Here is a 110,958-nt window from a genome sequence, read left to right as displayed (position 1 = left end):
GGCCGCGGGTTCCGCCGCCGCCCGCATGATCCAGCGGCGGAACGCGGCAAAGTCGCGCTGCTCGGTCTGGAAGCTGCGATAGAGCAGATACCAGCGCATGCCCTTGGGCACCGAGAGGTCGAACGGCGCCACCAGCCGGCCGGCGGCGAGGTCGTCGTCGATATAGGGGCGGATGCCCATGGCGATGCCGAGCCCGTCGGCGGCGGCCTGCAGCGCCTGGCCGTAGAACTGGAACTCCGGCCCACGTGCGCTGATCCGGGTCGCGCCGGCGGCCTTCAGCCAGATCGGCCAGTCCTCGGGCGAATGTGCGACGCGGATCAGGCTCGGTCCCTTCAAATCGGCCGGGCGCTTCAGCCCGCTCGCGAGGCGGGGCACGCAGACCGGCGTGAGGTCGCCTGCGAACAGCGGCTCGGCGACGAGGCCGGGCCAGTCGCCGGTGCCGAGCTTGATGCCGCAGCTCCAATCCTCGCCGAACGGCACCGACGCGCCGCCGGTGGTGAAGCGTACCTCGATATCCGGCTCCTCGCTGCGAAACTCCGACAGGCGCGGGATCAGCCAGCGCATCGCAAAGGTGTGGCCGACGCCGATGGTGAGCACGCGGACGCTCGCCGGCGCCGTCACCTGCGCGGTGAGGCTGGCCAGCGCATCGAAGATCGGCGTCAGTCCGCTCTGATAGGCGCGGCCGGCCTGCGTCAGCACCAGGCGGTTGGCCTTGCGCTCGAACAGCGCGAGGCCGAGCCGTTCTTCCAGCAGATGCACCATGCGGCTGACCGCGGCTGCGGACACGCTCAGCTCGAGTCCGGCCGCGGCAAAGCTGCCGGTCCGCGCCGCCGCCTCGAATGCCTTGATGCCGTTGAGAAACAGCAGCCGCCGCAAATGCAGGACCCTTGTGCCAAGACCCTCAGGAAAGCTGAGGCCAGGGCAAGATAACTCAGTTTGCGAAGCAGGGGCAAGCGAGGCACTAGAATGAGCGCAATTCCTGCTGATTTGTTGGAGCGCGGGCGCGGCCTCTTCGCCTCTCCCCCGCTTGCAGGGCGAGGGGAATGAGCAGCTCCTCCCTTACATGCACCACGGAGATTTTGCTCAGTGACGCCCCTCATGATCGCTGCCCTCGGATTGCTGATGGTCGCCACCGCGTTCCTGTCGGGGCTGTTCGGCATGGCGGGCGGGCTGATCCTGATCGGCGTGCTCCTGGCCTTGATGCCGCTGCCGACCGCGATGGTGCTGCACGCGATCACCCAGATGGCCTCGAACGGCTGGCGCGCGTTGCTGTGGCGGGCACATATCCGCTGGCGGCCGGTCGCGAACTACATGGTCGGCGCCGCCGTCGCGCTCGCGGCGTGGTCGCTCACGCGCTACGTGCCGGACAAGCCGATGGCGCTGCTGTTGCTCGGGGTCACCCCGTTCATGGCGCGGCTCCTCCCTGCGAACATCAAGCCGGACCCTGATCGTCTCTGGCAGGGCACGGTCTACGGCACGATCTGCATGGGCCTGATGCTGATGACCGGCGTCTCCGGCCCGCTGCTCGACACCTTCTTCCTCGGCGGCAATTTCGGCCGGCGCGAGAAGGTGGCGACCAAAGCGATGTGCCAGGTGGTCAGCCATTTCACCAAGCTTATCTATTTCGGCGGCATCATCGATCAGGCCGCAAGCCTCGACCCCGTGCTCGCCGGCGTCGCGATCGCCGCCTCGATGCTCGGCACCACGCTGGCGCGGCGCATCCTGGAGGCCATGACCGATCAGCAGTTCATCGCCTGGTCGAACAAGCTGATCACCACCATTGCCTGCTATTACATCGCCTATGGCGGCTGGCTGTTGCTTCGCGCGCCGGTGCTGGCCGCTTTCGACAAGGGAGGTTTGCAATGAGCGAGACCGCCGATCCGCTGGTGCTGGACTTCGTCGAATGGGTCGCGCGCGAGCCGCGCGCCTATGCCGAGGTGATTTCGACCTGGAAGACCTCGTGCCCGCGTCTCACCATCTGGGAAGACGCCGCTGAGCGCGGCTATGTCGCGCGCGAGACGCTGCCCGGAATGGGGCTGATCATCGCGGTGACGGAGGATGGCGAGAGGCTGCTGCGCGCGAACGGGCGGTGATACGCAGATCTGTCTCCACATCGTCATTGCGAGCGCCGGCGAAGCAATCCAGAATGCTTCCGCGGCGGCAGCCTGGATTGCGTCGCCGCAAGAGCTCCTCGCAATGACGGAGCCAGTGGAGGCGCCTTTGTCACTCAAGCTCTACGAACTCGTCGGCACCGACCCCTCGCGCCCGTTCAGCCCGTATTGCTGGCGCACGCGGATGGTGCTGGCGCATAAGGGATTGGCGGCGGAATCGCTGCCATGGCGTTTCACCGAGAAGAGCACACTTGTGCCGCACGGCTCGGAGAAGGTGCCGGTGCTGCTGCACGATGACAGGCCGATCGTCGATTCCTGGAATATCGCGACCTATCTCGAAGACAAGTTTCCGGATCGTCCGTCGCTGTTCGGCGGCGAGGGCGGCCGCGCCATGGCGCGCATGATCAATGCATGGGGCGATATCGCCATCGTCGGCGGCATCTTCCCGCTGATCGTCGCCGACATTCCGAACAATCTCGGCGAGACCGACGCCGCCTATTTCCGGCAGTCGCGCGAGGCGCGCTTCGGCGGCAAGAGCCTGGAAGATGTCATGTCGAGCCGCGACACCGGCGTGGTCGCCTTCCGCAAATCGCTCGAGGTGATGCGCCAGACGCTGAAGAAGCAGCCCTTCATCGGCGGCGGCGCGCCGAACTATGCCGACTACATCGTGTTCGGCGGCTTCCAATGGGCGCGCGTGGTCAGCCCGTTCAAGCTGCTGGAGGCGGACGATCCGATCCATGCATGGCGCGAAAAACTGCTCGACGCGTTCGACGGCATGGCGCGGACATCGCCGGGGTTTGCGGTGTAGGGCGAGGTCTCCTCACTGTCGTTTCCGCGCGCGCAGTTTCGTAGGGTGGGCAAAGGCGCCCTCGCGCCGTGCCCACCACCTCTCTCGATCGCAAAACTGCGTGGGCACGCTTGTGCTTTGCTCACCCTACGATGCTGCCTCCGCCGCCGCCTTGCGCAAGCATTCGCGGCACAGGCAATCCTCGCCCGTGACCGGCATCGGTAGTTTCGCAACCTCTTCCGCGCACCAGCAATTGCCCGAGAGATCGCAACCAAACTCGGTGCCGCAGCGCGCGCAGGCGAGGCGGCGCGGTTTCGGCGGTGAGGATTCTTTCGGATTTGTCATGATTTGCGCCGAAGCTTCGCCGTGATTTTCATGTCGGGTTCATGCGTCGTTACGGTATATTAGGCGTCGCGCGCGGACTCGGAAAGCGGCTCCCGGCACGCGAAGGACAAATCGATGGCCCGCGATTCGCAAGCCGCGCTCGTTGCGCTCAACCGGTTCGGCTTCGGTGCCCGCGGCGGCGCCTCGGGCGATCTGATCAACGCAAGCTCGGATCCGCGCGGCTTCGTGAAGGCGGAGCTCGCGCGGCCGAGCGGCGTGCTGCTGGAGGCGCCCGGTCTGCAATCGACGCAGCAGCTGGGGCAGGCCGTCTTCGCCTATCAGGATCAGGTCAGGCAGGCGCGCGAGGCGGCAAAGACCGCCGCGCCCGCCGACATGCCGGCGCCGACCGAACAGAAGCCTGCGCCGCAGCCGCTCAACGTCATTCAAAAGACCTTCCGCGCTGAAGCGCTGGCACGGTTGCAGCGCGCGACGCTGGCAGAGTGCGGCTTCACCGAACGGCTCGTCGTGTTCTGGTCCAACCATTTCTGCATCTCCGCGAGCAAGGGCGAGCTGGCGCGGATCTGGGCGGGCGCGTTCGAGCGCGAGGCGATCAGGCCGCACGTGCTCGGGCGCTTCGCCGACATGCTGAGGGCGGTGGAACAGCATCCGGCCATGCTGTTCTTCCTCGACAACCAGCAATCGCTCGGCCCGGACTCGCGCGCCGGGCAGAATCGCAAGCGCGGCCTGAACGAAAATCTCGCGCGCGAGATCATGGAGCTGCATACGCTCGGCGTCGGCGGCGGCTATACGCAGGACGACGTCACCTCGCTCGCGCGCATCATCACCGGCTGGACCTTCGCCGGACGAAAGGGCCAGCTTGGGCCCCCCGGCTCCTTCGTGTTCAACGCCAATGCGCACCAGCCGGGACCGCAGGTGCTGCTCGGCAAGACCTACGAGGCGGCGGGGCTCGCGCAGGGCGAGGCCGCGCTCGCCGACATCGCACGGCATCCCTCGACCGCGAACTTCATCGCCAGCAAATTCGCTCGTCACTTCGTTGCCGACGATCCGCCGCCGGCGCTGGTCGCGCGGCTGCGCGACGTCTTCGTCAAGACCGACGGCGATCTCAAGGCGCTTGCGACCGCGCTGGTCGAGTCCGACGAGGCCTGGAAGGCGCCGCTGACCAAGATGCGCAGTCCCTACGATTTCCTCGTGGCGAGCGGACGGCTGCTCGCGCGCGTGCCGGAGGATCCCGGCGCCTATCTCAACAATCTCAATCTGCTGGGCCAGCCGCTGTGGTCGCCGGCAGGGCCGAACGGTTTCCCGGATACCAGCGCCGCCTGGGCCGCGCCCGAAGGGATCAAGCTCAGGCTCGATATCGCCGCGCAGATCGGCGCGCGGCTCGGCAACAATATCGACCCGCTCGACCTTCTCGAGTTCGCGGCGGCCGATGCGGCCTCGATCGAAACGCGCAGAACCGTCGAACGGGCGGAGTCGCGGCAGCAGGCGCTGGCGTTGCTCTTGATGTCGCCGGAAATGCAGAGGAGATGATCATGATCGACTGCGTCGAGAACCGGCTCCTCACCTCGCGCCGCGGTCTTTTGCTCGGCGGCGCCGCGTTCGCGGCCTGGGCTTACCTGCCGAAATTCGCACGAGCGGCCGACGGGCGCGATCCCCGGCTGATCGTGGTGATCCTGCGCGGGGCGCTCGACGGGCTTTCGACCGTCGCGCCGATCGGCGATCCCGATTATGCCGGCCTGCACGGCTCGATCGCGCTCGCCGCGGAGGGCGCGCATCCCGCGATTCCGCTCGATTCCTTCTTCGCGCTGCATCCGGCCATGCCGGAATTTTCGCGCATGTATCGCGACAAGCACGCGGCGGTGATTCATGCGGTGGCGACGCCCTATCGCGATCGCTCGCATTTCGACGGACAGGACGTGCTCGAAAGCGGCTATGCCGGGCCGGGTCGCGTGCAGTCCGGCTGGCTCAACCGCGCGCTGGAGGCGCTGCCGCGCGGCGAGCGCGTATCGAGCGGTCTTGCGGTCGGACCCACCACGCCGCTGGTGCTGCGTGGCAACGCGCCGACCGTCGGATGGGCGCCGGTGGCGCTTCCGCAGGCGGATGACGACACCGCGATGCGGCTCGTCGATCTCTACCGTCACCGCGATCCCGCGCTGGCGACGGCGCTGTCGCAGGGCCTCCAGCTCGACAAGGCCGCGAGCGGCGACGACATGAAACGCAGGCCCGGCAATGCGGTGGCGCAGATGCGCCAGGTCGCGCGCGGCGCGGCCAAGCTGATGGCGGCGGATGACGGTCCGCGCATCGCCGCGCTCGCCTTCGACGGCTGGGACACCCATGCCAATGAAGGCGGCCCGGTCGGCCGCCTCGCCTTCCTGCTCGGCGGGCTCGACGGCGCGCTCGCCGAATTCGAAAGCGGCCTGGGAGAGCGCTGGCGCGACAGCGTCGTCGTCATCGCCACCGAGTTCGGCCGCACCGCGCGCATCAACGGCACCGACGGCACCGATCACGGCACCGGCACGATCGCGCTGCTCGCCGGCGGCGCCGTGAAGGGCGGCCGCATCATATCGGATTGGCCGGGCCTCAAGCTTGCGAACCTCCACGACGGCCGCGACCTCAAGCCGACCACGGACCTGCGCTCGGTGATCAAGGGCGTGCTGCAAGGGCAGTTCGGCCTGTCCGATCGCGTGCTGGCGGAAACGGTGTTTCCGGACAGCGCCAGCGCGAAGCCGATGAGGGGATTGGTGGCGTCATAGCAGCCGCCGTCATTCCGGGTCCGCGCCTTGCGGCGCGTCCCGGAATGACGACATGATGGGCCGAGCATCAGGAGAACCACACCCATGTACATCGCCATGAACCGCTTCCGCGTCGCCAAGGGCTCCGAGGCCGCCTTCGAGCAGGTCTGGCTTTCGCGCGACACGCATCTGGACAAGGTGCCGGGCTTCGTCGAATTCCATCTGCTGCGCGGGCCGGAAGCCGAGGACCATACGCTCTACGCTTCGCACACGGTCTGGGCGAACCACGCGGCGTTCGAGGCCTGGACCAAGTCGGAGGCGTTTCGCGCCGCGCATCACAAGGCAGGCGACAACAAGCCGCTCTATCTCGGCCATCCCCAGTTCGAAGGTTTCGAGGTGATGCAGACGGTGGGACGCGGCGCCAAATAGCGCCGCCTGCCGCCATGCTGACGAGGCCGACAAAAAATGCGGCCCCTGTCAGACGCGGCGACTGACGGGGACCGCTTTGAGGCGCTTGACCGGTGACGGGGGCCTGATCAGACGCAGCTGCACCGTAGCCCCGCTATGTTACGCGCGGGTGACAGCGGCACTTATCCACAGGGCGCGCGCGGGAATCAGAAGACCTTGCGATAGACGATGAAGCCGGAACGCTCCGCGACCTTGTCGTACAGGCGCTGTGCCGTGAGGTTGGTCTCGTGCGTCTGCCAGTAGACGCGTGGCGATCCCGCCAGCTTTGCCCGTTCGTAGACGCCATGGATCAGGGCCGAGGCGACGCCCTTGCCGCGCGCGGCTTCGAGCGTGAACAGATCCTGCAGATAGCAGGACGGCTCGATCGCCGTGGTGCTGCGATGGAACAGGTAGTTTGTCATGCCGAGCAGCTTGCCGTCGCTCTCGGCGACGAGCCCATGCACGGGCTCATAGGCATCGAAGAAGCGCTGCCACGTCATGCGCGTGATCTCGGGAGCGAGCGCGGCCGGGCCGGAGCGGCCGTAGAAGGCGTTGTAGCCGTCCCATAGCGGCAGCCATTGATCATAGTCCTGCCTGGTGACGGAGCGAACGGTGAGCGACATGTGGATTTCCGCGATCGACGAAGCGTCTTTCATACGGGATGATGGGTGCGGTGATCAATCGCGCAGTTGAATCACTCCGCGACGCGCAGATACCGGATCAGGCCGCGGGCGGTGGGATCGCGCAGCGAGCGGTAATAGTCGGCGCGTGACGGCGCATCGGTGTGACGCACGAGGTCGGTCACCGGGGTGTAGCTGAGCATCCGTCCGCCGTCCGGCAGCGCCGTGCAGACGAAGCGCAGCACGTCGCCGCTGCGCAGGGCGATGTTGATCGGCGTGGCATCGCCGGTCCGCACCATCTCCATGCGCTGCGCGATGAAGGTGCCGAGCTCGTCTTCGGGCAGCTCGAACGCACCGGTGTCGCGGCCGTGATACATCAGCGCGACGAAGGGCGGCTTGCCGTCGGCGATCTGGTCCGGCAAGGCGAAATAATAGCGGAACGCGCGGTTTATGAACTCGGCGCGTGTCTCGGCATCGAGCAGCACGATGCCGATATCGACCTGGTCGAGCGCGGCCGACAGCCGCACGGCGGTGGCGTGGCTGCGGCGCTCGGCCGCGAACGTGCCGAGCAGCCGCTGGCGCATCAGGCCGGTGATGCCGGCGGTGCCGGCAGCGGTGACGGCCAGGAGGCCGAGCTGGACCAGATCGGCGATGGAGGCGGAAACGCCGTGGCGACCGAGCACGAGCAGCGTTGCACCGGACACCGCGATGGCCGCGCTGGTGACGGCGGAGCCGAGACCCGACAATGCGCCGGCGAGCGCCACGATGCCGACGAGCAGCGGAGCCGGCGTGGGCGTGGGGATCAAGCGATCGAACGGCATCGCCAGCAGCAGGGTTGCTGCCGTCAGCACCGGACCGGAGATCGCACGCCATCCGAACCGCATGGACAGTCTCGCCCTCACGACGGAGGTAAGACCGCAAGTCTGACGGATCGTTGCGCCGCTGCGATGCGGATTCGTGCGGTGTGCTTAGGGCGCGCTTGCTCGCAAGCCTAAGGCTTTCGGATGATTTTAAGCCAAGTGCGTGTGCTTGAGCGGCTGTTGCAGCGCAGGCGCATTCAGCGTCGACGTCCCCGGCGCCTTGCGCGTACCGACGACGATCAACAATGACGCCGCGACCAGGATGGCCGCAGTCAACGTGATTGCAACGACTACCACAGGTGATTTCATCGAGGTCCTGTCGCGATGCCGGCCGGCGCGGGGCATGCGGCGCCTTGAAGACAGGACCGGGATGAAACGGGAATCAGACCGGCAGGCCCATCGCCATGGTCGCCTTGGTCGACAGCACCGTCAGCGTGACGATCAGGCACAGCGAGAGTGCGGCGACGGCGAGCGAGGCCGCAACCGCGTTGGTCAGCCGGGAAGACGCGACGGTAGCGGGATGGCCCTGAAAGCCGGCCGTGCCGGACGCCCGTGTCATGGTCTAAATCCTTCAACGCGCGAGCGAATCACCCGCAACGTTCCACAATTTCCCAGCTTGAGCCGGCAACATTGCGGCGGCTATCCTGCTGAAAATGGCCGGAATGCGGCAAATAATACCTTTATGCCCGCTATTCCCCAGGGCAGCGGGTGGGGCCGATCATGCACTGGCGGCAATGCTGGCGGGGTCGTCGACGTCGGCCGGCCGCCAGTCCATCGACACGAAGCCGGGCGCGGCTTCCACCCGCTTCAGCCAGTCCCGGATTGCCGGGAAGGTCGAAAGATCGAAGTCGCAGCGGTCGGCCAGGTGGGTGTAGCCGTACAGCGCGATGTCGGCGACGGTGAGCTGGCGCGCGGCGAAATAGGCGTTGGTCTTCAGGTGATTCTCCATCACCTGGAGCGCGCCATAGCCGCGCTCCATCCAGTCTTCCAGCGAATGGGTCTGCAGGTCGCGGCCGCCCTTGACCAGCGACAGCCAGAAATAGGCGGCACCGATGTTCGGCTCGAGCGCGTGCTGCTCGAAGAACATCCATTGCAGCGCCTCGGCGCGGTCGATGCGATTCTCGGGTGCAAGCGGAGTGCCGACGGCGACGTACCAGAGGATGGCGTTGGACTCGGCGAGATAACGGTCATCGCCGACCTCGAGCAGCGGCACCTGTCCTGACGGGTTCTTGCTCAGAAAGTCCGGCGTGCGGCTCTCGCCGCGCAGAATGTCCACCTCGATCGCTTCGTAGGGCAGATTGAGCAGCGCCAGCGCAAGGCGGACCTTGTAGCTGTTGCCGGAGCGTTGCATCGAATAGAGCTTGTACATTCTGGAGTTCGATTCCGAAGACGGGAGACGCGGCGCTCGTTGCCCCTGAGCGCGGCTAAACAATGATGCCGATGCGAATCCGCCGCAAGGGTCAGCCAATAGAAAAACTCGAAAACCCTACCGCATTGCAATGCAGCGGAAGATCATTTCCGCGTGGCCATGCAAATCAGTTCACGCTTGCGTCAACGCGGGGACATATCCTCGCGCGCACTTGTGTGAATGGCTGAGCGGCAGTTACGAGGCGCTGAAACTTCACATCGTATTGGCCGGCCCTGACCCGTTACGTCGAGGTCGCGCTCGGCACCTTGGTGTCGAGCCAGCCAAGCTCCAGCGAAGATGGCGAGCCCAGGCATGGGCCGTCTGCTCGATCGCGAACGGCCTGAAATTGCTCCGAGGACAAGCCTTGCCGGATATGAGGGGTTTGCGCGGCAGGTTTGCGGAAAATTGCGGGAATCCTGCCTCGACCCGCTCCAGATCCGTAAACTTTCTCGAGATCGGGCCGAAGTTTCTTGCGGTGCAGCGGCTCACGTTTTAGGGTGGCCTCATTCCCACAATCGGAGTCGTGAGGCGAAAGGTTTCACGACGCTTGTCAGGAGATGACGATGTCCTTCCTTGCCGCTGCGCTCGACCGTGTGAAGCCGTCCGCGACCATCGCGGTCACGGATAAAGCACGCGCGCTGAAAGCGGCGGGCCGCAACGTCATCGGCCTAGGGGCCGGCGAGCCCGACTTCGACACGCCCGCCAACATCAAGCTGGCGGCGATCCGCGCCATCGAAGCCGGCAAGACCAAGTACACCGCGGTCGACGGCATTCCCGAGCTGAAGGAGGCGATCATCGCCAAGTTTCAGCGCGAGAACGGCGTCACCTACAAGCCGAACCAGATCATCGTCGGCACCGGCGGCAAGCAGGTGCTCTACAACGCACTGATGGCCACCATCAATCCGGGCGACGAGGTGATCATTCCCGCGCCGTATTGGGTCAGCTATCCCGAGATGGTGGCGCTCGCCGGCGGCGAGCCGGTGCCGGTGGTCTGCACCGCCGCGACCGGTTTCAAGCTGCAGGCCGAAGCGCTCGAGCGCGCCATCACGCCGAAGACCAAATGGGTGATCCTGTGCTCGCCGTCGAACCCGACGGGGGCCGCCTACACGCGTTCGGAGCTGAAGGCGCTCACCGACGTGCTGGTGAAGCATCCCCATGTCTGGGTGATGACCGACGACATGTACGAGCACCTCGTCTATGACGACTTCCAGTTCACCACGGTCGCGCAGGTGGAGCCGAAACTCTACGACCGCACCCTCACCGTGAACGGCGTTTCGAAGGCCTATTGCATGACCGGCTGGCGCATCGGCTATGCCGGTGGTCCCGCGCAGCTGATCAAGGCGATGTCGACGATCCAGTCGCAGTCGACCTCGAACCCGTGCTCGATCGCGCAATGGGCCTCGGTCGAGGCGCTGAACGGTCCGCAGGACTTCATCCCCGCCAACAACAAGGTTTTCAAGGAGCGGCGCGACCTCGTCGTCTCCATGCTCAACCAGGCCAAGGGGATCGAGTGCCCGCGTCCCGAGGGCGCCTTCTACGTCTATCCGTCCTGCGCCGGCACGATCGGCAAGACCGCGCCGTCGGGCAAGGTGATCGGCAATGACGAGGACTTCGTCACCGAGCTGCTCGAGACCGAAGGCGTCGCGGTGGTGCAGGGCTCGGCCTTCGGCCTCGGACCTGCATTCCGCATCTCCTATGCGACCAAGACCTCGGACCTCGAAGACGCCTGCAAGCGTATCCAGCGCTTCTGCGGCAATCTGCGGTAAGCCTGGCGCGGCAAGCGGAGTCCTCTTCTCGCTCTTGTGGGATCGGAGTTCTCTCCGCGAGTCTGGAATCGTAGGGTGGGCAAAGGCGCACGAGCGCCGTGCCCACCATCTCTCTCGATCGCAAAGAATGCGTGGGCACGCTTCCGCCGTCGCTCTTCGAGCTATGGCGGACAAGTCGCTTTGCCCACCCCACGATATCTGCGAAAGGGCCCGCCACTGGCGGGCCTTTCATTGTTTGCACGCTGATTGCCGTGCTCGATCTGGCACCACAAGCACACTTGTGGCATAGACGCGCAACGCGGGTGGCGCTCTCTCTGCTCGCATCACGTCATTGCCGGAGATATTGTTCATGCGCCGTTCGCTCCTTCTCGCCGGACTCACCGCCGCCAGCCTCGTCGCCTCGGTCGCGAATAGTGATGCGCAGCAGCAGCGGATGGCGCGGGTCGGCGTGCTCGAATGCCGCGGCGGCGCCAGCGTCGGCTTCATCGTGGGATCGGTGACTCATCTCGGCTGCGTGCTGCGCGCCGACGGCTTGCCCGATGACCGCTATGTCGCGACGATCCGCAAGGTCGGCCTCGACATCGGTATCACCCAGGAGACTGCGCTCGCGTGGGGCGTGTTCGCACCGGTCGACCGCCTCGGCCCCGGCGACCTCTCCGGCAATTACGTGGGCGCGCAGGGCAGCGCCTCGGTCGGCGTCGGTCTCGGCGGCAACGTGCTGGTCGGCGGCTCCAACAATTCGATCGCGCTCCAGCCGCTCAGCGTGCAGGGCCAGGTCGGGTTCAACATCGCCGCCGGCCTTGAGAGCCTGGAACTCCGCCCGGGCCGTTGAGCGCCTGGGGCGCCGCTGCTTTACCTCTCCACGTCGGGGAGAGTTGGAACACCGAGCCTAGCCCGTAGAATTATAAGACTTGATCGAACTGACGACGCACCGCAGCGACGTTTGATGCTTGCCAAATCTCGGGGAGGGGCAGAGCATCTGCGTTTGCCGACCCAATCACGGGCCGAGCTCCACACCAAGGAGGCGGCGAAATGGGACAAGACGTCAGAAGTCCCCGAGGTCCACGGTGCATCGCGCTGGTGGGCCCTTTCCAAAGCGGTAAAACCACACTTCTCGAGGCGATCCTGGCGCGAACGGGTGCAATCCCGCGCGCCGGCAGCGTCGATGCCGGCACCTCCGTCGGCGACGCCACGCCGGAGGCCCGTCATCACAAGATGACCGTCGGGCTGACTGCCGCCACCACGAATTTCATGGGCGACAGCTACACCTTCCTCGATTGTCCCGGTTCCGTCGAGTTCGCCCACGACATGCGCGCCGCGCTGCCCGCAGTCGATGCGGCGATCGTGGTCTGCGAGGCCGACGAGAAGAAGCTGCCGCAGCTTCAGATCATCCTGCGCGAGCTGGAGGAGCTGAAGATCCCGCGTTTCCTGTTCCTCAACAAGATCGACCGCGCCAGCCAGCGCATCCGCGAGACGCTGGCGATGCTGCAGCCCGCCTCCCGCGTGCCGCTGGTGCTGCGCCAGATCCCGATCTGGAAGGACGAGCTGATCGAGGGTTTCGTCGATCTCGCGCTGGAGCGCGCCTTCATCTATCGCGAGCACAAGGCTTCCGAGGTGGTCGCGCTCGAAGGCGGCGATCTCGATCGCGAGAAGGAAGCCCGCTTCTCGATGCTGGAGAAGCTCGCCGATCACGACGATGCGCTGATGGAGCAATTGCTCGAAGACATCCAGCCGCCGCGCGATGCGGTGTTCGACGATCTCGCCCGCGAATTGCGCGACGGGCTGATCTGTCCGGTGCTGCTGGGTGCCGCCGCGCGCGAGAACGGCGTGCTGCGCCTGATGAAGGCGCTGCGTCACGAGGCGCCCGGCATCACACAGACCGCAAAACGCCTCGGCGTGCCCGAGAGCAAGGACGCGCTCGGCTATGTCTTCAAGACGCTGCATTCGCAGCATGGCGGAAAGCTGTCGTTGACGCGGCTGCTCGCCGGCCACCTCGACGACGGCGCGACGCTGCAATCGTCCTCCGGCGGTGCGGGGCGGATCTCAGGCATCCTCGCCGTCAACGGTGCCTACGACACCAAGCGCGCCGCGGCAGAGGCCGGCGACACGGTGGCGCTTGCCAAGCTTGATCCGATCAAGACCGGCGACACGGTCTCGAACGGCAAGACACCGCCGGCGGCATTGATCACGATCGCGCCGACGCCGCCAGTGCTCGCGATTTCGATCGCGGCGGCCGATCGCAAGGACGACGTCAAGCTCGGCCAGGCGATGGCGCGGCTGCACGAGGAGGATCCCTCCCTGGTCGTCGTGCAGAATGCCCAGACCCACGACACCGTCTTGTGGGGGCAGGGCGAGATGCATTTACGCGTTGCCGGCGAGCGGCTGCGCGACCGCTTCGGTGTCAAGGTCACCTCGCATCCGCCCGCGATCGGCTACCAGGAGACCATCCGCAAGCCGATCACCCAGCGCGGGCGGCACAAGAAGCAGTCCGGCGGCCACGGCCAGTTCGGCGATGTCGTGCTCGACATCAAGCCGCTGCCGCGCGGCGATGGCTTCAAGTTCGCCGAGAAGGTGGTGGGCGGCGCGGTGCCGCGCAACTACATTCCGGCGGTCGAAGAAGGCGTCGTCGACGGATTGGCGCGGGGGCCGCTCGGCTTTCCCGTCACCGACGTGGAGGTGACGCTGACCGACGGCTCCTATCACAGCGTCGATTCCTCCGATCTCGCCTTCCGCACCGCGGCGCGGATCGGGCTGAACGAAGGCCTGCCGCAATGCCAGCCGGTGCTACTGGAGCCGATCCACGTGGTCGAGATCGTCTGCCCGACCGAGGCCACCGCCAGGATCAACGCGATCCTGTCGGCGCGGCGCGGCCAGATCCTCGGCTTCGACACCCGCGAGGGCTGGAGCGGCTGGGACTGCGTCCGCGCCATGATGCCGGAAGCCGAGATCGGCGAGCTGATCGTGGAGCTGCGCTCGGCCACCGCTGGCGCCGGCAGCTTCACGCGCCAGTTCGACCACATGGCCGAAGTCACCGGCCGCGCCGCCGACCAGATCATCGCCGCGCATCAGCACGCGGCGTGAAGCTGTCTCTCGCGTCGTAAGGGATCGCAGTAGGGGAGGCACCGGTCTCTCTCACGCCCTCTCCCCGTTCTTACGGGGAGGGCGCGTGGTGAGGGGCTGCCTCCACGAGCGTGCCCGTCCTTCAGGCCGCGCCGGCGCCCAAACCACCGTCATTGCTTCGTCGCAAGAGCTCCTCGCAATACCGGAGGAGACAGACGGGCAGCCACTTGCGCTCACCGCCAGATGATGTATTTTATATCATTGTATACGTTCTAGATATCATTTATGGGTCCTGGTAAGTGAGGCCGAGGTGATCACGTCATTCCAGATGCGGGCAGCCCGCGCGCTGCTCGGCATTGACCAGAAAACCCTGGCCGAGCTTGCCGGTGTGTCGTTGCCGACCATCCAGCGGATGGAGGCTTCGACCGGGAATGTGCGTGGCGTGGTCGAGACCCTGATCAAGGTGGTCGAGGCGTTCGAGCGGGCCGGTGTCGAACTGATCGGCGAGCAGGTCCGCAGCGACGGCGGCGGGCGTGGCGTTCGCCTGAGGGAGCCCGGACCGCCGCGCCGTGTCGGAGCATGATCGGGGCGCGTTGATCGCGCTCGGGATCAGGATGGGCTGGCGCATCGGTCGCAACACGGGACGCACGATGCTTGGGAGCATCGAGGGGCAGCGGAGCAATTTGCCGAGATGAGCATCACGAGCGATCACGCGGGCCGGCTGCACCAGCCGCGTCAGCCGACCTTTACCGAACTGTATCTGCCGAAGCTCGTCACCGTCTGGCGTGAAGGCTACGGCCTCGAGGATTTCCGTGCCGACGTCTTCGCCGGCCTGACCGTTGCGATCGTGGCGCTGCCGCTGTCGATGGCGATCGCGATCGCCTCGGGGGTGACGCCGGACCGCGGTCTCTACACCGCCGTGGTCGGCGGCTTCATCGCCTCGCTGCTGGGCGGCAGCCGGTTCCAGATCGGCGGCCCCGCCGGCGCGTTCATCGTCTTGGTCGCCGCGACCGCGGAGCGCCATGGCGTCGACGGCGTCATCCTCGCCACCATGATGGCGGGCCTGTTTCTGATCGCCGCGGGGCTGTTGCGGATCGGCACCTACATTAAGTTCATTCCCTATCCGGTGACGGTGGGCTTCACCGCCGGCATCGCCGTGATCATCTTCGCCAGCCAGCTCCGCGATCTCTCGGGCATCACGCTCGCGGGCAAAGAGCCCAGCGAATTCGTGCCCAAGCTGCTCGCGCTCGCCGGCGGCCTCGATACCCTCAATCCATCCGCGGTCGCGGTCGCCGTCGTCAGCATCGCCATTATCGCGGCCTTGCGGATCTGGCGGCCGTCCTGGCCCGGTATCCTGATCGCGGTCGTGTTCGCGGCCGTCGCGTGTGCGGTGTTCTCGCTGCCGGTCGAGACCATCGGCTCGCGGTTCGGCGGCATTCCGCGCGAATTGCCCTCGCCGGCCTTGCCCGCGTTCTCGGTTGCGAAGGCGACCGCCGTGCTGCCGGACGCGATCGCGTTCGCGCTGCTGGCCGCGATCGAATCGCTGCTGTCTGCGGTGGTCGCCGACGGCATGACCGGGCGCCGTCACCGCTCCAATTGCGAGCTGGTGGCGCAAGGCGCGGCCAATATCGGCTCGGCGCTGTTCGGCGGCATCTGCGTCACCGGCCTGATCGCGCGCACCGCCACCAACATCCGCGCCGGTGCCCGCGGGCCGCTCGCGGGCATGCTGCATGCGGTCTTCCTGCTGCTGTTCATGCTGATTGCGGCGCCGCTTGCGAGCTACATCCCGCTCGCAGCGCTCGCCTCGGTGCTGGTCGTGGTGGCCTGGACCATGGCGGAGAAGCACGAGTTCGGCACATTGCTGCGCTCGTCATGGGGCGATGCCGTCGTGCTGCTCGCGACTTTCCTGCTGACGATCTTCCGCGACCTGACCGAAGGCATCCTGGTCGGCTTCGCGCTCGGCGCGGTGCTGTTCATCCATCGCATGGCGGAAATGGCGGGCATCGAGGAACGCTCGCCGCTGGCCGTCGCCGACCGTCCCGACGACGGTAATGGCGACCGCGTTCCCTACGATCCCGCGCTTGCGGTCGATCGCGACGTGCTGGTCTATCGCATCACCGGTGCGTTTTTCTTCGGCGCGGCCTCGGCCATCGGAAGCGTGCTCGACGCCGTCGCCGACAAGCGCAAGGCCTTCGTGGTCGACTTCGCCGCAGTGCCGTTCCTGGATTCGACGGCGGCCAATGTGCTTGGCCGCGTCGCCGCCAAGGCGCACCGCGAGGGCATAAGGCTGTTCATCACGGGGGCTTCGCCGGCCGTCCGCCGCGCGCTGCTCACCCATGGCGTGACGCCGCCGCGCGCGCGCTATCGCCAGAGCCTCGAGCGCGCGATTGCCGACATCAAGGGTGGCGCAAGCGAGGAGACTGCCGCGAGCTGACGGCACGTCTTTCCCGCGCCCGGCCGGCCTGACCGGCGCTGTGGCGCCCGCTTGACAGAGCGGGCGCGACGCGAAATGGATCGCCTCGGAAGCACGACCCCGAGGGAAAGATGACCGCGCCCAGAACGCCTGCAGCCTGTCTGATCGGATGGCCGGCCGCGCATTCGCGCTCGCCGCTGATCCATCGCTACTGGCTGCGCACGCTGGGCATCGAAGGCGGCTACGTCATCGAGGCGGTTCCGCCCGAGGACTTGCGCGATTTCGTGCTGCGGCTGTCGCTGCGCGGCTTCGTCGGCGCCAACGTCACCATCCCGCACAAGGAGAGCGTGCTGGCGCTGTCGACGCCCGACGCCCGCGCCAAGGCCGTGGGCGCAGCCAACACGCTGTGGTTTGCCGATGGCGAGCTGCACGCGACCAATACCGACGTCGAAGGCTTCATCGGCAATCTCGACGCCAGCGCGCCCGGTTGGGACGCGGCCGAGGAGGCGCTGGTGCTGGGCGCCGGCGGCTCCTCGCGTGCGGTCGTGTTCGGGTTGCTCGAACGCGGCATCAAGCGCGTACATCTTGCCAATCGCACCGTCGCGCGGGCCGAGGCGCTGGCAAGGCAGTTCGGGGCCAACGTGCATGCTGTGAAATGGGATGGCCTCGACGACGTCCTGCCGCGCGCAAAACTTCTCGTGAACACGACCTCGCTCGGCATGCACGGCCAGCCGTCACTCGATGTCGATGTCGCGCGCCTGCCGCAGGCGGCCGTCGTCGCCGACCTCGTCTATGTCCCGCTGGTGACGCCGCTGCTCGCTGCCGCAGCAGCGCGCGGCCTGAGGACCGCCGACGGACTCGGCATGCTGCTGCATCAGGCGGTGCGCGGCTTCGAATTGTGGTTCGGCCGCCGGCCCGAGGTCACGGCCGAGCTGCGCGCGTTGGTCGAGGCCGATCTCACAAAGACTTGAGAGAATAGCGCAGGTGCTTCGGAGTTCTCCTTCCGTGGGGGCAATCGGAGACCGTCATGTCTGTGCAACGTGCAACTTTCACCCGTCCGCTGATCGCCGTCGCGATGCTGGCCATATCGACTTACTGCGCCTTCGCCCAGAGGGCGCCGGTGCCGACGCGCGTGCGCGGCACCATCGAAAGCGTCAGCAACGACACCCTGCAGGTCAAGTCACGCAGCGGCGAGGAGGTGAAGCTCCGCCTTGCTTCCGACGTGAACGTATCGGGGATTACCAGGATTTCACTCGCCGACATCAAGCCGGGTTCGTTCATCGGCGCGACCACGGTGCCGGGACCGGACGGCAGCCAGAACGCGGTCGAGGTCCACGTGTTTCCGGAGAGCATGCGCGGCACCGGCGAAGGCTCGCGGCCCTGGGACCTCAAGCCGAATTCCAGCATGACCAATGCGACGGTGGCCGAAAGCGTCGTCGGCAATGACGGCCATACGCTGCTGGTCAAGTACAAGGACGGCGAGAAGAAGGTGTTCGTCGCCGACAACACGCCGGTCGTGACCTTCGTGCCGAGCGACAAATCCGAGTTGAAGCCGGGTGCCAAGGTCATCGCCTTCATCAAGCAATTGCCGGATGGCTCGTTCGAGACCAACCGCGTCAGCGTCGGTCGCGACGGCCTGACGCCGCCGATGTGAGGGGGAAATCGTAGGGTGGGCAAAGGCGCGCCAGCACCGTGCCCACGTCTTTTCTCATTCGGCGAAAGGTGGTGGGCACGCTACGCTTTGCCCACCCTACGGCGCCTGCGTGCTCACATCGCGATGATATGATCGTCGATCTCGTCGATCCGGTTGACGCCGCACAGGCCCATGGTGGTGAGCAGCTCCTTCTGGATGATGTCGATCGCCTTGGCGACGCCGGCCTGGCCGCCGGCGCCGAGGCCATAGGCATAGGCACGGCCGATCATGCAGGATTTGGCGCCGAGCGCGAGCGCGCGCATCACGTCCTGGCCTGAGCGGATGCCGCCGTCGAACATGATCTCCATCTTGTCGCCGACCGCATCCGCGATCTCGGGCAGCACCTCGATCGAGGACGGCGCGCCGTCGAGCTGACGGCCGCCATGGTTGGACACAACGAGGGCCTGCGCGCCGGTCTTGGCGGCCTCCTCGGCGTCCTCGACGTCGAGGATGCCCTTGATGATCAGCTTGCCCGGCCAGATGCTGCGGACCCACTCGACGTCCTTCCAGCTCAGCGACGTGTCGAACTGCGAGGCGGTCCATTCGGCAAGGCGGTTGAGATCCTCGGTGTTCTTCACATGGCCTGCGATGTTGCCGAAGGTGCGGCGCTTGCCCTGCAGCACGCCGGAGACCCAGCTGGGCTTGCTGGCGAAATCCAGCAGCTTCGACAGCGACCATTCGGGAGGCACCGTCATGCCGTTCTTGATGTCGGCGTGGCGCTGGCCGATCACCTGCAGGTCCACGGTCAGCACCAGCGCGCTGCACTTGGCCGCGATCGCGCGCTGGATCAATTCCTTGATGAAGCCGCGGTCCTTCATGACGTAGAGCTGGAACCAGAACGGCTTCTCGACGCTGGCGGCGATGTCCTCGATCGAGCAGATCGACATGGTCGATTGCGTGAAGGGGATACCGGCGGCCTGCGCGGCGCGGCAGGCGTGGATCTCGCCGTCGCCGTGCTGCATGCCGAGCAGGCCCACGGGCGCGAGGATCAGCGGCATGGTCGAGGGCTCGCCCAGGATCGTGGTCGAGGTGTCGCGCTTGGAGACGTCGACCAGGATGCGCTGGCGGAACTTGATCGCCTGCATGTCCTCGCGGTTGGCGCGCAGCGTCTCCTCGGCATAGGAGCCGCGGTCGCAATAGTCGAAGAACGCCTTCGGCACGCGGCGCTTATGCAGGGCGCGAAGATCGTCGATACAGGTGATATGCTTCATGCTCGTTTCCCCGGCCCCCAAGCGTCTTGCATCGGAAGATTTCGAGGTCATCTAGCATGGTTGGATGCACAGCCAAATCGTTTGCGCGAGGTTTTGCAGGAGGCCGCCATGACCAAGCCGCACGCCGGACCTTCACCGGAGGAGATCAAGGAAAAGCATGATCTCGAGGAAGCGCTGGAAGAGGGGCTGGAAGAGACCTTTCCGGGCTCCGACCCCGTCAACGTCACCCAGCCGGCGCCGAGCCGGGAGGACGGCCACGTCAAGCGCAGCAGCTAGCGCCGGTTCCGCCCGATTCCGGCAGGATCACGGGAAATGGAGCGTTAACAAGACGTTATCGGAATCGCGGCGGGCTTGGTTCCGTAATGATTCATCATATTTTTTGAAGCCAAGTTAGCCGCACAGGCATTATAAGACCCCAGCAAATCAGGGATGCGGGGCCTGTTCGGGCAGCCCGTGGTTGTCGAGGGGACCCTGATCGTTGCGTTGGGGGACGATATGAGCCGCAAATATTTCGGGACGGACGGGATTCGGGGCCGCGCCAACGGACTGATCACGCCGGAGCTCGCCCTCAAGGTCGGCCAGGCCGCAGGCCTTGCGTTTCAGCGCGGTGACCACCGCCACCGCGTCGTGATCGGCAAGGACACCCGCCTTTCAGGCTACATGATCGAATACGCGATGGTCGCCGGCTTCACCTCGGTCGGCATGGACGTGCTGCTGGTCGGCCCGATGCCGACCCCGGCGGTCGCGATGCTGACCAAGTCGATGCGCGCCGATCTCGGCGTCATGATCTCGGCGTCGCACAATCTGTTCGAGGACAACGGCATCAAGCTGTTCGGCCCGCAGGGCTTCAAGCTCTCCGACGACGTCGAGCGGCAGATCGAGCAGTTGCTCGACGAATCGCTCGACAAGCGGCTCGCACAGAGTGCGAGCCTCGGCCGCGCTCGCCGTATCGACGGCGTGCACGACCGCTACATCGAATTCGCCAAGCGGACGCTGCCGCGCGACCTCTCGCTCGACGGCCTGCGCGTCGTGATCGATTGCGCCAACGGCGCCGCCTACAAGGTGGTGCCCGAAGCGTTGTGGGAGCTCGGCGCCGACGTCGTGCCGATCGGTGTCGAGCCCGACGGTTTCAACATCAACAAGGATTGCGGCTCGACCTCGCCGGAAGCGCTGTCGAAGAAAGTGCGTGAGATGCGCGCCGACATCGGCATCGCGCTCGACGGCGATGCCGATCGCGTCATCCTGGTCGACGAGCGCGGCCATGTCGTCGACGGCGACCAGCTGCTCGCGGTGATCGCGCAGAGCTGGAAGGAGGACGGCCGGCTGTCGCGGCCGGGCATCGTCGCCACCGTGATGTCCAATCTCGGGCTCGAGCGCTTCCTGAACGGGCAGGGGCTCGATCTCGTGCGCACGCCGGTCGGCGACCGCTACGTGCTCGAGCAGATGCTGAGCGGCGGCTACAATCTCGGCGGCGAGCAGTCCGGGCACATCATCCTGTCCGACTACGCCACCACCGGCGACGGCTTCGTGGCCGCATTGCAGGTGCTGGCGGTGGTGCAGAAGCTGCGCCGTCCCGTGTCCGAGGTCTGCCACCGCTTCGATCCGCTGCCGCAGATCCTCAAGAATGTCCGCCACAAGGGCGGCAAGCCGCTCGATGATTCCGACGTCAAGTCGGCGATCTCCGACGGCGAGAAGCGGCTCAACGGCCACGGCCGCCTCCTGATCCGCTCCTCCGGCACCGAGCCGGTGATCCGCGTCATGGGTGAGGGCGAGGACCGCATCCTGGTCGAAGACGTCGTCGACACCATCGTCTCCGCGCTGGGCCAGGCCGCGGCGTAAAGCACAGTTTCGTAGGGTGGGCAAAGCGGAGCGTGCCCACGCTTGCGTTTCCGTATCGGACAGGTGGTGGGCACGGCGCTGTGCGCCTTTGCCCACCCTACGATAGCCGACTCGCGGACAGGGTAGGACGCGCATCCCAGCCATTTGCGATTGGCGGTGGTTCGGCCGCTGCCAGCATCGTACCTAGCAAGTCGCGGCGGTTCGCCGCGCCGGGATCGCTGCATTGAACAAGCCTGTCGTCGTCTCAGAGGAAATGCTGACCGAGCCCGTCATCGTCGCTGACGTGGCACCCGCCGCCAAGGCGGCGGGGCCGGCTTATATCGTGCTCGCCGGCATCAGCTTCTCGCACTTCCTCAACGACACCATGCAGTCGCTGATCGCCTCGGTGTATCCGATCCTGAAAGACACCTACGCGCTCGATTTCGCGCAGATCGGCATGATCACGCTGGCCTTTCAGTTCACGGCCTCGCTGCTGCAGCCCGTGGTCGGGCACTACACCGACAAGAAGGCGCAGCCTTACTCGCTGGCGATCGGCATGGCCTCGACCTTCTTCGGCCTGCTGCTGCTCAGCGCCGCGCAACAATATCTCGTCATCCTCGTTGCCGCCGCGCTGGTTGGCCTCGGCTCGGCGGTGTTTCACCCGGAGTCCGCGCGCATCGCGCGGCTCGCCTCCGGCGGCCGCTACGGCTTTGCGCAATCGGTGTTCCAGCTCGGCGGCAGCTTCGGCACCTCGATGGGGCCGGTGCTGGCGGCGTTGATCGTGGTGCCGTTCGGGCAGGGCAGCATCGCCTGGTTCTCCTCGATCGCGTTCCTCGCCATCCTCATCCTGTGGCGCATCGGGCGCTGGTACGCGCCGCAGATCAAGGCGAAGCAGACGGCGGCGGTTCAAGCCCATCCCGACGCGCCGAGCTCGCGCCGTGTCGCCGTCGCGCTGCTCGTGCTGGTGGCGTTGCTGTTCTCGAAACAGCTCTACGTCTCGAGCCTGTCGAGCTACTACATCTTCTATTTGATCGACCGCTTCGGCGTGTCGACACAGGCCGCGCAGATTTACCTGTTTATCTTCCTGGCGGCGAACGCGGTCGGCGCGTTTCTCGGTGGCCCGCTCGGCGATCGCTTCGGCCGCAAGATCGTGATCTGGATTTCGATCCTGGGCGCGCTGCCGTTCACGCTGGCGCTGCCCTATGCAGGGCTCGTCGGCAGCGCGGTGCTCAGCATCGTCATCGGCCTGATCATCTCCTCGACGACGTCGTCGATCATCGTGTTCGCGCAGGAGCTGGTGCCGCATCGTTTCGGCATGATCTCCGGCGTGTTCTTCGGCGTCGCCTTCGGCATCGGGGGCCTCGGAGCCGCCGTGCTCGGCGAGCTCGCCGATCGCACCTCGATCGAGTTCGTCTACCAGGTCTGCGCCTATCTGCCGGCGATCGGCCTGCTTGCGGTGTTCCTGCCCAAGCTGCCGCGGCACACGCGTTAACGCTTCCTCTCCCGCTGCAGCGCACTTTCACCGATCGTTAGCAATTGCGCTCGAGCCGCCGCATTTGATGCGGCATTCCTGCAACGCTCAGGCGCCGTGCGCGCGAGAGTAGAGAAAAAATCAACCTTAAAAATTAGGGTTAAGTGGCGCTTAAACATTTGCTGGCATCGTCCGCTCCGTGAGTTTCCAGAACGTGAGGCCTGCGTGTTTGCCTCACCGGCCAAAAGGACGAAGCCAATGCGTAGCGTTAAGTCTCTCCTTGCCGCGGGTGCGGCAACCCTGATCTCGTCGATGGCTTTCGCCGCCGACATGCCGATCGCGGCGCCCCCTCCCATGTACGCGCCGCCGGCTCCGCCCGCCGACTTCGGCGGCTGGTATCTGCGCGGCGACATCGGCATGACCAATCAGAGCGCCAAGCGCGTCGAGAGCGCCCTGCCGGCCGGGTATTCGAAGACGACGGAAGGCCTCGGTTTCGACTCCTCGCCGCTGTTCGGTCTCGGCGCCGGTTATCGCTTCAACAGCTGGTTCCGCGCCGATTTGATCGGCCAGTATCGCGGCAAGGCCACTCTGCACGGCAGCGACAATGTCGTCGGACCCGGCTTCGTCGGCGTCAATAATTACAGCGGCAGCAAGTCCGAGTGGGTCGTCATGGCCAACGCCTATGTCGATCTCGGCACCTGGTGGTGCATCACCCCGTTCATCGGCGCCGGTGTTGGCGGCTCCTATAACAAGATCAGCGGTTTCCGCGACGACGGCGTCTCGTATTCTGGCGGCGTGCTGTCCAACAGCGTCGCCTACTTTGGCGACCACGGAAAGTGGAACCTGGCCTGGGCCGCTCACGCCGGTCTGGCCTACAAGGTCAATCCCGGCTTCACGGTCGAACTGGCCTACAGCTACATGAACCTCGGCGACGGCGCGCCCGGCAATTATCGCTTGTTCGACAACAGCGCCTCCGGCCCGACCTCGATCAAAATCAAGGACATCACCTCGCACGACGTCAAGCTCGGTGTGCGCTGGGATCTCAACAGCCCGCCGGTCTACGCGCCGCCGCCGCTCGTCACCAAGGGCTGATCGGTAGCCTCATCGGTTAAGCTCTCTTAACGGCGCGGGATCATCCCGCGCCGTTTTGCTGTGTGCATTTTTCATGGCGGGCTCCGACCAAGGCCTCCGGCGCAACCATTGGTTAAGGTTAACGGGCGATGATCATCGCAACAGTTCGGGTTCGATGGAGCGTTGCGATGCGTGGGCTTTTGTTGGCGGCAGCGATGTTGGGGACGGTGTCTGCCGCGAACGCGGCCGATATGCCTGACCTGCCGATCCTGCGCGGCAGCTTCACCGACGGGCTGACCAATGTCCGGGCGAACTGGCAGGGCTACTACATCGGCGGCCAGGGCGAGTACGGCACGGTCACATCTAAGATCGACTCGAACATCAACAGCGACCTTCAGGCAACTTGGAGGCCGACCGGGAATTACCCCTGGTTGGGTCTCGCCAGCGCGCAAAGCAGCAGCGCCGGCTGGGGCGCCTTCGCCGGCTACAACGGACAATGGGACGATGTCGTTCTCAGCGTCGAGGCGAACTACATTCATGGCGGCTTCAAGTCGACGTCGAGATCGGTCGGCCAGAGATTCGACTCCACCACGGGCGCGCTGCTTGCCACCACCGATTCATCGGCGGTCGTCGGCATCTCCGATTTCGGTTCGTTGCGCATGCGCGCCGGCTACGCCTGGGGATGCTTCCTGCCCTACGCTTTCTTCGGTGGCGGCCTCGGCAGCCAGACTGTCGAGCGCACCGTCTCGGCATCGCCGGTACCGACGCTGCCGCCAGCGCCCACGTCGTTCGCAACCAAGACCAAGCTGGTCTACGGTTACTCCGCCGGCGCCGGTGTCGATGTCATGCTGGTCGGCGGACTGTTCGCCCGTGCCGAATATGAATACCAGCGCGTGACGTCCGACATCGAATCGAATATCCACTCCGTCCGCGCCGGCCTCGGCTACAAGTTCTGACACGAGCTCGCCGCGCCGCGGTTGACAGTTTCGCTCCGTCCTGATGCTCTGTCGCTTCACAACGGGGCGGCGGCGATGAAGGTCTACGGCGACAGCAATTCCGGAAACTGTCTGAAGGTGAAGTGGGTCTGCGATCATCTCGCATTGCCCTATCAGTGGGTCGAAATCGACACCAGCAAGGGCGAGACGCGCACGCCGCAATTCCTCGAGATGAACGGCGCCGGCCAGGTGCCTACGGTCGCGTTCGACGACGGCCGCACGCTGGCGCAGTCCAACGCCATCATCCGCTATCTCGCCCGCGACAGCGCGCTCGTTCCGCGCGACGCCTTTGCGGCCGCGAAGATGGACGAATGGCTGTTCTGGGAGCAGTACAGCCACGAGCCCTATATCGCGGTGTGCCGCTTCCTACTCGTCTATCTCGGCAAGGAAGCATCCGAGCTCGACCCCGAGAAGGTCAAGCGCGGCTATGCGGCGCTCGACCGCATGGAACGGCATCTGGCGGCCAGCCGATTCTTCGCCGGCGAAGCGGTCTCGCTCGCCGACGTCTCGCTGCTCGCCTATACCCGCGTGGCGCACGAAGGCGGCTTCGACCTCGGCAAATATGCGTCGGTCCGCCGCTGGATCGGCGACGTCGAAGCATTTCTCGGTCTTCCGCCGGCGCGTTGAGCTTGGAGTTGTCGACATGAGCACCGTCTCCATTCGCAGCGCACGCCGCGACGACGTTCCCGCGATCGTGGCGATGCTGGCCGACGATCATCTCGGCCGCGCGCGGGAGCGCGTTGAGGATCCGTTGCCCGCCGCCTATTACGACGCGTTCGCGCGGGTCGAGTGCGATCCGAATCTTGCGCTGGTGGTGGCCGAGGCCGAGGGCAGGGTGATCGGCTGCCTGCAACTCGCGATCCTGCCGGGCATCAGCTCGCAAGGCGGCAGTCGCGGCCTGCTCGAGGACGTGCGCGTTGCCACCGATTGTCGCAGCCGCGGCATCGGCGAGCAGTTGGTGCAATGGGCCGTGGCGGAAGCCAAGGCACGCGGCTGCAATCTGGTCGAATTGCTGACGCACGAGACGCGAGCCGACGCGCAGCGCTTCTACAAGCGGCTTGGATTCACGGCCAGTCACGTCGGTATGACCGTCCGCTTCTGAGGCGGCTGCGCGCGAGCGTTGCACGATCAGCAAATTCAGAGCTCGCATTCGTTCGTGTTAAGAGCCGGTAAACTACCCGCTGGTCGTTCACGTTGATGAAGGAACGAACGGTGCTAGGCAGCGTCAGAAACCGGGCTCGGTCGGTTCGGGGATTTCGATGACAAGCTATTCCATGATCAAGGTCGGCAACGATTATGTCGTGCAGGCCAACGACAAATGCATTTTGAAGGTCGGCAGCCGCCGCCGCGCCGCGCAATTGATCAGCGAGGCCACGGACCTGCTGAATGCGCTCGCGGTCGTGGAATCCCCCGATATCGCACCGGATGCGCCTTCACTCCAGCGTGAGACGCCGGAACTTCCTTGACTGCCCAGCCCGATTCCCGTATCAGCCGCGGCGGGACACCTCCCCCCAACGGGAGGCTTACTATCTGGAAGGGTAGACGATGACTGTAGCGAAGCCCGCTTCGCGGCCGAACGTGCCGCATTTCTCCTCCGGCCCCTGTGCCAAGCGCCCCGGCTGGAACGCCCAAAATCTCAAGGACGCAGCGCTCGGCCGCTCGCATCGCGCGAAGGTCGGCAAGACCAAGCTCAAGCTCGCGATCGATCTGACGCGCGAAGTGCTCGAGGTGCCCGCCGATTACCGCATCGGCATCGTGCCGGCCTCGGATACCGGCGCGGTCGAGATGGCGCTGTGGTCGCTGCTCGGAGCGCGGCCCGTCACCACGCTCGCCTGGGAATCCTTCGGCGAAGGCTGGGTCAGCGACATCGTCAAGGAATTGAAGCTCAAGGACGTCACCAAGCTGAACGCACCCTATGGTGAGATCCCCGATCTCTCCAAGGTCGATCCCAACAGCGACGTCGTCTTCACCTGGAACGGCACCACCTCCGGCGTACGCGTGCCGAACGCCGACTGGATCAGTGCGAGCCGCGAAGGCCTGACCATCTGCGACGCGACGTCCGCGGCCTTTGCGCAGCCGCTCGATTGGACCAAGCTCGACGTCGTCACCTTCTCCTGGCAGAAGGCGCTCGGCGGCGAAGCCGCGCACGGCATGCTGATCCTGTCGCCGCGCGCGGTGCAACGGCTCGAGACCTACAAGCCGGCCTGGCCGCTGCCGAAGATCTTCCGCATGACCAAGGGCGGCAAGCTCAACGAGGGCATCTTCGTCGGCGAGACCATCAACACCCCGTCGATGCTCTGCGTCGAGGATTATCTCGACGCGCTGAACTGGGCCAAGTCGATCGGCGGCCTCAAGGCGCTGATCGCGCGTGCCGACGCCAACACCAAGGTGCTGGCCGACTGGAAGGCGAAGACGCCCTGGATCGACTTCCTGGCCAAGGACGCTTCGATCCGCTCAAACACCTCGGTGTGCCTGAAGTTCACCGATCCCGCGATCACCTCGCTCTCGGAGGATGCGCAGGCCGAGTTCTCCAAGAAGCTGGTTGCGCTGGTCGAGAAGGAAGGCGCCGGCTACGACTTCGCTTATTACCGCGATGCGCCCGCGGGCCTGCGCATCTGGTGCGGCGCCACCGTCGAAGCCAGGGACGTCGAGCTGCTGACGCAGTGGATCGACTGGGCCTTCGCCGAGACCAAGGCCACGCTCGCGAAGGCGGCCTGAGTTCTTACCCTCCCCTGGAGGGGGAGGGTCGACGCACCGTCAGGTGCGGCGGGGTGGGGTGATCTCTCCACACGGCGCACCGGCAATTCTCTTTGTTGCAGCTTCACCCCACCCCGGCGCTTCGCGCCGACCCTCCCCCTCTAGGGGAGGGTGTGAAGGACACATCCCAATGACCAAACCCAAAGTTCTCATTTCCGACGCGCTCTCGCCCGCTGCCGTTCAGATCTTCAGGGATCGCGGCGTCGAGGTCGACTTCCAGCCCAATCTCGGCAAGGACAAGGACAAGCTCGCCGAGATCATCGGCAATTACGACGGCCTCGCGATCCGCTCGGCGACCAAGGCGACCGCCAAGATCCTGGAGAAGGCGACCAACCTCAAGGTGATCGGCCGCGCCGGCATCGGCGTCGACAACGTCGAGATCCCCGCCGCCACGGCCAAGGGCATCATCGTGATGAACACGCCGTTCGGCAATTCGATCACGACCGCCGAGCACGCCATCACCCTCATGCTGGCGCTGGCCCGCGAGATTCCGCAGGCCGATGCCTCGACCCAGGCGGGCAAGTGGGAGAAGAACCGCTTCATGGGCGTCGAGATCACCGGCAAGGTGCTGGGCGTCGTCGGCTGCGGCAATATCGGCTCGATCGTCGCCGACCGCGCGCTCGGCCTGCGCATGAAGGTGATCGCGTTTGACCCGTTCCTGTCGCCGGAGCGCGCCAAGGATATCGGCGTCGAGAAGGTCGAGCTCGACGACCTGCTCAAGCGCGCCGACTTCATCACGCTGCACACCCCGCTCACCGAAAAGACCAAGAACATCATCGATGCGGCCGCGATCGCCAAGATGAAGAAGGGCGTGCGCCTGATCAACTGCGCCCGCGGCGGTCTCGTCGACGAGCAGGCGGTGGTCGATGCGCTCAATGCCAAGCACATCGCCGGCGCCGCCTTCGACGTCTTCGTCGAGGAGCCCGCGACCAAGAGCGTGGTGTTCGGCCATCCCAACGTGATCTGCACGCCGCATCTCGGCGCCTCCACCACCGAAGCGCAGGAGAACGTCGCGCTGCAGGTCGCCGAGCAGATGTCGGATTATCTGCTCACCGGCGCGATCTCGAACGCGGTCAACTTCCCCTCGATCACGGCGGAGGAAGCGCCGAAGCTGAAGCCGTTCATCTCGCTCGCCGAGAAGCTCGGCTCGTTCGCCGGCCAGCTCACCGAGAGCGGCATCCTCAAGGTCGAGATCACCTATGAGGGCCACGTCGCCGAGATGAAGATCAAGGCGATCACCTCCGCCGTGCTGTCGGGCCTGCTGCGCCCGATGCTGGGCGAGGTCAACGTCGTGTCCGCGCCCGTCGTCGCCAAGGAGCGCGGCATGGTAGTGGACGAGATCGTGCGCGCCGCCCAGAGCGACTATGAGAGCCTGATCACCGTCACCGTCACCACCGAGCGGCAGGAGCGGTCGGTCTCGGGCACCGTCTACGCCGACGGCAAGCCGCGCCTCGTCGACATCAAGGGCATCCGGGTCGACGCCGAGTTCGGCAAGTCGATGATCTACGTGACCAACGAGGACAAGCCGGGCTTCATCGGCCGGTTCGCGAGCTTGCTCGGCGACGCCAAGCTCAACATCGCCACCTTCCATCTCGGCCGCGTCGCGCCCGGTAGCGATGCCATCGCCCTGGTCGAGGTCGACGGCGCGGTGCCGGCCGACCTGCTCGCCAAGGTGCAGGCGCTGCCGCAGGTCAAGCAGGCCAAGGCGCTGACGTTCTGATCTTCACCTCTCCCGAAGGGAGAGGTCGGATCGCATCGCAAGATGCGATCCGGGTAAGGGGTTTACGCTCTCACCGAATGCTGCGGCCCCTCACCCGGATTGCTGACGCAATCCGACCTCTCCCCGCTGGGGAGAGGTGACAGAGCAAGCCGACAGAGCCAGTTCTAACCACGCCCGTCACCGTCATATTCCGACCCGCGGAACAACGCCGCCTCCTTCACCGGAGGCGGCGTTTTTGTTTCGCGCGCCTGCCCAACTTTGTGTACCACTGGCGCCCAGAACGCCTCGTAACTAGGCTCCGTTCAAAATCGTTCGACAAGGGAGAAACACATGCGTGAAGCCGTCATCGTTTCCTATGCGCGTACGGGCCTCGCAAAATCCGGCCGCGGCGGGTTCAACATCACGCCGCCGATGTCGCTGGCGGCCCACGCCATCAAGCATGCGGTGGACCGCGCCGGCGTCGACAAGGACTATGTCGAGGATTGCTATCTCGGCAATTGCGCCCATGGCGCGCCGAACATCGGCCGCCAGGCCGCGCTGCTCGCCGGCCTGCCGAAGACCACCGCCGGCGTCTCGGTCAACCGCTTCTGCTCCTCGGGGCTGCAGACCATCGCGATGGCCGCCAACTCGATCCGCTCCGACGGCGCCGACTGCATCGTCGCCGGCGGGGTCGAAAGTATCTCGATTCCCGGCGGCGGCACGCCGAAAGAATCGGTCGATCCTGATCTGCTCAAGGTCGCCCCTGACATCTTCATGGCGATGATCGACACCGCCGACATCGTCGCCGAGCGCTACAAGCTCAGCCGCGAATACCAGGACGAGTTCTCGCTGGAATCGCAGCGACGCATGGCCTCGGCGCAGCAGGCCGGCAAGTTCAAGGACGAGATCGTCCCGATGAAGACCAGGATGAAGGTCGTCGACAAGCAGACCAAGGCCGAGAGCATCGTCGACTACGTCGTCGACCGCGACGAGTGCAACCGGCCCGAGACCACGCTGGAAGGTCTCGCCAAGCTGGAGCCGGTGAAGGGGCCCGGCAAGTTCGTCACCGCCGGCAATGCCAGCCAGCTCTCCGACGGCGCCGCCGCCGTGGTGCTGATGGAAGCCAAGGACGCCGAGAAGCGCGGCCTCAAGCCGCTCGGCCGCTTCGTCGCCTGGGCCACCGCCGGCTGCGAGCCCGACGAGATGGGCATCGGCCCGGTGTTCGCGATCCCGAAGCTGCTCAAGCGCACCGGCCTGAAGATCGACGACATCGACCTGTGGGAGCTCAACGAGGCCTTCGCCAGCCAGTGCCTGTACTGCCGCGACCAGCTCGGCATCGATCCCGCCAAGTACAACGTCAACGGCGGCTCGATCGCGATCGGCCATCCCTTCGGCATGACCGGCGCCCGTCTCACCGGACACCTCTTGCAGGAAGGCGCCCGCCGCAAGGCCAAGTGGGGCGTGGTGACGATGTGCATCGGCGGCGGCCAGGGCGGCGCCGGCCTGTTCGAGATCTACAGCTGAGACCAGGCGACAGGAATGCGAAAGGGCACGGCGCAAGCCGTGCCCTTTTGTTATCCGGATCAGGCGGAGATGCGACGCCTGGGCGCTGTCGGCGGCGGCGGACCCAGGCAGCGCGCCACTGTCTCGAACAGCCAGGCGACACCGGCATCCGCCATCGCGGCTTGTGAGGCGACGACACGCACAGGGTCGGGCGTCCACGGAAACGGCACGGGACGCATCACCAGGTCGAAACGCGCGGCATGGCGTTCGACCAGATGGCGCGGCAAGGTCGCAATGAAATCGCTCTCGGCGAGCTGCGCCAGCGCCAACATGAAGTTGGGCACGGTCAGCGCCACGCGCCGGGAATGGCCCCGTTCGGCAAGCCTGACGTCGACGATCCCGAGCGCATCACCGGTCGCCGAGACCAGCATGTGCCGTGCTGCCAGATAGGTCGCGAGCGTGACCTTGCGGGCCATCGTGTGGCCCTTGCGCATGGCGACGACGAAGTCCTCCTCGAACAGCAATCGTTCGGCGTAACGCGACGGCAACGGACCGACCGGCAGCACGGCGAGCTCGAGCCGGTGCGAATCGAGCTCGGAGAGCGTGTCCTGCCACGCCTGGCCCGACGCCTTGCCCTGGCGTTGCGGCATCAGCTGCAGCAGCCGGATGTCGATTCCCGGGCCTTCCCGGGCCAGGGTCTCGAGGAGGGAAGCGAGAAACACCGCGGCCAGCGCATCCGGTGTGCCGATCGTGAACGAGCGCCTCGCCGTTCGCGCGTCAAAGGGCTCGGCGGCCGACACGATCGCATCGAGGCGCGACAGGAGTTCGGCGACGGGACCTGCAAGCGCGAGCGCACGCTCCGTCGGCTTCACGCCGCTCGGCGTCTTCAGGAACAACGGATCGTGGAAGATGCGCCGCAGCCGGGCCAATCCGTGGCTCACCGCCGAGGGCGTGAGCTTGAGCTTGTCCGCCGCGCGCGAGACCTGGCGCTCCTCCAGCACGGTGCTGAACACGACGAGGAGGCTGACGTCGACCCGGGCAAGCTGAGCAGGATTCAGCATGGTCCTGAGATCTTATCACTGGATTCATCACGGTCAAAGCGGCATGCAGCGATCTGTGCAACGGCATGAACCGTCAACACGGAGCCCTCGGATGAAGAACGATCAAGACTCTCGCGCAGCCGCACCCGCGGCGGTGTCCAGGCGTCACACGCTCGCAGGGATGGCGTGCATGCCGCTCGTCGTTGCCGAGGCGGCCACGGCCGACGACGTGATCGCGAAACTGATCGACCATACCCAGCAAGCGAACGCGGCGTTGATGCGCGGCGACGCCGGCACCTACCGGCAGATGGTCTCCCTCACCGACGATTTCGTGCTGATGTCGCCGTTCGGCGGGGTGCCGTCAAAGGCTGCTGAGTACACGCCTGAAAGGTGGGAGCGGATGGGCCGGTTCTTCAGGAACGGCACGCACAGGCAGGAGGTCGTCCAAACCTATGGCTCGCAGGACATGGTCGTTCTGGCGCTGATCGAGCGGGACAGCGTCGAGGTCGGAGGGCTGCCCGCGCAGGAATGGGCCCTGCGCGTGACGCTCGTCTACCGGCGCACGGGAAGCGAGTGGCACCTGGCGCACCGCCACGCCGACCCGCTCGCCAATGGCATCAGCCTGCAGCAGGCGGCGGCGCTGGCGCGCGGTCTGCCCGCAAGCCAGTGAGCGCCTCACGCCTTCGCCGGCACCGGTGTGAACACCACTTCGATCAGCGTGCCGTGGCCCGCGCTCTTGATGTTGAAACGGGCGCGGTTGGCTTCGACCAGGGCCTTGGTCAGCGACAGGTTCAGCGCCGCGCTGTCCGCGGCATCGCCCGGCGGCGGGGTGCGGAACGGCTCCATCGCCGCGGCGACCTCGCGCTCGGACAGGCCGTGGCCGGTGTCGCGGATGCGCAGCGCGATCTCGCCGCGGTCGGTCGTGGCGGTGGAGACGATGACCTGGCCGCCGGCGCTGGCGAGCCGGATCGAGTTCGAGATCAGGTTCATGGTGATCTGCCGCATCGCGCGCGCGTCGGCCGTCACCTGCGGCAGCGCATGCGCGAGCGAGGTGCGGATGATGATGCGCTCGCGATTGGCCTGCGGCTGCATCACCGTCACGCAGGCTTCGACGAGGTCGTTGAGGTTGAGGTCGGCGAAGGTGAGGTCGAGCTTGCCGGTCTCGATCCGCGACAGCTCCAGGAGATCGTCGATGATGGCGATGACACGCTCGCCGGAGGCGCGGATGTCCTTCATGTATTCGCCGTAGCGCTCGTTGCCGAGCGCGCCGAAGCGCTCCGAGATCATCACCTCGGCAAAGCCGATGATGGCGTTGAGCGGCGTGCGGATCTCGTGGCTGATCCGCGCCAGCATGTCGGCCTTGGCGTTGGCCGCGCTGTGGACGAGGCGGCGGGCCTGCGCCAGCTCGCTCTCGCCCGCCTTGCTCTGGGAGAGGTCGCGGAACACGGCGAAGAAGTTCGGCCCGTCGGGCCGCGTGCGGCCCATGATCATCGCGAGCGGAATGACGCCGCCCTTCTTCTCGCGGCCCAGCACCTCGCGGCCGTGGTCGAGCAGGCTCGCAATGTCCTGGCTCTTGAGGCTTTCGAGATAGTCGACGACGATCTGCTGGCTCTCGGGCGCGAACAGCGTCAAGAGGTTCTGCTCCAGCAGCGCCGTGCCGTCATAGCCGAACAGCGCCTCGGCGCTGCGGTTGCAGGCGTGGATGTTGCCTTCGGCATCGAACATCACGATGCCCTCGGCCGTGGTGTCGAGGATCGCGGCGAGGTCTTCCGCCTCGGCTTCGCCGACCGCGGGTTCGGGTTCGGCAGCGTAAGCGAACGGCTCCGGGACAATGGTTTCGGCGACGACCGTCTCCGCGACCACGGTCGCTGCGATGACAGGCTCGGCGACGGCAGGGGCCGGCTGTGGCAGCGCGCAGATCAGCGCATGCGCGCTCTCGCCGTCCCAGTCGATCGTGTGCAGATGTGCATTCGTGGTCGGAAGCGGCGTCTCGCCGTTTGCGACGGTGGCGCTGATCGTGACGGGCGTGCCGCCCTGCGAGGTGCTGCTCGCCGAGGACACGCCGGGCTCGACATAGAGCGCGTCCAGCCCGCCGGCGTCCTCCAGCGCATGGATGTCGGCATAGCCCATCCGCGCGAGGAACGCGGAATTGGCGTAGAGCAGGCGGTCGAGCCGATAGATCAGGATGCCCGTCGGCAACAAATCGAGCAGCGCGCGGTCGCGCGCGCTCATCCCGCGCGGCGGCGGCGCCGGCTCGGTCAGCCATTCGGCCGCAGCCTGCGGCGGCGTGGGCTCCGGCGCCGGCGGCTCGGTCGTGATCTCCGTCACGGGCTCGGACGCGTCCGCGATCGTCTCGCGCTCGCGCTCGAGCCGTTCGGACAATTGCCGGGCGAGCTCGTTGAACGCGCTGTTCTCGACCGGCGTCAGCGTCGGCGATCTCTGATCACTGATTGATCTGACATCGCCGGCCGGGCGGAACGGAACGACATTGGGCGGGGTTTCGACGGGCGTTTCCACTGGGATGTCCGGATCGTTTGGCGGTGAAGTCGCGTCGCTGCTGGGTTCGGGTCGTTCGGCTTCGGCGGTCGGCTCGGGCTCGGGCTCGGACGGCTCGATCGGCGGAGGCGGCACCTCCGCCACCGGCTCGGGCTCGTCCCCCGGCTCGACCTCGGGCTCGACCACATCGGCGGCCGGGCCGTGCTGCGCCGGCGGCTCGCTGAGCAGCTCGAAGCGCCTGAGCGCATCGAGCCGGTTGAGCGCGTCGAGATCGCGGCAGACGCCAAAGCCCTTGAAGCCGGCAAAATCGCGCGCGGCATCGTAAGTCGGCAGGCCGGCGAGCTCGACCGGCAGCTGCGCACCGCCGTCGGTCGGCCAGTTCACATTGATGCCGGCCCAGGTGTCGTGGCTTGCCAGCGCCTGCGCGATGCGCCCCTCTGGATCGAGCGAGAACGCCGCGGCGATCTCGTGCCAGGGACGGCCGAAGCCGCTCGCGGTGCGCGCGCCGATCAGGCGGATGAATTCGTCGGAGAGCAGCACAAAGCGGCCCTCCGCATCCGTCTGCCAGAGAAAGCGCAGCGGATGCTGACGCGGTGCGGGCGGCTGTTGGCCCGACGGCGGCTCGACCATGCCGGATGTGATCGGCGCGGCTTGCGGCGGCACGATGGCTTCCGGCGGGTTTTCAACCGGAGTCTTTGCCACGACGTCGGCGACCGTATCCTGCGGTTCGGGCGCGATCGTCTCGGCTGCGGACGTCTCGGCGAACGCATCGAACAAGGAGATCCCGGCCGAGGTGTGCTGCGACGGCGGCGGCTCGCTCGGCATGGTTGCGGCGGCTTGCGGCGCGGATTCAACCGGCGCCTTGTTCGCGACATCCGCCATGGTCTCAGGCACAGGCTCGGCAGGCATATGCGCGGCAGGCCCGGCCTGCGCGGCGGCAGCCGGCTCGATCAGCGCGACCAGGCCAACATCGGCGCCTCGGCCGACCCGTTGCAGCACCATCTGGCCGATCCCGATCGGCGTCTCGGCGCGGCCGTCGCGTAGCGCATCGCTGCGCGCCTTCTCGAGCCCGGCCTCGCCGAGATCGCGGAAGCCGAGCAGGGCGCGGGCGGCGTCGCTGGCGCCGACGAACAGGCCGTCGGGCGCGAACGCCGCCATCGGCATTTGCGCGCCTTCGACCAGGCGATGCAGCCGCTCGATCAGCGGCATGCTGCGCAGGCTCGGATCCATCGCGGTGACGAGCACGGCATGGCTGCCGTCGGCAAAGTCGAGCCGGCTGCACGCGCAGGTCATCAGCGTGCCGAGCCTTGCGCCGAAGCCGCGCAGACGTTCGAGCCGCACGGTGCCGTTCGCCGGCAGCTGGCGCGCGAGCCGGGCGACCTGGCGGCGGTGCGGGTCCGCCGGGCCGAACACCTTGCCCGCCAGTGCCGCGCTATGCGCCGCGCCGAACAGCCTTGCGCCGACCGGATTGCACCACAGCACGCGCGCGCCGTCGATCGACCACAGCCAGGCCGGCAGAGCGGAGGTCGCATGCACGGCCAGCCGCGGATCGCCCACCCCTCGCAACTGGAAATCCGAACTCGTCATCCGACCGGCTTTAAGTCTCACGCTGGACGCTGGCGGCTGCCGGGAATGACAGCCTTAAGAAAGGGTTAGTATCGCCCGCGCCCGCGCGCAGGTCCACGGCTCGCCCCTCCGCCGGTATCCCAAAGCCGCGATAACCTTAATCCCGCCACCCCCGCAAGCCGCAGTCAGGTTCATCCAAGGGATTCGGCGGGGAGGGCCTCCAGAGCAATCGGTTGTAACGCGAGCCGCCAACCTCCCCACACCTCGTCATTCCGGGGCGCGCGCAGCTCGAACCCGGAAATCCATCCATCCACCGTCTCCGCGGCCCAATGGATTCTCAGGTGCACAAGTGCGCACCATAGCTCCCTCGCTTTCGCTCGGGTCCCGGAATGACCGCAGCGGCCACTTCCTCACCTCAACCCCCGGTTCCCCCTTACCGGAACCTCACCCTCCCCGAGATTAAATTATCGCATTGCACCCTCCGGGCGCATTGCGCTGCACAATGTTGACATGATAGGCAGCCATAGTGCTGGGCGCTGGGCGAGCCATCTCATTCGTTTCGCGTTTCCAGTCTTCGTACCCGCTGAATGCGAAGGCCCGACAGGGGCCGGCGGGCGCGCCAGAAGGCTCACTCCATTTTTCAATTAGCGTGAGGGACAACCATGACAGGTGCGACTGATCCGTTTTCTGCCTCGATCATTCCGTTCGAGGTTCCCGAGCAGATGCGTGCGTTCGCCGAGAAGGGCGTGTCGCAGGCCCGCGAAAGCTACGCCAAGTTCAAGGACGCCGCCGAGACCCACAACGGCACCGTCGAGGCCGTGTTCACCTCGGCCTCCAAGGGCGCGAGCGAGTACACCGCCAAGCTGGTCGAGTTCATGAAGGCCAACAGCAACGCCCAGCTCGACTTCGCCCAGCAGCTGTTCGGCGCCAAGTCGCCGTCGGAAGCGCTGGAGCTGTGGACCGGCCATACCCGCAAGCAGTTCGAGACCCTGCAGTCCCAGGCCAAGGAACTGGTCGAACTGACCCAGCGCGTTGCCGCCGAGACCGCCGAGCCGATCAAGGCCTCTGCCTCGAAGTACATGCCGCCCGCCGCCTGAGCGGTCAGGCCGGTTTGATCTGAAGGAAACCCGGGCCAAGTGCCCGGGTTTTTTTCTTCGCCTCTGCCGCAAGCGCAGGGTAACCGCCGGAGCGCACGCCTTCGTCCTTCGAGACGACCGCTCCGCGGTCTTCTCAGGATGAGGCTGATGGGCACCGGTGTCCGCTCAAATTGCCGCCGCGCACTCCGCCCTCATCCTGAGGAGCCCGCGCAAAGCGGGCGTCTCGAAGGATGGCCGCAGAAGCCTTGCCAGGTGAGAGCTTTCCCCCAGAGGGGGTTTGTCCACAGCCGGGAGAGACACCCTCGCCATCGCCATCCAGCCCGATTTCATCGCACTGACGGTGATTTCCGCGGGTTTTTCACACCAATGCGGCCTTGCCAAACCGGGCCGTTGCACCTAGTTTCCGCCCCGTCCAGCCCCCTCGGTGATAAGCCTTTTTAGGCACCCCCTTGAGGGCGGCTCGCTAGGATGCAGTTGTAGCTCAGTTGGTTAGAGCGCCTGTCTGTGGAACAGGAGGTCGGTGGTTCGAGCCCACCCAACTGTACCAATGATTCCAAGACCCTGCTCAAAGCCCCAATGGCCGACTTGATCAGCCTCTAACTCACCTCAAATCTCGGGGAGGGTGTCTTTCGGTGAGCATGCGCCGAGCTTTAACCCCACACGCGAGCTCATCCATCCGCCGGGTGGTGCTTGAATGCACCTGTCCATGTGCTTAGATGCCAGTTGGCCAGTCTTTTGGGGCATCTGGCACGGAGCGGGACGGGTCGATGGCAAAGGATGCGCGTAGTGGCAAACGTGTGGGCTCAACCGCTCCGCACCGGCTAGGTGGGTCTGGCTCGCTGACCAGCAAGCGAACGAAGGCGATCGCGGCGTCGGTCCTTACAGAGCGGCTCGACCACAAGAGGCCAACGCGCAAGTCTGCTCCCGAGACATCGCGGAAGCCTGCGGATCGAGAACGCCTGTCCGCCGCCGAACCGGAGCAGACCTATCAAACTCCACCCGGCGCGGTTGTCGTGCGCGGGCATTTCGATGCGGTCACGGGGCTCTCGACAATCACCGATGCGCCGTCGCTCGGGCTCGGTAGGATCGCGGATCAACCGCAGGCCTCGGTCGAGCTGTTCGACGTCGTGATCGACGGCAACAGCCTGTTTCGCATCGAGCCCGCCGCGCTCAAGCGCCTCTCGAATTACAGCGACGACGAAATCCACGCCCTCGTGGTGCCGAAGCGCACGCTGGCGCGGCGGCTGTCGGAGGGCGAGCCGCTGACCGTCGAGGAGACTGACAAGGCGGTTCGGCTGGCGCGGGTCGACCGGCTCGCCGCAAACGTGTTCGGCGATGCCGCAAAGAGCCATCGCTGGCTGCGCAAGCCGAAGAAGGCCCTGGGCGGGGAGACGCCGCTGGCATTCCTCGCGACGGAAGCGGGCGCGCGCGTGGTCGAGGAGATGTTGCATCGGATCGACCATGGCATTTTTGCCTGAGGATTCGCCGTGCGGATCTGGCGGATCTCCAATTTCGACGATCTTTCCGGTATTGGCGGCCTGAAGGCCGAAGGCCGCTGGCACGATCGCGGTCGGCACGTGGTCTACGCCGCGGATCATCCGGCTTCGGCGCTAGTCGAAGTGATGGTGCATCTGGAAATCGATGCAGAAGACTTGCCGACGAGCTATCAACTGCTTGGTATTGACGTGCCGGATAAGCTGGCTGTCGAAAAGGTGAGCTTGAGCGATATTGAGAGAGTATCGCCGAAGTGGGCCGGCGATCCCAGGGTGACGCGTGACGTGCTGAGGCCATGGTTTGACGAGGCGCGCACCGCCGTGGTGTCGGTGCCGTCGGTCATCGTGCCGTTCGCGCAAAACTATCTCATCAATCCGAGACACGTGGATGCGGCGCGCATCCGCGTGTCGCATGTCGGGCGCTATCCTCACGACGAGCGGCTGTTTGGGCTGCGAACGGGCAACGTCTGAGGTTGATTGGTTTCCTGCTGAACACGGGGACTGTGCACGAGTTTCACCGTCGCGCCCTCACGCAATCATCGCCTTGATCTGCGCCGTATCCGCAAACTCGATCAGCTCCGCGATCTTCCCATCCTCAAATCTGAACAGGTCCAAGATCTCGGTGCTGACCGCCTTTCCGGTCGGGTGGTATCGCACATTGACGCGGGAATGGACGGCGACGCGGTCGCCGTCCACCAGCTCGGCCAGGATCTCGCGGCCTTCGAAGCCGAAGCCCTTGGTGAATTGGCCGAAAGCTTCGCGCAGGGTCGCGTGGCCCTGCATTGTTCCTGCTAATTCGAGCGCGCTCTTGTTGCCCATCAGGGTGAATGCGCCTTCGGGATGAAAGGCCGACACGAGGCTCTCGGTGTCACCGCCGTCACGCGCGGCGTAGCCGGCCCTGATCAATGCAAGCATGTCTTCGCGGTTTGCCATGTGCCCCTCCCTGCAATGTGTATCGGGGCAGCTTAGCGACCTTTGCGTGCAAAGGCAAAATGATCGCGAGATCGTAAGAGCTCCAGCGCGCCAAAGCGTGGTCGTTCGCTTTCGTTCCCCGCTTCCGGCAGAAAACGACGGGAGCACCGGCGAACCTTTCATGACCCCGGGTGTTTGTAGCTGCGGCAGGACTGACAAAGCTGAGGGAGCTGCGCTATGAACGGAATTATCTATATCATCGGCCTGATCGTCGTGATTGCTGCGGTGCTCTCGTTCTTCGGCCTGCGCTGATTGGCAATTTGGGCAAGGCCGAGCGGCGTCGACCGTAAAGCCTCGCCTCACCCCGTCACCACCCACGCCACCGCCGGCAGCGTCGCCGCCGCCAGCAACGTCCCCAGCGCCACCGCGCCCGCGACCGGGTTCACCAGCCGCTGATACCGCACCGCGAAGATGTAAGTATTGCGCCGGTCGGCATCGCTGCGAACAGCACGACGACGCCGGCGGCGATCGGCGGTAGGTCGAGCAGTTTTGCCAGAACGCGGCGGCCGGCATGGCGCCAGATTGAGTGCGCATCTCACCAGGATGCTCAGCTTCTCCCCCTTCACCGCGAAAGCGGGGCAGGTTCATGCCAAGCGATCAGCGCGGCTCGAAGCGGGGCCCATCCGCAACGTTGCTCAAAGCCAGCTTTGCCCGCCGCCACCGTAGCTCCTCCGTTCGCAATGCGCTATCGGTAGCGAGCCAATGACGTTTGATGGACAAGCAAGCAGGCGGAAAAGATCGTGAGTTTTTTCGAGCGTCTCAAGACAGCCGCGTCCACTGAGTGGCGGGCCTATACGGAGCATCCCTTCACGAACGGATTGGCAGACGGCTCGCTGCCCGAAACGGCGTTTCGTCACTACCTCGTTCAGGACTATTTGTTCCTCATCGAGTTTGCGCGGGCCTACGCGCTCGCGGTCTACAAGTCGCCCAGGCTTGCCGACATGCGTGAAGCCACGGCCGGCCTTTCGGCCATCCTTGATGTCGAGATGAACCTGCATGTGAAGCTCTGTGCCGAATGGGGCCTGTCCCCGAGCGACCTTGAACAAGCCCCTCCGGCGGCCGAGATGCTGGCCTATACGCGCTACGTGTTGGATGCAGGAATGCGCGGCGATCTGCTGGCGCTCAAGGTCGCGCTTGCGCCTTGCGTGATCGGGTACGCGGAGATCGCAACGCGGCTGGCGTCGCGGCCGCAAGCTGACGCTGCGACGAATGCCTATCGCGTCTGGATCAACGAATATGCCGGCGTGCCGTACCAGGAGGTCGCGGCAAAAGCGCGGACGCATATGGAGCATCTCGCCGATCTCTACGCCACGCCGGCCCGCGAGGCCGAGCTGATTGCGATCTTCAAGGAAGCCACCCGCCTGGAGGCAGACTTCTGGGAGATGGCCTGGCGCGCCGGCCGGGCTGTCGCATAGCGGTGTCGGCAAACGACAGGCCGCCTACTTCCCTCCCGCCACCACCCACACCACCACCGGCAACGTCACCGCCGCCAGCAGGGTGCCGAGCGCCACCGCGCCCGACACCGGGTTCACCAGTCGCTGATACTGCACCGCGAAGATGTAGGCGTTCGCGCCGGTCGGCATTGCCGCGAACAGCACGACGACGCCGGCGGCGATCGGTGGCAGGTCGAGCAGTCTGGCCAGCACGAACGCCGCGGCCGGCATGGCGAGCAGCTTGAGCGCGCACATCACCAGGATGCTCAGCTTCTCGCCCTTCACCTCGAAGCGGAACAAATTGATGCCGAGCGCGATCAGCGCGGTCGGCGAGCCCGCCTGTGCCAAGAGCTCGATGGTTCGGTCGACGACGGGGGTGAGGCCGAGTCCGGTGAAGCGCCAGATCACGCCGAAGCCGATCGCGAGCATCAGCGGATTGCGGGCAAGGTCGGCCAGAACGGGATAGATCACCGACAGCGCCGAGCCCGTTCGCTTGCGGCTGACCAGCTCCATCTGCAGGATGCCGCAAAGCCAGAGCAGCGGCGTGTTCACCGACAGGATCAGCGCCATCGGGCCCGCGGCCTCGTTGCCGAGCGCCGAGAGCACCAGCGGAATGCCGAGCATCACGATGTTGCCGTAGACCGAGCCGATCGCGAACACGACGCCGTCCTCGCTGCTGCCGCGCCGCGCGCGCAGCAGCGCGGAGATCGCGAGCGCCGCGATCCAGGTCAGGGCGAGCGCGCCGTAATAAGCGCCCCACATTCTGTAGGGACTGACATCGGGGAATTCCGAGACGACGATGGTGCGGAAGAGCAGGGCGGGGATCGCGATGCTGAAGGCGAACTCGCTGATGCCCTTGTGCGCGCTGTCGGAGACGAAGCGAAACAGCACCGCGGCATAGCCGGCGGCGATCAGCGCAAACACCGGCGCGACGATCAGAAGCGTGGCCATGCGTGCTTACGATCCCAGGGCGATGATCCGGCGCGCCATGCGCACATTGGCATAGTCGATCATCTTGCCGTCCAGCGTCACCGCGCCCTGCCCATTTGCCTCCGCCTGCTCCATGGCCTCGACGATCCGCCGCGCCTGTTCCAGCTCCGCGGCCGACGGTGTGAACGCGCGCAGCGTCGGCTCGATCTGGTCGGGATGGATGACCTGCTTGCCGTCGAATCCCATCACTGCTGCCTTTTGCGCGCTGCTTTCGGTGAGCCTCTCATCGCGGAACGCGCCGCAGGGGCCGTCGATGGCGAGAAGGCCGCGCGCGCGGGCGGCCACCAGCACGCGCATCATGGGATAGGCGAACAGGTCGAGCGGCGCTGCGGCATAGCCGCTTTGCGCCGATCCGACATGGCGGTAGCCGTCCGGCGACACGCCGATGTCGGAGGTGCGGGCGCCGATCGACGCCGCGAAGTCGCCGACGCCGAGATGCAGCGCGGCGACGCTGTCGTGGCAGGCGGCGAGCGCATCGACATTGACGAGGCCGAGCGCGGTCTCGATCAGCAATTCCAGCGCGGCCGGCGCGGCGCGATCCGGCGCGGCCGCACGCAGCTGCTCGGCAATTGCAACGATGTCGCTCATGCGCTCCGCCTTCGGCACGATCAAGGCATCCAGCCGCGGCAGCGCCGCCAGCGCGCGGACCTCGTCCGTAATGAACGGGCTGTCGACGGCGTTGATCCTGACCGTGACGCGCTTGTTGCCCCAGTCGAGCGCGGCGAGGGATTGCACGGCCTCGCCAAGCGCAAGGCTCTTCTCCGACGGCGGCACCGCGTCCTCGAGGTCCATGAACACCGCATCCGCCATCGAGGCCGCGGCCTTGGCGACGAGACGGGCGCGATGCGCGGGGACGGCGAGGTAGGCCCGTGTGGGCCGCTGATGCGCCATCGTCATGGCTCCTTCACCAGGCCGAGTTCACTGATGATGGCCTCATTGTGCTGCCCCACGTCCGGCACCGGATCCATCCGCGGCTTCAGGCCGGGAATGGTCAGCGCGGGCAGGAAGCTCATCACCGGCCCGCGCGGCGATCCCACGCTTGTCACGCGCGAGCGCGCATGCAGCTGCTCGTGCGCCAGGAACGCCTCGACCGAATTCAGATGCGCGTTGGCGACCCCGGCCTCATCCAGCAGCCGCAGCACCGCCTCGCCGGTCATCGCGGCAAAGCGCTGCTCGATATGCGCCTGCAGCTCGTCGCGGTTCTGCATGCGCAGCGGATTGGTGCGGAAGCGCGGGTCGTCGGCGAAGCCGGCATCGCCGAGCACGATGCGGCACAGCGAGCGCCATTCCCGGTCGTTCTGGATGCCGAAGAAGACAGTCGCGCCGTCGCCGATCCGGAACGGGCCGTAGGGCGCGATCGTGGCGTGCCGGGCGCCGGTGCGCGGCAGCGGCCGGCCGGTGCTGTGCGTGTAGAAGGCGGGATAGCTCATCCAGTCCGTGATGGAATCGAACAGCGAGGCCTGGAACGCCGTGCCCTTGCCGGTCCGCTCGCGGCGGTACAGCGCCATCAGGACGCCGTTGAGGATGTACATGCCGGTGGCGATATCGACCACGGAAAGCCCGACCTTCGCCGGCTCCGCCTCGGTGCCGTTGATGGCGAGCACGCCAGCCTCGCACTGGACCAGGAGGTCATAGGCCTTCTTGTCGCTGTAGGGGCCGCCGGGGCCATAGCCCGAGACGTCGCAGGCGATGATGCGCGGATGCTTTTGGAGCAGCGATGCGGCATCGAGGCCGAGCCGCTCCGCCGCGCCCGGCGCGAGGTTCTGGATGAACACGTCGGCCTGCGGCAGCAGGGCGTCGAGCACCTTGCGGCCGTCCTCGCTCTTGATGTCGATGGCAAGGCTTTCCTTGGAGCGGTTGGTCCAGACGAACTGGCTCGACATGCCGTTCATCACATGGTCGTAATCCCGGCAGAAATCCCCGCTGCCCGGCCGCTCGATCTTGATCACCCGCGCGCCCCAATCCGCGAGGTGACGGCTCGCCAGCGGCGCCGCGATCGCCTGCTCCAGCGAGACCACCGTGACGCCCGCCAGCGGCAGCTCCGCTTCGTTCCCTTCCATGCAACCTTCTCCTCGCGTGCGCTTTTCGACCGGCGCAGGAGACAAGCCGGCCACCCCACGCGCATCTTCTTGATCTTGCCATGATGCCCCCGTTTTGCCCGACAAGTCAAACAGGGCTTCGCTTAATCCTAAAAAATGCCGAGCGATTACCGTGACTTGGCTACTGTGCATGGGGTTGTTTTCGCAGTTTTTGTGAGAGACGTCTCTCACGTCATCCCCGCGTTCCCGGGTGGTCGTCATGCCCGGGCTTGTCCCGGGCATCCACGTTCTTGGTGCTGAGTGACAAGGCGTGGATGGCCGGGACAAGCCCGGCCATGACGCGTGGACACGTAGGAGGAAGCCTGCCCCGCCTGTTGCCGAGACCGCACAGCTTGCGGCTTTCGCATCTCCCTCCGTTGCCAACGAACAGCGGTTCACCCACTATCCGCGCGACTCGACATGTGGGGGATTCGATGCCGGCGCTTCGCTTCAAGACATCCTTGGCTGCTGCAACCCTCGCCATGGTCCTCGCCGTGCTGGTCCAGCCCGGCGCCGGCTTCGCCTACACCCAGGAGGAGCAGCAGGCCTGCACGCCGGATGCGATGCGGCTGTGCGGCGAGTTCGTTCCGAACGTCGATGCCATCACCGCCTGCATGATCAGGAAGAAGACGCAGCTCTCGCCGCAATGCCGGGTGTTCTTCCGCCCCGGACCCGAGCCCGGCGAGATGCGCGCCGGCAAGCCGACCAACATCGCGCCCAAAACCGCGAAGAAGAGCACCAAGCCGGCGGCCAAGAAGAAGAAGACCAGCGACGGCTGAGGACGCAGCGGCTGCGTTCCTGTTTCGAGACCTCGTAAGGTAACGGACTCCTTTTGTTCGCGCAGGGCGGCGCGAGGCCTGCGACATCGACGGAGAGGCGCGACGGAAAAGAGTCGGGGACGGATATGCGCGGCGAGGTTGCATTCCGCTTTGATGCCGAACGAATGCTCAAAAAACGCACACAACGCAGCGTCTGATGGCGGCTCGTGTCGCGCCTCGCACGCCGCAGTGTGACTCAAAAGCCAGCACGCCTTGTTATTTCGTGACCGCAGCGCAACTCCCGATAAATTTATCTTTCACGAATCAGCGCGGTGATTCATTTTCGCGGCCTGGGGTCAATCTGGAGGCCGAAGGTATGAACGTTATTGTTTTTGCATCGCGTAAAGGCGGCTCGGGCAAGAGTACCCTCGCCGCACATCTTGCCGCACAGATCAAGGCGAGCAAGCAGGTCATGCTCGTGGACGCGGACCCGCAGGGCTCGCTGACGCTGTGGCACAAGCTGCGCGGCACCAACGAACCGCCGATCAAGGCGGCCGTGAACTCCGTCAGCGGCATCGTCTCCGCTGCCAAGCGCGACGGTTATGAATGGGTGTTGATCGACACGCCGCCGAACCTCTCGGCCGTGGTCGACGACGCGATCAAGAACGCCACCATGGTGGTGATTCCCGCCCGTCCCGGCGTGTTCGATGTCAACGCGGTGCAGGAGACCATCCAGATGTGCCGCGCCGCGCGCAAGCCCTATGCGGTCGTGCTCAACGGTGCGCCGGCCAAGCGCGACGAAGCCGAGAGCCCGATCGTCACCATCGCCCGCGAAGCCCTGGCGAAATTCCGTGCGCCGGTGTGGGGCGGCCAGATCACCAACCGTTCGGATTTGCTGATGGCGCTGAGCCACGGCGAGGGCGCGCGGGAGTATCAGGCCGAGAGCCGTGCGGCCCAGGAAATCGCAAGGCTGTGGGCGGCGATCGAGCGTTCAGTGAAGGCCATTCGCGGCACGGCGTCGGCGTCCGGCGCAATGCACAAGCAGGCAGCCTAATTTTTTTATAAATCATTCCCCGGACGAAAAACGCGCGGTGTCCGCGCGTTTTGCGTTTCTGGATGATGGTCCGTCATGCCCGGGCTTGTCCCGGGCATCTACGTTCTCGCCGTCATGTAGAAGTCCGTGGATGGCCGGGACAAGCCCGGCCATGACGACGAGGAATGAGAGCTGAACTGCAAGCCGAAGCTTACGCCACCATCAGCATGTAGAACACGATGACCGGCGACAGCGTGAGAATCACCGACCAGATGCCGACGGCCCAGAGAATGTCCTCGGTGGTAAAGCTCTGCTCGGTGGATAGCTTGCCGTATCCGGCGTCGAAATGCGACGCCATTTCATTCTGACTATTCACAATACGCCCCCGCGATTTCTTCGCTTATGGGCGTGAACGATACCCGGGATGTTTTAAGATTCCGGCTTGCAGGCTGCTGCGCATTTTGAACGCATTTGTGACGGCCGTTTAACCATCCGCGCGCGCTGCCGCCTCAGGCCAGCCAGATCCGAAACAGCAGCACCGGCATCAGGCCGAGCATCACCGCCCAGAACCCGAACGACGAAACGACGAGAATTCCCTGCAAAAGATCGGCCGGCGCGAATTGCCGGGCGGCCGTCGGCCGGACGCGATGCCCCATTGTCATTCCCCCTCTGGAAGCTCTTGGCGAGCAACGATAGGGACGGATGCGTAAACGAGACGTGGATGCGCCATGCGGCAGTTGCGAAGGGTGTTGGGGCGCGGTTAACCAAGGGAGGCGCTCTATCGCTCCCTCTCCCCGTTCTTACGGGGAGAGGGTGGGGTGAGGGGCTGCCTCGGCAAACACGGTGAGAGTTGGACTCGCGGAGGTGCCCCCTCACCCGGAATTTGCGTGCGCAAATTCCGGCCTCTCCCCGCAAGCGGGGAGAGGCGAAAGAAGCCGCTACGCCGCGATCTTCGCCCGCCGCTCGATCTCGCGATCGATCGCGGCGGCGAGCTCGCTGCTGACTTCCACCATCGGCAGGCGCACTTCCGGGCTGTCGATCAGGCCGCATCGCCACAGCCAGTACTTCGCCGGCGCCGGGCTCGGCTCGGTAAACAGCAGGCGGGTCAGCTCGGCAACCTCTTGCCAGCGCGCCTGCGCCGCCTCGTGGTTGCCGCGCTTGTGCTCGGCATATACAGCCGCAAAGGTCGCGGTCTCGACATGCGCCGACAGCACGATGCCGCCGTCGGCGCCGTCGGTGAGCGCCTCGAAATAGTTCGCATCCTCGCCGGTGAGCACGCGGAATTCCTTCGGGCGGTCGCGCAGCAACGCGATGGATTGCTCGCGGCTGGCGCCGCAATCCTTCAGGCCCACGATGTTCCTGTGCTCGGCGAGCCGCAGCATGGTCTGGTTGGTGATGTTCACCGAGGTGCGATAGGGAATGTTGTAGAGCGCAAGCGGCCACGCCGCGTGATCGGCCAGCGCCTCGAAATGCGCCAGCAGGCCGCGCTGCGAGGGCCGCACGTAATAGGGGCTCGCGATCAGATAACCGTCGATCGGCCAGTCCGCGGTCTCGTCGAGACGTTCCTGCAGCCGCGCGGTGTCGGCGCCCGACAGGCCAAGGAAGACCGGCAAGGTGCGGCGGCCGGCCGCCATCTCCTCGCTGACGACCGCGACGAGACGTTCGAGCTCGGCCTCGCGCAGCGTCATGCCTTCGCCGGAGGTCGCGCCCAGGATGAAGCCGTCGATGCCTTGCGCGCTGTAGTGCCGCGTCAGCCGCCGCAGCGACCGCTCGTCGAGGGCGCCGTTCTGGAACGGCGTCACCAGCGGCAACCACAGCCCGTGCAATTGTTCCTGTAGTCCAGTCATGTTTCCATCTCCTTCTCGGGAAAAAGACCTGAGACGGAGGGCACATGAAAAACCCCGTCCAGGCGGCGGGGTTTTCGAAGATTTGCAGCGATGACGAAGCTTGGCTAGTGCGCGCAAAAATCCGAGGCCCCGGGATGGGGGCCTTTTTTCGAGGCGACGGCCTCGAACGAGATTGCGCACGACTTCGTGATCATTTGCAAATGATGCGGGGTATGCGTGGAACTGTCAATACACGCGGAGGGCGAGGGCCATCTGCACGAAAAAAAGCCGGACCCGAAGGCCCGGCTTAGGTATTGGCCACGTGAGGCCGACACAATCACCTTCCAAGAGGGATTACTGAACTCCCGCGCCACTGGAGGAGGGGGACAAACGCAACGCGAAGGCTCAGCGTGCAAACAGTATGGGCTTGACGAGCGGCCTCCAGCAACAGCCGAGGCCGCATGTCAGTCATGCGGAAATTAGGACGGCCAGCGCTGCGCCTTGCTGACCACGAAGTCGCGGAACACCTGCACGCGCGCCACCGTTTTCAGCTCCTCGGGATAGACGAAATAGGTATCGAGCTGGATCGAATCCGACTCGCCGAACAGCTGCACGAGTTTGCTCTGTTCCTCGACGAGGTAGTCGGGCAGGGCGGCGATGCCGAGGCCCTGCTGACAGGCGCGCACGAGACCGAGGATGTTGTTCACCCTGAAATAGGCCTCGCGCGGACCGGAGCCGTTGCGCCCGGCTTCGACCAGCCAGTTGCGGTTCTGCAGATGTGGCGCGAAGTGGCCGTCGGCGAGCGTGATGATGCGGTGGGAGTCGAGCTCCTCCAGCGTGCGCGGCGTGCCGAAGCGCTTGATGTATTCCGGCGAGCAATAGGCGTGGAAGCCCATTGCGAACAGCTTGCGCTGGATCAGATCCGGCTGCGTCGGCTTGCGGGTGCGGATCGCGACATCCGCCTCGCGCATCGACAGATCCAGCTCCTCGTCGGTGACGATCAGCGAGATCCGGATCTCGGGATAGAGTGCGGTGAACTCGCCGAGCCGCGGGATCAGCCAGTTGATGCCGACGCCGGGCGTGGTGGTGATCTTGAGGTCGCCGCTCGGCCGCTCGCGGCTGTCGGTGAGCTTGGCGCGCGCCGCCTGCAACTGCATGAACACGTCATGCGCGGTGCGGAACAGCAGGTCGCCCTGCTCGGTGAGGATCAGGCCGCGGGCGTGGCGGTGGAACAGCGAGACCGAAAGCTCCTGCTCCAGCGCCGAGACCTGGCGCGACACCGCCGATTGCGACAGGCCGAGCTGCTCGCCCGCATGCGTGAAGCTGCCCGCTTCCGCCGCTGCGTGAAACACCTTCAGCTTGTCCCAGTCCATATCCGTAAATCCGTCGCGTGTTCGAGGCATGATCGTTATTCCGCTGCCGCGCGCTCGCTGGCGCGCAGGGCCAAGAAACGTTCGGCCTCGAGCGCTGCCATGCAGCCGAGGCCTGCGGCCGTCACGGCCTGGCGATAGGTCTCGTCGGCGACGTCGCCGGCGGCGAACAGGCCGGGCACCGAAGTGGCGGTCGAGTTCGGGGCGACCTCGACATAGCCCGACGGTTTCAGCTTGATCTGGTCTTTCACGAGCTCGGTTGCCGGCGCGTGGCCGATGGCGATGAAGACGCCGTCGGTCTTCACGTCCGTCAGCGCGCCGGTCTTGACGTTCTTCAGGCGGACATGGGTGACCTTGTTCGGGTTCTCGGTGCCGCAGATCTCGTCCACGGCCGAGTCCCAGATCACCTTGATCTTCGGATGCTTGAACAGGCGCTCCTGCAGGATGCGCTCGGCGCGGAAGTGATCGCGGCGATGCACGATGGTGACCTGCGCGGCATGGTTGGTGAGGTAGAGCGCTTCTTCGACCGCGGTATTGCCGCCGCCGACCACGACGACGTCCTTGTTGCGGTAAAAGAAGCCGTCGCAGGTGGCGCAGGCCGACACGCCGCCGCCCTGGAACTTGGCTTCGGACGGCAGCCCGAGCCAGCGGGCTTGCGCGCCGGTGGCGAGGATGACGGCGTCGGCGAGATAGACGTCGCCGGAGTCGCAGGTGAGGCGGAACGGCCGCTGCGCCGTCTCCAGCTTGGTGACCAGGTCGGTGACGATCCGGGTGCCGACATGGACCGCCTGCTTCTCCATCTGCTCCATCAGCCAGGGGCCCTGGATCACGTCGGCGAAGCCCGGATAGTTCTCGACATCGGTGGTGATGGTGAGCTGGCCGCCGGGCTGGATGCCCTGGATCAGGATCGGCTCGAGCATCGCCCGCGCGGCGTAGATCGCCGCCGTGTAGCCGGCGGGGCCGGAGCCGATAATGACGACCTTTGCATGAACGGGAGCGGACATTTCGATGGACGCCTTTCACGGGGGATTTGCAGCGCGGGCGCGGAACATGCCGGGAGGCGTTGCGGGGCGCTGAAATGTCAGAGCTAATCTAAGCCTTCTGGTGAGCTATGCAAGAATTGCATTCCCTATCGGCGGATTTTTCCAACAGGGAACAAAAGTCGATTGCGATGCACGCGCAATAAAATTGCGCTGGCGCTGCAGACTGGTTATGAGGATTGCGACAAGCCACCAAATACCGCCGTAAAGGCCAGGAGTTCCAATCACGTGTCGCGGAACCTAGACGAGATCGACCTGAAAATTCTCACCGAGATTCAGGCCGACGGTCGAATCACGAATGTCGAGCTGGCCAAGCGCGTCGGCATCTCGCCGCCGCCCTGCTTGCGCCGCGTCCGGGCGCTGGAGGAGGAGGGCTATATCCACGGCTACCGCGGCCTGTTGGACGCCCGCAAGCTCGGCTTCGACGTGACCGTGTTCGCCGCCGTGCACCTGTCCAGCCAGGCCGAGGCGGATTTGCGTGCCTTCGAGGACTTCGTCCGCGCCGAGCCGCTGGTGCGGGAGTGCTGGATGCTGTCGGGCGAGGTCGATTTCATCCTCAAATGCGTCGCCCCCGACATGGCGACGTTCCAGGATTTCGTCACGCATCTGACGGCGGCGCCCCACGTCCGCAACGTGCGGACCTCGCTGGTGCTGCACAACTCTAAATACGAGGCGGCGGTGCCGCTGGACGTGAAGGGGCGGAGGTCGCCTCTCTAGGCGTCCTGCCAGTTCCGTCATCCTGAGGTGCGAAGCACCGGGCGCAAAGCGCCCCGATGGAGAGCCTCGAAGGATGCGAGCCCGCATGCAGCGGCCCGTGCCAACAGTTGGGCCGTCGCCCTTCGAGGCTCGCCGAAAAGGCGAGCACCTCAGGGTGACGGTGAAAGTGACGGGCGCGCTGCTCCTACGCCGTCATTGCGAGGAGCTCTTGCGACGAAGCAATCCAGATTGTCTTCCGCCGAGAGATTCTGGATTGCTTCGCTGCGCTCGCAATGATGCGTGGAGACGGCACGTCTCGCTCACAGCAAGCAACGCGCCGAAACAAAAAGGCCGCGCAGATCGCGCGGCCTTTTCAAACGTCACGGTGCAGCGACAAGTCCTTACCGCCACTCCACCTTGGTGATCTCATACGCCTTGGCGCCGCCGGGTGCGTTGACCTCGACGGTCGATCCCTTCTTCTTGCCGATCAGCGCGCGCGCCAACGGCGAGGTGATGGAGATGCGGCCTTTCTTGGCGTCGGCCTCGACCTCGCCGACGATCTGCCACACCGTCTTCTTCTCGGTGTCCTCGTCGACCAAGGTTACGGTGGCGCCGAACTTGATGGTGTCGCCGGACAGCTTCGAGATGTCGATGATGTCGGCGCGCGCGAGCTTGTCCTCGAGCTCGGCGATGCGGCCTTCATTATGCGACTGCTCTTCCTTCGCAGCGTGATATTCCGCGTTCTCCGACAGGTCTCCGTGCGAGCGCGCTTCCGCGATATGCTCGATGATGCGCGGACGATCTTCCGACTGGCGCTTCTTCAATTCTTCCCCGAGCGCGACAAAGCCGGCCTGGGTCATCGGAACCTTTTCCATCTCTTCTCTCGTCCTTCAGCTGCGCGCCCCACGAAGACCGGGGCGCGGCAACCTTGATTCGTCGGTATTCCCGGGGCTGAACCGCGCCCACCGGGAGCTATGTGGGTCTGGTGCCGGAACAGAACAACCCACATGGCCGGACAGTTCCTCCGGCCATTGTGGCTTCATTGCCAATCACTTAGCGGCGGTTTCACCGCCGCTAGCAATCAGGTTTCCGAAAAGTAGCTCTGCAGGGTACGAACCTCAAGGTCCCCGCCCAGATAGGCCCGGATGCCCTGCGCGGCCGCCACGGCCCCGGAAAGAGTGGTGTAATACGGCACTTTATGCAAGAGGGCCGCGCGCCGCAACGAACGGCTGTCGGCCAGCGCCTGCGGGCCTTCCGTGGTGTTGAAGACGAGCTGGACGTCGCCGTTGGTGATGGCGTCGACGATGTGCGGCCGTCCTTCCAGCACCTTGTTCACCTTCTCGGTCGGGATGCCCTGGTCGGTCAGGAAGCGCTGCGTGCCGGAGGTCGCCAGCACCTTGAAGCCGAGCGAATGCAGTTCGCGCACCGCCTCGGCGATCCGCGTCTTGTCGCTCTCGCGCACCGAGACGAACACGGTGCCCTTGCGCGGTACCCGCGTGCCGCCGCCGAGCTGGCTCTTGGCGAAGGCGACCTCGAAGTTGCGGTCGATGCCCATGACCTCGCCGGTCGAGCGCATTTCGGGGCCGAGCACCGTGTCGACACCGGGAAAGCGCGCGAAGGGGAAGACCGATTCCTTGACGCCGACGTGCTTGAGCTTCGCCTTCTTCAGCTTGAAATCGGCGAGCTTCTCGCCCGCCATGATGCGCGCGGCGATCTTGGCGACGGGGGTGCCGACCACCTTGGCGACGAAGGGCACGGTGCGGGAGGCACGCGGATTGACCTCGAGCACGTAGATCTCGCCGTCCTTGATCGCGTATTGCACGTTCATCAGGCCGACCACGTCGAGCCCGAGCGCGAGCTCGCGGGTCTGACGCTCCAGCTCCTCGATCATCTCGGGCCCGAGCGAGTGCGGCGGCAGCGAGCAGGCGCTATCGCCGGAATGGATGCCGGCTTCCTCGATGTGCTCCATGATGCCGACGATGAAGGTGTCCTTGCCGTCACAGAGGCAGTCGACGTCGATCTCGGTGGCATCAGACAGATAGCGGTCGAACAGCAGCGGGTTCTTGCCGAGCACGGTGTTGATCTGCCCGGTCTTGTCGTTCGGATAGCGCGCCTTGACGTCGGCCGGCACCAGTTCTGGCAACGTGCCGAGCAGGTAGTCGTTGAGCTGATTCTCCTCGCGGATGATCTGCATCGCGCGGCCACCGAGCACGTAGGACGGCCGCACCACCAGCGGCAGGCCGAGATCGGCGGAGACGAGCCTGGCCTGCTCGACCGAATAGGCGATGCCGTTCTTCGGCTGCTTGAGGCGAAGCTTGTCGAGCACGCGCTTGAAGCGGTCACGGTCCTCGGCCAGGTCGATGGCATCGGGCGAGGTTCCGAGGATCGGGACTTCGGCGGCTTCCAGCGCGCGTGCCAGCTTCAGCGGCGTCTGGCCGCCGAACTGCACGATCACGCCGTGCAGCGTGCCATTGCTGCGCTCTTTGGCGATGATTTCCAGCACGTCCTCGGCGGTCAGCGGCTCGAAATAGAGCCGGTCGGCAGTGTCGTAGTCGGTCGACACCGTCTCCGGGTTGCAGTTGACCATGATGGATTCGTAGCCGGCATCATGCAGCGCGAAGCAGGCGTGACAGCAGCAATAGTCGAACTCGATGCCCTGGCCGATCCGGTTGGGTCCGCCGCCGAGAATGATGACCTTCTTCTTGTCGGACGGGGTGCTCTCGTCCGCCGGCGCGCCCGCGAACGGCGCCTCGTAAGTCGAATACATGTAGGCGGTGGGCGAGGCGAATTCGGCCGCGCAGGTGTCGATGCGCTTGTAGACGGGGCGAACGCCGAGCGCATGGCGCTTCGCGGTGACCTCGGCTTCCGTCGTCTCGGCCAGCACCGCGAGCCGCGCGTCGGAGAAGCCCATGGCCTTGAGCGTGCGCATGCCGAAGGCGTTGCCGGGCAGGCCGTGCTTCCTGACCTTCTCTTCCATGTCGACGATGCCGCGCATCTCGCCAAGGAACCAGGGATCGATCTTGCAGGACTTGAAGATGTCCTCGTTCGACCAGCCGAGCCGCATGGCCTGGGCGACCTGAAGAATGCGGTTCGGCGTCGGCGTGCCGAGCGCGGCGCGGATCGCGTTCTTGTCGTCGTCGCGGCCGAGGCCCTCGATCTCGATCTCGTCGAGGCCGGTGAGGCCGGTCTCGAGCCCGCGCAAGGCCTTCTGCAGGCTTTCCTGGAAAGTGCGGCCGATCGCCATGACTTCGCCGACCGATTTCATCGACGTGGTCAGCGTGGTGGAGGCGCCGGGGAATTTCTCGAAGGCGAAGCGCGGCACCTTGGTGACGACGTAGTCGATGGTCGGCTCGAACGAGGCCGGCGTGGCGCCGCCGGTGATGTCGTTGGCGATCTCGTCGAGCGTGTAGCCGACCGCGAGCTTGGCGGCGACCTTGGCGATCGGGAAGCCGGTGGCCTTCGAAGCCAAAGCGGAAGAGCGCGACACGCGCGGATTCATTTCGATGACGACCATGCGGCCGTCTTCCGGATTGACGCCGAACTGCACGTTGGAGCCGCCGGTCTCGACGCCGATCTCGCGCAGCACTGCCAGCGAGGCGTCGCGCATGATCTGGTATTCCTTGTCGGTCAGCGTCAGCGCCGGCGCCACCGTGATGGAATCGCCGGTGTGCACGCCCATCGGATCGAGGTTCTCGATCGAGCAGACGATGATGCAATTGTCCTTCTTGTCGCGCACCACCTCCATCTCGTACTCCTTCCAGCCGAGCACGGATTCTTCGATCAGCACTTCGTTGGTGGGAGACGCATCGAGGCCGCGCTCGATGATATCGAGGAACTCTTCCTTGTTGTAGGCGATGCCGCCGCCGGTGCCGCCCATGGTGAAGGAGGGACGGATGATCGCCGGCAGGCCGATCTCGGACAGCGCCATCATCGCCTGTCCGAGCGCGTACTCCTGGTAGCGCTTGCGGCGATCGCTCTCGCCCAGCGTCCACTGCCGCTCATGTTCCTCGAGCGCGGCACCGGAGAGCTTTTCGCGCTCGGCGAGGTACTTGTCGCGGAACGACTTCTTCAAGGCCGACGCGTTGGCGAGCCGCGACTTCGGCGTCTCGAGCCCGATCTTGGTCATGGCCTCGCGGAACAGCTGGCGGTCCTCCGCCTTGTCGATGGCGTCGGCGGTCGCGCCGATCATCTCGACGTCGAACTTGTCGAGCGTGCCCTGGCGGCGCAGCGACAGCGCGCAGTTCAGCGCGGTCTGGCCGCCCATCGTCGGCAGCAGCGCAAAGCCGCCGGGAATGACGTGGCGTTCCTTCTCGATGATCTTGGCGACGATCTCGGGCGTGATCGGCTCGATATAGGTCGCATCGGCCAATTCCGGGTCGGTCATGATGGTGGCCGGGTTGGAATTGACGAGGACGATGCGGTAGCCCTCTTCCTTCAGCGTCTTCACCGCCTGGGTGCCCGAATAGTCGAACTCGCAGGCCTGGCCGATCACGATGGGACCGGCGCCGATGATCAGGATGGTGGTGATGTCTGTACGTTTGGGCATCAACTCTCGCCGAAGTGGAATTTGGGCACAAAAAAAGGGCGCGCTGCTGCGCGTCCCTGTGGCCGAGAGCGCGGTGGTCTCCCCTCGCGCGCGGGTGGGTCTTAGACCAGTTTTCGGGGCGGCGAAACCCCGAAAAATGCCCATCAACCGGCAATTTTCAGGTTTTGGGTGGTGCCAGCCAGCGGGCAGTCCGTCTACGCTTCCGCTTGGCTCCAGCTACGCCGGACACGCTTCGCCCCTGCGGGTCTTGCGTGGCTGCGCCACGCGTAGCCCCGAAGGGGCGAAGCGTGGAGACCCGGCCTGGATTTGAACCAGGATGAAGAGCGTTGCACCGCCCTCGCGTAGACGCTTCCGCCACCGGGCCGCGGCGATCATGACCGATTGCAGCGCGACAAGCTACAACGGCTAATTGTTAAGCTTAACCAACCAGGGGCGGCCGGGCGATGAAGGTCATGCGCCAGCGGTTATGGCCGATATTGCCGTGGGCGCGCTGGACCGCGAACCCGGCGGCCCTCAGCTTGGCGGTGATCTCGTCCTCGCTGTAGCGCTGCAGCCCGATGCGCGTGCGCAGATGGCGGTAGTCCGACAGCGCGGTGCTGATCAGCCCGATCAGCGCATCCTTCAGGAAGCCGTGGCGGAGGCCGAAGCCGAGCAGCGCCAAGACGTCCCTGAACATGCCGACATTGGGCTGCAGGATGTCCCCCAGCACCAGCTTGCCGGAGGGCTTCAGGATCCGGCGGATGGTGAGCAGCGCGGCGTCGAGCTCGTCCGGCGCCATGTATTGCGCGACCGAGTTCATCACCACGAGGTCGATCGACTGGTCCTGCATGTTGCGGACGTCATCGAGCGAGCGGACGCGGATCCTGGTGTTGGGGGCGAAGCGCGCAATCAGCCGGCCGCGCACCCCTGGCGCGGGCTCGGCCAGGATCAGCTGGCCGCAGGCGGCCGCCACCTGGTTCGCCGACAGCGCCTCGCCGCAGGCATAGTCGAGCACCACCGCGTCGGGCGAGGAGATGTAGCCGATGATGTCCCGCGCGATGATCTGGAAGTGCAAGTCGCGATGCAGCTTGCTGACATAGATCGTATGCGTGGAGTCGTAATAATCGATCCAATCGTCCATGGTATCCGAAGGTCCCGGCCAAACGGTTCCTGATCGGGAACCGGCGCTGCCCGCCTTGCGTTAGGGGTGCGACGGCGCGCCGTCAATGTCCGCGTCCTAACAGGAAGGTCTCCCGTGAGCAAAACCAACAACAAGGTCTCGCCCGATCTCGATACCCCCACCGATCTGTCGCCCGACGGGGTCAAGAAGGTCTCGGAGGCGCTCAACGTGCTTCTGGCCGACGCCTTCGCGCTGTATCTGAAGACCAAGAATTTCCACTGGCACATCAGCGGGCGGCACTTCCGCGACTACCATCTGCTGCTCGACGAGCAGTCCGACCAGATCTTCGCCACCACCGACCAGCTTGCCGAGCGCGTCCGCAAGATCGGCGGTACCACCCTGAAGTCGATTGGCCAGGTCGCAAAGCTCCAGACCATCAAGGACAACAACGAGGACTACGTCCCGCCGAGGGAAATGCTGCGCGAACTGATGCAGGACAACAAGCACGTCGCGGCCGCGATGCGCAAGGCCCACGAGGTCTGCGACGAGGCCGGCGATGTCGCCAGCGCCAGCATCCTGGAAAATTTCATCGACGAGACCGAGCGCCGCACCTGGTTCCTGTTCGAGGCGACGCGGCAGGAAGGCAGCAACGCGGCGTAGGCTGCGCTGTCGTAGGGTGGGCAAAGGCGCGCTCTTCGCGCGCCGTGCCCACCATCTCTCTCGATCGCAAAATAATGCGTGGGCACGCTCCGCTTTGCCCACCCTACGCACCTTCGCTTGTAACTACCGCCACAGCCGCATCAACGCGCCGTCCCTCCCCGTCACGGGATCGGCCGGCGGCAGCGCGACTTGGGGAATCGTCGTCAGCGCCTTGGCGTGGTTCTCCGGCGTCGCGCGCGTGATCTCCATCTTTGCGCCTGGCGGATAGGCCCCGATCACGCAGAAATCGTCGCTCGCCTTGATGCATTGATGCCCGGTGCCGGCGGGCAGGATCGCGACGTCGCCCGCCTTGATGTCCAGCTCCTGGCCGTGGTCGCCGCCGAAGCGGACGCGCGCGCTGCCGCGCGCGACGCCGAGCACCTCATGCACCGTCGCGTGATAATGCAGATAATCGTAGACGCCATTGCGCCATGTGCCGCCCCAGCCATTGCCTTCGAACAGGTCTTCGATGGTCGCTTCCGGGTGCTTCGGATCGAGCTTCACCGCGCTTTGGTAGACCAGGAACGGGAGGATGTTGTTCGGCACGAGGCCATCGTCCTCGAACACGATGGCGAGCGGCTCGGCATGGTCGCGGACGACGGACATGGAGACTCCCACAGGCAACGGACCGGAATCAAGCGGGCGCAAGCGCTCTTGTTCCTGACGACACTCCATACGCCGGCTTGACCGAGATCAAGGCACTGGCGGCCGTTGGCGGGCACGCAAGTTCGAGGGAAGAAGAGGGAACGCCATGTACGCATCCGACGTTGCGCAGCGTCATTTCTCGGCGGCCGTCGACGAGGCGGAGACTGCAGGCCTCGGGCACGAGGCCGTCTGCCGGGCATTGCTAAATTTGGTGATTTCGAAATATCTGGAGACGAGGTCGGTCGCCGACATCCAGGCAGAGCTGCGCTTCATCGCCGAGAACTGCGATCCGGACACGGACTTCATGTTCATGCGTCCGTGACGGAGCCGGGCCCCGGCGGACTTATCCGCCGGGTGGTGTTGTCGCCTTACGCGCTCTTCTTCTGCCGCATCAGGTCGGCGAAGCGCTGGAACAGATAGTGCGAGTCGCGCGGGCCGGGCGAGGCCTCGGGGTGGTACTGCACCGAGAACACCGGCTTGCCGTCGAGCTGGATGCCGCAATTGGAGCCGTCAAACAAGGAAATGTGGGTCTGCGTCGCGCCCTTCGGCAGCGTCGTCTCGTCCACGGCAAAGCCGTGGTTCATCGAGGTGATCTCGACCTTGCCGGTGGTCTCGTCCTTGACGGGATGGTTGGCGCCGTGATGGCCCTGATGCATCTTCTTGGTCCTGGCACCGACCGCAAGGCCCAGCATCTGGTGGCCGAGACAAATGCCGAAGGTCGGCGTGCCCGACTTGATGACGTCCTGGATCACAGGCACGGCATACTTGCCGGTCGCGGCCGGGTCGCCCGGACCGTTGGACAGGAACACGCCGTCCGGCTTCATCGCCAGGATGTCTTCGGACGAGGTCGTCGCCGGCACCACCGTCACCTTGCAGCCGACCCCGGCGAGCAGGCGCAGGATGTTGCGCTTGATGCCGTAGTCGATGGCAACGACGTTGAACTCCGGCTTGTCCTGCCGGCCAAAGCCCTTGTCCCAGGCCCAGGGCGTCTCGTCCCAGGTGAAGCGCTGGCCGCTGGTGACCATCGGCACGAGATCCATGCCCTCGAGGCCCGGCCATTCGCGCGCCTCTTCCTTCAGGCCATGCAGGTCGAACTCGCCGGTCCTGGAATGCGCGATCACGGCATTGGGCATGCCCTTGCTGCGGATCAGCGCGGTCAGCGCCCGGGTGTCGATGCCGGAGAGGCCGATGATGCCGCGCGCCTTCAGCCACTGGTCGAGATGCTTGGTGGCGCGGTAGTTCGAGGGATCAGTGATCGCGGTGCGCAGGATCACGCCGCGCGCGCCCGGCGTCGCCGCCATGTTCACCGTCTCGATATCCTCGTCGTTGGTGCCGACGTTGCCGATATGCGGGAAGGTGAAGGTGATGAGCTGGCCGGCATAGGAGGGATCGGTGAGGATCTCCTCATAGCCGGTCATCGCGGTGTTGAAGCAGACCTCGCCGACGGCGTGGCCTTCGGCACCGAGACCAAAGCCTTCGAGCACCGTGCCGTCGGCGAGCACGAGGAGCGCGGTCGGTTTGTGGTCCGGCCAGGCGGGATCGTTGTCATGTTGTGTCATGAGCGCGTTTCATAGTCCCCGCGGGCGCCGCCGTCAAAGCGCCAGAGGTCGGATTCACATGCGTTTTTGCATATTTGACAGGCCTCCTTGGGCCCTTAAGCTCGGCCGCATAATTTCCGGCAATCTCAGGGGCTTGCGAGGCAATAATGGACCAGACGACCCCGATTCTGCTGGTTCCGGGGCTGGCCTCTTCGGCCCGGATCTATGCCCCCGTCATCCTGGCGCTGTGGCGACTTGGCCCCGTGATGATCGCCAACCATATCCGCGACGACAACATGTCTGATATCGCGGCCCGGGTGCTGAGCGAGGCGCCGCCGCGCTTCGCCCTCGCCGGCCATTCCATGGGCGGCTACATCGCGCTCGAGATCATGCGCCAGGCGCCCGAGCGGGTGGCAAAACTCGCGCTGATCAACACCCAGGCCCGGCCCGATACCCCCGAGGCGACCGCGCGCCGCCAGGGCCTGATGGCGCGCGCCAGGCGCGGCGAGCTCCGCGCCATTCGCGAGGAGAGCTTTCCGGAGCTGGTGCATCCGTCACGGCGCGACGATGCCGAGATCCTCAAGCTCGTGCACGCACAGGACGAGGATGTCGGCGTCGCGGGCTATCTGCGGCAGCAGGCCGCGATCATCGCGCGGGTGGACTCGCGCCCGACGCTGTCCGCCATCACCTGTCCGACATTGGTGCTGACGGGCGATGCCGACAACACGATTCCCAACGCGTTCTCGAAGGAGATGGCCGAGGCCGTCGCCGGCGCGCGGCTCGTGATCCTGGATCGCTGCGGGCACCTGCCGCAGGCCGAGCAGCCGGATGCGACCGTGCGCGCGCTCACCGAATGGTTCGCGAGCTAGGCGCTCACCCGCAATAGGCCGCCTTGGTCCACAGCGGCAGAAGGAAGAAGCCGACCACGGCAAGATCAACCACGTAGAGCACCGGCCGCGCCTTCGTCGAGACCGGGATCAATTGTGGCGAGTGCTCACCCTCGTAAACCACGAGCGGATCGAACTTCGGCTCCCAACCGAGCATGTACGTCATCAGGGATACGAAGTCGTAGACCGGCAGGTACATCAACAGGATCAGAAATAGGCCGTTCGCGGCGATCGCGAGCCAGCTCGAGCCGGTTTCTCCCGTGAAGCCCGGCAGCGTGTCGCAGGTGTAGGGGCCAAAACGGCTTGCCCAAAGCACCACCAGGCAGACTGCCAGCAGGGCGAGATGCTTTCCGGTCTTCATGCAAGCACCTATATTGGGCTAGGTTATTGTTGTAGATCACGAGTCTTTCCGGACTGTTTCCAAACGAGGCGACCATGCTGCGCGACGACATCAACAATGCGGTCAAGGAGGCCATGAAGGCCAAGGACGAGCGCAAGCTGTCCACGCTGCGCATGGTCAACTCGACCATCAAGAACGCCGACATCGACGCCCGCGGCAACGGCAAGCCGCCGCTGTCGGACGCCGACCTGCTCGGTGTGCTCCAGAAGATGATCAAGCAACGCCAGGAGGCGGTCGAGCTCTACGACAAGGGCGGCCGCGCCGAACTCGCAGCCCAGGAGCGCGAGGAGATCGCGGTGATCTCGGCCTACCTGCCCAAGCAGATGGCCGACGACGAGGTGAACAAGGCGATCGCGGATGCGATCGCCGAGACCGGTGCTGCCGGCATGAAGGACATGGGCAAGGTGATTGCCGTGCTGCGCGCGAAATACGCCGGCCAGATGGATTTCGGCAAGGCCAGCGGCCTGGTGAAGGCGGCGCTGTCGGGCTAGACGGCCGCTCCGAAAGGCGTGCCAGGAGCTGACAGACTATCGCCCTCGTCATGCCCGGCCTTGTGCCGGGCATCCACGTTCTTCAAAGTGGTAAGGAAGAACGTGGATGGCCGGGACGAGCCCGGCCATGACGAGAACCTCCGATGAGCAGGGCCTCTCCCGTGAGCACCATCAAACCGTTCCGCATCGCCGTCAGCGACGACACCCTCATCGACCTCAAATCGCGCCTCGAACGCACGCGCTGGCCTGAAGCGGAGCTGGTCGACGACTGGAGTCAGGGCGCGCCGCTGAAGTGGATCCGGGAGATCTGCGCCTACTGGGCCAGGGATTACGACTGGCGGGCGCGCGAGGCGAAGCTCAACCGCTTCGCGCAGTTCACCACCGAGATCGACGGGCTCGACATCCACTTCATCCACGCCCGTTCCAAGGAGCCGAACGCGCTGCCGCTGATCATCACCCATGGCTGGCCGGGCTCGATCGTCGAATTCCAGAAGGTGATCGCGCCGCTCACCGATCCCGCTGCGCATGGCGGCGATCCCGCCGATGCGTTCCACGTGATCTGTCCCTCGCTGCCGGGCTTCGGTTTCTCGGCCAAACCCAAAGAGATCGGCTGGGGCGTCGATCGCATCGCCGCGACCTGGGCCAAGCTGATGGACCGGTTGGGCTACACGCGCTACGGCGCGCAAGGCGGCGATTGGGGCTCGGCCGTGACGACCTCGCTCGGCGCGCAGGACCCCACACATTGCGCCGGCATCCACATCACGCTGTCCTTCAACTCGCCGCCGCGCATCGAGGGCGAGCCCACGGCGAAAGAGAAGCGCGCGCTGGCCGGCCTCAAGCATTATGTCGATCTCGACTCCGGCTATTCCAAGCAGCAATCGACGCGTCCGCAGACGCTCGGCTATGGCCTCACGGATTCGCCGAGCGGGCAGGCGGCCTGGATCCTGGAAAAAATCTGGGCCTGGACCGATTGCGACGGACACCCCGAGAACATCTTCAGCAAGGACGAACTGCTGGACAACGTCATGCTCTATTGGGCGACGGAGACGGCGACCTCCTCGGCGCGGCTTTACTGGGAAAGTTTCGGCAAGCGCCGCACCACGCCTGTGGTCGAGGTGCCGACTGGCGTCGCCGCGTTCCCCAAGGAGATCATCACGCCGGTGCGGCGCTGGATGGAGCCGAACTTTCCCAACATCACCCATTGGAGCGAGATGGAAAAGGGCGGCCATTTCGCCGCGTTCGAGCAGCCCGAGCTGTTCGTGCGCGATGTCAGGAAGTTCTTCGCGACGGTGCGGTAACTGCCTCGTCATTCCGGGGCGACGCGCCAGCGTCGAGCTATGATGCGCAATTGCGCATCAGAGAATCCATCAAGCGGCGTTTCCTGCGGCCCGATGGCTTCCGGGCTCGCCCTTCGGCGCCCCGGAATGACGGCGCGGGGCTTGTCCCGTGCGTTCGCGGCCCTAGACTAGACTGCACAAGAATAACAAGACCCCGGAAAACGCCAAGCCATGCTGACCGAAGCCGCGACCTATGACGAACTCGTCCGCAACTTCCGCTGGGACATCCCGGCGCGCTTCAATATCGCCGAGGCGTGCTGCGATCGCCATGCCGACGGCACCGGGCGGCTCGCGCTGATCTATGTCGACGAGAACGGCGGGACCAGCCGCACCTCCTTCGACGAGGTCGCCGAGATGTCGCGCCGCTTTGCCAATGTGCTGAAGGCGGACGGTCTGGCGCGCGGCGACCGCGTCGCGGTCTTCCTGTCGCAGTCGCTGGAATTGCCGATCGCGCATATGGCGGCGTTCCGCTCCGGCCTGATCTCGATCCCGCTGTTCGCCCTGTTCGGCGAGGACGCGCTGGAATTTCGCCTGTCCAACTCCGAGGCCAAGGCCATCGTCACCGACGAGGGCGGCTGGGAGAAGCTTGCGAAGATCCGCGACCGCCTGCCGGAGCTGAAGAACGTCTATATCGTCGGCACGCGTGCACCGGCTGGCACGACATCGTTCTGGGATGCGGTGAAGGCGGCATCACCCGACTTCGCGCGGGTCGACACCTCGTGCGATGACCCCGCGCTGATCATCTACACCTCGGGCACGACAGGAAATCCCAAGGGCGCGCTGCATGCGCACCGCGTCGTGCTCGGCCACCTGCCCAACGTCGAGATGTGCCACAACTTCCTGCCCAGGCCCGGCGATCTCATGTGGACGCCGGCGGATTGGGCCTGGATCGGCGGCCTCATCAACGGCCTGTTCGCGTTCTGGTATCACGGCATCCCCCTGGTCGGCCATCGTGCGCGCAAGTTCGAGCCGCAGGCGGCGATGCAGATGATGGCCGATCTTTCCGTGCGCAACGTCTTCCTGCCGCCGACCGCGCTGAAGCTGATGCGGCAGGCCGGCGTGAAGCATACCGGCGTCAAGCTGCGCAGCATCTTCACCGGCGGGGAATCGCTCGGCGGCGAATTGCTCGGCTGGGTGCGCGAGACCTTCGGCATCGACGCGCACGAGGTGTTCGGCCAGACCGAGTGCAATCTCGTGATCGGCAGCAACTCCAATTTGTTTCCGATCCGCCCGGGTTCGATGGGCAAGGCGACGTCGGGCTTCGACGTCCGCATCGTCAACGACAAGGGCGAGGAATTGCCGCGCGGCCAGCGCGGTATCATCGGCGTGCGCCAGCCGTGCCCCGTCACCATGCTCGAATATTGGCGCAATCCGGAGGCGACCGCGAAGAAATATGCCGGCGCGTTCCTGCTCACCGGCGATCTCGGCGTGCAGGACGAGGACGGCTATTTCTGGTATGTCAGCCGCGAGGACGACGTCATTACCACTGCCGGCTATCGCGTCGGTCCGTCCGAGATCGAGCACACGCTGATGAAGCATCCCTCGGTGGCGATGGCCGCGGTCGTCGGCATCCCCGATCCGATCCGCACCGAATCGATCAAGGCGTGGATCGTGCTGCGTCCCGGCTTTACCGGCACCGACGCGCTCGCCCGCGAAATCCAGGAGTTCGTCAAGGTGCAGCTCGCCGCGCACGAATATCCGCGCTTCGTCGCATTCGCCGAAACGCTGCCGATGACCGCCACCGGCAAGGTGCTGCGGCGCGAGCTGCGGGCCAAGGGCTGACGTTGATCATGGCAAAGGCGCCTCAAGCCGCGGGACTTCACCGCGCCTCGCTCGACAAGCTGCACGATCTCGATGCAGCGCTCGAGCTCATGTATTACGGCTGGCGCGGGATGACGCTTGAGGCGGACGCATATCTTGCCAAGCAGGGCCTGTCGCGTCCGCACCATCGCATCCTCTACGTGGTGGCGCGCCGGCCCGATATCGCGATCGGTGCGTTGCTCGAAGTTCTCGGCATTTCCAAGCAGGCGCTGAACCGGCCGCTCAATCTGCTGCTGGAGCGCAAGCTCGTGACCTCGAAGCGCGCGCCCGAGCAGCATCGCTCGAAGCTGCTGCGACTGACCGCCGCCGGGCAGCGCATCGAGCAACGGGCCTCGGACCACGAGCGCAAGGTCATGCGCGATGCGTTCGATCGCGTCGGGGCGCCCGGGGCTGCGGCCTGGATGGCCGTCATGGAGGCGATTGCCGACCACAATTGACGATCTATCAAGTCAACATGATTGACATGAGAGGCCGGCTTTGCCACTCTCCGCGCAAACGAGCGGGGAAGGGCCATGCCATGACCGGACGGACGATGAATCGCGCGGCCGCCGAGCCCTTCGTCGCGGCATGGTGCGCGAGCTGGCGCAAGGTCGATATCGACGCCGTCGTCGCGCATCTTGCCGCCGACGCGCAGATGCGCAGCCCTCTGGCGTTGACGTTGACCGGCTCCGCGGTCGTGGCGGGGGCCGAGAACATCCGCGCCTATTGGCAGAGGGCCTATGGCCACATCGAAAGCGCCGACCTGAAGATATTGAGCTGGAGCTGGGACGATACGATCGCGCGGCTGACCGTGTGGTGGCAGCTTGGCGACACCCGCGCCAGCGAATTCATGGATTTCGACGATGCCGGCCGCGTCATCCGCAGCGAAGCCTTCTACGGAAAATGACCATGCGTGTTTCGGATATCGTCCTGCTCCTCAACACGCTCTGGTTCGTCGGCGCCTTCATCCAGTTCAGCATCGCGCAAACCAACACGCTGAAGATATTGCTGCCGCGCGAAGAGCGCAGCAATCCGATCGCGCCGACCCTGGCGGCCAGCGTTGCGTTCCTCGGCGGAATGAACCTGCCGATAGGGCTGTTGTCGCTCTATCTTCTGGCGGCACGTCCGTCCTTCTTCCAGCCGGTCGAAGCCCAGCTCGTGTTGTTCGTGTTCTTCGCCGCCTGCCATTTCAGCCAGTTCGCCTACAATGTTCCGGTGCTGATGCGCGGCGGCCGGGTCGGGGTCGCCTACTGGCCGGTGCTGAAGGGCCCGATGCTCAGGATCTTCGTCATCGACGCGGGCCTGTTCGCGGCCAATCTCGCCGTGGCGCTTCTGCTCGCATCGCGCGTCTAACTATCGCGGCGGCGTTGCCAGGGCGGACCGCAGCATCGCGGCAAGATCCTGCCGCCGGAACGGCTTGGTCAGGATGCGGGCGTTGATCCCGTCCGGCGTCTTGACGGGATCCTGGCTGTAGCCTGAGGTGAACAGCACCTTGAGATCGGGCCGCAGCGCCGTTGCTTGTCTTGCGAGCTCCGGCCCAAACATGCCGCCGGGCATCACGACGTCGGTCAGCAGCAACTGGATCTCCCCGCTTCGGCGCAGCAATTCCAGCGCCGCGGGCCCGTTCGAGGCGGTGATGACGCGGTAGCCGAGCGCCTTCAGCTCGTTCTCGACATAGGCGCGCACCATGTCGTCGTCCTCGACGAGGAGGATGGTCTCGCGCTCCGCCTGTGTGACGGTCCGCTCCGCAGGCGGCGGATCTTCGCTCGGCGGTGTTGCGAGACGGGGAAAGAACAGCCTGACGACGCTGCCTTGTCCCGGCTCCGACTGCATTTGCACGAGCCCGCCGGATTGTTGTGCAAACCCGTAGACCATGCTCAGGCCGAGGCCGGTCCCCTTGCCGACCTCCTTGGTCGTGAAGAACGGCTCGAACGCGCGGCTCGCCACTTCGGAGCTCATGCCGCTGCCGGTATCCGTAACCGCCACCATGACGTAGTCGCCGGGCCGCGGCTCGCCGTTGACGTCGAGGTCGGATTCGCCGAGCGAGCTGTTGCGGACCTCGACGGTCAGCTTGCCGCCTTCCGGCATCGCGTCGCGTGCGTTGAGCACGAGGTTGAGAACCGCGGTTGCCAATTGGCCGGGATCGACGCTGGCAAGCCATAAACCCGGCGCGAACGTGAAGTTGCACTCGATGTGCTCGCCCAGGGTCCGGCGCAGCAGCTGCTCCATGCCGAGGATCTTTTCGGCGATGTCGACCTCTCTCGGCCGGAGCGGCTGCTTGCGTGCGAAGGCGAGCAGGCTGCGGGTCAGGTCGGAGCCGCGCTCGGCGGCGGTCGCGATGTCGCCGGCGATCCGCTGCAATTCCTTGTTGCCCGCCAGCCTGTCGGCAAGATGCTCCGAATTGCCGAGGATGACGGTCAAGAGATTGTTGAAGTCATGCGCCACGCCGCCGGTGAGCTGGCCCATGGCTTCCATCTTCTGGGACTGGCTGAGCTTGTGGCTGAGGTCGGCAATGGCGGCGCGTTGCTGCTCGAGCGACTCGGCGGTGCCGTTGAGCAGGGTCATCAATCCGCCGAGCTCGCCGCGCGGATGGGGCGGCGGAATTCGTGCGCTGAGATCGCCGCGCCCGAGCCTTTTCGCCATCACGGCGAGCCGCCCGACCTGGCGCCCGATGCTCACCGTGGTGAGGATCCACAAGCCGGCAAGGAGCATCAGCAAGGCCACTGCGAGAATCGCCATGTCCTCGTAGAGCCGGCGGTTGGCCGCCGCGACCAGTCCGTCCTTGGAACGTCCGACCAGGATGTAGAGGCCGGCCTTGCGGATCGAGGCATTGCGGGAAACGCCCCAGATCTGCGTGTGGCCCCCGCGGTCGGTGACCTCCCGAAATGGCTCGCCGTCGGGCGCTGCCGCGAAGCGAAACAGGTCGGAGCCCGCAATGGACCCGCCGACGGGCTCGCGCCAGCCGCCGCCCTTGGGCGCGGCCAGGACTGTACCCTTGGCATCGACGAAGAGGATATCCTTTTCGGCGAGCAGCCGCTTGTCGTGAAACTCCGCGAACTTGTTCAGGTTGAACGACGCGAGCAGCACGAACTTCAGCGCGCCCGTCTCTGATCGCACGGGATAGGCGATCTGGAGCACCGAGAGTCCAGTGAGGCGGCCGAACACCGGCTCTACCGCGACGACGCCTTGAAGAGTCTTGACCTCCTTGAAATAGCCGCGGTCGTTCAGGTCGAGCGTGCGGTTGGTGCGCAGCGAGTCGCAGAACAGTCTGCCGTCAGGATCGATGGTCAGGATGCCCGTGAACTGCGGATATTCCTCGCGGACATCCGACAGAAACGCCGAGCACGCCGCCTTGTCGCGCGTGTCGAGGTCGCGCGCACGAGCGAGACCATAGTGAAGCTGGGCGGTGCCCTGGATCTTCTCGTCCAGATCGCTCGCGATGTCGTCGGCGGACGCGGCCAGATTGGCCAGCGCCGCATCGATCTCGCTGGTCCGGTTCTGCATGAACCGCAGCCCGACCAGAATCGCCGGTACCAGCATGGCCGCGATGACGAGGATCAGTAACCGGGTACGCAGGCTCATCTGTTGGGCGGTCCGTTCTGATCATCGCGCGTTGGTTTGAAGGTAAAATTTGCGGACGATTGTCGGCTCAGTCCATAGCAATCTGCTCGAAAATCACATGGAAGAGTAAAGAATTCGAGGCGTGGCTCTGCTGGCCGCCGCTCCTTGCCGTCATCCGGCATTAAGTTGCACCTGCGCGCAGTGGCGCTAATATCGCGTTCAAGCCGCGCGCGACGCAAGATCGCGCCGATCTGTGGAGGATGCTGATGTCCGTTTCGGGCAAGGTCGATCCGGTGGTGCGTCCCATCGCGGCGAACGACATCGCCGAAGCGCTGGTCGAGGGGCTGCGTGATTTCCAGGCACTGCCGCTTTACGGTCTGTGCTTCGGCGCGCTCTACGCCGCCGGCGGCATCGCCATCATGCTGTGCTTCACCGCCTTCGGCATGGTCTATCTGGTCTATCCCCTTGCGGCCGGCTTCGCGCTGATCGGACCGTTCGTGGCGATCGGCCTCTACGAGGTCAGCCGCCGCCGCGAGCGCGGCCAGCCGGTCTCCTTCGGCGCGATCTGGTCGGCTGTGCGCTCGCGCAGCGAGATCGGCTGGATGGCGTTCGTCACGCTGTTCGTATTCGTGGTCTGGATGTACCAGGTGCGGCTCCTGATCGCGCTGCTGCTCGGCTTGAACGCCTCGTTCTCGAGCCTTCAGGAGTTCATGACGGTGGTGCTGACGACCAACGAGGGGCTGCTGTTCCTCGGCATCGGCAATGCGGTCGGTGCCGTGCTGTCGCTGATCCTGTTCTCGCTGACCGTGGTGTCGTTTCCGCTGCTGCTCGACCGCGAGGTCGATTTCGTCACGGCGATGGTGACGAGCGTGCGCGCGGTGGTCACGAGCCCGCTGCCGATGATCTCGTGGGCCGCCGTGATCGTGATGCTGCTGATCGTCTCGGCGCTGCCCTACTTTCTCGGGCTGATCGTGACGCTGCCGGTGCTCGGGCATGCGACCTGGCATCTCTACCGGCGCCTGGTGGTGCCGGTGTAGCTCGCTGCCTTCGTCCCTTGGGCAGTGTCGTAGGGTGGGCAAAGGCGCACTTGCGCCGTGCCCACGACCAGCTCAATACCGCAACAGATGCGTGGGCACGCTTCGCTTTGCCCACCCTGCGATAGTTTCGCTGGAACGACGAACGCCTACGGCGTCTTGATCCCCATCGCCTTCAGCGCATCCAGCATCCGCTGCGGCGGACCCATCTTCACCGCCAGGGGCTTGCCGGTCTCCAGCAGGCTCTTGAGGCTGGACAGGATCGCGGGCCAGCCCGAGCGGCCGCCGGCGAGGATGTCGTCGCTGAGCGGCCGGTCGTGGCCTTCGCTCATGGTGAGACGAACCGCATCGCCAGCCTGCTCAATCTCGTAGGTCACGAGCGTCGGACCGAGCTTCTCGATCAATTCCGGCCAGTTGACGTTGAACGTGACCGCGAGCTTTCGCGGTGGATCGTAGGCGAGAACTTCGCCGCTGATGTGCAGCGCGCCGTCAGGCGTGCGCACCGTAAACGCGCCGCCAAGGCGCGGCTCGACCTCGACGGAATTGCCGAAGAAATACTGCTTGCTGAACTCGGCCGAGGTCAGCGCCTGCCACACCTTCTCCGGCGTGGAGGCGATGTAGATGGTGTAGACGGTCAGCGGCTTGAATTGCCCGATGTTCATCACATAACTCCTTCTATACCAAGCGCCGCGGGCGGGATCGTCGGCGCATCGCCGGTTTCCGATATGGTCACGTAGACGAAGTCCGGCTTACTCATCGCGCTTCTCCAACTGACGTTTCAACTCGCCGAGCGCGGTGAGCTTGCCGCGCTCGAATTTCCTGATCCAGCGTTCGCCGATCTGATGGATCGGCACCGGGTTGATGTAGTGCAGCTTCTCCCGGCCATGCCTGATGGTCGTGACGAGATTGGCATCCTCCAGAATCGCAAGGTGCTTGGTTACGGCCTGCCGCGTCATCGCAAGGCCCTCGCAGAGCTCGTTCAGCGTCTGGCCGTTCCTGGCGTGAAGCCGGTCCAGGAGCGAGCGTCGCGATGCATCCGCGAGCGCTTTGAAGACCTCGTCCATGGCAACGATGATAGGCAACCAAATGGTTGCATGTCAAGCGGGACCTCATTTTGGGCGCGCGAAGCGCGAACCTGGACTCTCGAATCGAGCTTTTTGTCGCGCGCAATCGGCCGTGCTAGCTTCTCATCTCAGCCAGCGCAGACTGGTTCCGGGAGGACTTTCATGTTCCGTTGCGCTTCACTTGCTGCCGCCGTTGTCCTCTTCGCCTGCAGCAACGTGGTCCACGCCCAGAAGCAAACCGTCGGCGCGCCGCCTGAAGCGTCCAACATGAAGCTCGTCGGCTATCATGACCTCCAGGCTCGCAGCGCCTATCAACCGACCATCCATCACCAGGGCGACCGCTGGATCGCCTATATCGGCCATCATGGCGGCACGGAGGATGTGCCCGCGCCCGTCAACCCGATGACGGGCAAGGCCGAGCCGAACGGAACGTCCATTGTCGACGTCACCGATCCCGCGCGTCCGAAATATCTGCGGCACCTGCCGGGGCAGGAGGGCAAGTACGAATCCGGCGGCGCACAGATGGTGCGGGTCTGCGACGGCAAGGCATTGCCGAAGGGCGATCCCAATGCGGTCTACATGCTCAGGACCTTCGGCAGCGAGGCGCATGAGATCTGGAACGTCACCGATCCCGCCAGCCCGGTGCTCATCACGCGCCTCGGCGGCTTGAAGGACACGCACAAGAGCTGGTGGGAATGCGACACCGGCATTGCCTATCTCGTCTCGGGGCCGCCGGACTGGCGCACGCGGCGCATGACGCAAGTCTACGATCTCTCCGATCCGGCGCGCCCGCACAAGATCCGCGACTTTGGTCTGCCGGGTCAGGAGCCCGGCTCGACCGGCGCGGTGCCGACTGCGTTGCACGGACCGATCTCGACCGGGCCCAACGGCAACCGCGTCTATTTCGGCTACGGCACCAACAAGGGCGGCATATTGCAGATCGTCGACCGCAACAAGCTCCTGAGCGGGGCAAAGGAGCCGACGCCGGACAATCTGCGCTATCCCGAGATTGCGCGGCTGCCGATGTCCGCCTTCAACGGCGCGCACACCACGTTTCCGATGCTCGACATGCCGATTGCCGAATTTTCCGAGGACAAGGACGGCAAGACCCGCGACATCGTCATGATCGTGAACGAAGCGATCCTCAACGAATGCGGCGAGGCGCGGCAGATGGTGTGGTTCGCCGACGTCACCACCGAGACGCGGCCGATGATGATCTCGAGCTACACCGTGCCGGAGGCGAGCGGGCAGTTCTGCCAGCGTGGCGGCCGCTTCGGCGCGCATTCGTCGAACGAGAGCATGGCGCCGGTCTATTACAAGAAGATGGCCTTCATCGCCTTCTTCAATGCCGGCGTGCGCGCGCTCGACATCCGCGATCCCTATCATCCCAGGGAGGTCGGCCATTTCATTCCGTCGATCACCGCTGCAACCGACAAGCGCTGCATTCCGATCGAAGGCGGCGAGCGCTGCAAGGTGGCGATCCAGACCAACAATGTCGAGACCGACGACCGCGGCTACATCTACATCGTCGACCGCGCCAATACCGGCCTGCACATCCTCGAGCTGACCGGCCCCGCGCGCGCGGCTGCCGGCCTGCCGAAGAACTGACGATGTGGTGTGCAACAAGCGGCGCTGGCGTTCCTCGAAACCCAGGAAATGAAGACGTGGGTGATGGCTGCGCTGGACGTAAGGTGAAGGGGCGTCTTCGCCTCTCCCCGCGTGCGGGGAGAGGCCGGAATTCGAGCGCAGCTTGAATTCCGGGTGAGGGGGAGCCTCCGCGAGTCCTTCTCTCACCGTCCCCGCGGAGACTCCCCCTCACCCTGACCCTCTCCCCGCACGCGGGGAGAGGGGAACAAGCGCGCTTCCGTTTCCGCCTCTCGCATGCATTAATGGCTCCAAACCGCTTTCAGCCGAGTCCCTCCCATGATGTCCATGCAAGCCTATCTCGCCTTCGTCGCCGCCTGCATTGCGCTGGCGCTGCTGCCGGGGCCGATCGTGACCCTCGTCATCGCCAACGGCCTGCGCCACGGCACGCGGGCCGCGCTCACCAACGTGGCCGGCGCCCAGGCCGGACTTGCAATCGTCATCGGCATCGTCGCGGTCGGCCTGACCTCGCTGATGGCGACCATGGGCTATTGGTTCGACTGGGTGCGCTTTGCCGGCGCCGCCTACCTGATCTGGCTCGGCATCAGGCTGATCTGGGCGCCGGTCGAGGGCGTCGATGTCGACACGCCGCCTCCGCCGCCGCGCGGCGGCTTCTTCCTTCAGGGGTTCTTGGTGCTGCTGTCGAACCCGAAGGTGCTGGTGTTCTTCGGCGCCTTCATCCCGCAGTTCATGGACATGAACCAGCCGCACTTTCCGCAGGTCGCGCTGCTGGGCGCCACCTTCATGGTCACCGCCGTGATGACGGACGCGCTCTATGCCATCGCCGCCGGCCGCGCGCGAAAGTTCTTCTCGGCGCGCCGCACGCGGATGATGTCGCGCATCTCCGGCGGCTTCATGATCGGCGGCGGGATCTGGCTGGCGCTGACGCGGGCGAAGTGAGCCTTACACCAGACGCTTCGCGGTCTGCTCGACCGTGATCTCGCCAAGTATCGCTGCAAGAATCCCGGCCAGCCGTTCGGCCCATTGCCGCTGGCCGGACTGGTCCGCGATCAGGTCTTGCCGGATCTCGATGCCGGTGTTGACGAGGCCGCGCCCTTCGCCGTGCACGGGGATGGTGTAGTCGGTGAGGTCGCTCACCGCATAAGGCTCGTTGTCGCCGACGACGAGGTCGCCGTCCGCGCGCAGATGCTTCAGCAGCAGCTGCGGCAGCACGGTGTCGCGATTGTAGAGCGCGGCGATGTGCCAGGGCCGCGCGACGCCGGCATAGACAGGCGTAAAGCTGTGCAGCGACACCAGCACGGTCGGCCGGCCGGCGCGCACGCGGCGGTCGATCGCGGCATCGATGCGACGATGATAGGGCTCGAAGATCTCGCGCCGCCGCGCCGCGCGCTCCTCATCCGAAATGCCTTCGTTACGCGGGATCGCGGTTGCTTCGGAGACGACCGGGATCGAGCTTGCCGCGGCAGGGGGGCGGTTGCAGTCGATCACGAGCCGCGAATAGCGCTGCGCGATCAGATGGGCATCCAGCAGCGTTGCGAGGTGCTCGGCGACGCCGGCAATGCCGATGTCCCAGGCGATGTGCCGCGTCAGCTCGGCCTCGGCGACGCCGAGGTCGCCGAGCGCGCGCGGCAATATCCGTCCGTAATGATCCGAGGTGAGCAGGAAAGGCGACGTCCCCCGCGCATTCACCTCATGCACGGGCGGAATGTCAGCTTCGCCGAGCAGTTGATCGGCCGCCTCGGCCGTATGCAGGTCCATCCTGATTGCCTATGAAACGATTACGTGTCTAAACGGAGTAACGATATTGCCCCGGCGTCGCAACGTTAGAACAGCATGACCTCCGATCGCCTCTTCGTCTACGGCACCCTGATGCGCGGCTTCGACCATCCGATGGCGCGGCTGCTGGCGGGGCACGCCGATTTTCTCGGTGAAGCGACCTGCCGCGGCCGGCTCGTTCTGGTGAAGCATTATCCGGGCTTGCTGCTGTCGGGCGCGGCCACCGATCTCGTCCATGGCGAGCTCTTTCGGATGCGCGTGCCGGACGAGCTGCTGCGCGAGCTCGACATGTACGAAGCCTGCGGCGAAGGCTTTCCCGAGCCGACCGAATATCTGCGCCGGCTGGTCGAGGTGACGTCGCCCGACGGCACCGCGGAGAAGGCCTGGACCTATGTCTACAACTGGCCCGTCACCGACCTGCCGCGCATCGAGTCCGGGCGTTTCCTGGAGCATTAGGCCGACAGCACTTCCTTCACCAGGCGCACGTCGACCTCGCGCTCGACGTAAGTCCATTCCTCGGTCTGCCTCAGCATCGTAACCAGCTCCTCGAACAGCGAGGCATGCGCGGGGGCGAATTCGAACCAGGTGAGGAAATCGAAGGGCTCGCCGAGGTCGCGGCAGTGATAGAGCTGGCGCGCGATCGCCGGCAGGAAACGAAGACTGCTCGCGATATGGTGCGATCTGTCCTCGAAGATCTTGCGCCGCTCCTCCTGCGTCAGCTCCCACCAGGCCTGCGACTTGCGGATCGGGATCAGCGCCGCGGAGGTCGCCTCGGGACGGCCGAGGCCGGCCTGCACGGCGACGAGCTTCTCCTTCTCGGCCCGCTCGGTGTAGCGCAAGCTGCTGGCAACGCCGACCAGCCGCCACGCATTGCGCGAGGGCACCAGCGGCAACGACACGGCCTCGCTGTCGGTCACCGACAGCGCTGGCACGAAGGGCAGGGGCTCGCCCGTCACCGGTGCAATCGAGGTCACACGCCAGCCCCCGCTCTGGCCGCCTCGAAACGTCCTGAACATGGGGCTATGGAAGCGTGGAACCGGGGCGGGTTCAAGCTTTTCCCGTCATTCCGGGGCGATGCGTAGCATCGAACCCGGAATCTCGAGATTCCGGGCTCGCGCTTCGCGCACCCCGGAATGACGGGAGGGCTGTGAACAGCGCGCATAATCCTGACAAACCTAACTTTTCGGCTCGCCGCACCTATATCCCTAGTCCCAGCCCACCTCACTCCGGATTGCGCTAGACAGAGCCCATGCGCTTCACGCCTCAATTCCTCGACGAGCTTCGGGCCCGGCTTTCGGTCTCCGAAGTCGTGGGCAAGCGCGTCAAGCTGAAGAAGGCGGGGCGGGAGTGGAAGGGGCTGTCGCCGTTCCAACAGGAGAAGACGCCGTCCTTCTACGTCAACGACCAGAAGGGTTTCTACCACGACTTCTCCTCCGGCAAGCACGGCGACATCATCAGCTTCGTGATGGAGACCGACGGCCTTCCGTTTGCGGAGGCTGTGGAGCGGCTCGCCGGCATGGCCGGCCTGGCGCTGCCGGCGGTGACGCCGGATGCGGCCCGGCAGGAGCAGCGGCGCCGCACGCTGCATGACGTCATGGACCTCGCCGCGACCTATTTCGCGGAGACGCTGGCCTCGCGCCTGGGTGCCAAGGCGCGCGGCTATCTCGCCGACCGCGCCATCTCGCCGGCGACGCAATTGCAGTTCCGCCTCGGCTATGCCCCGCCGGATCGCTTCGCGTTGAAGGAGCATCTCGGCAAGCTCGGCGTCTCTGTCGACGACATGGTCGAGACTGGCCTGCTGGTCGCCGGCAACGACATTCCAGTGCCTTACGACCGCTTCCGCGATCGCGTGATGTTTCCGATCACGGATCTGCGCGGCCGCGTCATCGCCTTCGGCGGGCGCGCGCTGGAGAAGGACGTTCCCGCCAAGTATCTGAACTCGCCGGAGACGCCGCTCTTCCACAAGGGCGACAACCTCTACAACCACCAGACCGCGCGCAAAGCCACCCATGATGGTGCGCCGCTGATCGTGGTCGAAGGCTATGTCGACGTCATCGCCATGGTCACCGCGGGTTTTGCCGGCAGCGTCGCGCCGCTCGGCACCGCGCTCACCGAGAGCCAGCTCGCGCTGCTCTGGAAGATGGCGGACGAGCCGATCCTCTGCTTCGACGGCGACCGCGCCGGCCAGAAGGCGGCCTATCGCGCTGCGGATCTTGCCTTGCCGTTCCTCGCGCCCGGCAAGAGTCTTCGTTTCGCGCTGCTGCCGGAAGGCCAGGACCCCGACGATCTCGCGCGCACCAGTGGGCGCGGCGCGATCGAGGAGGTGATCGGCGCGGCCCGCCCGCTCGCCGACATGATCTGGTCGCGCGAGCTCGAAGGCGGCAATTTCGCCACGCCCGAGCGCCGCGCCGCGCTGGAGGCGCGCATCAGGGAGCTCACCAACGGCATCCGCGACGAGGTGGTGCGGCGCTATTACCGCGACGAGTTCGTCGAGCGGCTGCAGCGCACCTTCGCCCCCGAGGGCGGACGGGGCGGCTTCAATGGCCGCGGCAATTTCCGCCAGGGCCAGGGAGGTGGCGGCCGCCCATTCCAGCCCAGGGGCGGGGCGGCGAATCGATTCGGCGGCCAAGGCTTCGGGGGCCAGGGCTTCGGAGGAAGGGGCCGCGGTGCGTTCGCCCCCACCCCGCTACCGTCTGGCCCCTACCAGGCGGCCAGCCCCCAGCTGGCGGCCAGCCCGATCATGAAGGGCCAGCGCAGCGCCATCTCGCGCCGCGAGGCCCTGATCCTGCAATGCCTGATCAACCACCCCTGGCTGCTGCACGACCACCTGGAGGAAGTTGCGGCTCTGGAGCTGGCCCATCCCGAGGCCCACAAGCTCAGGGCCGGCATCATCGCCGCCTTCGCCAACGACCATCACCATTCGCCCGACCCCGAGGAGCAGGCCGAGAAGATGCGGTCGGACCTCGCGAAGGGTGGATTTTCACAAGTTCTTCAAAGGGTTGAGAACGGCATCACCACCGCGGCGGTGTGGGGCGCGCGCGAGGGCGCGGCGCGGGACGACGTTCTTGCCACCTGGCACCAGCTGGTTGCCTTGCATCGGCAATGGCATTCACTACTTAGAGAGCTGAAGGACGCCGAGCTGGCCTTGGGGGAGGACCCCAGCGAGGCCAATTTGGCATGGCTGCGTGACGTCAAGGCTCGGATCGGCGAGGTCGACGGCACCGAAGCCCTGATCGAGGGTTTTGGCGAGCTGTCGGGTCGGTTCCAGAAGAGCATGTGATGAAAAGAATCATGCGGACGGCCGGGGCCGGAACCGCTAAAAGACTCGCCAAATCTTGGGTTTGGCGGCAAAAACAGGGTTAATCGAGGCTTAACGGTCTTGTAGCACTTTGGCCCAGAGGCGGCCGCAGGCAGAACAGACGCGTCAGGAATGAATCCGCGCAATCGCTGTTGGCACTACACCTGCATCCGCTGCGACAAAGAGGCTGACGAAGCGTTAGGCAATTCCGGCGAGAGAAAGTTGGGGGTGGCGAGAGACATGTGCGCCGCCCTTTCCGTGTCGAGAGCTGCCGAAGCGAGAGCGTCGAGCAACAGGTTCATGTGAATTCAGGCAGGCGCTGCCAAGCGCCTCGCATGAAGCGCGTTTAGGAGCAATGGATGGCCACCAAGGCAAAGACGCTGCAGGCGAAGGACAAGGAAAAAGACGACAAGGCAGCGGACGCGCCGGAGAAGGACTCCCAGGACGCGCCGTCGCCCTTGCTCGACCTGTCCGACGCCGCCGTGAAGAAGATGATCAAGCAGGCCAAGAAGCGCGGCTTCGTGACCTTCGATCAGCTCAACGAAGTCTTGCCGTCGGACCAGACCTCGCCCGAACAGATCGAGGACATCATGTCGATGCTCTCGGACATGGGCATCAACGTCACCGAAGCCGACGACACCGAAGGCGAGGAAGAGAAGGACGAGGGCGAGGACGAGACCGACAACGAGCTCGTCGAGGTCACCCAGAAGGCCGTCACCGAGGTCAAGAAGAGCGAGCCGGGCGAGCGCACCGACGATCCCGTGCGCATGTATCTGCGCGAGATGGGCACGGTCGAGCTGCTCTCCCGCGAAGGCGAAATCGCGATCGCCAAGCGCATCGAGGCCGGCCGCGAGGCGATGATCGCGGGGCTGTGCGAAAGCCCGCTGACCTTCCAGGCCATCATCATCTGGCGCGACGAGCTCAACGAAGGCAAGATCTTCCTCCGCGACATCATCGATCTCGAAGCCACCTATGCCGGCCCCGACGCCAAGGCCGGCATGAACAATGCGATGATATCAGGTCCCACCGGAGAGAACGGCGAAGCCACGGCCGAAGGCGGTGAGGCCGCCTCCGCTGCCGCGCCCGCCCATGTCGCCCCGCCGGCGGCGCCGCCGGCGCCGACCCCGTTCCGCGCCGCCGCTGCGCCCGGCGCCGCCGAAACCGAGGAGAAGGATCCGGCCGAGTCCGCCGCCGAGTCCGACATGGACGACGACGAGTTCGAGAACCAGATGTCGCTCGCGGCGATCGAGGCCGAGCTCAAGCCGAAAGTGGTCGAGATCTTCGACAAGATCGCCGACAGCTACAAGAAGCTGCGCAAGCTTCAGGAGCAGGACATCCAGAACCAGCTCCAGAACGAGTCGCTCTCGCCGCACCAGGAGCGCAAGTACAAGAAGCTGAAGGACGAGATCATCGTCGAGGTGAAGTCGCTGCGCCTCAACCAGGCGCGTATCGATTCACTCGTCGAGCAGCTCTACGACATCAACAAGCGCCTCGTCTCGCATGAGGGCCGATTGATGCGCCTTGCCGACAGCCACGGCGTCGCGCGCGAGGACTTCCTGCGCAACTACACCGGCTCGGAGCTCGATCCGCGCTGGCTCAACCGCGTCTCGAAGCTCTCCGCGAAGGGCTGGAAGAACTTCGTCCATCACGAGAAGGACCGCATCAAGGACCTCCGTCACGAGGTGCATCAGTTAGCAGCCCTGACCGGCCTCGAGATCGTCGAGTTCCGCAAGATCGTGCACTCCGTGCAGAAGGGCGAGCGCGAGGCACGCCAGGCCAAGAAGGAGATGGTGGAAGCCAACCTCCGTCTCGTGATCTCGATCGCCAAGAAGTACACCAACCGCGGCCTCCAGTTCCTCGACCTGATCCAGGAAGGCAACATCGGCCTGATGAAGGCGGTCGACAAGTTCGAGTACCGCCGCGGCTACAAGTTCTCGACCTACGCCACGTGGTGGATCCGGCAGGCGATCACGCGCTCGATCGCCGACCAGGCCCGCACCATCCGCATCCCCGTGCACATGATCGAGACGATCAACAAGATCGTGCGCACGAGCCGGCAGATGCTCAACGAGATCGGCCGCGAGCCGACCCCGGAAGAGCTCGCCGAGAAGCTCGGCATGCCGCTCGAGAAGGTCCGCAAGGTCCTCAAGATCGCGAAAGAGCCGCTCTCGCTCGAAACCCCGGTCGGTGACGAAGAGGATTCACACCTCGGGGATTTCATCGAGGACAAGAACGCGATCCTGCCCATCGACGCCGCGATCCAGTCGAACCTGCGCGAGACCACCACGCGCGTGCTGGCCTCGCTCACCCCGCGCGAAGAACGCGTCCTGCGCATGCGCTTCGGCATCGGCATGAACACGGATCATACGCTGGAAGAAGTGGGACAGCAGTTCAGCGTGACGCGCGAGCGTATCCGCCAGATCGAGGCAAAGGCGCTGCGGAAGCTGAAGCATCCGTCGAGGTCGCGGAAGCTGCGGAGCTTCTTGGATAACTGATCGCAGGCAGCGATCGAAAGCAAAACGACGGGCCTTGGCCCGCCGTTTTTGCTTTGCCGTCATTGCGAGCGTAGCGAAGCAATCCAGAGTCTTTCCGCGGAGGCATTTCTGGTTTACTTCGCTGCGCTCGCAATGACGTGGAGCAGCCGCGCCTACTTCTTCTTCGCCCCGACCCGCTCCAGCCGCTTGATCTCCAGCGCCGGCCGGCCGCTCTTCTCCGCGATCTCGCGGTCCTGTTCCATGATGAAGCCGCGCGCGGGCTCGTCGCCGTCGAGGCCGCCGAGCAGTTCTGCGGGCACGCGGCGGTTGGAGCGCTGGGAATCGTCTTCATAGACGACGTTGAAGAAGGCGAATTCGCCTTTGGGATTGGTTCCGGGTTTCTTGGCCATGGCGGCTTGTCGTCGATAGAGGCGCCATAGTCAAATGACTTTGCGCGCCTTTCGGGGGCGGCGGCGGAGCCGTGGCCGCGGACCCGATGCATCGGAGAACCCTGTCTCACCAATGTTCGCCTCATAAACGGCGGGCCGAAGCCCGCCGTTTATTTTGCTCTTCAGTGTCGCCCGGGGCTGGCGGGGCGACAACCTAAAATAGAATGTTATAGAAGACGCGCTGCGATGGCAAGGCGAATCATGGCGGCGGCGATGTCGCAGCGAGCGCATCAGATATGCGTTGGCGGCGATGTGTGATGTGGCGCCGCACCGAAGCAATTGTTTGAATTGTCAAGCCACTTTGTTCGTCTTTGCGTTCCTCGCGCCGCACGCATGTGGGCCGCGTCCTTGTCGGAAAGTTGCGCTGGCCTGCACGTCCTCCCGACTGCATGCAGATGACGTGATCGAACGCACGAAGCGGCTCGCATGGCGCCGCGCTTCTCATCGCGTGCGCGTGCGCCGCGTCACCTCCTGCACGGCGAGCCGCGATCCGTGCCCGCCGCCTTTGCCGCTGTCTTCCTTCCGCCCCTGCGCCATGATGGCGCTGCCCATCGCGGCCGAGCCGAAGGTGATGAGGAAGGACGCCAGCAGCAGCCCCAGCGCGACGCCGGGCGAGCTGTCGGCGAAGATCAGCTCGCGCAGACGTCCGGGATTGAGCCAGAGCAGCCCGCCGACGAGCAGCGCCGCGGCGCAGGCGCCGATCGCAAGGTTGATGGCGAGCAGGCGGAACAGGGGGATGCGGAGCAGGGAGCGGTGAGGAGGCTGAGGGTTGGACATGGCTGATTGCTTCATGCTGGCTGAAAGCGGCGATCGCGGCGCAAGCAACGGCATCATAGCGCCAACTCTCTCATCCGTCATTCCGGGGCGTGACGAAGTCGCGAGCTATGGTGCGCAATTGCGCACCTGAGAATCCATCAGGCGGCAGAGGCGGTGGAGGAATGGATTCCGGGTTCGCGCTACGCGCGCCCCGGAATGACGGGGACAAAGTGCGGCGATACCATTCCCCTCACGCCGCCGGCGCAGCCCGGCCGGCGGCTGCGTGCTGCTGCGCGGCCTGCTGGCGTTCCATCATGTTTTGCCACAGCGTGGCGATGCTCGCTTGCGTCTGCGGTGCGATCAGGCAATGGCCTTCGTTGTCGAAGCCGCAGAACCGCACCGACGGATCCTTCTTCACCTCGACCAGCGCCTGGTTGATCATCTCGAGGCAGGTGATGACCTCGCCGACGTCGTGCAGGCGGGTGTGGTGCAGGATGTCCATCAGGCGGAACGTCATCACCGCGGGCTGGCCGAAGCTGATGCCGGGACGGCCGAGCTCGAGCAGCACGTTGACCGCCGGCAGCACGCCCCTGACGTGCTCGAGCACGCCGGCGACGTCCTCCACGCTGCAGGCGACGAGATGGGACGCCTGGGGCGGGATCGTCACGGGGGCGCGGGGCGTAAGGCCGAGCGAAGAGATCACCTCCTGCTCGATCCATTGCCGCACCGCTGCGGGCGCATTGCGAATCTGCTCGGCGGTCAGGGTAATTCCGGTCATGGGTAAGTCTCCTGCGGTTCTCCTGTTGACGGCAATCTAGAAAGCAGGGAGTGAGACGGCTTGACGCGGATCAAGCCTGCTGTTTTGACGCTTGCCTCTTTCCCGGGCATGATCCGCGCTGCTTCGCGCCAGTTTTTTAGGGGATTGCTCCATATGCTGAGATCGCTTCTCGCCGCCGCGTCGGTGCTGTGTCTGGCCGGCGGTTCGGCGCAGGCCGCGCGCTGCGGCGGCGACTTCAACACCTTCGTCGCCGCCATGGCCCAGGAGGCGCAGGCGGCCGGCGTCTCGGCGAGCGTCACCAATTCGGCGCTCAGTGGCGTGGCCCCCGACCCTGCGGTGCTCGCCTTCGACCGCCGCCAGCGCTACACCTTCAACAAGACCTTCGAGCAATACGTCTCGACCCGCGTCGGCCCGGGCCGCATCAATGGCGGCCGCGCGATGCTGCAGCGCCACGCCGCGCTGCTCTCGCGCATCGAGCAGAAGTTCGGCGTGCCCAGGTACATCCTGGTCGCGATCTGGGGCCTGGAGAGCGATTTCGGCAAGGGCGACATCGGCAAGATGCCGGTGGTCCGCACGCTGGCGACGCTGGCGCATGATTGCCGCCGCACCGATCTGTTCCAGGGCGAGCTGCTCGCCGCCCTCAAGATCGTGCAGCGCGGAGACCTGCCGCTGCGCGACCTCATCGGCGCCTTTGCCGGGGAGATCGGCCAGACCCAGTTCCTGCCGTCGTCCTACATCAAGTACGGCGTCGATTTCGACGGCGATGGCCATGTCGACCTCCGGCACAGCATCCCCGACGTGCTCGCCTCGACCGCGAACCTGCTGCACACGAGCGGCTTCAAGATGGGCCAGCCCTACGGCGAGGGCACGCCCAACTTCGAGGCGATGCGCGAGTGGAACAGGGCGGTGGTGTATCGCAAGACCATCGGCTATTTCGCGGATCGCCTGGCGGGGCAGTAGGAACGCTGAATGCGTAGGGTGGGCAAAGCGCAGCGTGCCCATCACCTCCGTCGGAGGCAAGAGATCGTGGGCACGGCGCTTTGCGCCTTTGCCCACCCTACGGCTACGAGCGCGGACGAGCGACTTTGCCAACCACCCGTCATTGCGAGCGCAGCGAAGCAATCCAGCGTCTTTCCGCGGCGACAGTCTGGATTGCTTCGTCGCTACGCTCCTCGCAATGACTGTGGAGAGACATCGCCTGCCCCGACTTACGTTCCCTTCGCCATCTTCTCCAGCTTCCGTTGCAGCGGCGCCCAATAGGTGCCCGGGCGGAAGCGCTGCAGCAGGTCCATGAAGCGGGCGTCGTTGCCGATCAGGATGCGCGGCTCGTTCCTTTCGATGCCCTTGATGATGCGCAGCGCGGCGTCCTTCGGCGTGGTCTTGGCCGCGTTCTCGAACCGCTCGATCGACTGCGCGCGGCGGGCATTGTCGGTGACGCCGATTCCGGTGCGGGAATTGCGCGCGATCGCGGTGGCGACGCCGCCGGGATGCACGACCGACAGCCGGACCGGGCTGCCCGCGACGCTGAGCTCGTGTCGCACGCTCTCGGAAAAGCCGCGCACCGCGAATTTCGCCGCCGCATAAGCCGATTGTCCGGGCGGGGCGATGATGCCGAAGATCGAGGACAGGTTGACGATATGCGCTTCGCTCCTCGTCTTCAGATGCGGCAGGAAGGCGCGCGTGCCGTGCACCACGCCCCAGAAATTGATGTCGAACAGCCAGTCCATCTGCGCCTGGTCGATCTCCTCGAACGAGCCCATCAGCGCCACGCCGGCATTGTTGACGAGGATGCCGAGCTCCGGATGCGCGGAAATCGCCTCGGCCGCGAATTGCGCGATGTCGGCCGCTTCGCCGACGTCGACGCGATGCACGCTGACCTTGCGGGTCGATCCAATCTCTGCCGCCAGCGTCTTCAGCCCGGCCTCGTCGCGATCGGCGAGCGCGAGATCGCAGCCGCGCCGCGCAAGCTCGATGGCCAGCGCCCGGCCGATGCCGCTGGCCGCTCCCGTGATGGCGGCGGCGCCGCGAATCGCTGTCATGGTGTTCCCCCGTCCGATTCCCCCGCAGATGGAACTATGCTTTACATTTTTTCATAATGGAACCGAACTCCACGCGAATTTGCTCCTTAACATACGTTACGCAAGCGAGCATTGGAGACGCCGATGGGACAAGCGCAACCATTCCGAGCTACCGCGCTGATCGTGGAGGACGACGTCATGCAGCGCGAGATGTTGTGTCTCCTGCTGGAAGAGAGCGGCTATCAGGTGATCCAGTGCGAGAGCGCCGAGGCCGCCGAGCGCGTGCTCGAGAAGAGCGCCGGCGCGCTCTGCCTGATGATGACCGACGTGCAGCTCGCCGGCCGCATGAATGGGGTCGAGCTTGCCCATGTCGCCAAGGATCGCAATCCCAGGCTCGACGTCGTCGTCACCTCCGGCCGCCCGCTGATGCAGCCCTTGCCCCAGGGTGCGAAGTTCTGGGCAAAACCCTGGGCGCCGCTCGATGTGCTGCGCGAAGCCGAGCTCGCACAGCTGTCCTGATCCTCCTCGATCCGTCATCCTGAGGCGCGCGCGCCGCGGCGCGATAGCGTCGTGGCGCAAGCTTCGAAGGATGCACGGCCACCGATGCAGCCGGGCCGTCGTCCTTCGAGGCTTGCTCTGCAGCGCTGCGCGCAGCAGAACGCGCACCTCAGGGTGACGGTCTCAAGTTGTCTTGTTGGTGGAACAGGACGGTTCTCAACTCGTGTTCTTGAGGTCGAGACCTCGCTTCCGCGTCGCGAGGCGGGCTGCTATGGTTCGGCCATGTCCTGGTCCTTCCTGCTCACCTCGCTCATCGTCGTCGCCTCGCCCGGCACCGGCGTGCTCTACACGCTGGCTGTGGCGCTGACGCGCGGCTCGCACGCCAGCCTTGCCGCCGCCTTCGGTTGCACCCTCGGGATCGTGCCGCATATGTGTGCCGCGATGCTGGGGCTCGCCGCCGTGCTCCACACCAGCGCGCTCGCCTTCGCCGCGCTGAAATGGGGCGGCGTCGCCTATCTGCTCTACATGTCCTGGCAGGCGCTGCGCGAGAGCGGGGCGCTTTCGGTCGAGGGCAATATCGGCGAGCGCTCCAGCGGCCGCGTCATCGTCACCGGCTTCCTGATCAACATCCTCAATCCCAAACTGTCGATCTTCTTCCTCGCCTTCCTGCCGCAGTTCATCGCCGCGGACGAGACCCATGTGCTGGCGCGCATGCTGCAATTGAGCGGCGCCTTCATGGCGATGACCTTCGCGGTGTTCGCCGTCTACGGCCTCTGCGCCGCCTCGGTGCGCGAGCGCGTCATCTCGCGCCCGCGCGTCATGGCCTGGCTGCGCCGCAGCTTCGCCGCCGGCTTTGCCGCACTCGGCGCCAAGCTGGCGTTTGCGGAGCGGTAGTCTTCACCAGCCAATAAAAAAGCGGGCCTGTTGCCCGCCACATCCTCAATCCCCGACCCGACGCCCGGGCGGAGCGAGGCTCCACCCGGGCAAAGAACAAGCCTCGTTACTTCTTCTTCGCCTTCTTGGCCTTCTTCGCCTTCTTCTTCGTCGCCTTCTTCGCTTTCTTAGCCATAGGATCCTCTTAAGGGTTAATGGTGAAACGCGACACGAGGGATGCTCGGCGGAGGGCCAGCCTCGCAACATCCTCAGGCGCAAACTCAGCAGATTCGCAGGTCTCTGCCCCGCGCTGTCACATCGATGTCATCGCGTTATCCACAGCTCAGATGCATTTTCAGGTGATTTTGCCGCGCGAATCCGCTTCACGCCCCCGCCGCGGCGCGGCCCGCGCGTCCGCGGCAGGGCTCGATTAACGATGCCGGAGGCCGCTTTCGGGATTCATCAATCCAAAACCAACGCCGGAGTTTGCGCGATTGCGGTGAGACTCCATTAAGCGCGTCGCGCGCATGATCCTCCGCAAGAACACGGGGGCGGGGTAATGTACGGACGTTTGCCAAACGAAGAGGGCGGGACCATGCGCGTCCCGCAGTCGCCATGCTGAGCGTGCCGACACTCTGGACCGTTATCGTCATCAACTTCCTGGCGCTGGGCATGGTCTGGGCCTATGTGGCGCGCGCCTATCCCAAATTCGAGGCGGCGCGGTACTGGACGGCGGCCGCGTTTCTGGCCGCATCTGGCGCGGCGATCTCGATGCTGCGCGACGTGATGGACCCGCGCTTCCCGCTGATCGGCGGCGGCGGCATCATGATCTTTTCGTCCTGGCTCGCCTGCATGGGTGTGGCGCGGTTCTATCACCGGCCGGTGTCCTGGCCGGCCGCCATCGTCAATTCGCTGCTCGCGACCGCCGGGCTCGCGTTCTTCCTGGTCGTCGTCGACAACATGCCGATGCGGGTCGTGATCTACTCGCTGGCCCAGTCGACCCCGATCCTGCTGACGCTGCCGCTGCTGATCGGCGAGCAGAGCGGCCGGGAGAACCCCGGCGCCCGGCTCGCGGCGATCGTGGGATTTCTGCTGCTGTCGATTCACGCCGTCCGCTCCGGCGCGGCGCTGCTCGGCTATGGTGGCGCCATCACGGCGATCAACTTCAACGGCTTGCAGTCCATCATGATCCTGCTGCTGGTGTTTCTGGCCATGGGCTGGAATTTCGCCTGCCTGCTGATGGCGATCGAGCGGCTGCGCAACGAAGTCGCCGACCTCGCGCTGCTCGACGACCTCACCGGCGTCGCCAACCGGCGGCATCTGTTGCAACGCCTGACCGAGGAATGCGCCCGCTCCGAGCGCAGCCATCAGCCGTTCTCGCTGCTGGTGATCGATCTCGACGGCTTCAAGACCATCAACGACACCCACGGCCATGCCGCCGGCGATGCCTGCCTGAAGCACTTCACCCTGATGGCGCAGACGCGGCTGCGGCCCGGCGACATGCTCGCCCGCACCGGCGGCGACGAGTTCTGCGTCGTGCTGCCGTCCTCGTCCCTGCGCGAGGCCGCAATGATCGCCCGCCGCGTGCTCGAGGTCTGCCGTCAGGATGCCGAGACCTGCACCGGCAACGACATCCCGATCGCGATCTCGATCGGCGTCGCGCAATGGGATCACGGCATCGGCGCGTTCCCGGACCGCCTGATGGCCAATGCCGACCACGCCCTCTACGCCGCCAAGAAGAACGGCAAGAACGACTTTGCCGTCTACGATCCGGCGCCGCCGCTGTCGCCCGAACCGACCGGCTCGCGCGAGGCCTCGCACTATTTCGCCTGAGGCCATGCTAGATTGCGGCCGCCGTTGGACCCCGCATGATGATTGCCCGCCTGCTCGCGGCCGCTCTCGCCGCTCTCTGCCTGATTTTCCCCGCCGTCGCTGAGGACGCCGAACTGACAAGGCTCGCGCGCGCCTCCGGCACGCCCGAGATTCCCGGCCTGAAGATGGTCTGGCTGGCGCCGTGGGGTGAGGTCCGCGACGCAAGACCCTGGCGCAACATCATCGTGCACCAGACCGAGGGGCCGGCGGGCTCGGCGCGCGGCGGCGCGCTGGCGCAGGCCAAGGCCCCGACCCGCCGCGGCGTCACGCTGTGGGTCGAGACCGACGGCACGGTCTATTGGGCAGTCGCCGAAAATCTGGTGCCGACCCACGGCGACGGCGCCAACCGCAACGACAACAAGTACATCGACAACGGCCCGACCTACCGCCAGGTGGTGCGCGACAATTCGATCGGCGTCGAGTTCGCCGGCAATTATCCCGACGTCGCCGCAGGCCCGACCGAAGCGCAGGTCGCGGCGTGGAAGATCCTCGTGAAGGTGCTGCGCGCGCGCTACGACATCCCCCTCGATCGCGTCTACGCCCACAACTGGATCGACTACAAGGACGCGCGCTATTGCGAAGGCTGCTGGCTCGCGACCCTGGCGCGGATGTGGGGGGAGTAGACAGCGGGCGTCATTCCGGGGCGCGACGAAGTCGCGAGCTTCGGTGCGCGATTGCGCACCTGAGAATCCATTCATCCACCAACTCCGCGGCCTGATGGATTCCGGGTTCGCGCCAACAGGCGCGCCCCGGAATGACGGCGGCGCTCACACCGGCTGCGACATCCAGCCGAACAGCCGCGTCATCAGTCCCGGCCGGCGCGGCACTTCCGGCGGCGCGTCCGCGGCCAGCACGCGCTTGAAGAAGTAGTCCAGGAACACCATGTCGTTCGGCTCGGTGACGGTGAACGATTCCTCGCCGAAGAACACGCTGTAGCTGTAGAAGAACGGGCCCATCAGCGGGATCGTCGCCGTGCCGGCATAATCCTTCGAGATCACGAACTCCGACGGCTCGAGGCCGTGCTCGCGCATCGCCTGCTCGACCAGCGGCAACTTGCGCATGAACTCGGCCGAGAAGCCGCCGACGGTGGATTGCAGGATGATCGACACGGCGCTTGTTCACTCGCTGCTATCGGTCCGATCATTCTAGGTCGGTCGATTGGCAGCGCGGGTTCAAGGCAGGCCGGTTCCATGACGGCGGACGGATGTGGACCGGGGTGGCAGTTTCACGCGCCAACGTGATCCGCCGACCGCCACGCGGGCCGCGGAGTACTCGATGCCCCGGTCAAGCCGGAGCATAACAGCGAGGGTGGGCTGGCTTCGCGTCCAAACGATGCTCACGCCACAAACAAAAAAGCCGGCGTCACCGCCGGCTTTCTGTCTCTTTCGATCCGCCAATCTCTCTTCGCGGCCGAAGCCCCGCTCAGTGCGCGGCTTCCAGCGCGGCCTGTTCGGCCTTTGCGATCGTGCCCTTGACCGCGGACTGCACCTTCTCGAAGGCGCGGACCTCGATCTGGCGGACGCGCTCGCGCGACACGCCGAACTCGGCGGCAAGGTCTTCCAGCGTCATCGGCTCATCGGCGAGGCGGCGGGCCTCGAAGATGCGGCGTTCGCGCGGGTTGAGCACGCCCATGGCGCCATTCAGCGCCTCACGGCGATGATCATACTCCTCGTGCTCCGCCATCATGGCTTCCTGGTTGGGCGTGTTGTCGACCAGCCAGTCCTGCCATTCGCCGGCCTCGCCGTCGTCGCGGATCGGCGCGTTGAGCGACGCGTCGCCGCCGAGGCGGCGGTTCATGTCGATCACGTCCTGATCGGTGACGCCGAGGCGCTTGGCAATGACCTTCACCTGGTCGGGGCGCAGATCGCCTTCGTCCAGCGCGTTGATCTTGCTCTTCGCCTTGCGCAGGTTGAAGAACAGCTTCTTCTGGTTCGCGGTGGTGCCCATCTTCACGAGCGACCAGGAACGCAGGATGTACTCTTGAATCGACGCCTTGATCCACCACATGGCGTAGGTGGCGAGACGGAACCCCTTCTCGGGTTCGAAACGCTTCACCGCCTGCATCAGGCCGACATTGCCTTCCGAGACGACCTCGGAGATCGGCAAGCCGTAGCCGCGATAGCCCATGGCGATCTTGGCGACGAGCCGGAGATGGCTGGTGACGAGTTGGTGCGCCGCGTCGCGATCGTCATGCTCGCGCCAACGCTTGGCGAGCATGTATTCCTGCTGGGGTTCCAGCATCGGGAATTTGCGGATCTCGGCGAGGTAGCGAGATAGGCCGGATTCTCCATTGAGGACCGGCAAAGCAGCGGTACGGGCCATGGTGCGCCCTCCAAAGGTTCAGGCCCCCGATAGCGGCGGGCCAGGCAGACGACCGCTGTGTCAAAGCCGGTCGGGCTGCGATGTTCCGCGTCGGTCATTCCAACGCAAGCGCAATATACTCCATCGGGGGGCAAAAAGGGAAGGATTGCTGACGTCACGTCCCCGTGTGGCCGCTATAACTTTTTGTAATGTAACGCCTTTCTTAAAAGGGCTGCGTCATAGCGCCGCTTTCAGAGTGCTTTGCAGGAGAAGCAAATCCTCTGGTAGAGCCGCCTCCCAGTGCAGTAATTCTCCGCTCCTCGGGTGCTCCAATACGAGAAGGTAAGCATGTAGGGCCTGCCGTCCGAGCGCGGCGAGGGCGGCCTGCGATTCGGGACCGAGCTGGTTCGCCTTGGTCTTGAAATGCGGGCCATAGACCGCATCGCCCATCAGGGGATGGCCGATATGGGCGAGGTGGACGCGGATCTGGTGGGTGCGACCGGTCTCGAGCTCGCAGGCGAGCAGCGAGGCCACGGGCTTGCCGTCGCGCCCGGCAAAGCTCTCCAGGATCTCCCAATGCGTCACCGCCTCGCGCCCTCCCTGGCGCACCGCCATCTTCTCGCGCGCGTACGGATGGCGGTCGATCGGCGCATCCACGGTGCCGCGGTGCCGGCCGGGCACGCCCCAGGCAAAGGCCATGTAGCCGCGCCGCATCTCGCCGGTGCGGCCGTGATCGGCGAACTGGGCGGACAGCGAGGCGTGGGCCATGTCGTTCTTGGCGACCACCATCAGCCCGGTGGTGTCCTTGTCGAGCCGGTGCACGATGCCGGGCCGGCGCACCCCGCCGATGCCCGACAGCGAGGCGCCGCAATGGGCGATCAGGGCGTTGACCAGCGTGCCGGTTTCGTGGCCGGCGGCAGGATGCACCACCAGTCCCTTCGGCTTGTTGATCACGACGATGTCGTCGTCCTCGAACACGATGTCGAGGGCGATCTGCTCGCCCTTGGGCTCGGCGGGCGCTGCCTCCGGCACGTCGATTGTGATCGTATCGCCGGATGCGACGTGATAAGCGGGGTCGCGGACCGGGGCCGCCTTCAGGCTCACCGCGCCCGCCAGGATCAGGGTCTTGAGTCTTGATCGCGACAGCTCCGGCAGCCGCGCCGCCAGCACGCGGTCGAGCCGGGCCGAACCTTCGTCGCCGGCGACCACGACCTCTAACCTCTGCGCTGAACCCGGGCTTTCCATGACGACGTCTGACACCGCTGTTCCCGAACCGACCCCCGAGCAGGCCGCGCTGTTCGCGCGGGTGCGGCGGATGATGCTGATCGCGGGGTTGACCACGGCGCTGGCGATCTGCGCCGTGCTGATTGCGGTGGGCTACCGCCTTTTCAAGTCGGAGGGAAGGGCGCCCGAGGCGGCCGGCGACGTCACCGCCACCCTGCCCAAGGGCGCCAGGATCGTCTCGACCGGGGTTGCCGGCGACCGCCTCGTGGTCACGCTGGATCTCGGCGGGGTGATCGAGATCCGGACCTTCGACGCCCATACCCTGAAGCCTGCCGGACGGCTGAAATTCGCCAATGAGCCGTAAAAGGCCCGCCGGGGTCCTTGCGGCGGACAAATTTCGAGGCTATTGGCTAGCCCTCACGCTCCCTTCGTCTAGCGGTTAGGACGCGGCCCTCTCAAGGCTGAAACAGGGGTTCGATTCCCCTAGGGAGCGCCAGCAAACTCAGACACTTAGGCAGCCGCCAGCCGCGTTCGTCGAATAATGGTTGAATAAGACGCTGGTGAACAGCGGCGAACGCTTGCGGAATTCGCTCCCGACATTCGCAGACTGGCCTCGGCGCGGTACCTCACTGTGGCTCGAGCATTCTCGAAAAATTTGCTCGCCGCCCTTGGTGTCCGGAAATATTCAAACCGCCGCTGACGTGCGCTGTCGTACGCGAGCGCCCTCGGATGCTCGCATTGACGTTGCTCATCGCACAATCAACTCTTTTCCTTGTCGAGCTTCGTGCGAATAGGAGGGCCACGTGACATACAATCGACGAGAGAAAAACTGGCGAACAGCAGTCGCAAGCCGATCTATCCGCTCCGAAAGCCACATTACCGAGCACGATGCCATTCACCCAGCGGCTCACCTGCACGATGGACGATGCATGTGAAGTGACCGGCTTGGGGCGCACGAAGCTCTACGAGTTGATAGGAACTGGGCGTATCGTCACGACAACGATCGGACGTCGGCGACTAGTAGTGGTGCGCTCACTTCTGGCGCTCCTTGACACCAACATGTCGAACTAAACGGGGCCCGGACCATCCCCGGTAGATCCTTGACGTCGTCGAGTTGCGCAAATCCCCTCGCGGAGAGCTTGTGCGACCACCTCTCCCGACCGCGTCTAGTCGGTGACTGGTCCTCTCAATAATCACCGTAGAGCTCATTTGAGCTTCTTTACGTCCTCGTACAAGCGCTTCAGGTGCTCGTCCGACATATCGACAATGGGTTCGTACATGAATGAGTTCACGTGAATGTTTTCGGGCGTCATAAGGGCGACGCGATCGAGACAGTTGATCTGGGCCGTTTCCTTCGGAAAGCTTTCCTTGAACTTACCGATCAGGGCTTGCGTCTGATTGTATTTGATTGTTGCGAGAAATTTCGCGTCGTTTATCTTCGCGATCATGAAGCGTTCCCGCGCTTAGTGTAGGTAATATTGCTGCTAGTTGTGATTGAAGGGTCTAGCCATGGAGAGTTTAAGTCAACCAGCGCGCGTACGCCTGGATGTCGATCATCGGGACCGTGCCGCTGAACTGTAGAGTCGAGATGAGGTTGAACAAAAAGGCGGTCGCGGGCCGTCCGTCCTTCGTGAAGGTGTACGCGTTGCCTCTTGCGTCAAGCGTGAAATGTCCATGTGCGGCTACACAGCCCATATTCAGGCGTTCAATCTCATCGGTAACGCCGAGGGCTTTTTCGAGTGGCTCGCCGAAGGCAGGATTCCAGTCGCTCTCAAAAGTGAGAAGGCCGCCGAGAATCGGAATGAGCTGCTTTGCTGGATAGGTGCCGCCCGCATGAGGAATCGGAAGACTTGTACGATGCAACCGCCGTACGGTCGCAACTTTCTTTTGCGCATATTCGACCTGCGCGGCGTTGATGGCCTGCTTGGCTTCGAATGCAGCGTATACGCTTTCCGCGGGCACTATGGTTTGTCCCTGAAACTTAAAGATGAAGGGCGAGTACTGGCGGTCGAAGACCACCACATCGATCTGGTCGCTGAAATTGCCTTGGCTGTCGACGACGTGAGCTGACGCCGCCTGGTAGCGTTGCGGAAGGTATGCTTGCAACATATCCAGCCAGACCTGTTCGCTCGCATCGCCCTTTGTTCCGGGGTGCGCGAACGACTTCCGGGCAATCGCCAGCTTCTGCTGAATCTCTTCGTGAAGCCCGGACAACAACTCCGTCAACGACCAGCCGCTCATGCCGACTTCTCCTGAAATGGCGGCGTAGGCACCACTGCCTTCGCGATCTCTATGGCGCGCGCGGGAGTGACGGCCTTCGTCGGGTAGGCGTCCAGGATGATTGCGGGAAGCAGTCGCTGTGTCAGGTCCGAGAACGTGTGCCCATAAGGCATGCCCGTCTTCGGTCCTGTGGCCGTCACAACTTGTTCAATCTGCGTCGCGGAGAAGCCGAGCTCGCCAAGCGGGCGGCCAAGAAGTGCACGTCGCTGCGCGTCGTCTGGCCGTTGGAATTGCAGGATATCCGCCGCGCGACGCCGCAAAGCGGGATCAAGCGCGCCAAGCCGGTTGGTGCACATGATCACAGCAGCAGGCAGCGAGCCGTTTCCGATGCGATCGACTCCGCGGATGAATGCATTCACCCCAGCGCGGTCTTCGTGATGCATTTGCGCGGCCTCACGGGATTGCGCGAGCGCGTCGGCTTCGTCGACAAGCAGGATGATGCCACCCCGAGACTTGCCGGTTGCAGCCTTCAACTTGGAAGCGTCTGCTACGGTATGATCGAACGCGGCGGAGATGAGCTGGGTCATTTCGCCGACGCGGCCTTGGCCTCGGGTGGCAAGGCTGAGGGGAAAAAGAGTCACGTCAATATTTTCCTGGCGCGCCACCTCATCGCCAATCGTCTCGGCAAGTTCGGTCTTGCCTGAGCCAACGTCCCCTGCGAGCACCACGAGCGGCGGCCGCCGCAGGATGCTGCTCAACGAACCGTTGAGTTGCGGGTGATGGGCTTGAGCCCATTTCTTCAGGCCGTCGGGATTGATCAGCAGGCCGAGAATTTTCATGAGACGCTGCTTGTGGTCATCCAGCCCCACGAGAGCGGCGAGCCGCTGGCGCGCAAGCGGATCTGGGAAGGTCAAGCGGCGCTCAAAGAGGTCATCAAGGGTAGGCTTCATATTCATTACCAGCTCCGAACGCTCTGACGGTTGAGGGCTTGTCCGCCGGCCGAATAGGTGCGGTCGGCGGAAAAGTAGCCGGACACGCCGGGATTGTCGGAATCGCCGCGCGAGAAGGGCAGCAAGCGATGCACGGCGGCACGTGTGGCCTCGCTCGCGGTGAAGTAAGCTGAGGAATATGTCAGGAACGAACCAAAGCTGGCATTGCTCACGTCGGCACCGGCGCGCACCTTTCCCGGATCGTCGTCGTTGGCCGCCATGCCCTGCAGGTCCTGCGCGGTGTAGCGCAGCGTCGGCTCGATCCAGGAGCCGCTCCGCTGGTAGCCGTAGGTGACTTCGGACAGGAACCCAGCCTTCAGAAGCTCGGTGAGTTCAGTCTCGTAGTTCGCGATCCGCGTGTCGCTCGGCTCTCCATAGAACCGCTGCACACGCTTGAGATCAGCCGCAACTTTGGACGCCATGTGGCGCGCATGCGTCACGGTGAAGGCCGCGGTTTCCGTCAGTGCATAACTCGTGCTCATGTTCTCTCACACCTGAAATGAGGATCCAAAGACCCGCTGCCAGTACCGAACCGTTTCTCCTTTGGTTGGCGCGGCGAGCGCCGCGTCAATCGCATCACCCGCGTCGAGTGCGGCATCGACAATGGCGTCGGCCTGTTGCGCCGTATAAAGGCGGCTGACGTTGTTCACCGCGTTGACCGGATCGATGATCTTCACAGGCTCGGTGATCGTGCCGACGCTGGAAACTGGGTAGTAGTCACCGAAAACGATGAGCTGGCGGAAATTGCTCTTGGCGACGTAGGTGAAGAAATGCTGCAGCGCTTCCGGATAGTCCGAGAGATTGGCGCCGCCGTCGGCGAGATGAGCGAGTACCAACTCGACCATAAAAGACTTGAAACGGAAGCCTTCCTGCTCGTTCTTCAGCTTGCGCGTCCAGAACTTCAGGAGACGCGCAACCTGCGCGAAGTCCTTTTCATGTGCCGCTTTCCGCTTGCGAATGAACTCAAGGTGGTAGGGAATATTGGTCTTCAGGAAGGAGCCGTCTTCCTGGCTCACGAGGTTGCCATACCAATCCTTGTCGCCATCATAGAGGATCGGGACAACGTCAACGTCGAGGCCGGTGCCCTTGAAGGACACGGTCACGCTATAGGTCTGCGGCTTGACTTGGTCGGGCGAGAAGTTCGGGAATGCCTTGCGAAGCCGTTCGGCGAGGTATTCGATTAGCGCGCTGACATCCTTGGGCGCGTTCGCTCCGCTGATGTAGCAGGCCACGTCGATGTCGTTGAGCGTGCGAAGGGCGGTACCCTTGGCAAGACTGCCCGACAAAAGCATTTTGCGGAGCGAAAAGTCCGGGTGTTCGGCCAGATAGGTTTCAAGCCGCTCACGCAGACGACGCACTTGCGCGCGGTACTCATCGGCCTGCTCCTTGGGAAGGTTTACTCGCTCGGAAGCAAAGCGGACGATATCGGCATGATCAACGTGGCTGCGGCTCATCGTTAAATCCAAAAGCAGTCCGTGCAGCGGCCAACGGAATCGTTGACTACGCAACGGGGATGGGTCTAGTCTTCCTATGGATAAAGAAACACGACCTGTCAAGAAACTATACTGATATTCGGAGTGCGCAGTGGACAAGCCCGCCGCCAAGCCCCGCTGGGGTGCGGAACAACGTCTTGAATTTATTGAGTTTCGTCTGTTTTGGGAGGGGAGCGTCAACCGCTCGGACTTAAAGGAGAGATTCGGGGTGTCGATCCCCCAAGCCTCCGCTGACTTAGCTCAATACCGCGAGCGGGCTCCGGACAACCTGCGCTACGACAGCAGCGGCAAGCGCTACCTTCCGTCCGACACCTTTGAGCCGCGTATCCTGAGGCCGAATGCCGAGCGCTATCTCGCCCAAATGCGCGCCCTTGCTGAGGATGTTATTTCGCCGCTCGACACGTGGATGCTTCCGCTCGCGGAGGTGGGGGTGACGCCCGTTCCGTCGCGGCGAGTGGACCCGGAAACGTTACGCTTTTTCCTGACAGCGATACGGACCGAGCGTTCCGTGCACATCGAATATCAGTCGCTGAACGACAGCAGGCCGGAGCCCATGTGGCGCTGGATCACGCCACACGCGCTCGGTACAGATGGCTTGCGATGGCACTTACGAGCCTTCTGTCACATCGAGCGTGCTTTCAAGGACTTCATCATCTCAAGGTGCCTCGCTGTCGGCCTAACGGGCGCGCCTGAAGCGAAGTCATCTGATGATCACGAATGGCATAGCACGTTCACCGTGGTACTCGTGCCCAACCCAAAACTCTCCGCGGCGCAACAGAAAACGATCGAGCGCGACTACGGCATGAGCGATGGCCGTTGTGAATTGAAGGTGCGGCTCGCCTTACTTTACTACCTCGACAAGCGTCTACGCCTAGACGTTGCCGAGAAGCAGGATCGACCTAAAGAAACACCTATAGTTGTGGCCAACAAGAAAGAGTACGATAAAACTTTACGACGAATCGCATACTAGCCGACGTTTTTGAGGGACACGGTGCAACCCACCTACTTCTCAACATTCCTGCTGGGTGAACAAGCCGACACTCCGCCGCCGACTGTGGCGGAGGTTCTTGAGCATGTGGCGAATTGGCTTTTTAAGAACGCGCGCAGGCCGCTTGCCCGTCCGGAAGATTGGTCAAACCTCACTGAGCCCCTTATGTTTGCGGGTGGCGAAAAAATCCAAGTGCTTCGTTGGCAAGATGAGATTGAAGAACGGGATGTCGCCGCTGTCCGGTTCGAGCACGGTGACCCGCAGTCGCGGCTCCTCTGGCGAACCGACTGCATCATTGTGCGTTCTGAAAAGCCGCAGCCAACATTGCGCTTCTCGGTCACGGTCGCGGCCGGGGGCGCTGACGACCGTTCGTTCGTGATGCGACCGCCGTCGTCTCGACCGCGCATTGTATACACGATTATGGATCGATACGGCGGGCGTGCGGAGTTTCCGCTGAAGTCGAAATACTTCAATATTGCTGCCAACGAAGCCGAGCCCTTCACCGGCTTCTTGCTCAACCCTAAGCGCTCAATGCCGGTTGTTTTCATCAGCCGCACCAATCACGATGAATCGCTTCTGTGCGATCCATCGCAGCTTGCGAGCACGCTAGTGGGAATCGCGTATGTGTGCGTCGCTGATTCCGTCCAGCTGAGCTGGAACCTTACCGATTACCTCGATAATCGGCTCAACGCTTATGATGGAACTGTGCGCCTTTATTGGCCGCGCATGCAGGCCGAAGACGCACCTTATCGACATCGTTGGTGGAACGCGCAGCAGCTTCGCGAGCGGAATATTAACGCAGAATTACTGCGCCTGATCGGTACAGCTTCGATTACGCGCTATGCGCCCGGTCTCGTTCGCTGGGAGGACATAGAACGTGAAAACACCCGCCGCACAATCCACGTCTTGCAAAAGTCAGCCCAAAACGAGTCACGTAAAATTTCCGACGAGTGGTTGCGGCAATACGAGACGGACCTGGGAGCTCTCGATGCGGTGCGCAAAGAATTAGCGGCAGTATCGGAATCGCTGTTGGAGCGCGATGGTGAGATCCGGCTTTGGAAGAACATGTATCTTCAGGCGCAGCGTTCGAAGGCCGCCGATCGTGACAGCCAGCCCGCTGATGTGCCGGGAATTGAAACGACGGATGAGGCGATTGATGCCGCGCGCAAGGATTTCGCAAACCGCATAGAAGTACTCGACGGTCGGTTGTCAAAGGAGGCCTCTCAATTTGAACAGCCGGAGTTGTTGTATGCAGCTTTCAATTGGTTGGCGACGACGTATTGGAACGCGCGCACAGGAGTTGAGAGATGCGCTGATTTGGACCACTCCTGCCGAGAAAGCTGCCAATTCAGGTACAATGCCCACCAGTCTGAAATCACAATGAGTACTTATGCGGCAGACTACGAAGTCACTTACGGCGGCGCCCGAGTCAAGCTAAGAGAGCACATCGGATACGGCGTTAGCACCGAGCCGCGCCACACGATTCGTGTCGCTTTCTTCTTCGACGACAAAGCGCAGAAAGTGGTTATAGGCTATGTCGGGCAGCACCAGGCCACCCGCAAGTCGAACTGAAATTCTACGGATGCTCGGGGCAGGACGCACACAAGCGATCTAGATGCATTGCCCGATCATGCCTGCTTTGCCTGCGCGATCTGTGAATATCGCGAGAGTCGATAGCGAAGATCGCGGGCCAGTTGGTCAAAGGTTACTACCGAGACCTTCTTTGAGTGTACTACCGTGTGATCTTGGCGCCATCTCAGGCGAATCTTCTCACGTGCCTCGAGCTGCTGATCTCTTCCGACAACAACCAGTCCATTAAAACTTACATGCCGTGCCCCAAACCGATTTTCATAATCGTCAGATTTCTCCATATCGCCAAGCTTCCAAAACCAGTCCAGAACTTGTGAAAGCCCATGCTCAAGGCGCGGCGCCCATTCAGGCGTTGCCTTCTTGCCTGCCGTGACAAACAAGCTGTTCGGCTTAGCATCCTCAAACTCCACCAAAAGAAAGCTCTTTGACGTCGAGTCTCCTATCGCAAGATCGCAGGCAAAATCACCAAAGATGTCGTACTCCGTTGCGATGCGATCCGGATTGGCAATATCGGGGACGTACGTGCTTATGAACGAAGCGAGCTGTGTATTCTTTTTGAAGAACGGAAGAATGTCGTCTCGCTCGCTGAGTTCTGTTTTTGAGCTGAGCAGCTCATCAAATGTATCAAGCTGCGCGGCGCACTCGTCGACCGAAAAAGAGTGAGAAGCGAAGGTTTCCACCGTTCTGCTTTCCAATCACGGTGATCTCAAGCGAGAAGATTTCGCCTACGCCCATTTAGCGTCCGCCTTATGCTCGCTTGCTCTGTCGGTTCGCCATCAAGCTTGTCTTGGTCACGATGTGGCGGCAAAAATCTTGGCTCGCTCCTTGGCTGAATATTCGGACGTCTTGGCCTTGCTGATAGTGCGGCCAGATCTGCGGGCTGACTTTCAGGAGGAGGAAGAGCCTGAAAAATTCTGGCGCAACCATGTTCAGCGAGGCAGGGCGAGAAAAGCTATCTTGGCCGCCTTGCCCCTGAAGGAACACGCTCAGACTTGGTGGGTAGAATATGAAACCTTCAGAAGGGAAGAAGGAAAGTTTCTGTCGTCGTCGGTACACCCGAGCTACGTCAACGCCGCAATGATCATGTTTGCCGTTGACCACGAGAAAGAACCGTGGCCAGGATTTCTAGGGCGAGTGTCGGATGCCTCAGTGCGCATGCTGATCTATGCCATGCAGTGCCTCAGCCTTATCGTGTTCTTGAGCCGGCTTCCTTTTGGCGACGAGAGATTTCAATTCTCCGCCGGGCTCGAATTTGATCCGAAGAACAAATTGCACCGGCAAGTTGAAGCTCGGCGATATGTTCTTGTTCGTATTCTTCGGTTCCTAGGGATGCGGCGCTCTGAGAAAGGGGTGTTTAAGGTGAAGGAGCCGGCGCAGTTGAAGAAATGGGCCCTGGAAGAGCTGCGCAATAAGCTTCATGAATAGCGATGAGACATCTGCTCCCCGGATCTAACCACTATCCTGTCCCGAGTGATCTTGCCTTCCGGGTCTGCGCCTCACTTTGCGATCTAAAGTGAGATTTTATTCTCCGCGCGCAGCTCTTTCGCCAGAGCCTTGCGGTCGCTGCCCGACGGGGGCGTAGGGTGATCTTCGGGGCCATCCGGACATCCAGGCGCAAAGAGATCGGATCGGCGATCCGGAGCCGGCTACGGCGTCTCGAACGCCGGCCAGCACCCGTCTTCCTCATGCCTGCCGGTCCGCTGCTGGCAGGTGGTGTCGAGCAGCCGCTGCGCGACGTCCTTCCAGATCGCGTTGCCGCCATATAAGCGGACGGCATCGGCAGTCTGGATTTCCACGGTCCGCTCGCAGCGACGGCAGGAGATGCGGAGCACGTGGCGCTGAATCTCGGAGAGGCGTCGCTGCCGCATCTGGGCCTCGGTCGCGATGGCGCGAGGGTCCTTGAAGACAGACTCCCAGTATTCGGCCGGGAGCGGCGCATCTGGAGTCGCAGAGGGGGAAGCCGGCCTCCGGGCAGCTTCGGCGGCTAGTTTTTCCATTTGCTTCGGGGTCGGCATGCGCCAGCTCGCGGGTCGGTCGGTCATTCCGAATTAGAACATAAAGTGAACAAAAGTCGAGTCCGCCCATCTGGTCGCCGAGAAAAAATCGTCCCGTTGGCCCGGGCGCGATGTCGGAACCAAGGCCTGCAGATCGTCTTGAATCCGGCAATCAGTATCCGAGTTTCCTGGCCATGGCCCCCCGCGCTAACTGGAAAGGCTTCCTGCGCCTTTCGCTCGTCACCTGTCCGATCGCGCTGTATCCGGCCACCTCCGAATCCGAAAAGGTTTCGTTCAACCAGCTCAATCGGAAGACCGGCCATCGCATAAAGTACGCCAAGATCGACGCCGACACGGGCGAGGAGGTCGCCAATGAGGACATCGTCAAGGGCTACAAGGTCGACACCGACACCTTCATCGAGGTGACCAAGGAGGAGCTCGAGAACGTCGCGCTGGAATCGACGCGAACCATCGAGATCGACGAGTTTGTCGACCGTAGCGAGATTGATCCGCGATATCTGATCCGGCCCTATTACCTGTGTCCCGACGGCAAGGTTGGGCACGATGCGTTCGCCGTCATCCGCGAAACCATCCGTGAAATGAACAAAGTCGCGATCGGACGCGTGGTGCTGACCAATCGCGAGCACATCATTGCCCTCGAACCCATGGACAAGGGCCTGATGGGAACGCTGCTGCGCTACCCTTATGAGGTGCGTTCTGCGGACGAGTATTTCGACGAGATCCAGGACGTCAAAGTCACCAAGGACATGCTCGATCTCGCCAGGCACATCGTCAATCAGAAGGCGGGTCACTTCGAGCCAAACAAGTTCGAGGACCAGTACGAAACCGCCCTCATTGATCTCATCAACAAGAAGCGCGCCGGCAAATCCGTCACCGCGAAAGCGCGACCACGTGGCGAGAATGTCGTCGATTTGATGGACGCATTGCGCAAGAGCATTGGCGACGAAAAGGCGGCAAAAGTCTCCAAGACGGCCAAAAAGCCGCGCAAGGTCGCGAGCGGTCAGAAGGAAATGCTCATGCCGATCGCCGGCAAGAAGCCGGCGAAGGAAGCTACGGCAAAGAAGCCAGCGGCAAAGGCGCAGCGGAAGTCAGCCTGAGGAGCAGTCCCTGGACCCCGATCGTCAATACGCGGTTGCGTCCTTGCTTTTTGACTTCGTCAAAAGCCCGTCATTGCGACATCTGCGCGATCCCCACAGCGTAAACAAGCTCGCGCGAGATATTGTGGAGGCACTCGATCGAGCGAGCTCAGTGTGGAAGAAGTGGGAGGCGGGTCGGGAAGAGATCGCAAACGCTGCGGCTCCCTGCTGGATACCTGTAGAGGATCTTCAATCTTTTCTGAACACGTTGCCCGGTCCGCCGGTGACGAAAACCGATGTCGAGCAGCGCCTGCGCGCGATCTGGGAGGAGCCGCATTCAATCTACCCAAAGGATGAACTCAGGGACAGTTGTCTCGCGCTGTATCAAGCAGAAAAGGCGTCGGGCACAGAAATGCGTGCGATCATTGGCGCGCTGCAAGAGCACATAGAGCGTGAAGAGGAGCGGCTAAGGCAAGAGCAACAGGAACAGTACCGCCGGTGGAGGGAGGAGGAGCGAGTAAAGTTGGAGCAGCGCTTTCTCTTGGGCGCCGATTGCGGATGGACTAAAATCGAGAAGTCCGATGCGTTCTATTGCCGCCGCAATGGCCGCGCGTTTCGTATCGGGCAAGGCAAGGACAAGCGCTGGATCATGTACCGAATCAAAGAGATCGCCGATAAGGGCGAGTTGCTGGGCACGTACCAAGGCCGTGGTGACGCGAACAAGGCGCTCGCGAAGATTGCTTATGCTCCTGAGCCGCAGTCATGATCTCGTCAAAGGCGTAAAATGGCATTTCGTGTCTTGATCATCGGTGGCACGGGGCAGGTGGGTGCTGCGGTGGTCCGTGCCCTCGCCGCGGAGCCTTCCTGCGCTGAAGTCGTGATGGTCAATCGCAGGGCGACCTCCCTGAGCGCTGGTCCCCGTGTGCGGCAGGTGGTCCTTGATACGGCCGCTGTAGAGTTTCCCTCAGAGGTGACCAAGCTTGCCCAAAGCATCATGGCGCAAGGCGATCCCGTCTATGGGGCATCCTGTGTCGGCGTCGGTCAAGGCAGCCTGAAGTGGAGTGAAGAGGAACTAAAGGCTCTTGAAATTGGCGTGGTCGGTGGCTTTGCCCGCGGTTGTCGAGACGGGGGTATCACGCATTTTTCTCTGCTCTCGGCAGTGGGAAGCGCTGCGAAAAGCAGGATTCGCTATGTGCGCGTAATGGGGCTCAAGGAAGAGGCAGTTGAAGCAACCGGTTTCAAACGGCTCGCGATATTTCGCCCGGGGATCATTGCAGGCAATGTTCACACGCCGGGCTATGTAGCCTGGTTGGGACGCCTGATTCCGGGGCGTTTTGGCACGATCGAGCAGGACGATATCGGGCGCGCCTTTGTCGCCGAATTCATCGGCGGCTCGGCCCAAACTGGGGTCGCGTATCTTGAGAATGGAGCGATGAGACAGCGGTCTCGTGCGTTGAAATAGTCCACTAATTGCTCAGTCAGGGACATTCCGGGCAGGTATCGCCGATCGAGTCCAGCACCTGGCGAACCTCGGCCCCGGCTTCATCGGCGGAGACGCCTGTTGGCGGATTTCGACGGGCGATATCATCGGCCCGGTCTCGCGCATGTGGATCGGCGCGATCCTGCATCCAACCGTGCTCCTCGCATTCGCGGATAGCGCCGGCTTCCTGGAGCACGTGGATTGCCCATCCGCGCAGTGTCCGTATCGGCGGCCTTCGTTCACGCGTCATCAGCATCGAAATGGCTCCTCATACGACGAATCGTTATGTCCGCCATTCGTTCCCCTCCTACCACAAAGCTGGGATTCGTAACGGCGGGGCTCAAGATTTGCAGTTCCATAAGTGGCCGCGAGTTGTTCTCGCGCAGTGGGTAGCCGACTGAATGTTGCGACGGGACGACGCCAGGACAGGTGAGAATAATCGAAGAGGTGCTACGGAATTTGAATCCTTGACGCGCAGAAAAAGCCCGCAAACGGGGCCAGACTTTTCGAAGTATGTTTTCGTGGTTTTCTTCTTAGGCACGTGCGGCAATGGCCGCACCGGGCTCTCGTGAACCGCGCCGCTTCGCGTCACGGCCTTCGGCTTCGATCCCTCGCGCAAGAGGATAGTGTGTCGCTCGCCGGAGGCACTCGCACGAAGGGCTGCCGCTTCGCGGCACCGCTATCACTGCCCGTCGCGCGGGTGCCTTCTTGAACCGGTCTCGCGACTGCACTCGGTCCCGGGTCCCGCCGCTTTCGCGTCGGCGCTATGCTGACCCTCCTGCGGGTGCCTCTTTTGATTCTCTCACTCTGGTCTTGTTCTCACCTGCGCTGACTTGCTCAATATTCCAACGCTCGAGAGCTTAGTCCGTATGTCCTTTAGCGCCTCCATAGCGGCGCCACCGGTTTCCGTCACAGTTGAGCCGCCGCCGCGTATGAAGGCGCGGCGGCTCGACATCGGAGAATGCAGATGCAAAAGGTTCTTTACGTGGGGCTCGACGTTCACAAAGTCAGCATTTCGGTGACAGTGGCTGAAGATGGACGCGAGGGAGCGGTCAATTTCATCGGAGCGGTACCAAATACGCCGGCGGCACTATCCAAGCTGAGCAAACGCTTGGCCAAGGACGGCCATCGACTGGAGTTTTGTTACGAAGCTGGCTTTTGCGGCTATGTCATCTATCGCCAGCTGACCACGCTGGGACACGGTTGCACTGTCGCCGCAACATCCATGATCCCGCGCAAGCCGGGGGAACGGATCAAGACTGATCGCCGCGACTCCCAGAAGTTGGCAATTTTGCACCGCTCTGGCGACCTCACGCGGGTATGGGTTCCAGACGAGGGACATGAGGCCATGCGTGATCTCACCAGGGCTCGGATGGATGCATCGATGCACCTCATGCGGTCACGACAGCAATTGCTGGCATTTTTGCTGCGCCACGGCCGCTCCTACGATACCGGCAAACACTGGACACAACGACATCGTTCGTGGCTTGCAGGCCAGACATTCGATCAGCCCGCGCACCAGATTGTCTTCCAGGACTATCTAGAAGCAGTTTGGACAACCCAGGAACGGCGCGACCAACTCGTCGGTCGCATCAGCGCCATAGCTGCCGATTGGACGATGGGACCCCTCGTGGAAGCGCTACGCGCGTTGCGAGGGCTTGATTTTATATCATCCGCAACATTTGTCGCGGCGATCGGTGATCTGGCTCGCTTCGAGAGTGCTCGCCATTTAATGGCGTATCTCGGCCTGGTGCCTTCAGAGCAGTCGAGTGGTGAACGGATCCGACGTGGCGGTATCACTAAGACTGGCAACACCGAGGCTCGGCGCATGCTGATCGAGGCCGCCTGGAGCTATCGTTATCCGCCTCGTGTCGCGAAAGAGAAGGCTGAAGTGATCGTGCGTCTTCCAAAAGCAGTTCGGGATATTGCTTGGAAGGCGCAGCTTCGGCTCTGCAAACGATATCGGATGCTGAGCGCCGCTGGAAAGAAGCCTACCGTCGTCGTGGCAGCAATCGCGCGCGAGCTCTGCGGCTTCATCTGGGCGATCGGCCGGGAGGTGAAGCCGGTGACAACGTAGTCAAGCTGACGCCGGCCTGTTTGGCCGGGAGCAGGACACTCGGTCAGGGCAACCCTCGAGAGCCCCATCGGGCCGGTTCACCCCGACGCCCGCTCTAAGTCCGAGGTGGGCCCGCGGCGAAAAACGCTCATGCGGTCTCGACCCGCGAATGGAAGATTGATCGACCGTCGCCATCGTCGTTCTGCTCCCGACCTGACAGCATCACCTCGCAACAGTACTCACCAGCGCACCTCCGGTGCGATGATGGACGCTCCGCGTCTTTCTCCTTGCAAAAGGACATGGAAGGGGCTCCGCCCCTCGCGCGCGCCAGGGTAAAGCGCCGGCTGGCGCCGGCGCCGACCCGAGCGGTCTCCCCGGTCTTCCGTGCTTTCGAACGGGCATCACCTTCTCGAACGGCTGACATGCGCCCGTGCAGACCCGCTCTTCGAGCGGCCCTTTCGGGCGGGCGATCCCCCTCCGCTCGGGTCGCCCTGGCACTTGCTACCCCCGGTCTCGCCGACGGGCAGGGGTGCAGGCGCGGACTGCGCGCTGCACCCAAATGTGGGCTACGATCCAACTGAGCTTCGCTATATGCGGTGACCTGCGAGGCAGCCTCTCATCTCCTTCTGCGCTGGCGAGGCGATCGGGCAACGGATATTGATCGTGTCCTGGCTTCGCGTACCGAGAGCGTTATCGCACGAGTAATTCTGGACTGCGCCGTCGTTTCTTGATGCGAAGATGCGGTTGGGTTCGCTTGATTTTTCCGGTCGATTGTTCTTGCGTTTGATGCGCAGACGTTGGCTTTTCTTTTGATCGATCCGGCCGTTTTCCACCGCTGTGGTGGGCGGTGGCCGCCATGGTCATCGCCATCAGTTCCGTCACGGACTCGCGTCCAACGCACCCTCGAATGGCTGATCAGGCCCGAGGGACGGCAAGAGCCTCGATCGCCTTCCCGCAACGGCTCACGCCTGCTTTTTTCCCCTGCCGCCAAGGGGCGGCATTCCTCGCGGGAAGTCAAAAAAGCAGGCTTTCGCCGTCCTCCGCTGGCGCTGCGGGCCTTACGGCTGCGGGCCGATCGCTCCCCGGGCCAAGGATCGCCATCGAGGCTGCGATGGGCGCGGCCCGAGCAACAGACAGACGGAGATCACCATGGCGACCCTCGGCACCTTCACCGCTTCGGACGACGGCTACAGCGGCTCGATCAAGACGCTGACGCTGAACATCAAGGCCAAGTTCTTGGCCTCCGAGAAGGACAACGACAAGGCTCCCGACTACCGGATTTTCGCCGGTAGCACCGAATTCGGCGCCGCCTGGAAGAAGACGGTCCGCGACAGCGACCGCGAATATCTCTCGGTCAAGCTCGACGATCCGAGCTTCCCGGCTCCGATCTACGCCTCGCTGGTCAAGGTCGAAGGCGAGGAAGGCTTCTCCCTGATCTGGTCGCGCCGCAACGGCGACTGACGCCGGGGATCATTGGCCCCGCCTCCTCGGAGGCGGGGCCTTCTTTGCGTTTCTATCGCCGCTTGGAAGGAAGGTAAAAGAGCATTTTCTCCCTCCAAAGAGAGGCGCGCAGCCGTGTATTCGCGGCGCAACTTGGGCCGGTTCGACGCGCCGAGTGGCGACGAATGGAGCTTTTGAGACCTCTTCGTCGCGTGGTTTGCAAGCTCAATCACCGCTTACGTGGTCGGCCAATTGCGCCGCTTCGACTTGATAGCCCGCACCAGGACCATGCCTCGGATGCGTAACCGAACGGCCTTCCCGGCGAGGTAATCGGCTCTCGATCGCGAGAAACTCGCGCACTAACGCATTCATCGAAGCGTTGCCCACGCGCCGTTTTGTGCGTTGAGTAACCGCTCTCGGCAAGGCCCGTCTCCTTCGCCCAAAGGGACGATTCCCTGCTCATGGCGTTACGACCTATGGCAGCCGCCCCCCATCCGAAACCCTCGCACGCTTCCTTTTTTCCCCGCCGCAAGCCGGCTCCTCGCGGCCGCTTCGCTGCAAAAAAGGAGCGGGCTCAGGTGCGCCGCCGCGCTTCGCCCCAAGGGTTCGGATGGGTGCCGGCCGCCATGACGGTCTTGCCATCGCAGGGCATCGGCCCTTGCGGCAACGAAGGAGATAGACCATGACCGCGATAGGATTCGTCACCCGCACACTTTACGGTGGCTTCAGGGGCCAGCTCAAACTTCTGCCCATTTGCGTCGACATCGACATCGTGCCCAACCGCGACAAGTCCGGCGATACATCACCGGACTTCCGCATTTTCACCCACGGGCTCGAGGTCGGATCCGGCCGGATTTTGACCGGCGAGGGCCGCGGAGCGGACTATCTCAGCTTGTCATTTGCAGCACCTGGCCTCGGAGGTCGTAAGCTCTGTGCCAACCTTGGTCGAACGGCTGGCCTCCACGGTGACGGCAGCTTCTTCCTGATCTGGAATCCTGTCGATTAGGTCGAAAAACTGGGCTCCCGCGCATCGCGCGGGAGCCCATTCTTATGTCGCGGATACAAGGTTTTGAAGATCGCAGACCGGTGTAAGAGCGCCTCCAACTGGGGCACGTCGAAGAGCGAGCGGCGACTGAACTGCCTGCGAAACATCTCATCATGATCGAAGAAACACACTCGCACGGAACGGAATCTTGCCTCGAATTGAAGGTCGTTCGATGGCTTTTTCTCATCGTTTCGAAGCACAAAATCACTCAGTCGCCGCTGGCGTGTGCGTCAAATTATGCACGGCAGAGAGGACAGAATTGATGGTTTGGACGCGTGCCGAAGGGTCGAGCTTTTAGCGTTCTTCTGCCTCAAATCGCTTGTTTCAAGCTGGCGCATCGGGTGTGCCTTAGCTGGGACTTTTAGCATCAGGATCGCCCTTTTTGCAGACAGAAGGGGTCTAGTTCTGTGCGTTGATCCCTGGACTATCCGTCACTAAAGGACCTCGCCCACGCGGGCAGGAGTTCGCGGAGGAGTGCAATAATTGCGTATTGATGGCGTACGGGCGATGCCTTCGGCCCGCGCTCTACTCGTCGCTTCGCTCCTCACCGAGCCACCCTAGGGGTGTCTCGGCCCTTCGGGTCACGATCGCTATCGCAAGCGCGCAAGCAGTGGGACTTCGCAAATCAACTGCCAAGTCGCGGCTGCTTTTTCTCAATGGGTCGGCCGTCAGCCGACGTGTTTCTGCGGGCGCTATTGGAGGATCCGCCGCAATGATCCGAGCTGCTTTTTGTCGCACATCTCCCTCTTTTACAGACAAGAAAAGATAGGAGATTTGTCTGCTGATCCGTAGATCAGCAGACACGAGTTCGTCAAACAGAGGAAGAGTGAGCGAGCAACAATGAGCAGAGGGAGTAGGGCAAGATAAAAGCACTGTCGCCGAAAGGCGGCTAAGTGGTTGTCTGCACATCCAAGACTTGTCGCTAGTCGCGCGCACGGTGTCGCTACGATGCGGTAAGCCCTTTGACTTGCTGATGATGCACGTCTGTATCAGATCTCAACTGCTTCTAGTTGCCGTGAGCGCAGCGGACTGAGCAACGAGATCTGTCGAAGAGTTTCGAGGAACTCGGCGAGCCACGCGCGGTCTTGCGTCGACGTTCCGCGGTAGTGCATGGCGTGGGCTTCGAAGGTGCGCGTCGCACGAGCATGTTACCGCGCCCCACGCGGCCAAGCACGCCGGCCACAACCGGGTTCTCTCCGAAACCAAATCTCAAGGACGAGACGATCGTCGCGGCTTAGGCAGCCCGCGTTTCCACGCCGAGCGAGCGCAGCGCAGCCCAATAGCCGGGATAGGTCTTGCCCACGCACTCGGGTCCAGAATGACGATCCCGCCGATCCTGAGCGCCGCGAGCGCAAAGCTCATGGCGATGCGGTGGTCTCGATGCGAGTTGGCAAAGTCTGGCCGGCGAGCCTCTGATAGCGATCTGGCGGAACAGCCGCTCGGCCACCTCGAGGATACGATCCCGGCTATCGCCTTCAATATGTTCCGCAACCAGTGTCATCTGTCAGGACTCGTCAATCAGCGTTGCTTCTCAGCAAGCGGAATTGCGTGGGGGTCATCGCTCCCATGCTGCTGCGCGGCAGGCTGCTCGGGCTTGCCGGCCTCGTCCAGGCTCTTCCTGAACCACAGGGCGTAGAGGCCCGGCAGGTACAGCAGCGTCAGGAAGGTCGCGATGAACAGACCGCCCATGATGGTGATCGCCATCGGGCCCCAGAAGGCCGAGCGCGACAGCGGGATCATGGCCAGGATGGCGGCGAGCGCCGTCAACACCACCGGACGGGCGCGGCGGACGGTGGCTTCCACGATCGCCTCGCGGCGCGGCAGGCCGTGAGAAACGTCGGTCTCGATCTGGTCGACCAGGATGACCGTGTTGCGCATGATCATGCCGGCAAGCGCGATCAGGCCGAGCAGCGCCACGAAGCCGAACGGGGCATTGGCGACGTTGAGCCCGAAGGAGGCCCCGACGATGCCGAGCGGCGCGGTCAGGAACACCAGGATCAGGCGCGAGAAGCTCTGCAGCTGGATCATCAGCAGCGTCAGCATCACCATGACCATCAGCGGGAAGAGGATGAAGATCGAGGCGTTGCCCTTCGCAGACTCCTCGAACGCACCGCCCGCCTCGATGCGGTAGGCCGGCTCAAGGTGGTCAATGATCGGCTTGAGCTTCGGCGTGATCTGGCTGGTGACGTCGGGCGCCTGCACATCGTCGGCGACGTCCGAACGCACGGTGATCGCCATGTCGCGGTTGCGCCGCCAAATGATCGGGTCCTCGTGGGCGTACTCGATCCTGGCGATCTGCTGCAGCGGCACGACCACACCGTTCTTTGAGGTGATGGTGAGATCGCCGACACCGCCGAGGTCGAGGCGCTCGGACGGGATCGCGCGCGCGATCACCGCGACCTTCTCGATGCCGTCACGGATGGTAGTGACCTGCGCACCCGAGATCAGCATTGCGAGCGCCTGTGAAACGTCCTGCGGCGTCAGGCCCATCGCACGGGCGCGGTCCTGGTCGACGACGAGCTTGAGGAAAGGCGACTGCTCGTTCCAGTCGAGCTGGACATCCTTGACGCTCTTGTTCTGCCGCATGACGTCGCGGACCTGGTAGGCGATCTCGCGCACGGTGTTGGCGTCGGGGCCGATCACTCGGAACTGCACGGGGAAGCCGACGGGAGGACCGAAATTGAAGCGGTCGACGCGCACGCGCGCCTCGGACAGGAAGCCCTCGGCAGCCGCGTTCTCGATCTTGGCCTTGATGCGCTCGCGCGCCTCGACGCCCTTGGCGACGATGACGATCTCGGCAAAGGCCTCGTTCGGCAGCTGCGGATTGAGGCCGAGCCAGAAGCGCGGCGAGCCCTGGCCGACATAGGACGTATAGGTCTCGATGTCCTTGTCGTCCTTCAGCAGCGTCTCGGCCTTCTTCACGGCCTTTTCGGTGACGTTGAAGGCGGTGCCCTCGGGCAGGCGCAGCTGGAAGAACAGCTCGGGCCGCTCCGACAGCGGGAAGAATTGCTGCTGGACATGGCCGAACCCGACGATCGAGGCGACGAAGACGCCGACGGTCGCGGCCACCACGGTGATGCGGTGGTTGACGCACCATTGCACGATGGCGCGCAAGCCGCGGTACATGCGGGTCTCGTAGACCGCGTGCGGATCGTGGTTGTGGTGCGCCTTCATCTCCGGCAGCAGCTTGACGCCGATATAGGGCGTGAAGATCACCGCCACGAACCAGGAGGCGACCAGGGCGATCGCAACGATCCAGAAGATGCTGCCGGCATATTCGCCGACCGCGGAATTGGCAAAGCCGATGGGGAGGAAGCCAGCGGCCGTGACCAGCGTTCCCGTGAGCATCGGAAACGCAGTTGATTCCCAGGCAAAGGATGCCGCGCGCATGCGGTCCCAGCCCTGCTCCATCTTCACCACCATCATCTCGACCGCGATGATGGCGTCGTCGACGAGCAGGCCGAGCGCGATGATCAGCGCACCCAGCGTGATGCGGTGCAGGTCGAGCGACATCATGTTCATGACGATGAAGACGATGCCGAGCACCAGGGGCACCGACAGCGCGACCACGATGCCGGTGCGCCAGCCGAGTGCCAGGAACGAGACGAACAGCACGATGACGAGCGCTTCCATGAAGGAATGCACGAACTCGCCGACGGCATGCTCGACGACCTTGGGCTGATCGGCGATCAGCTTGACATCGATCCCCTGCGGGACCGCCTTCATGAAATCGGCCGTCGCCTTCTCGACCTCCTTGCCGAGGTCAAGGATGTTGGCGCCCTTGGCGGTGACGACACCAATGCCGATCGCGGCCTTGCCTTCCTGACGGACGACGAAGGCCGGCGGATCGACATAGCCATGGGTGACGGTGGCAATGTCGCCGAGGCGGAACACGCGGCCGTTGCTCTCGACCGGGGTCTCGGCGACGGCCTTGGTGCCGTCGAGCGCCCCGGTGACGCGCAGCGGCACGCGCTGCGAGGAGGTCTCGACCGTGCCGGCGGGCGTCACGTTGTTCTGCTTGGCGAGCGAATCGAACAGCGCCTGCGGCGTGATGCCGAGGGTCGCGAGCTTGGCGTGGCTGAACTCGACGAAGATGCGCTCGTCCTGGTTGCCGTAGACGTCGACCTTGGTCACACCAGGCACCTTCAGCAGGCGCTGGCGAAAGCCTTCGGAGATCTTCTTGAGCTGGGCGTAATCGGCGCCGTCGCCGGTCATCATGTAGAGGATGGAATCGACGTCGGAGAACTCGTCGTTGACGACGGGGCCGAGGATGCCGGACGGCAGCTGGCCCTGGACGTCGACCAGCTTCTTGCGCAAGAGGTAGAAGAGATAGGGCACGTCCTTCGGCGGGGTGCTGTCGCGGAAGGTCACCTGGAGCGCGGTGAAGCCGGGCTTGGAATAGGTCTGCACCTTCTCGAAATAGGGCAGCTCCTGGATCTTCTTCTCGATGGGATCGGCGACCTGGGTCTGGATCTCCTGCGCGGTCGCGCCCGGCCACAGCACGGAGACGTTGACCACCTTCACCGTGAAGAACGGATCCTCGGCCCGGCCGAGCTTCTCATAGGAGAAGTAGCCGGCGACGCCGAGCATGACCATAAGGAAGAGAACCAGCGTCGGGTGGCTGACGGCCCAGGCCGAAAGGTTGAAGCGCTTCATCGCTCTCTCCGGAAAATCGATCCAATTGCCAAAACGACAGCCACTCTGTTCAATCCGTCGTCGCGAGGCAGCGAAGCAATCCAGGGGGCTGGGCAGGTTCTGGATCGCTCCGCCGCTTCAGCCCCAGCATTTGCGCTCGGGCCGAAACTCGCCTTGCAACGGACGTGTAAACTCTAGAAAGACAGTGATGACTGGATCCGTACCTTCTGGCTCGGATCAAGCTTCTGCACGCCGA

111 protein-coding genes, 3 tRNA genes and 1 pseudogene (2 of these 115 cut by a window edge) are annotated in these 110,958 nt (G+C 64.4%); 65 read left to right on the top strand and 50 right to left on the bottom strand.

What is annotated here, in order from left to right; translation table 11 throughout:
* Positions 1-876: the 5' portion of a LysR substrate-binding domain-containing protein gene (locus WI560_RS27725; RefSeq protein ID WP_375305740.1), read on the bottom strand. The gene continues 42 nt to the left of window position 1, outside the view; 876 of the gene's 918 nt are visible here — the first part of the coding sequence; the start codon lies at positions 874-876; its stop codon lies off the left edge, out of view.
* Between the two features lie 210 nt (positions 877-1,086).
* Between WI560_RS27725 and WI560_RS27720 the strand changes: the two genes are divergently transcribed.
* From WI560_RS27720 to WI560_RS27710, 3 genes are all read left to right on the top strand, one after another.
* Positions 1,087-1,866, top strand: coding sequence for a TSUP family transporter (locus WI560_RS27720; protein ID WP_375305739.1), 780 nt, complete (start codon positions 1,087-1,089; stop codon positions 1,864-1,866).
* Positions 1,863-2,093, top strand: coding sequence for a hypothetical protein (locus tag WI560_RS27715; RefSeq protein ID WP_375305738.1), 231 nt, complete (start codon positions 1,863-1,865; stop codon positions 2,091-2,093). Before WI560_RS27720 ends, WI560_RS27715 begins: the two co-directional genes overlap by 4 nt.
* Positions 2,094-2,220: 127 nt before the next feature.
* Positions 2,221-2,919 (top strand): glutathione S-transferase family protein, encoded by a 699-nt coding sequence (locus tag WI560_RS27710; RefSeq protein ID WP_375308927.1) that lies wholly within the window; start codon positions 2,221-2,223, stop codon positions 2,917-2,919.
* A gap of 126 nt (positions 2,920-3,045) precedes the next feature.
* Here WI560_RS27710 and WI560_RS27705 read toward each other — a convergent pair whose 3' ends face one another.
* A complete protein-coding gene (locus WI560_RS27705) occupies positions 3,046-3,243 on the bottom strand; it encodes a hypothetical protein (RefSeq protein ID WP_375305737.1) in 198 nt (65 codons plus the stop codon).
* Positions 3,244-3,357: 114 nt separating this feature from the next.
* Here WI560_RS27705 and WI560_RS27700 point away from each other — a divergent pair, with 114 nt between their 5' ends.
* The 3 genes from WI560_RS27700 to WI560_RS27690 all read left to right on the top strand — a co-directional run bounded on the left by WI560_RS27700 (position 3,358) and on the right by WI560_RS27690 (position 6,401).
* The gene (locus WI560_RS27700) at positions 3,358-4,770 is read left to right on the top strand and encodes a DUF1800 family protein (RefSeq protein ID WP_375305736.1); all 1,413 of its coding nucleotides are present in this window, start codon (positions 3,358-3,360) and stop codon (positions 4,768-4,770) included.
* A 2-nt stretch (positions 4,771-4,772) separates the two neighbouring features.
* The gene (locus WI560_RS27695; RefSeq protein WP_375305735.1) at positions 4,773-5,993 is read left to right on the top strand and encodes a DUF1501 domain-containing protein; all 1,221 of its coding nucleotides are present in this window, start codon (positions 4,773-4,775) and stop codon (positions 5,991-5,993) included.
* An 84-nt stretch (positions 5,994-6,077) separates the two neighbouring features.
* Complete coding sequence (locus WI560_RS27690) at positions 6,078-6,401, top strand: antibiotic biosynthesis monooxygenase family protein (protein ID WP_375305734.1); 324 nt, start codon at positions 6,078-6,080, stop codon at positions 6,399-6,401.
* Positions 6,402-6,586: 185 nt separating this feature from the next.
* On the opposite strand, the gene WI560_RS27685 is transcribed toward WI560_RS27690, so the two are convergent.
* From WI560_RS27685 to WI560_RS27665, 5 genes are all read right to left on the bottom strand, one after another.
* On the bottom strand, positions 6,587-7,042 hold the full coding sequence (locus WI560_RS27685) for a GNAT family N-acetyltransferase (RefSeq protein WP_375305733.1): 456 nt from the start codon (positions 7,040-7,042) through the stop codon (positions 6,587-6,589).
* Between the two features lie 71 nt (positions 7,043-7,113).
* Positions 7,114-7,923, bottom strand: coding sequence for a PAS-domain containing protein (locus WI560_RS27680; protein ID WP_375305732.1), 810 nt, complete (start codon positions 7,921-7,923; stop codon positions 7,114-7,116).
* Positions 7,924-8,049: 126 nt separating this feature from the next.
* Positions 8,050-8,196 carry a hypothetical protein gene (locus WI560_RS27675; RefSeq protein WP_196236061.1) on the bottom strand — a complete coding sequence of 49 codons (147 nt, stop codon included), beginning with the start codon at positions 8,194-8,196 and terminating at the stop codon, positions 8,050-8,052.
* A gap of 85 nt (positions 8,197-8,281) precedes the next feature.
* Positions 8,282-8,458, bottom strand: coding sequence for a hypothetical protein (locus WI560_RS27670; protein ID WP_164718788.1), 177 nt, complete (start codon positions 8,456-8,458; stop codon positions 8,282-8,284).
* Positions 8,459-8,617: 159 nt separating this feature from the next.
* Positions 8,618-9,268 (bottom strand): glutathione S-transferase family protein, encoded by a 651-nt coding sequence (locus WI560_RS27665; protein WP_375305731.1) that lies wholly within the window; start codon positions 9,266-9,268, stop codon positions 8,618-8,620.
* A gap of 602 nt (positions 9,269-9,870) precedes the next feature.
* Here WI560_RS27665 and WI560_RS27660 point away from each other — a divergent pair.
* From WI560_RS27660 to WI560_RS27630, 7 genes are all read left to right on the top strand, one after another.
* Complete coding sequence (locus tag WI560_RS27660; protein WP_375305730.1) at positions 9,871-11,073, top strand: pyridoxal phosphate-dependent aminotransferase; 1,203 nt, start codon at positions 9,871-9,873, stop codon at positions 11,071-11,073.
* A 349-nt stretch (positions 11,074-11,422) separates the two neighbouring features.
* Complete coding sequence (locus tag WI560_RS27655; protein ID WP_375305729.1) at positions 11,423-11,905, top strand: DUF992 domain-containing protein; 483 nt, start codon at positions 11,423-11,425, stop codon at positions 11,903-11,905.
* 200 nt (positions 11,906-12,105) lie between these two features.
* Entirely contained in the window at positions 12,106-14,154 is a 2,049-nt protein-coding gene (locus WI560_RS27650; protein ID WP_375305728.1) for an elongation factor G, read from the top strand.
* A 289-nt stretch (positions 14,155-14,443) separates the two neighbouring features.
* The gene (locus WI560_RS27645) at positions 14,444-14,716 is read left to right on the top strand and encodes a helix-turn-helix domain-containing protein (protein ID WP_028134433.1); all 273 of its coding nucleotides are present in this window, start codon (positions 14,444-14,446) and stop codon (positions 14,714-14,716) included.
* A 108-nt stretch (positions 14,717-14,824) separates the two neighbouring features.
* Positions 14,825-16,567, top strand: a complete 1,743-nt coding sequence (locus WI560_RS27640) for a SulP family inorganic anion transporter (protein ID WP_375305727.1) — start codon at positions 14,825-14,827, stop codon at positions 16,565-16,567.
* Positions 16,568-16,677: 110 nt separating this feature from the next.
* On the top strand, positions 16,678-17,517 hold the full coding sequence (locus WI560_RS27635; protein WP_375305726.1) for a shikimate dehydrogenase: 840 nt from the start codon (positions 16,678-16,680) through the stop codon (positions 17,515-17,517).
* 56 nt (positions 17,518-17,573) lie between these two features.
* Positions 17,574-18,200, top strand: a complete 627-nt coding sequence (locus WI560_RS27630; protein ID WP_375305725.1) for a hypothetical protein — start codon at positions 17,574-17,576, stop codon at positions 18,198-18,200.
* 113 nt (positions 18,201-18,313) lie between these two features.
* On the opposite strand, the gene WI560_RS27625 is transcribed toward WI560_RS27630, so the two are convergent.
* The gene (locus tag WI560_RS27625) at positions 18,314-19,450 is read right to left on the bottom strand and encodes an L-lactate dehydrogenase (RefSeq protein WP_375305724.1); all 1,137 of its coding nucleotides are present in this window, start codon (positions 19,448-19,450) and stop codon (positions 18,314-18,316) included.
* Positions 19,451-19,558: 108 nt separating this feature from the next.
* On the opposite strand from WI560_RS27625, the gene WI560_RS27620 reads away from it, so the two are divergent.
* From WI560_RS27620 to WI560_RS27570, 11 genes are all read left to right on the top strand, one after another.
* Entirely contained in the window at positions 19,559-19,726 is a 168-nt protein-coding gene (locus tag WI560_RS27620; RefSeq protein ID WP_167772118.1) for a hypothetical protein, read from the top strand.
* Positions 19,727-19,945: 219 nt separating this feature from the next.
* Positions 19,946-21,289, top strand: coding sequence for a phosphoglucosamine mutase (glmM, locus tag WI560_RS27615; RefSeq protein WP_375157208.1), 1,344 nt, complete (start codon positions 19,946-19,948; stop codon positions 21,287-21,289).
* A gap of 223 nt (positions 21,290-21,512) precedes the next feature.
* The gene (locus tag WI560_RS27610) at positions 21,513-22,760 is read left to right on the top strand and encodes an MFS transporter (protein WP_375305723.1); all 1,248 of its coding nucleotides are present in this window, start codon (positions 21,513-21,515) and stop codon (positions 22,758-22,760) included.
* A 237-nt stretch (positions 22,761-22,997) separates the two neighbouring features.
* Complete coding sequence (locus WI560_RS27605) at positions 22,998-23,831, top strand: outer membrane protein (RefSeq protein ID WP_375305722.1); 834 nt, start codon at positions 22,998-23,000, stop codon at positions 23,829-23,831.
* 167 nt (positions 23,832-23,998) lie between these two features.
* A complete protein-coding gene (locus WI560_RS27600) occupies positions 23,999-24,766 on the top strand; it encodes an outer membrane protein (protein ID WP_375305721.1) in 768 nt (255 codons plus the stop codon).
* A gap of 75 nt (positions 24,767-24,841) precedes the next feature.
* Positions 24,842-25,432, top strand: a complete 591-nt coding sequence (locus tag WI560_RS27595) for a glutathione S-transferase family protein (RefSeq protein ID WP_375305720.1) — start codon at positions 24,842-24,844, stop codon at positions 25,430-25,432.
* Between the two features lie 16 nt (positions 25,433-25,448).
* On the top strand, positions 25,449-25,907 hold the full coding sequence (locus WI560_RS27590; RefSeq protein WP_257176549.1) for a GNAT family N-acetyltransferase: 459 nt from the start codon (positions 25,449-25,451) through the stop codon (positions 25,905-25,907).
* Between the two features lie 172 nt (positions 25,908-26,079).
* Positions 26,080-26,271, top strand: coding sequence for a hypothetical protein (locus WI560_RS27585; protein ID WP_257176550.1), 192 nt, complete (start codon positions 26,080-26,082; stop codon positions 26,269-26,271).
* A 79-nt stretch (positions 26,272-26,350) separates the two neighbouring features.
* Positions 26,351-27,523, top strand: a complete 1,173-nt coding sequence (locus tag WI560_RS27580; protein WP_375305719.1) for a phosphoserine transaminase — start codon at positions 26,351-26,353, stop codon at positions 27,521-27,523.
* A 169-nt stretch (positions 27,524-27,692) separates the two neighbouring features.
* A complete protein-coding gene (serA, locus tag WI560_RS27575; protein WP_375305718.1) occupies positions 27,693-29,282 on the top strand; it encodes a phosphoglycerate dehydrogenase in 1,590 nt (529 codons plus the stop codon).
* Between the two features lie 330 nt (positions 29,283-29,612).
* Positions 29,613-30,785: a thiolase family protein gene (locus tag WI560_RS27570; RefSeq protein ID WP_126259118.1), complete on the top strand. Its 1,173-nt coding sequence runs from the start codon at positions 29,613-29,615 to the stop codon at positions 30,783-30,785.
* Positions 30,786-30,844: 59 nt separating this feature from the next.
* Here the strand turns inward: WI560_RS27570 and WI560_RS27565 are convergent, their stop codons facing one another.
* A complete protein-coding gene (locus WI560_RS27565; protein ID WP_375305717.1) occupies positions 30,845-31,825 on the bottom strand; it encodes a LysR family transcriptional regulator in 981 nt (326 codons plus the stop codon).
* Between the two features lie 169 nt (positions 31,826-31,994).
* Here WI560_RS27565 and WI560_RS27560 point away from each other — a divergent pair, with 169 nt between their 5' ends.
* Positions 31,995-32,474 (top strand): YybH family protein, encoded by a 480-nt coding sequence (locus WI560_RS27560; protein WP_375305716.1) that lies wholly within the window; start codon positions 31,995-31,997, stop codon positions 32,472-32,474.
* Positions 32,475-32,479: 5 nt separating this feature from the next.
* On the opposite strand, the gene WI560_RS27555 is transcribed toward WI560_RS27560, so the two are convergent.
* Positions 32,480-35,887 carry a PAS domain-containing protein gene (locus WI560_RS27555; RefSeq protein WP_375305715.1) on the bottom strand — a complete coding sequence of 1,136 codons (3,408 nt, stop codon included), beginning with the start codon at positions 35,885-35,887 and terminating at the stop codon, positions 32,480-32,482.
* A gap of 641 nt (positions 35,888-36,528) precedes the next feature.
* Here WI560_RS27555 and WI560_RS27550 point away from each other — a divergent pair.
* The 4 genes from WI560_RS27550 to WI560_RS27535 all read left to right on the top strand — a co-directional run bounded on the left by WI560_RS27550 (position 36,529) and on the right by WI560_RS27535 (position 38,927).
* Positions 36,529-36,963, top strand: a complete 435-nt coding sequence (locus tag WI560_RS27550; protein ID WP_028134454.1) for a phasin — start codon at positions 36,529-36,531, stop codon at positions 36,961-36,963.
* Positions 36,964-37,433: 470 nt separating this feature from the next.
* Positions 37,434-37,510 (top strand) — tRNA-His (locus WI560_RS27545).
* Between the two features lie 220 nt (positions 37,511-37,730).
* Positions 37,731-38,441: an antitoxin Xre/MbcA/ParS toxin-binding domain-containing protein gene (locus tag WI560_RS27540; protein ID WP_375305714.1), complete on the top strand. Its 711-nt coding sequence runs from the start codon at positions 37,731-37,733 to the stop codon at positions 38,439-38,441.
* 9 nt (positions 38,442-38,450) lie between these two features.
* Positions 38,451-38,927 (top strand): RES family NAD+ phosphorylase, encoded by a 477-nt coding sequence (locus WI560_RS27535; RefSeq protein WP_375305713.1) that lies wholly within the window; start codon positions 38,451-38,453, stop codon positions 38,925-38,927.
* Positions 38,928-38,984: 57 nt separating this feature from the next.
* Here WI560_RS27535 and WI560_RS27530 read toward each other — a convergent pair whose 3' ends face one another.
* Positions 38,985-39,389 carry a nuclear transport factor 2 family protein gene (locus WI560_RS27530; protein WP_375305712.1) on the bottom strand — a complete coding sequence of 135 codons (405 nt, stop codon included), beginning with the start codon at positions 39,387-39,389 and terminating at the stop codon, positions 38,985-38,987.
* A gap of 338 nt (positions 39,390-39,727) precedes the next feature.
* Positions 39,728-39,994 (bottom strand): hypothetical protein, encoded by a 267-nt coding sequence (locus WI560_RS27525; protein ID WP_375305711.1) that lies wholly within the window; start codon positions 39,992-39,994, stop codon positions 39,728-39,730.
* Between the two features lie 174 nt (positions 39,995-40,168).
* Between WI560_RS27525 and tenA the strand changes: the two genes are divergently transcribed.
* Positions 40,169-40,843 (top strand): thiaminase II, encoded by a 675-nt coding sequence (gene tenA / locus WI560_RS27520; protein WP_375305710.1) that lies wholly within the window; start codon positions 40,169-40,171, stop codon positions 40,841-40,843.
* Positions 40,844-40,867: 24 nt separating this feature from the next.
* On the opposite strand, the gene WI560_RS27515 is transcribed toward tenA, so the two are convergent.
* Genes WI560_RS27515 through WI560_RS27505 form a run of 3 tightly spaced genes read right to left on the bottom strand, consistent with a single transcriptional unit; the run spans position 40,868 to position 43,911 of the window.
* Positions 40,868-41,812, bottom strand: coding sequence for an AEC family transporter (locus WI560_RS27515; RefSeq protein WP_375305709.1), 945 nt, complete (start codon positions 41,810-41,812; stop codon positions 40,868-40,870).
* A gap of 6 nt (positions 41,813-41,818) precedes the next feature.
* Positions 41,819-42,748, bottom strand: a complete 930-nt coding sequence (locus tag WI560_RS27510) for an HpcH/HpaI aldolase/citrate lyase family protein (RefSeq protein ID WP_375305708.1) — start codon at positions 42,746-42,748, stop codon at positions 41,819-41,821.
* Positions 42,745-43,911, bottom strand: a complete 1,167-nt coding sequence (locus WI560_RS27505) for a CaiB/BaiF CoA transferase family protein (protein ID WP_375305707.1) — start codon at positions 43,909-43,911, stop codon at positions 42,745-42,747. Before WI560_RS27505 ends, WI560_RS27510 begins: the two co-directional genes overlap by 4 nt.
* A 452-nt stretch (positions 43,912-44,363) precedes the next feature.
* Here WI560_RS27505 and WI560_RS27500 point away from each other — a divergent pair, with 452 nt between their 5' ends.
* Together WI560_RS27500 and WI560_RS27495 are read left to right on the top strand one after the other, a co-directional pair.
* A complete protein-coding gene (locus WI560_RS27500; protein WP_375305706.1) occupies positions 44,364-44,708 on the top strand; it encodes a hypothetical protein in 345 nt (114 codons plus the stop codon).
* A 355-nt stretch (positions 44,709-45,063) separates the two neighbouring features.
* Positions 45,064-45,741 carry a ParA family protein gene (locus tag WI560_RS27495; protein WP_025032179.1) on the top strand — a complete coding sequence of 226 codons (678 nt, stop codon included), beginning with the start codon at positions 45,064-45,066 and terminating at the stop codon, positions 45,739-45,741.
* A 190-nt stretch (positions 45,742-45,931) separates the two neighbouring features.
* On the opposite strand, the gene WI560_RS27490 is transcribed toward WI560_RS27495, so the two are convergent.
* The 5 genes from WI560_RS27490 to trxB form a co-directional block, all read right to left on the bottom strand.
* Positions 45,932-46,078, bottom strand: a complete 147-nt coding sequence (locus WI560_RS27490; protein ID WP_155253294.1) for a hypothetical protein — start codon at positions 46,076-46,078, stop codon at positions 45,932-45,934.
* Positions 46,079-46,229: 151 nt separating this feature from the next.
* Positions 46,230-46,376 carry a hypothetical protein gene (locus WI560_RS27485; RefSeq protein WP_375305705.1) on the bottom strand — a complete coding sequence of 49 codons (147 nt, stop codon included), beginning with the start codon at positions 46,374-46,376 and terminating at the stop codon, positions 46,230-46,232.
* Between the two features lie 282 nt (positions 46,377-46,658).
* Entirely contained in the window at positions 46,659-47,567 is a 909-nt protein-coding gene (gene dapA / locus WI560_RS27480) for a 4-hydroxy-tetrahydrodipicolinate synthase (RefSeq protein WP_375305704.1), read from the bottom strand.
* Between the two features lie 458 nt (positions 47,568-48,025).
* The gene (locus WI560_RS27475) at positions 48,026-48,949 is read right to left on the bottom strand and encodes a LysR family transcriptional regulator (protein WP_028134465.1); all 924 of its coding nucleotides are present in this window, start codon (positions 48,947-48,949) and stop codon (positions 48,026-48,028) included.
* A gap of 5 nt (positions 48,950-48,954) precedes the next feature.
* On the bottom strand, positions 48,955-49,920 hold the full coding sequence (gene trxB / locus WI560_RS27470; protein ID WP_028134466.1) for a thioredoxin-disulfide reductase: 966 nt from the start codon (positions 49,918-49,920) through the stop codon (positions 48,955-48,957).
* Between the two features lie 264 nt (positions 49,921-50,184).
* Between trxB and WI560_RS27465 the strand changes: the two genes are divergently transcribed.
* Positions 50,185-50,673, top strand: a complete 489-nt coding sequence (locus WI560_RS27465) for an Lrp/AsnC family transcriptional regulator (protein WP_375305703.1) — start codon at positions 50,185-50,187, stop codon at positions 50,671-50,673.
* 380 nt (positions 50,674-51,053) lie between these two features.
* Here WI560_RS27465 and greA read toward each other — a convergent pair whose 3' ends face one another.
* From greA to WI560_RS27445, 4 genes are all read right to left on the bottom strand, one after another.
* Positions 51,054-51,527, bottom strand: coding sequence for a transcription elongation factor GreA (gene greA, locus WI560_RS27460; RefSeq protein WP_018643807.1), 474 nt, complete (start codon positions 51,525-51,527; stop codon positions 51,054-51,056).
* 206 nt (positions 51,528-51,733) lie between these two features.
* Positions 51,734-55,198: a carbamoyl-phosphate synthase large subunit gene (gene carB, locus WI560_RS27455; RefSeq protein ID WP_257176569.1), complete on the bottom strand. Its 3,465-nt coding sequence runs from the start codon at positions 55,196-55,198 to the stop codon at positions 51,734-51,736.
* A 288-nt stretch (positions 55,199-55,486) separates the two neighbouring features.
* A tRNA-OTHER gene (locus tag WI560_RS27450) sits at positions 55,487-55,562 on the bottom strand.
* 54 nt (positions 55,563-55,616) lie between these two features.
* On the bottom strand, positions 55,617-56,318 hold the full coding sequence (locus WI560_RS27445; RefSeq protein ID WP_028134469.1) for a class I SAM-dependent methyltransferase: 702 nt from the start codon (positions 56,316-56,318) through the stop codon (positions 55,617-55,619).
* Positions 56,319-56,432: 114 nt separating this feature from the next.
* On the opposite strand from WI560_RS27445, the gene WI560_RS27440 reads away from it, so the two are divergent.
* The gene (locus WI560_RS27440) at positions 56,433-56,957 is read left to right on the top strand and encodes a Dps family protein (RefSeq protein ID WP_375157183.1); all 525 of its coding nucleotides are present in this window, start codon (positions 56,433-56,435) and stop codon (positions 56,955-56,957) included.
* 123 nt (positions 56,958-57,080) lie between these two features.
* On the opposite strand, the gene WI560_RS27435 is transcribed toward WI560_RS27440, so the two are convergent.
* Positions 57,081-57,602, bottom strand: a complete 522-nt coding sequence (locus WI560_RS27435; protein ID WP_257196555.1) for a cupin domain-containing protein — start codon at positions 57,600-57,602, stop codon at positions 57,081-57,083.
* Between the two features lie 145 nt (positions 57,603-57,747).
* Between WI560_RS27435 and WI560_RS27430 the strand changes: the two genes are divergently transcribed.
* Positions 57,748-57,963, top strand: coding sequence for a hypothetical protein (locus WI560_RS27430; protein WP_024340377.1), 216 nt, complete (start codon positions 57,748-57,750; stop codon positions 57,961-57,963).
* Between the two features lie 46 nt (positions 57,964-58,009).
* Here WI560_RS27430 and carA read toward each other — a convergent pair whose 3' ends face one another.
* The gene (gene carA, locus WI560_RS27425; protein ID WP_257196554.1) at positions 58,010-59,200 is read right to left on the bottom strand and encodes a glutamine-hydrolyzing carbamoyl-phosphate synthase small subunit; all 1,191 of its coding nucleotides are present in this window, start codon (positions 59,198-59,200) and stop codon (positions 58,010-58,012) included.
* Positions 59,201-59,346: 146 nt separating this feature from the next.
* On the opposite strand from carA, the gene WI560_RS27420 reads away from it, so the two are divergent.
* Positions 59,347-60,048 (top strand): alpha/beta fold hydrolase, encoded by a 702-nt coding sequence (locus tag WI560_RS27420; protein ID WP_375305702.1) that lies wholly within the window; start codon positions 59,347-59,349, stop codon positions 60,046-60,048.
* 4 nt (positions 60,049-60,052) lie between these two features.
* Here the strand turns inward: WI560_RS27420 and WI560_RS27415 are convergent, their stop codons facing one another.
* Positions 60,053-60,427 carry a hypothetical protein gene (locus WI560_RS27415; protein ID WP_375305701.1) on the bottom strand — a complete coding sequence of 125 codons (375 nt, stop codon included), beginning with the start codon at positions 60,425-60,427 and terminating at the stop codon, positions 60,053-60,055.
* Between the two features lie 74 nt (positions 60,428-60,501).
* Here WI560_RS27415 and WI560_RS27410 point away from each other — a divergent pair, with 74 nt between their 5' ends.
* The 6 genes from WI560_RS27410 to WI560_RS27385 all read left to right on the top strand — a co-directional run bounded on the left by WI560_RS27410 (position 60,502) and on the right by WI560_RS27385 (position 65,447).
* Positions 60,502-60,957, top strand: a complete 456-nt coding sequence (locus tag WI560_RS27410) for a GatB/YqeY domain-containing protein (RefSeq protein ID WP_257176575.1) — start codon at positions 60,502-60,504, stop codon at positions 60,955-60,957.
* A 161-nt stretch (positions 60,958-61,118) separates the two neighbouring features.
* On the top strand, positions 61,119-62,255 hold the full coding sequence (locus WI560_RS27405) for an epoxide hydrolase family protein (protein ID WP_375308926.1): 1,137 nt from the start codon (positions 61,119-61,121) through the stop codon (positions 62,253-62,255).
* A gap of 210 nt (positions 62,256-62,465) precedes the next feature.
* On the top strand, positions 62,466-64,076 hold the full coding sequence (locus tag WI560_RS27400; protein WP_375305700.1) for an AMP-binding protein: 1,611 nt from the start codon (positions 62,466-62,468) through the stop codon (positions 64,074-64,076).
* Between the two features lie 8 nt (positions 64,077-64,084).
* Positions 64,085-64,552, top strand: a complete 468-nt coding sequence (locus WI560_RS27395) for a MarR family winged helix-turn-helix transcriptional regulator (RefSeq protein WP_375305699.1) — start codon at positions 64,085-64,087, stop codon at positions 64,550-64,552.
* 80 nt (positions 64,553-64,632) lie between these two features.
* A complete protein-coding gene (locus WI560_RS27390; protein ID WP_375305698.1) occupies positions 64,633-65,001 on the top strand; it encodes a nuclear transport factor 2 family protein in 369 nt (122 codons plus the stop codon).
* Between the two features lie 2 nt (positions 65,002-65,003).
* Positions 65,004-65,447, top strand: a complete 444-nt coding sequence (locus WI560_RS27385) for a hypothetical protein (RefSeq protein WP_375305697.1) — start codon at positions 65,004-65,006, stop codon at positions 65,445-65,447.
* Here WI560_RS27385 and WI560_RS27380 read toward each other — a convergent pair whose 3' ends face one another.
* Entirely contained in the window at positions 65,448-67,676 is a 2,229-nt protein-coding gene (locus WI560_RS27380; protein ID WP_375305696.1) for an ATP-binding protein, read from the bottom strand.
* A 245-nt stretch (positions 67,677-67,921) separates the two neighbouring features.
* On the opposite strand from WI560_RS27380, the gene WI560_RS27375 reads away from it, so the two are divergent.
* A complete protein-coding gene (locus WI560_RS27375) occupies positions 67,922-68,692 on the top strand; it encodes a DUF2189 domain-containing protein (RefSeq protein WP_375305695.1) in 771 nt (256 codons plus the stop codon).
* A 146-nt stretch (positions 68,693-68,838) separates the two neighbouring features.
* Here the strand turns inward: WI560_RS27375 and WI560_RS27370 are convergent, their stop codons facing one another.
* Complete coding sequence (locus tag WI560_RS27370) at positions 68,839-69,351, bottom strand: SRPBCC family protein (RefSeq protein WP_375305694.1); 513 nt, start codon at positions 69,349-69,351, stop codon at positions 68,839-68,841.
* Positions 69,352-69,438: 87 nt separating this feature from the next.
* The gene (locus tag WI560_RS27365) at positions 69,439-69,753 is read right to left on the bottom strand and encodes an ArsR/SmtB family transcription factor (protein ID WP_375308925.1); all 315 of its coding nucleotides are present in this window, start codon (positions 69,751-69,753) and stop codon (positions 69,439-69,441) included.
* 162 nt (positions 69,754-69,915) lie between these two features.
* On the opposite strand from WI560_RS27365, the gene WI560_RS27360 reads away from it, so the two are divergent.
* Both WI560_RS27360 and WI560_RS27355 read left to right on the top strand, forming a co-directional pair.
* Positions 69,916-71,361 (top strand): LVIVD repeat-containing protein, encoded by a 1,446-nt coding sequence (locus WI560_RS27360; protein ID WP_375305693.1) that lies wholly within the window; start codon positions 69,916-69,918, stop codon positions 71,359-71,361.
* A gap of 315 nt (positions 71,362-71,676) precedes the next feature.
* The gene (locus tag WI560_RS27355) at positions 71,677-72,297 is read left to right on the top strand and encodes a LysE family translocator (RefSeq protein WP_375305692.1); all 621 of its coding nucleotides are present in this window, start codon (positions 71,677-71,679) and stop codon (positions 72,295-72,297) included.
* A 3-nt stretch (positions 72,298-72,300) separates the two neighbouring features.
* Here the strand turns inward: WI560_RS27355 and WI560_RS27350 are convergent, their stop codons facing one another.
* Complete coding sequence (locus WI560_RS27350) at positions 72,301-73,116, bottom strand: N-formylglutamate amidohydrolase (protein ID WP_375305691.1); 816 nt, start codon at positions 73,114-73,116, stop codon at positions 72,301-72,303.
* A 75-nt stretch (positions 73,117-73,191) separates the two neighbouring features.
* On the opposite strand from WI560_RS27350, the gene WI560_RS27345 reads away from it, so the two are divergent.
* A complete protein-coding gene (locus WI560_RS27345; protein ID WP_375305690.1) occupies positions 73,192-73,590 on the top strand; it encodes a gamma-glutamylcyclotransferase in 399 nt (132 codons plus the stop codon).
* Here WI560_RS27345 and WI560_RS27340 read toward each other — a convergent pair.
* Entirely contained in the window at positions 73,587-74,150 is a 564-nt protein-coding gene (locus tag WI560_RS27340; RefSeq protein WP_375305689.1) for a chlorite dismutase family protein, read from the bottom strand. The two genes, WI560_RS27345 and WI560_RS27340, sit on opposite strands and share 4 nt — an antisense overlap.
* Positions 74,151-74,383: 233 nt before the next feature.
* On the opposite strand from WI560_RS27340, the gene dnaG reads away from it, so the two are divergent.
* Together dnaG and rpoD are read left to right on the top strand one after the other, a co-directional pair.
* Complete coding sequence (gene dnaG / locus WI560_RS27335) at positions 74,384-76,414, top strand: DNA primase (RefSeq protein WP_375305688.1); 2,031 nt, start codon at positions 74,384-74,386, stop codon at positions 76,412-76,414.
* A 377-nt stretch (positions 76,415-76,791) separates the two neighbouring features.
* Positions 76,792-78,927: an RNA polymerase sigma factor RpoD gene (gene rpoD, locus WI560_RS27330; protein ID WP_375305687.1), complete on the top strand. Its 2,136-nt coding sequence runs from the start codon at positions 76,792-76,794 to the stop codon at positions 78,925-78,927.
* A 152-nt stretch (positions 78,928-79,079) separates the two neighbouring features.
* Here the strand turns inward: rpoD and WI560_RS27325 are convergent, their stop codons facing one another.
* The 3 genes from WI560_RS27325 to WI560_RS27315 form a co-directional block, all read right to left on the bottom strand.
* Positions 79,080-79,316, bottom strand: a complete 237-nt coding sequence (locus tag WI560_RS27325; protein ID WP_028134491.1) for a hypothetical protein — start codon at positions 79,314-79,316, stop codon at positions 79,080-79,082.
* A 480-nt stretch (positions 79,317-79,796) separates the two neighbouring features.
* Positions 79,797-80,132 carry a hypothetical protein gene (locus WI560_RS27320; RefSeq protein WP_375305686.1) on the bottom strand — a complete coding sequence of 112 codons (336 nt, stop codon included), beginning with the start codon at positions 80,130-80,132 and terminating at the stop codon, positions 79,797-79,799.
* A gap of 229 nt (positions 80,133-80,361) precedes the next feature.
* Positions 80,362-80,889, bottom strand: a complete 528-nt coding sequence (locus WI560_RS27315) for a hypothetical protein (protein ID WP_375305685.1) — start codon at positions 80,887-80,889, stop codon at positions 80,362-80,364.
* Positions 80,890-81,042: 153 nt separating this feature from the next.
* Here WI560_RS27315 and WI560_RS27310 point away from each other — a divergent pair, with 153 nt between their 5' ends.
* The gene (locus tag WI560_RS27310) at positions 81,043-81,849 is read left to right on the top strand and encodes a lytic transglycosylase domain-containing protein (protein ID WP_375305684.1); all 807 of its coding nucleotides are present in this window, start codon (positions 81,043-81,045) and stop codon (positions 81,847-81,849) included.
* Positions 81,850-82,097: 248 nt separating this feature from the next.
* On the opposite strand, the gene WI560_RS27305 is transcribed toward WI560_RS27310, so the two are convergent.
* Positions 82,098-82,928 carry an SDR family NAD(P)-dependent oxidoreductase gene (locus WI560_RS27305; protein WP_375305683.1) on the bottom strand — a complete coding sequence of 277 codons (831 nt, stop codon included), beginning with the start codon at positions 82,926-82,928 and terminating at the stop codon, positions 82,098-82,100.
* 123 nt (positions 82,929-83,051) lie between these two features.
* Here WI560_RS27305 and WI560_RS27300 point away from each other — a divergent pair, with 123 nt between their 5' ends.
* The 4 genes from WI560_RS27300 (at position 83,052) to WI560_RS27285 (ending at position 86,773) form a co-directional block, all read left to right on the top strand.
* Positions 83,052-83,426, top strand: a complete 375-nt coding sequence (locus WI560_RS27300; RefSeq protein ID WP_375305682.1) for a response regulator — start codon at positions 83,052-83,054, stop codon at positions 83,424-83,426.
* 261 nt (positions 83,427-83,687) lie between these two features.
* Positions 83,688-84,299 (top strand): LysE family translocator, encoded by a 612-nt coding sequence (locus WI560_RS27295; RefSeq protein ID WP_375305681.1) that lies wholly within the window; start codon positions 83,688-83,690, stop codon positions 84,297-84,299.
* Positions 84,300-84,893: 594 nt separating this feature from the next.
* Entirely contained in the window at positions 84,894-86,111 is a 1,218-nt protein-coding gene (locus WI560_RS27290; RefSeq protein WP_375305680.1) for a GGDEF domain-containing protein, read from the top strand.
* Positions 86,112-86,146: 35 nt separating this feature from the next.
* Complete coding sequence (locus WI560_RS27285) at positions 86,147-86,773, top strand: N-acetylmuramoyl-L-alanine amidase (RefSeq protein ID WP_375305679.1); 627 nt, start codon at positions 86,147-86,149, stop codon at positions 86,771-86,773.
* A 144-nt stretch (positions 86,774-86,917) separates the two neighbouring features.
* Here the strand turns inward: WI560_RS27285 and WI560_RS27280 are convergent, their stop codons facing one another.
* The 3 genes from WI560_RS27280 to WI560_RS27270 form a co-directional block, all read right to left on the bottom strand.
* Entirely contained in the window at positions 86,918-87,259 is a 342-nt protein-coding gene (locus tag WI560_RS27280; RefSeq protein ID WP_375305678.1) for a hypothetical protein, read from the bottom strand.
* A gap of 313 nt (positions 87,260-87,572) precedes the next feature.
* Positions 87,573-88,472, bottom strand: a complete 900-nt coding sequence (gene rpoH, locus WI560_RS27275; protein ID WP_375157158.1) for an RNA polymerase sigma factor RpoH — start codon at positions 88,470-88,472, stop codon at positions 87,573-87,575.
* Positions 88,473-88,688: 216 nt separating this feature from the next.
* A complete protein-coding gene (locus WI560_RS27270) occupies positions 88,689-89,696 on the bottom strand; it encodes an RluA family pseudouridine synthase (protein WP_375308924.1) in 1,008 nt (335 codons plus the stop codon).
* Between WI560_RS27270 and WI560_RS27265 the strand changes: the two genes are divergently transcribed.
* From WI560_RS27265 to WI560_RS27255, 3 genes are all read left to right on the top strand, one after another.
* Positions 89,695-90,039, top strand: a complete 345-nt coding sequence (locus tag WI560_RS27265; protein ID WP_028134502.1) for a hypothetical protein — start codon at positions 89,695-89,697, stop codon at positions 90,037-90,039. The genes WI560_RS27270 and WI560_RS27265 overlap by 2 nt on opposite strands.
* A gap of 57 nt (positions 90,040-90,096) precedes the next feature.
* A tRNA-Glu gene (locus WI560_RS27260) sits at positions 90,097-90,171 on the top strand.
* 392 nt (positions 90,172-90,563) lie between these two features.
* On the top strand, positions 90,564-90,746 hold the full coding sequence (locus tag WI560_RS27255; RefSeq protein ID WP_375305677.1) for a helix-turn-helix domain-containing protein: 183 nt from the start codon (positions 90,564-90,566) through the stop codon (positions 90,744-90,746).
* A 134-nt stretch (positions 90,747-90,880) separates the two neighbouring features.
* On the opposite strand, the gene WI560_RS27250 is transcribed toward WI560_RS27255, so the two are convergent.
* The 5 genes from WI560_RS27250 to WI560_RS27230 all read right to left on the bottom strand — a co-directional run bounded on the left by WI560_RS27250 (position 90,881) and on the right by WI560_RS27230 (position 94,338).
* Positions 90,881-91,123: a hypothetical protein gene (locus WI560_RS27250; RefSeq protein WP_375305676.1), complete on the bottom strand. Its 243-nt coding sequence runs from the start codon at positions 91,121-91,123 to the stop codon at positions 90,881-90,883.
* A gap of 70 nt (positions 91,124-91,193) precedes the next feature.
* Positions 91,194-91,916: a DUF6602 domain-containing protein gene (locus WI560_RS27245; RefSeq protein ID WP_375305675.1), complete on the bottom strand. Its 723-nt coding sequence runs from the start codon at positions 91,914-91,916 to the stop codon at positions 91,194-91,196.
* Positions 91,913-92,851, bottom strand: coding sequence for an AAA family ATPase (locus WI560_RS27240; protein WP_375305674.1), 939 nt, complete (start codon positions 92,849-92,851; stop codon positions 91,913-91,915). The genes WI560_RS27245 and WI560_RS27240 overlap by 4 nt, the downstream gene beginning before the upstream one ends.
* Positions 92,851-93,366 (bottom strand): hypothetical protein, encoded by a 516-nt coding sequence (locus tag WI560_RS27235; RefSeq protein WP_375305673.1) that lies wholly within the window; start codon positions 93,364-93,366, stop codon positions 92,851-92,853. Before WI560_RS27235 ends, WI560_RS27240 begins: the two co-directional genes overlap by 1 nt.
* A gap of 6 nt (positions 93,367-93,372) precedes the next feature.
* The gene (locus WI560_RS27230; protein ID WP_375305672.1) at positions 93,373-94,338 is read right to left on the bottom strand and encodes a CBASS oligonucleotide cyclase; all 966 of its coding nucleotides are present in this window, start codon (positions 94,336-94,338) and stop codon (positions 93,373-93,375) included.
* A gap of 130 nt (positions 94,339-94,468) precedes the next feature.
* On the opposite strand from WI560_RS27230, the gene WI560_RS27225 reads away from it, so the two are divergent.
* Both WI560_RS27225 and WI560_RS27220 read left to right on the top strand, forming a co-directional pair.
* Positions 94,469-95,347 carry a WYL domain-containing protein gene (locus WI560_RS27225; protein WP_375305671.1) on the top strand — a complete coding sequence of 293 codons (879 nt, stop codon included), beginning with the start codon at positions 94,469-94,471 and terminating at the stop codon, positions 95,345-95,347.
* 21 nt (positions 95,348-95,368) lie between these two features.
* Positions 95,369-96,937, top strand: a complete 1,569-nt coding sequence (locus WI560_RS27220; protein ID WP_375305670.1) for a hypothetical protein — start codon at positions 95,369-95,371, stop codon at positions 96,935-96,937.
* A 56-nt stretch (positions 96,938-96,993) separates the two neighbouring features.
* On the opposite strand, the gene WI560_RS27215 is transcribed toward WI560_RS27220, so the two are convergent.
* Positions 96,994-97,635, bottom strand: a complete 642-nt coding sequence (locus WI560_RS27215; protein WP_375305669.1) for a Shedu immune nuclease family protein — start codon at positions 97,633-97,635, stop codon at positions 96,994-96,996.
* Positions 97,636-97,780: 145 nt separating this feature from the next.
* On the opposite strand from WI560_RS27215, the gene WI560_RS27210 reads away from it, so the two are divergent.
* A complete protein-coding gene (locus WI560_RS27210) occupies positions 97,781-98,380 on the top strand; it encodes a hypothetical protein (protein ID WP_375305668.1) in 600 nt (199 codons plus the stop codon).
* Positions 98,381-98,601: 221 nt separating this feature from the next.
* Here WI560_RS27210 and WI560_RS27205 read toward each other — a convergent pair whose 3' ends face one another.
* Positions 98,602-98,997, bottom strand: coding sequence for a hypothetical protein (locus tag WI560_RS27205; RefSeq protein WP_375305667.1), 396 nt, complete (start codon positions 98,995-98,997; stop codon positions 98,602-98,604).
* A gap of 146 nt (positions 98,998-99,143) precedes the next feature.
* On the opposite strand from WI560_RS27205, the gene WI560_RS27200 reads away from it, so the two are divergent.
* Genes WI560_RS27200 through WI560_RS27190 form a run of 3 tightly spaced genes read left to right on the top strand, consistent with a single transcriptional unit; the run spans position 99,144 to position 101,508 of the window.
* A complete protein-coding gene (locus WI560_RS27200; protein ID WP_375305666.1) occupies positions 99,144-100,067 on the top strand; it encodes a Ku protein in 924 nt (307 codons plus the stop codon).
* A gap of 43 nt (positions 100,068-100,110) precedes the next feature.
* Positions 100,111-100,812: a hypothetical protein gene (locus WI560_RS27195; RefSeq protein WP_375305665.1), complete on the top strand. Its 702-nt coding sequence runs from the start codon at positions 100,111-100,113 to the stop codon at positions 100,810-100,812.
* Positions 100,813-100,830: 18 nt separating this feature from the next.
* The gene (locus WI560_RS27190; RefSeq protein WP_375305664.1) at positions 100,831-101,508 is read left to right on the top strand and encodes an NAD-dependent epimerase/dehydratase family protein; all 678 of its coding nucleotides are present in this window, start codon (positions 100,831-100,833) and stop codon (positions 101,506-101,508) included.
* Positions 101,509-101,524: 16 nt separating this feature from the next.
* Here the strand turns inward: WI560_RS27190 and WI560_RS27185 are convergent, their stop codons facing one another.
* Positions 101,525-101,782: a hypothetical protein gene (locus WI560_RS27185; RefSeq protein WP_375305663.1), complete on the bottom strand. Its 258-nt coding sequence runs from the start codon at positions 101,780-101,782 to the stop codon at positions 101,525-101,527.
* Positions 101,783-102,487: 705 nt separating this feature from the next.
* Here WI560_RS27185 and WI560_RS27180 point away from each other — a divergent pair.
* The 3 genes from WI560_RS27180 to WI560_RS27170 all read left to right on the top strand — a co-directional run bounded on the left by WI560_RS27180 (position 102,488) and on the right by WI560_RS27170 (position 106,028).
* Positions 102,488-103,603 (top strand): IS110 family transposase, encoded by a 1,116-nt coding sequence (locus WI560_RS27180; RefSeq protein ID WP_375305662.1) that lies wholly within the window; start codon positions 102,488-102,490, stop codon positions 103,601-103,603.
* A gap of 1,128 nt (positions 103,604-104,731) precedes the next feature.
* Positions 104,732-105,043 carry a DUF736 domain-containing protein gene (locus tag WI560_RS27175; protein ID WP_375305661.1) on the top strand — a complete coding sequence of 104 codons (312 nt, stop codon included), beginning with the start codon at positions 104,732-104,734 and terminating at the stop codon, positions 105,041-105,043.
* Between the two features lie 661 nt (positions 105,044-105,704).
* Positions 105,705-106,028 carry a DUF736 domain-containing protein gene (locus WI560_RS27170; protein WP_375305660.1) on the top strand — a complete coding sequence of 108 codons (324 nt, stop codon included), beginning with the start codon at positions 105,705-105,707 and terminating at the stop codon, positions 106,026-106,028.
* A gap of 1,273 nt (positions 106,029-107,301) precedes the next feature.
* On the opposite strand, the pseudogene WI560_RS27165 reads toward WI560_RS27170, so the two are convergent.
* From WI560_RS27165 to WI560_RS27155, 3 genes and pseudogenes are all read right to left on the bottom strand, one after another.
* A pseudogene (locus WI560_RS27165) lies at positions 107,302-107,447 on the bottom strand (3-phosphoshikimate 1-carboxyvinyltransferase); the annotation flags it as partial.
* A gap of 138 nt (positions 107,448-107,585) precedes the next feature.
* Complete coding sequence (locus WI560_RS27160; RefSeq protein WP_375305659.1) at positions 107,586-110,723, bottom strand: efflux RND transporter permease subunit; 3,138 nt, start codon at positions 110,721-110,723, stop codon at positions 107,586-107,588.
* A gap of 173 nt (positions 110,724-110,896) precedes the next feature.
* Positions 110,897-110,958: the 3' portion of an efflux RND transporter periplasmic adaptor subunit gene (locus WI560_RS27155; protein ID WP_375305658.1), read on the bottom strand. The gene runs 1,045 nt beyond the window's last position; 62 of the gene's 1,107 nt are visible here — the last part of the coding sequence; its start codon lies off the right edge, out of view — the gene reads right to left on this strand; the stop codon is at positions 110,897-110,899.

The sequence above is a fragment of the Bradyrhizobium sp. A11 genome (assembly GCF_042077125.1).
Lineage (GTDB): Bacteria > Pseudomonadota > Alphaproteobacteria > Rhizobiales > Xanthobacteraceae > Bradyrhizobium > Bradyrhizobium japonicum_B.
The sequence above is the reverse complement of the archived record's forward strand: the minus strand, read 5'-3'. Positions and strand labels throughout refer to the sequence as shown.

Coding starts and splice junctions, on each gene's coding strand:
- WI560_RS27585 (WP_257176550.1), top strand. CDS start 26,080: ATGATCAAGGTCGGCAACGATTATGTCGTGCAGGCCAACGACAAATGC.
- WI560_RS27370 (WP_375305694.1), bottom strand. CDS start 69,351: ATGAACATCGGGCAATTCAAGCCGCTGACCGTCTACACCATCTACATC.
- carA (WP_257196554.1), bottom strand. CDS start 59,200: ATGACACAACATGACAACGATCCCGCCTGGCCGGACCACAAACCGACC.
- WI560_RS27540 (WP_375305714.1), top strand. CDS start 37,731: ATGGCAAAGGATGCGCGTAGTGGCAAACGTGTGGGCTCAACCGCTCCG.
- WI560_RS27625 (WP_375305724.1), bottom strand. CDS start 19,450: ATGAAGCATATCACCTGTATCGACGATCTTCGCGCCCTGCATAAGCGC.
- WI560_RS27495 (WP_025032179.1), top strand. CDS start 45,064: ATGAACGTTATTGTTTTTGCATCGCGTAAAGGCGGCTCGGGCAAGAGT.
- WI560_RS27430 (WP_024340377.1), top strand. CDS start 57,748: ATGTACGCATCCGACGTTGCGCAGCGTCATTTCTCGGCGGCCGTCGAC.
- WI560_RS27360 (WP_375305693.1), top strand. CDS start 69,916: ATGTTCCGTTGCGCTTCACTTGCTGCCGCCGTTGTCCTCTTCGCCTGC.
- WI560_RS27490 (WP_155253294.1), bottom strand. CDS start 46,078: ATGGCGTCGCATTTCGACGCCGGATACGGCAAGCTATCCACCGAGCAG.
- WI560_RS27505 (WP_375305707.1), bottom strand. CDS start 43,911: ATGGAAGGGAACGAAGCGGAGCTGCCGCTGGCGGGCGTCACGGTGGTC.
- WI560_RS27325 (WP_028134491.1), bottom strand. CDS start 79,316: ATGGCCAAGAAACCCGGAACCAATCCCAAAGGCGAATTCGCCTTCTTC.
- WI560_RS27595 (WP_375305720.1), top strand. CDS start 24,842: ATGAAGGTCTACGGCGACAGCAATTCCGGAAACTGTCTGAAGGTGAAG.
- WI560_RS27700 (WP_375305736.1), top strand. CDS start 3,358: ATGGCCCGCGATTCGCAAGCCGCGCTCGTTGCGCTCAACCGGTTCGGC.
- WI560_RS27375 (WP_375305695.1), top strand. CDS start 67,922: ATGTCCGTTTCGGGCAAGGTCGATCCGGTGGTGCGTCCCATCGCGGCG.
- WI560_RS27510 (WP_375305708.1), bottom strand. CDS start 42,748: ATGACGATGGCGCATCAGCGGCCCACACGGGCCTACCTCGCCGTCCCC.
- WI560_RS27705 (WP_375305737.1), bottom strand. CDS start 3,243: ATGACAAATCCGAAAGAATCCTCACCGCCGAAACCGCGCCGCCTCGCC.
- WI560_RS27265 (WP_028134502.1), top strand. CDS start 89,695: ATGACGACGTCTGACACCGCTGTTCCCGAACCGACCCCCGAGCAGGCC.
- WI560_RS27290 (WP_375305680.1), top strand. CDS start 84,894: ATGCTGAGCGTGCCGACACTCTGGACCGTTATCGTCATCAACTTCCTG.
- serA (WP_375305718.1), top strand. CDS start 27,693: ATGACCAAACCCAAAGTTCTCATTTCCGACGCGCTCTCGCCCGCTGCC.
- WI560_RS27170 (WP_375305660.1), top strand. CDS start 105,705: ATGACCGCGATAGGATTCGTCACCCGCACACTTTACGGTGGCTTCAGG.
- WI560_RS27390 (WP_375305698.1), top strand. CDS start 64,633: ATGACCGGACGGACGATGAATCGCGCGGCCGCCGAGCCCTTCGTCGCG.
- WI560_RS27160 (WP_375305659.1), bottom strand. CDS start 110,723: ATGAAGCGCTTCAACCTTTCGGCCTGGGCCGTCAGCCACCCGACGCTG.
- WI560_RS27175 (WP_375305661.1), top strand. CDS start 104,732: ATGGCGACCCTCGGCACCTTCACCGCTTCGGACGACGGCTACAGCGGC.
- WI560_RS27270 (WP_375308924.1), bottom strand. CDS start 89,696: ATGGAAAGCCCGGGTTCAGCGCAGAGGTTAGAGGTCGTGGTCGCCGGC.
- WI560_RS27340 (WP_375305689.1), bottom strand. CDS start 74,150: ATGTTCAGGACGTTTCGAGGCGGCCAGAGCGGGGGCTGGCGTGTGACC.
- WI560_RS27285 (WP_375305679.1), top strand. CDS start 86,147: ATGATGATTGCCCGCCTGCTCGCGGCCGCTCTCGCCGCTCTCTGCCTG.
- WI560_RS27515 (WP_375305709.1), bottom strand. CDS start 41,812: ATGGCCACGCTTCTGATCGTCGCGCCGGTGTTTGCGCTGATCGCCGCC.
- WI560_RS27660 (WP_375305730.1), top strand. CDS start 9,871: ATGTCCTTCCTTGCCGCTGCGCTCGACCGTGTGAAGCCGTCCGCGACC.
- WI560_RS27355 (WP_375305692.1), top strand. CDS start 71,677: ATGATGTCCATGCAAGCCTATCTCGCCTTCGTCGCCGCCTGCATTGCG.
- WI560_RS27380 (WP_375305696.1), bottom strand. CDS start 67,676: ATGAGCCTGCGTACCCGGTTACTGATCCTCGTCATCGCGGCCATGCTG.
- dapA (WP_375305704.1), bottom strand. CDS start 47,567: ATGACTGGACTACAGGAACAATTGCACGGGCTGTGGTTGCCGCTGGTG.
- WI560_RS27485 (WP_375305705.1), bottom strand. CDS start 46,376: ATGGGGCATCGCGTCCGGCCGACGGCCGCCCGGCAATTCGCGCCGGCC.
- WI560_RS27605 (WP_375305722.1), top strand. CDS start 22,998: ATGCGTAGCGTTAAGTCTCTCCTTGCCGCGGGTGCGGCAACCCTGATC.
- WI560_RS27640 (WP_375305727.1), top strand. CDS start 14,825: ATGAGCATCACGAGCGATCACGCGGGCCGGCTGCACCAGCCGCGTCAG.
- WI560_RS27650 (WP_375305728.1), top strand. CDS start 12,106: ATGGGACAAGACGTCAGAAGTCCCCGAGGTCCACGGTGCATCGCGCTG.
- WI560_RS27235 (WP_375305673.1), bottom strand. CDS start 93,366: ATGAGCACGAGTTATGCACTGACGGAAACCGCGGCCTTCACCGTGACG.
- WI560_RS27400 (WP_375305700.1), top strand. CDS start 62,466: ATGCTGACCGAAGCCGCGACCTATGACGAACTCGTCCGCAACTTCCGC.
- WI560_RS27685 (WP_375305733.1), bottom strand. CDS start 7,042: ATGTCGCTCACCGTTCGCTCCGTCACCAGGCAGGACTATGATCAATGG.
- WI560_RS27670 (WP_164718788.1), bottom strand. CDS start 8,458: ATGACACGGGCGTCCGGCACGGCCGGCTTTCAGGGCCATCCCGCTACC.
- WI560_RS27530 (WP_375305712.1), bottom strand. CDS start 39,389: ATGGCAAACCGCGAAGACATGCTTGCATTGATCAGGGCCGGCTACGCC.
- WI560_RS27345 (WP_375305690.1), top strand. CDS start 73,192: ATGACCTCCGATCGCCTCTTCGTCTACGGCACCCTGATGCGCGGCTTC.
- WI560_RS27655 (WP_375305729.1), top strand. CDS start 11,423: ATGCGCCGTTCGCTCCTTCTCGCCGGACTCACCGCCGCCAGCCTCGTC.
- WI560_RS27385 (WP_375305697.1), top strand. CDS start 65,004: ATGCGTGTTTCGGATATCGTCCTGCTCCTCAACACGCTCTGGTTCGTC.
- WI560_RS27435 (WP_257196555.1), bottom strand. CDS start 57,602: ATGTCCGTCGTCCGCGACCATGCCGAGCCGCTCGCCATCGTGTTCGAG.
- WI560_RS27315 (WP_375305685.1), bottom strand. CDS start 80,889: ATGACCGGAATTACCCTGACCGCCGAGCAGATTCGCAATGCGCCCGCA.
- WI560_RS27590 (WP_257176549.1), top strand. CDS start 25,449: ATGAGCACCGTCTCCATTCGCAGCGCACGCCGCGACGACGTTCCCGCG.
- rpoH (WP_375157158.1), bottom strand. CDS start 88,472: ATGGCCCGTACCGCTGCTTTGCCGGTCCTCAATGGAGAATCCGGCCTA.
- trxB (WP_028134466.1), bottom strand. CDS start 49,920: ATGTCCGCTCCCGTTCATGCAAAGGTCGTCATTATCGGCTCCGGCCCC.
- WI560_RS27320 (WP_375305686.1), bottom strand. CDS start 80,132: ATGTCCAACCCTCAGCCTCCTCACCGCTCCCTGCTCCGCATCCCCCTG.
- carB (WP_257176569.1), bottom strand. CDS start 55,198: ATGCCCAAACGTACAGACATCACCACCATCCTGATCATCGGCGCCGGT.
- rpoD (WP_375305687.1), top strand. CDS start 76,792: ATGGCCACCAAGGCAAAGACGCTGCAGGCGAAGGACAAGGAAAAAGAC.
- WI560_RS27665 (WP_375305731.1), bottom strand. CDS start 9,268: ATGTACAAGCTCTATTCGATGCAACGCTCCGGCAACAGCTACAAGGTC.
- WI560_RS27190 (WP_375305664.1), top strand. CDS start 100,831: ATGGCATTTCGTGTCTTGATCATCGGTGGCACGGGGCAGGTGGGTGCT.
- WI560_RS27560 (WP_375305716.1), top strand. CDS start 31,995: ATGCCGCTCGTCGTTGCCGAGGCGGCCACGGCCGACGACGTGATCGCG.
- WI560_RS27305 (WP_375305683.1), bottom strand. CDS start 82,928: ATGACAGCGATTCGCGGCGCCGCCGCCATCACGGGAGCGGCCAGCGGC.
- WI560_RS27570 (WP_126259118.1), top strand. CDS start 29,613: ATGCGTGAAGCCGTCATCGTTTCCTATGCGCGTACGGGCCTCGCAAAA.
- WI560_RS27565 (WP_375305717.1), bottom strand. CDS start 31,825: ATGCTGAATCCTGCTCAGCTTGCCCGGGTCGACGTCAGCCTCCTCGTC.
- WI560_RS27445 (WP_028134469.1), bottom strand. CDS start 56,318: ATGGACGATTGGATCGATTATTACGACTCCACGCATACGATCTATGTC.
- WI560_RS27620 (WP_167772118.1), top strand. CDS start 19,559: ATGACCAAGCCGCACGCCGGACCTTCACCGGAGGAGATCAAGGAAAAG.
- WI560_RS27415 (WP_375305701.1), bottom strand. CDS start 60,427: ATGAAGACCGGAAAGCATCTCGCCCTGCTGGCAGTCTGCCTGGTGGTG.
- glmM (WP_375157208.1), top strand. CDS start 19,946: ATGAGCCGCAAATATTTCGGGACGGACGGGATTCGGGGCCGCGCCAAC.
- WI560_RS27690 (WP_375305734.1), top strand. CDS start 6,078: ATGTACATCGCCATGAACCGCTTCCGCGTCGCCAAGGGCTCCGAGGCC.
- dnaG (WP_375305688.1), top strand. CDS start 74,384: ATGCGCTTCACGCCTCAATTCCTCGACGAGCTTCGGGCCCGGCTTTCG.
- WI560_RS27475 (WP_028134465.1), bottom strand. CDS start 48,949: ATGCCTCGAACACGCGACGGATTTACGGATATGGACTGGGACAAGCTG.
- WI560_RS27580 (WP_375305719.1), top strand. CDS start 26,351: ATGACTGTAGCGAAGCCCGCTTCGCGGCCGAACGTGCCGCATTTCTCC.
- WI560_RS27180 (WP_375305662.1), top strand. CDS start 102,488: ATGCAGATGCAAAAGGTTCTTTACGTGGGGCTCGACGTTCACAAAGTC.
- WI560_RS27245 (WP_375305675.1), bottom strand. CDS start 91,916: ATGAGCGGCTGGTCGTTGACGGAGTTGTTGTCCGGGCTTCACGAAGAG.
- WI560_RS27420 (WP_375305702.1), top strand. CDS start 59,347: ATGGACCAGACGACCCCGATTCTGCTGGTTCCGGGGCTGGCCTCTTCG.
- WI560_RS27715 (WP_375305738.1), top strand. CDS start 1,863: ATGAGCGAGACCGCCGATCCGCTGGTGCTGGACTTCGTCGAATGGGTC.
- WI560_RS27635 (WP_375305726.1), top strand. CDS start 16,678: ATGACCGCGCCCAGAACGCCTGCAGCCTGTCTGATCGGATGGCCGGCC.
- WI560_RS27630 (WP_375305725.1), top strand. CDS start 17,574: ATGTCTGTGCAACGTGCAACTTTCACCCGTCCGCTGATCGCCGTCGCG.
- greA (WP_018643807.1), bottom strand. CDS start 51,527: ATGGAAAAGGTTCCGATGACCCAGGCCGGCTTTGTCGCGCTCGGGGAA.
- WI560_RS27500 (WP_375305706.1), top strand. CDS start 44,364: ATGCCGGCGCTTCGCTTCAAGACATCCTTGGCTGCTGCAACCCTCGCC.
- WI560_RS27350 (WP_375305691.1), bottom strand. CDS start 73,116: ATGGACCTGCATACGGCCGAGGCGGCCGATCAACTGCTCGGCGAAGCT.
- WI560_RS27185 (WP_375305663.1), bottom strand. CDS start 101,782: ATGCTGATGACGCGTGAACGAAGGCCGCCGATACGGACACTGCGCGGA.
- WI560_RS27410 (WP_257176575.1), top strand. CDS start 60,502: ATGCTGCGCGACGACATCAACAATGCGGTCAAGGAGGCCATGAAGGCC.
- WI560_RS27250 (WP_375305676.1), bottom strand. CDS start 91,123: ATGATCGCGAAGATAAACGACGCGAAATTTCTCGCAACAATCAAATAC.
- WI560_RS27365 (WP_375308925.1), bottom strand. CDS start 69,753: ATGGACGAGGTCTTCAAAGCGCTCGCGGATGCATCGCGACGCTCGCTC.
- WI560_RS27255 (WP_375305677.1), top strand. CDS start 90,564: ATGCCATTCACCCAGCGGCTCACCTGCACGATGGACGATGCATGTGAA.
- WI560_RS27205 (WP_375305667.1), bottom strand. CDS start 98,997: ATGACCGACCGACCCGCGAGCTGGCGCATGCCGACCCCGAAGCAAATG.
- WI560_RS27680 (WP_375305732.1), bottom strand. CDS start 7,923: ATGCGGTTCGGATGGCGTGCGATCTCCGGTCCGGTGCTGACGGCAGCA.
- WI560_RS27395 (WP_375305699.1), top strand. CDS start 64,085: ATGGCAAAGGCGCCTCAAGCCGCGGGACTTCACCGCGCCTCGCTCGAC.
- WI560_RS27550 (WP_028134454.1), top strand. CDS start 36,529: ATGACAGGTGCGACTGATCCGTTTTCTGCCTCGATCATTCCGTTCGAG.
- WI560_RS27240 (WP_375305674.1), bottom strand. CDS start 92,851: ATGAATATGAAGCCTACCCTTGATGACCTCTTTGAGCGCCGCTTGACC.
- WI560_RS27200 (WP_375305666.1), top strand. CDS start 99,144: ATGGCCCCCCGCGCTAACTGGAAAGGCTTCCTGCGCCTTTCGCTCGTC.
- WI560_RS27600 (WP_375305721.1), top strand. CDS start 23,999: ATGCGTGGGCTTTTGTTGGCGGCAGCGATGTTGGGGACGGTGTCTGCC.
- WI560_RS27310 (WP_375305684.1), top strand. CDS start 81,043: ATGCTGAGATCGCTTCTCGCCGCCGCGTCGGTGCTGTGTCTGGCCGGC.
- WI560_RS27300 (WP_375305682.1), top strand. CDS start 83,052: ATGGGACAAGCGCAACCATTCCGAGCTACCGCGCTGATCGTGGAGGAC.
- WI560_RS27695 (WP_375305735.1), top strand. CDS start 4,773: ATGATCGACTGCGTCGAGAACCGGCTCCTCACCTCGCGCCGCGGTCTT.
- WI560_RS27555 (WP_375305715.1), bottom strand. CDS start 35,887: ATGACGAGTTCGGATTTCCAGTTGCGAGGGGTGGGCGATCCGCGGCTG.
- WI560_RS27295 (WP_375305681.1), top strand. CDS start 83,688: ATGTCCTGGTCCTTCCTGCTCACCTCGCTCATCGTCGTCGCCTCGCCC.
- WI560_RS27230 (WP_375305672.1), bottom strand. CDS start 94,338: ATGAGCCGCAGCCACGTTGATCATGCCGATATCGTCCGCTTTGCTTCC.